Origin of the sequence: Streptomyces paromomycinus (assembly GCF_003865155.1) — a bacterium.
Classification (GTDB): Bacteria; Actinomycetota; Actinomycetes; order Streptomycetales; family Streptomycetaceae; genus Streptomyces; species Streptomyces chrestomyceticus.
In genome coordinates this window covers 8,677,489-8,792,831 of record NZ_BHZD01000001.1, presented here as the reverse complement: position 1 = coordinate 8,792,831, position 115,343 = coordinate 8,677,489, and the positions used below count along the sequence as shown (strand labels likewise).

Below are 115,343 nucleotides of genomic sequence, written 5' to 3'. Positions count from 1 at the left end.
ATTTCGAAGGCCGGCACAGATCCTCAGGAGTAGTCAAGAAATAAAGAGCGGCAGTAAAAATAGCACCGGGTTTCGCGAAGCCACCAATCCGAAACCAAACATAACGAACCGGAAACGATACGACCTTCCGATACAACCTGTGGGTCGGGTGGAATGTCGCAGACGAGTCTGTGGCGGCTCGAAAGCTCTTGGGGCAGAAGAAGTGTGCAATGGTCACTCGACGACCCGGTCCGTGGGCAATGGTGGCGGGAAAAGCAAGCAAGAAATGCCAAGGTTGCGCGAGAATTGGGGATGCGAAGCGTTCTTCGGAGGATGCTCCCGGCGGGATGTATTCCGGCGCAGCCGCCCCTTCCGTCCCGCCACCGTCCAGGCGCTCGCGCGGGCGCCGGCGGTAGGTCAGGGTGTGCCGTGCCCCTGGAGTGCCTTTGTGGTCAGGCCCAGGATGCGTCCACTCGTCGACACGACGATGTCGAGACGCATCGGTGTCATGACGCCGTGGTCGTAGTGGCGGTAGCTCAGCAGGCGAGTGTCCGGATCGTTCCTCGGGCGCTCGAACCTGGCGTCGGCGTCAGCCGTTTCCGTGGGGAACCAGGTGCGGGCGAATTGTTCCGCCGACTTCCGGAGTTCCGCGTCGGGGAGGGAGCGCGACGAGGAAGGGGCGCGACGGGAGGGGGCGCCTGCTTCGCGCTGGTGGCTCACTGTTCTGAGTTCCCTGAGCTTGCGGTCCGGCCAGGTGGCCACGACGGATCCGTGGTCGGTATCGGCGCGCAGGAGCCACTGTTGCCGGCTGTTCTCCGGTTTGTGGATCGCCGTGCTGCCGGCGGCTTGCGCTCCCAGCACTTCCGTCACGGTGCCGGCGAACCACTGCCGCATTTCGTCGGTGTTGCCGAACGCGGCTTTGGAACGGTGGGCCATCGCCTCGTAGCCGTCGATGGTGAGGGTGACGGGGAACGCCGTCGCGACGGCGCAGGCGCTTGCGACGACCGCGCCGAGGCCCCACAGCGTGTCCCGGCGGGTGAAGGGCGAACGGCGTCGGCCGTCCCGTGGGAAGAGGTAGCGGCAGAGGCACCCGAGGGAGAGGCCGATGACGCCGCCCAGGGCATTCGCCTTGACGTCGTCGTAGCTGCACGCGCGGCCCAGGGGCAGAAGTCCCTGGGCGAGTTCTATCCCGCCCGTCAACAGCACTGTCCCGGCGAGTACGAGTACCGGGCGCCGGAAGAGAAGTACCGCCAGAAAGCACAGCGGGACGAACAGCAGGACGTTCAACTGAGCTGATTCGGAGGCGAGAAACGCAGTGCCGGGCAGACCACGGTCGCATGTGCCGCGCACTTCGGCTCCGCGGTATCCCGGCATCAACGTCACAGTGAGAACGCCGGACAATGCCGTGGTGAACAGCACCGGCAGTACGGCGGAACGACCGCGTGACGCGGCAATGAGACCGACCGGAACGGCCAGTAAGAGGGTCGTGACGACGAATGCCGGAACGAGGCCGGGCACCGCACCGACCGATGCTTCAATCACCGATGACGTCTTTCGTCGAGACGGGGTGACGTGTCATCACCCCGTGAGCCTGCACCGAAATCGGTGGGGACGGACGCGGAGTGACGTTACCGGACGACGCATTCGGTGGTGCGGCGCGGGATCATCGAGCCAGAAGTTGGTACAAGGCCATGGGGGTCACGTAGCCGGACCAGCGGCCGTCGTCGAAGAGACGGACTCCGGCGTCCTGGTAGCTCTGGTCGACGAGTTGGGAGCAGATCATGTGGCCGGTGGCGGCGACGTAGCGCCGCAACCCCGGGAAGGGCAGGTGCAGTCGGTGCACGGCAATGGCGAGGAAGTCGAGGAAGCTGTACGGGACACCCTCATAGCCACGGCCCGCGGCACATATCGCCTCGCGCCGGGTGTCGGTGAGCCCTTCCGGGCACACGTACAGGACGTCCACACCGTCGTAGGCCGACAGGGAACGGATGGTCGCGCCGCCGGGTTCGGCTTCGATCAGCTTTTCGCCGGGCAGTACGAGGAAGGCGTGCTGGTAATCACCGAATCCGTTTCCGTTCAGCCATTGGCCGATACGGATCAAGCGGCCCACATCGCCGTTGATTCGGGTGAGACCTATGTCTCCGGGCATGGGCAGGGCATGCTGCATCCGCGGCTCCGAGGCACACAGTGGGTGGGTTTTCTGTGTGATACCCGTTCCGGAGCCGTTGAAAGGAGGCGGGGCGAGGGAATGCGTGAACTGGCGTCTGCGGAAGCAGGGCCGGAGTCGCGGCCGGAGCCGGAGCCGGTTCAGCGCAGTTCGTAGTGCCAGCTGCCGTCGGAGGGTTCGTAGCGCATGCGTACGCGGGCGACGGCGCGCAGGCGGTCGCGGTCCTGCCGGGTGACGGTCACCGCGCCGCCCGCCTTGTCGAGCACGTACTTCAGCGCGGATTCGAGCTCGTCCCGCCTGCGGGCGAGTTGCGCGAGCTCGGACTGCGCGTGCTGCAGCCGCGCTTGCAGCAGCACGATCCGCTGCTCGGGAGTTTCGTCGTCATTCGCCATGGCACCGGCGTCCTCGGGATCGGACGGGCACGGACGGGCAGGGAAGAGTACGGAAGAGCACGGAAGGGTGCGGGCGGGCACAGACGCGCGCGGCCGGACACGGATCGGCGGGCGAGGCGGGAGAGGCGCCTCGCCCGGACCTTTCGTGTGCCGGCAGGCACACCCGGTGGGATGCCGGATGTGCCCGCCATCAAGGCGCTGGGGCAATCAGTCCTGCGCCAGGTCCCCGAATCGGGCCGCCGAGTTCCAGTTGCCACTGCCCCAGTTGTGCGAGGCGTGGCTCGGCGCGTTGGTGTACTTGCTGATGTTGACGAGGTCGTCGTCGTGACCGTGGGCCTGGGCCGCAACGACGCCGGCGGCGGACAGGCCCACCACCGCGAGGCCGACGAAGAGCGGACGCATGACAGAACGCATACCAACATCCTCCTTTGAGGCGTGCTGAGAGTGACTGACGCTTCGATTCAACCCTCGGCGATCGGTCATATGAAAGGAGAAACGCGCCTTTTCTGACGATTTACCCGGTTGGCCTAAGGGAGGGGGGAAGGAGACGGAGGTAAGGGAGAGAGGGGGAAGTGTGCGGAGGGGTGGGGAGGGTGGGGTGGGCTGTTGCTGCGGAAAGAATGTCGGCGGCCGGCGGGACAGCAGGGGCCGACGGGGACTTCGGCGGGGACGGAAAGGGACGGGAGCGGGGGGCCGTTGGGGTCACCCGTTCGGCTCATGGGTGTGGCGGAACGTGGACGCAGCGTGAGCGGAGGGTGTGGGTCTGGACACATATGGAGAATCCCGTACGCCGGGCATGTAACGGTCATGGCAGGTCAGCCGCCTGCGAATGGTGCCCCCGCCGATGCCGACGCAGTGACGCGGCGGGCGGGGGGACTTCGGGGAGGGGACGTTGTCAGTGGCCGCCCCTAGCATGTACGGCATGTCCCCAACTCCTTCCCCCTGCACGGGCGCGCCCGTTGCTGCGGCCGACGCGAACGAAGCGATCCGGCGGTTCGTGCGTGCCCGCCGCGGCCGGTCGTGGACGGCTGAGGACCGTGCGGAGTACGCGCGACTGCTGGAGATATGGACGCTCGCGGCCCGCGGGGGTGTCGTCGAGGCTGCCGTCTGAGCCGACTGCAGGCCGCTGCCGCGAGGGTGCAGGCGGGGGCCGGGGACGGCGGAAGGGAAAGCCGCGACGGCGCGTGATCGGAAACCATTGGCGGTGCGGGGCGTACCGCTGCTTGGATGCGGGCGTGAACGCTGCCGAGATGGACGAGAACCGCCACGCCGACCTGCTGCTGGAGCAGTTGCTCGGCCGGATCGAGGAGTACTACGACGCCGTTCCGCGCACTGGTGCCCTCGCCGAGGACTTCGGGACGCTGACCCTCTTCGTACGCGACGGACGGGGCTGGCCGTACTACGCGCGGCCCGCTCTCGGACGGACGGGGGACGCGGTGACCACCGCCGAGGTGGAGCGGGTCCGCGGCCGGCAGCGGGAGCTGGGCGTGCCGGAGAACTTCGAGTGGGTGGCCGAGAACTCGCCGCACCTGCGCGCCGCGGTGGAGGAATCGGGGCTGGTGGTGCATGAGCACCCGCTGCTCGCCCTGGATCTGAGCAGGGGGCGGGCAGCGGAAGGCGCAGTGGCTGGTGGGACGGGTGGGGAGGAAACGGGGGCGGGGGCGGTACCGGGGGCTGCGGCCGGAGCGGGAGCTGCCGGTGGGGCCGGGGAGGCGGTGTGCGTCCGGGTGATCGAGGACGGTGACCCGGCGCTGCCGTACGCCGTCGCCGTACCGTATCTCGCCTTCGCGCAGCCCGACACCCAGGTGGGCGCGGCGGGCGCCCGCGAGCTGGCGGAGGCGGCCCGGCAGCTCGTCGGGGACGGGTCGGTGGACGTCGTGGCGGAGCGCATACGGGACGGGTACACCGCGGTGGCGGTGGCGGAGGAGGACGGCGTCGCCCTGAGTGCCGGCCAGCATCAGCCGGTCGGCGCGGTCAGCGAGGTCGTCGGCGTGGGGACACTTCCCAGCGCCCGCCGCCGCGGTCTGGGTCTCGCGGTGACCGCCGCGCTGGTGGCCGACGCCCGTGAGCGGGGCGTCCGTACGGTGTTCCTGTCGGCGAACAACGACGAGGTGGCACGGATCTACGAGCGGATCGGTTTCCGGCGGGTCGCCACCGCGCTGATCGCGGAGCCGGCGGAGACGGCGGGGGCCGAGGAGAGCGGAGAAGCTGTGGAAGCTGTGGAAGCTGTAGAGGCTGTAGAGGCTGTGGAGTAGCCGATAGTCCCGGTCGGTGAGGGAAAATGGGGCGGGAAAGGGTGGAGGGGCGCGTGCCCAGCCGCCCGCGCGCCTACCGGGAACGGAATCGGGGCCAGGATCAAGACGTCAAGGCGCCAAGGCACCAAGGCACCAAGGCCAGGTAGGGGTCTGGGTCAGGACTGAGACCAGGGCCGGGATCAGGGTCGGGGTCAGGGCCGCGCCGGACCGGGAGTGAGGTTGTTGTGGACATGCCCTTGCCCGGCTTCGGCGGCCCGGAGCCGGTACGCTCCCGGCCCGCGCCGGGTGCGGTGCACGTGCCGGGCTGGCTGTCCCTGGAGCGGCAGCGGAAGCTGGTCGCTGCCTGCCGCGACTGGGCGCGGGGGCCGGTTCCGCTCCGGCACACCCGGCTGCCGCGCGGCGGCGTGATGTCCGTACAGACGGTGTGCCTCGGCTGGCACTGGCAGCCGTACACGTACCGGCGCACCGCCGACGACGTCAACGGCGCTCGTGTCGCCGCGTTCCCGGACTGGCTGGTGGAGCTGGGGCAGGCGGCGCTGGCCGACGCGTACGAGGACACGGCCGCCGGGGTCGGCTACACGCCGGACACCGCTCTGATCAACTTCTACGACGGCCGGGCCACGATGGGGATGCACCAGGACAAGGACGAGCGGTCCGGCGACCCGGTCGTCTCGCTCAGCATCGGCGACACCTGCGTGTTCCGCTTCGGGAACACCGAGTCCCGCGGGCGTCCCTACACCGACGTCGAGCTGGCCTCCGGCGATCTGTTCGTGTTCGGCGGACCGTCGCGGTTCGCCTACCACGGGGTGACGAAGGTACGTCCGGGGACCGGCGACCCCGCGACGGGGCTGGCGAGCGGGCGCCTCAACATCACGCTCCGGGTCACCGGGCTGGAGTAGGAGGAGAGCCTCGTCCTCCGCCGGGTCCGCCGGCTGCTACTGGGCCGTGCCGGCCAGCAGCCAGCGGTCGACCGGCACCTCGAAGAGCACCCGGCCCGAGCGTCCCGAGGCCGACGGGGGCGTCGCGGTCACGTCCCAGTCGTACTTCGCGAGGAAGGCGGCGACGACGTCGGAGGGCACGGCGGGGTCGGACGGTACGGCTGCCGCGGCAGACGGTACGGCTGCGGCGGGCGGCACGGCTGCGGCGGACGGTACGGATGCGGCAGGCGGTACGGATGCGGCCCCGGGGGTCGGTTCGGCGTCCGGAGTGGCCGCGGCGCCTGGCGGCACGTGCCATGTCCGGGCGTGTCCCTCCGCCACGACCGGGGCCTCGCCGCCCTCCAGGGCCAGCGAGACCCGCGGGTCGTTCTCGATGTTGCGCAGCTTCACCGAGGCGCGGTCCGCGCCGATCCACCACGTGCCGCGTACGAAGACGAACCAGACGGGCGTGACGTGCGGCGAACCGTTCCGGCGCAGCGTGCACAGCCAGACGATCCGCTCGGTGGCCAGGCGGCCGCGGACGGCCGGGGCGAGGTTCGCTGGATCCGTGAGGTCCGGTGAGCGCTCGGCGCCGGAGGAAGGGGCGGAGGGCCGCGCGTGATCCTGATCGTTCATGTCGGCATTCCAGCAGAGAAGGGGAGGGAGGAGAACGGCGGGACACCATTTCGAGCACATGTTTGATTGAGTGGGGGAATCGCCTGCCGCGGCCGGGCCGGGGAGGCACACTGGAGACATGTGCCGCAGCATCAAGACGCTCAGGCCCCCAGCCACGCCCGACGTGACCGAGGACGACATACGGGCCGCGGCTCTCCAGTACATCCGCAAGGTCTCCGGATTCCGCGCGCCGGCCGAGCACAACCGGGAGGTGTTCGAGCAGGCCGTGGACGCGGTGACGGCCGCGACCCACGACCTGCTGGCCGGGCTTCACATACGGGGCCGCAGCGGCGGCCACGGCCATGGTGACGGCGGTGACGGGACCGTTCAGGCCTTGGGGGCCTTGGGGGCTTCGGGCAACTCCAGCAGCGCGCGCACCGGCAAGTGATCGCTGGGGAACTGACCGCCTTCGGAGAACGTGTCGATCACGGCGCGGTGGGTCCGGATCGACGGTGACGTGAGTATCCAGTCGATCCGCTCGCCGTCCCGTACCAGCGGCCGGTAGCCGTGGTAGGTGGCGTACAGGGTGCTGCGCGAATCGGCCGTGTCCCAGCTGTCCACGAGTGAGCCCCGGCCGAGCATCGTGTCGTACACCGGGTTGTTGTGGGCGGGGACGTTGAAGTCGCCGGTGACGATGCGCGGGATCGCCGGGTCCAGCGCGCGCAGCCGGTCGGTGATCAGGGTGGCGGAGCGCTCGCGCGAGTACTGGTTGAGGTGGTCGAGGTGGGTGTTGAGGGCGTAGAACTCACCGCCGGTACGCAGGTCCCGGAAGCGCACCCAAGTCGCCATCCGGATGACCGTGTTGCCCCACGTCGCCGAACCGATCAGGTACGGGGTGTCGGAGAGCCAGAAATGGTCGTACTCGACCGGGGTCAGCCGACGGATGTCGTAGAAGAGGGCGGCGAATTCGTCGCGGCTGCCGCCGGCCCGGCCCGTGCCCAGCCAGGCGTAGTCGTCGCCGAGGTCTTCCGCGATGTCCTGCAGCTGGTGGTAGAGACCCTCCTGCGTACCGATCAGGTGCGGCGCGGCCCGGTGCAGCAACTCCCGCATGACCGGGCGGCGTTCGGGCCAGGAGTTGGGCCGCTGGTCCGAGGCGTACCGGAGATTGAACGTCATGGCGCGCAGCCGCCGGTCGCCTCGGGCGGCGTGCGCGGCGCCCCCTCCGTAAGCGAGGGCCGGTGTACCGACCGCGGTCGCCGCGACGGCGCGCAGTGCCGTACGGCGGCTGAAGGGCCCCACGGAGGCGCGAGCGGCGCCCGCGGAGTCCGGTGCCGCGTCCGTCGGGAATTCCGGCACCGCGGCGGAACAGCCCGTCGATCTGGTCATCGCATCTCCAGTGGCCGGTGGCCCGCCACGTCTGCGGGCCGGGTCACTGAAGAGTCTCGGAGACCAGGGTGATGCGGAAGTGGACAGAAGGGGGAGGGGGTCGAAACGCGCTACTCGAAACGTGCCACTCCCCTGGCGTCTGCCGGTGTCCGCCGGGCGCGCGAAGCCGGGTGCCTGCACCTGCCGGATCCGGGCGCCGGGCGCCGGCCCCTCAGCGCCCGGTTCCGAACGCCCGCTCCCGAACGCGCCTCCGGCCGCCGGTCTCCGGCTGCCGGTCACCCAGCTCCGGCTCCGGCTCCGGCTCCGGCTCCGGTCAGGCTCCCGCCGCCGGGCCCTGCCAGTCGGCGTACCGGATACGGGAGATCTCCCGTACGTCGCCGGTCGTCCCCCACTCGTCCTTGCCGAGCCGGGACAGCGGCCGCATCTTCCGGATTTCCGGATGGCCGTCGGTCATGACCTCTTCCGCCACGGCGGCGTGCACCACCCGGCCGAAAACGACGGTCGAGTCACCGAACCGCAGGGTGCTGTGCAGTTCGCACTCGAAGGCCACCGGCGAGGCGGCGACCCGCGGTGCCTTGACCCGCAGACCCGGTTCGGAAGCCACCCCCACCGCGTCGAACTCGCTCACCCCGTGCGGAAAGTCGGTCGCCGTCTCATTGATCTGCCCGGCGAGTTCCTCCGGCGCGAAGTTCACCACGAACTGGCCGGTCTCCTCGATGTTGCGGAGGGTGTCCTTCCGCCCGACGGCCGAGAACTGCAGGACGGGCGGCGCTACGCAGGCGATGTTGAAGAAGGAGTGCGGGGCCAGATTGGCCACGCCCTCGCCGGAGATGGTGGATACCCAGGCGATGGGCCGCGGCACCACGGTCGCCGTGAGCAGTCGGTAGAAGCCTTGCCGGTCGAACTGTGCGGGGTCGAAGTCGATACGCATGAAGATCAGTATCCATCCCTGCCGATCTGTGGCCCAGCGCCGCCGTGCCACCGGCCGCCGCACCGCCGTACCGCCGTACCGCCGTACCGCCGTACCGCCGCACCGCCGCACCGCCGCACCGCCGCACCGCCATACCGCCGCGAGGCAGTTCGGGCACGGGTACGGGGGGATCACCACCGCGAGGCCGTTCCACGTCGGTGCATCAGCTGATCCCGCCGGCCGACAGCGTGGTCCACCGGAAGAAGCCCGTCGTACTCAGAGTGGGTGTGGTCGCGCCGAGTGCGACCGCCGTCGCGATACCCGGGCGGGCGAGCATACGGGAATGCACCGGCTCAACCCCACTGTCTCCATGGGAGACGCCAGCAAGCGCAAGCGTCGCACGCGTCCCGCAGACGCCCCAGCCCCACCCACACCGCTCCCCCAAGCGGCAACCTTTCCCTCCCCCGCGGCGACAAGGACATGTGCGGCCCGGGCACCGAGCCCGGCCGGCCGCCGCTTCCGTCCCCCACGAGAGGAACAACTGCCGTGCGCAGCAACACCGGTCGCCACCGCAGGACCCGCACCCTGACCGTCGTCACCGCCGTCGCGGCGACCGCCGGCGCGGGAGGTGCCTGGCTCGCGCTCGCCCCCGGTACGGCCGGGGCGGCCTCCCAGGCCGTCGTCGTCTCGACCACCGCGGCCCTCCAGGACGCCGTCGCGCATGCCGCGGCAGGCACCACCATCCAGGTGCGCGGCGGTACGTACTACCCGACGAGCAGCCTCAAGAGCTCCGCCGACGGCACGCCCACGGCCCGCGTCACTCTCGCCGCGTACGGCAGCGAGAAGGTGCGGATCGACGGTTCGAAGCTGCCCGCCGGATCCTGGCTGGCCGGGATATCCGGTGACTACTGGACCGTACGGAACCTCACCTTCCAGAAGTCGCCCGCGCACGGCTTCGTCGCCACGTCCTCCACCGGCGGCGTCTTCGAGAACCTGGTGACCGCCGACAACGGCAACTCGGGCTTCACCCTGCGCGGCGAAGGCACCAACGACAACCTCGTACGGAACCTGGACAGTCACGGCAACTACGACCGGGCCACGCACGGCCAGAACGCGGACGGCATCGCCGTGAAGTTCGGTTCGGGCCGCGGCAACCGGATCACGGGGGCGCGGCTGTCCGGCAACGCCGACGACGGGCTGGACCTCTGGAAGTTCGCCGGTCCGGTCACCATCGAACACACCTGGGCCTACGGCAACGGCAAGAACCGCTGGCACGACCCCGCCTTCGAGGGCAACGGCAACGGCTTCAAACTGGGCGGCGGCGGTACGGTCGCCCCGCACACAGTGATCAACAACGCGGCCTGGGACAACACGCTCCACGGCTTCACCGAGAACAGCAACCCCGGCGCGACCACCCTCCAGCGCAACACCGCGTACGCCAACCGGAAGGCGGGCTTCTACTTCGCCACGGGCACGGCACGGCTGGCCAAGAACCTGGCCGCCGCCAACGGTGACCGCCCCGCCAAGGTGGGCTCCGCCGCCGTGTCGGCCGGGAACAACTGGGACCGCGGCGTGGCGACGCCCGCGTTCCGGTCCACCGACGCCCGTACCGCGTACGGGCCCCGCCGGGCGGACGGCTCACTCCCGGCGACCAGCTTCCTGACCACCGGGAACGCTCCCATCGGGTCGACCATGAACTGACCGGTACGGCACCCGCCTCACCGTGCCCCATCCCTACCCGTCCCTCCCCGCCCCTCCCCGTCCCGCGACGTTAGCCGGGTGTTAGCCGTCCATCAGCGCCCGCCCGCAGGGTGGAGCGCACGGGGACAAGGAAGGCCGTACCAGCCCGCCACCGCACCGGGGCACGTGTCGAAGTGCGTGTAGGGGGCAGGCGGGTGGGTGCATCACGAGCGTTTTCCCCGGAATGCCGGGGAAGAGGGAGTTGATCAGACATGCGTGGTCTGCGTACGGCAGCCGCCGTTGCCGCTGCCGCCGCCCTGGCCGCCGGAGCGAGCGCGGGCGTCGCCTCCGCCGCCGGCCCGGAGGCGCCCCGCGCCGCAGCCTGCCAGCCGGGGACACTGAAGGTCACCACGACGGACGCGGGCGGGAGCCAGGCCGGAATGAACCACGCGGGCACGTACCTGCGGATGGAGAACGTCGGCAAGAGCACCTGCACGATTTCCGGCTACCCGGGGCTGGCGCTGGAGGGCGCCGGGCACACGGCGATCAAGACCACGGCGCGGCACGGTGACACGTACTTCGCCAAGGACCCGGGCGAGCACCCGGTCACGCTGAAGCCGGGCAAGAGCGCCTACGCCGACCTCGTGTGGACGCACACCGGCGCGAACACCGCGCACGCCAAGTACCTGCAGGTTTCGCCGCGGGGCGGAAACGGACACAGCGTGCTCCCGTTCGACCAGGAAGTGGACAACGGCACGCTGTCCGTGACCGCTTGGTCGGCGAAGCTGCCCACCCCCTGAGGCAGCGTTCCGTCGCGGTACGGAGGTCCGGCGTCCGATGGCGGCGCCGGGCCTCCGGCATGCGGTACGGCGATGGCGTACACCACGTCAGGCCGACCGGCCGCCCCGCGGACCCGCCGCCGAGCAGCCCTCGGCCTCCACCCCGCACGCCATCAGCCGTTCACAAAAAGGGTCTGCAACCGACCAGAAATCGGCGACAAACAACCGCATTTCGGCAAACCCCCTGTGAAATCCTTGTTGAAGACCTGACAAAGGCGGTCGGGTGATGGCACTCTCCTCTCGATTCACTCCTGCACCACCGGGCGGCCCGACAGGGCCCGCCCTCCCCCTCATTCGGGCCGCACCCATGCGGCTCGCGCTAGGAGACTGAGTTGAGACGCATGACCTCCACCCCCCGCAAGTACACCCTCCGTGCCGCCGCGCTGGTCGCCTCCGCCGCGATGGTCGCGGTCACCGTCCAGACCGGGTCGGCGACCGCGCAGCCCGACGCCGCGACCGGCGCGTCCGCCGTCGCGCTGTCCGCCCAGCAGCGCGTGACCGCGATCAAGAGCGCGCAGGCGGAAGCCGCCGGCACCGCGCAGAAGATCGGCCTCGGCGGTCAGGAGAAGCTCGTCGCCCGCGACGTCATCAAGGACGCGGACGGCACGGTGCACACGCGCTACGAGCGCACGTACGAGGGCCTGCCGGTCCTCGGCGGGGACCTGGTCGTCCACGAGAAGAAGAACGGCACCCGCACGGTCGACAAGGCGACGCAGGCCAAGATAGCCGTGTCCACCACGGACGCCGCCCAGCCCGCCGCCTCCGCCAAGAAGAGCGCGCTGTCCGCCTCCGCCGCCGAGAAGAACACCAAGGCCGAGGCCAAGGACGCGCCGCGCAAGGTGATCTGGGCCGCCTCCGGCAAGCCCGTCCTGGCGTACGAGACCGTGGTGACCGGCGTCCAGAAGGACGGCACGCCCAGCGAGCTGCACGTCATCACCGACGCGAAGACCGGGGCCAAGCTCTTCCAGGACGAGACGATCGAGACCGGTACGGGCACCAGCTCGTACAGCGGCACCGTCCCGCTCACCACCACCAAGAGCGGCAGCACCTACAACCTCACCGACGGCGCCCGCGGCGGCCACAAGACGTACGACCTGCGCCAGGGCACGTCCGGCACCGGCACGCTCTTCACCGACGCCGACGACAAGTGGGGCGGCGGCCGCCAGACCGCGGCCGTGGACGCGCACTACGGCGCGGCGGTCACCTGGGACTTCTACAAGAACGTCCTCGGCCGCAACGGTATCCGCAACGACGGCAAGGGCGCCTACTCCCGCGTCCACTACGGCAACAGCTACGTCAACGCCTTCTGGCAGGACTCCTGCTTCTGCATGACGTACGGCGACGGCCAGAACAACGCCAACCCGCTGACCGCGCTCGACGTGGCCGCGCACGAGATGAGCCACGGCGTCACCGCCGCCACCGCCCGGCTCAACTACAGCGGCGAGTCCGGCGGTCTGAACGAGGCCACGTCCGACATCTTCGGCACGGCGACCGAGTTCTACGCCAACAACGCGGCCGACAAGGGCGACTACCTCATCGGCGAGAAGATCAACATCAACGGTGACGGCACGCCGCTGCGCTACATGGACAAGCCCTCCAAGGACGGCGCGTCGAAGGACTACTGGTCCTCGTCGCTGGGCAACGTCGACGTGCACTACTCCTCGGGCCCGGCGAACCACTGGTTCTACCTGCTGTCCGAGGGCAGCGGCACCAAGACGATCAACGGCGTGACCTACAACAGCCCGACCTACGACAACTCGAAGGTCACCGGCATCGGCCGCGACAAGGCCGAGAAGATCTGGTACCGCGCGCTGACCACGTACTTCACCTCCACCACGAAGTACGCGGGCGCCCGCACCGGCACGCTGAAGGCCGCCGCCGACCTGTACGGCGCCTCCAGCACCGAGTACAAGACGGTCGCGGCCGCGTGGACCGCGATCAACGTGAAGTGAGCACGGTGAACATCGTGTGACGCCGGTCCCGGCGCGCCCGTCGTCGTCAACGGCGCGCCGGGACCGCCGCACGGCTCCGCCCCGCCGGGACCCCCGGCGGGGCGGAGCGCGTTGCGGTCACGGACACCGCGCGGGCTCAGGTCACCGGACCGGAATGAGGCTCCCGGCCTCCTCGGCCGGCCGCGGGCCGAAGATCCGCCGCTCCGCCTCGCTGATCCGTACGTCGTTGATGCTCGCCTCGCGGCGCCGCATCAGCCCCTCGCCGGTGAACTCCCACAGCTCGTTGCCGTAGCCGCGCCACCACTGGCCGGCGGCGTCGTGGAACTCGTACTGGAACCGCACCGCGATCCGGTCGTCCTGGAAGGACCACAGTTCCTTGCGCAGGGCGTAGTCCAGCTCCCGCGACCACTTCTCGCGGAGGAAGGCCGTGACCTCGGCGCGGCCGGTGAGGAACGTGTCCCGGTTCCGCCAGACCGTGTCCTCGGTGTAGGCGAGGGCCACGTGTTCGGGGTCGCGGGTGTTCCAGGCGTCCTCGGCGGCCTGGACCTTCTTGAGCGCGCTCTCCCGGTCGAACGGCGGGAGCGGGGGGCGTGACGTCATGACGGACTCCTTGCAGGAGGAACCACACGGAGAACGAGCGTTCTCCGCGTCGTCCGCTACTCTAGAGAACGATCGTTCTCGGCGACAACGGGAGGCCCTCGTGCACCAGGAAGAAGCCCGGGTACGGCTGCTCGACGCCGCCGAGGAACTGTTCTACGCCCGCGGCATCCAGGCCGTGGGCATGGACGAGATCCGTGCCGCGTCCGGAGTGTCCCTGAAGCGGCTGTACCAGTCCTTCCCTTCCAAGCACGAACTGGTGGAGTCCTACCTGCGGCACCGTGACGAGCGCTGGCGCGCGGCCCTGGCCGGCCATGTGCGGGAGCATGCCGCCACGCCCGAGGACGCGCCGGCGGCCGTCTTCGACTGGTTGCACACCTGGTTCACCACGCCGGGCTTCCGGGGGTGCGCCTTCCTCAACGCCTTCGGTGAACTGGGCGCCGTCTCCGAAGGTGTGGCCCGTGCCGCGCGCGAGCACAAGGACGCCGTGCACGCGTACGTGGCCGGCCTCGTACGGGAACTGCCGGCCGACGATCCGGCCGCCCTGGCCCAGCAGTTGGCGCTGCTGATCGACGGCGCCATCACGACGGCCACCATCAGCGGCGACGCGGACACGGCCCTGCGCGCCCGCGACGCCGCCGTGACGCTGGTGCGGGCGGCGGCGCCGGGCGGCACGGAGAACGCCTGACAGAACTCCCTCGGGGCGCGATTGCGGGAAAAGTTCAGCGCTCTACGACATGTATTGCGGCGGGCCGCGTACCCCCGAAAAGGGAACGGCCTCATCCCATACGCACATCCTCCGGAACTGCGTCACGGACGACAGCGGCGGATTCCTTCGTCGGGCGTAGCCGGGCGGGTCACCACATTCCCCGTGTCCACGCGGCTGCGCCATTTATCCGGCGAATTGCGCGATGAATTCCGCCTTCCTCTTGCCCGGCCGCCGTCCGAACCGTGACGCTTGCCGTTCTGCCCCTGCCTGCGGGCTCGTCCCGCGAGTACGGGCCAAGAAAAACCGAGCACGAGTTCTACGAGCGAGGAGAACGGCATGGCGTGGACCGCCGGAGGTGGCACCATCGCACCGGGCGTCACACAGGAATGGACCTTCAACTGGGGCGGCAACGGGGACGTCGGCCCGCAATTGATTCAGGCCCGCCCGCTCAACCCCAACGGGCTCTTGTACACCATAGAGATCGGTGAACTGCTGGAAGGCAACAACCACCTTTCCTACCGGGCACGGGTCCGCAATGCCGGGCCCCTGACCGTGACATTCCAATGGCGCGGGGGGAGCGTGTAGTCATGGCCACGATTCAGGTACTGCTCGACGAATCGGGTGCCGTCCTCGGCACCACCCAGGGCCCCGACACCGCATCCGGCGAATCCGCTCCGGAACAGGTGGGCCTCGTGGCCGGTCCCGGCCAGCAGCTGGTCGAGGTCGAGGTCGCCGACGAACTGCTGGCGGGCTCTCCGGCGGAGCTGCACAGCCACCTCAGGACGAACCTGCGCGGCTGACGCAGGGAAGACGGCGCGGCCCCGCTCCTGGGCTCACGGCCCGGGGCGGGGCCGTACTACGGGCAGTGACAGCACCGTTCCCCCGCTTATAGGCATTCGTTACGTAACCGCCGGATTGCCGCAATGGAAGGGAGCCAACATCATGTTCGGCGTAGGGTTTCCTTCCGCCCCACCGCCCCGTAACCACCGACTGGAAACACTGTGCACCTCCCCCGCTCACGGCCACTCCCCGGGCAGCACCGGTCCCGGCGGGCCGTACGGTGAGCGCCGGTACGGCGGGGGCGCGTAGGCACCGGTGGCGGCTGCCGTCCTGGACGGCGACGCTGCGGTGGAAGGCCGCGCTGTTCATCATGGTGATGTGCTGCTTCCTGGCCGCGGTCCTCGGCGTGCTGGTCCACGTCCTGGTCAGCCGGCAGAGCGAGGAGCAGGCCCGGAACGCTGCCCTGGACCGGCTGGACTCGGTGGTCGAGACATACGTCGCCGGAGAACCGCTCAGCCGTGACGCGGGCCTGGACCCGCCGGGCCTGCCGCCCGCGCTGCGCGACATGGCGCGGCGGGGTGAGCGCGGTACCCAGCTCGGCGAGCGCGACGGCCGCCCGACGATGTGGGCGGTGACCCCCGCCGACGGCCGGGTGCTGGCCGTCGGCCAGGACTACAGCCAGCGGGCGGTGGTCATCCGCGGGCTGGACCAGGCCATCATCGGGTCGTCGGCCGTCGCCATCACCTTGACGCTCATCGTCGGCATCTACGCCACCAGGAGCGTCACCCGGCGGCTGCACCGCACCGCGCAGGTGGCGCGCCGGATCAGCGACGGCGACCTCGACGCGCGGGTGGACGATCCCCGCGCACAGTGCCCGGGGTACGCGCGGGACGAGACCGCCGCCGTGGCCGCCGCGCTCGACGCGATGGCCGCGAGCCTGCAGAGCAAGCTGCACAGCGAACAGCGGTTCACCGCCGATGTCGCCCATGAGCTGCGCACCCCGCTCACCGGTCTGCACGCGGCCGCCGAGCTGCTGCCCGCCGGGCGGCCCACCGAGATGGTGCAGGAGCGCGTCCAGGCCATGCGGCGGCTGACCGAGGACCTGCTGGAGATCTCCCGGCTGGACGCGGAGGTGGAGCGCGCCGATCTCGACGTGCACCGGCTGGGGCCGCTGGCCGAGCGCGCGGTACGGGCCACCGGGCTCACGGCGGAGGTCCGGGTGGTACGCGACTGCCGGGTGGAGACCGACCAGCGGCGGCTGGAGCGCGTCCTGGGCAATCTCGTCGCCAACGCGCACAAGCACGGCCGTCCGCCGGTGGTCCTGACCGTCGACGGGCCGGTCGTCACGGTGCGCGACCACGGCGACGGTTACCCCGACGAGCTGCTCGCCGAGGGCCCGCAGCGCTTCCGTACCCGGCCCGGGAAGGGCCGCAAGGGCGGCGGGCACGGCCTCGGGCTGACGATCGCCGTCGGGCAGGCGCGTGTCCTCGGTACGACCCTGCGCTTCTCCAACGCTCCCGACGGCGGCGCCGTCGCCGAACTCACCGTCCGCCGGCCGGACACGGAACGGCGCCCTGCGGGCGACAGCACACCGCCCGGGGAGGACGGCCGCTCCGGCGCGTAGGACGCCTCCGTCCGCACTCCGCATTGTCCGGGAAACGGTGCCCGGCGCTCCGCCGAGCTGCCCGGTCAACTCCCGGACAATCCACGGTCAATAGCCTCTCGTCCGGCGCGCAACAGAGCATCACCATCGGCACGGAACACGCTCACCCGAACGGGAGGCGGGTGTCCCTCCACACCTGCCGCCCGCCCAGCTTGTCTCCGTCGTCCGCCGACTCCGCCTTGTCCGCGCCCGCGCCCAGAGAGCCTTCCTCCACCATGCCCGCGTTCCCGGCCTCCCCCTCCCCTTGCGAACCGTCCGCCACCACGACCGCACTTGCGTGTATCGCCTCGCCCCGACGGCCGCGTCGTCGCGTCGAGTTCTGGCGCTCCCCCGAAGGCCAGCCTCCCTGGGCGCGCCCCGTCCTGCTCGGCATCGCTGCCCTGGCCGGGCTGCTGTACGCCTGGAACATCACCAGTAGCGGTCTGGCCCCGTACTACTCGGTCGCCGCCCGCAGCATGACCGAGAGCTGGAAAGCCTTCCTGTTCACGGCCTACGACCCGGCCGCCACCCTCACCCTGGACAAGATCGGCGGTTTCCTGTGGCCGCAGGCCCTCTCCGCCCGCCTCTTCGGCTTCCACGACTGGGCCCTGACCCTGCCCCAGTGCCTCGAAGGCGTCATCAGCGCCCTGGTCCTCTTCCGCGTCGTACGCCGCTGGCAGGGCCCCGCGGCCGGCCTCCTGGCCGCCGCCCTGTTCACCCTCACCCCCGTCACCGCCTCCCTGTTCGGCCACGCCATCCCCGACGCGGCCCTGATCATGTGCCTGCTGCTGGCAGCCGACCAAGGCCACAAGGCCCTGTACACCGGCCGCCTGGGCCCGCTGCTGCTCGCCGCCGTCTGGGTGGGCCTGGCCTTCCAGGCCAAAATGCTCCAAGCCTGGCTCATCGCTCCCGCCCTCGCCCTCGCCTACCTCACCACCGCCCCCGTCACCCTGCGCAGGCGCCTGGCCCGCCTGCTCACCGCCACCACCGTCATGACCGCCGTCTCCCTGTCCTGGGCCCTGATGATGACCTTCACCCCGAAGGACACCCGCCCCTACGCCGACGGCACGACGAACAACAGCGCATCGTCGATGGTCTTCGAGTACAACGGCTTCGGCAGGCTCGGGAAGCCGGACGGCGCCGGGGCCCGGACAGGCGCAGCGATCAGCCAGGCCCGCGGCGCGAAGAGCGGCGGCACCGGCGGAACCAGCGGCACCGGCACCGCCGCGGCCAACGGCAACCCCCGGGCCGTCTCCGGCTCGGACGCGGGGAACTATGCCTGGCACAAGCTGCTCACCGTCCGTCTGGCGGCGCAGATCGGCTGGCTCTACCCGCTCGCACTCATCGGTCTCGCCTTCGGCCTCCTCCGCCGCGAACGGCCCCGTACGGTGCGTACGCGTGCCGGGTGGGTGTTGTGGGGCACGTGGCTGCTGACCACGGCGGCGGTGCTGAGCGTCACGCCCGTACCGCACACGGCCTATGCGGCGGCCCTCGCCCCCGCCCTCGCGGCCCTGTCCGCAGCCGGGATCGCGGTCTTGTGGCGTGCCCACCGGGCGGACGGCAGCACCCGTCTCCTCCGTACCGCGCTTCCCGCCACCATCGCCGTCCAAGCCGCCTGGGCCGTCGTTCTCGTCCTGCACCACCCCGGCTTCGCGCCGTGGCTCCCGCCCCTCATCGTGACGGCGGCACTCCTCGGCAGCACGGCACTCGTCCTCCGCGGAAAGGCGCGCCGCCACCGGCTCCCCGCCATCGGTCTCGCCGTCGGCTGCCTCGCCATGTTCGCCGCACCGGCCACCTGGTCGCTCTCCGTGCTGGACACGCGGTACGCGGGCTCGGCGTTCGACGCCCACGCGGGACCGGACGGCCCCGGTTCCCCGAGCCGGGTCTCTCCGTCCGACGGCCCTCCGCAGCCCTCCACCTCCAGCAGCCAACAGCGCCTCTCCCCGGCGCAGCGACGCCTCCTCGACTACGTACAGGAGCACAACGGCCCGGCGGCGTACACGCTCTCCTCGGGCCCGGGCTGGGCCCGGTCCCGGGGCATCCTCGCGACGGGCCTGCCCGTACTGCCCCTGGGCGGCGCCTCCGGTCAGGTCCCGTCCGTCACCCTCGGCGAGTACCGGCGGCTCGTCGCATCGGGCAAGCTGCGCTTCGCCCTGCTCTACCCTCAGGACCGGAGCAGCCAGGGTGTGGCGGACACCGGCGCTCCCGCCACCGAGAACGAGAAGATCGACGCCTGGGTACGCGCCCACTGCCGGAAGGTCGATCCGCGGGCGTACGGCGGCGAACCGGCTCCCGCCACCTCGTCCGGCGACCGCTCGGGCCCCCTGGGCTCCCTCTACGACTGCTCGACGGCGGCGAGTTGACGCGGCCGCGCCGCCGTCACCACCCGTCCCCGGCGCGTCCCCTTGTACGCTGGCCTCCTGTCCGGCGCCGGTACGGAGCCCCCCGCGAGGGGGCCACCCAGGGGGCGATGTGAAGCATCTCGGACCGATCACCGGACAGGAGCGGCTGCGCGACCGGGCCGCCCATGCTCTGCGTGCCGCGCTGATCGCCGGCGAACTGCGCCCCGGCACGGTGCACTCCGCCCCCGCGCTCGCCGCCGGGTTCGGCATTTCGGCGACTCCCGTGCGGGAGGCGATGCTCGACCTGACGCGCGAGGGGCTGGTCGAGCCGGTACGCAACAAGGGGTTCCGGGTCACCGAGGTGAGCGAGCGCGACCTCGACCAGTTCGCGGAGATCCGCGCGCTGATCGAGGTGCCGACCGTGGGGCGGGTGGTGCAGCAGGCCCCGCGCGACCAGCTGGCCGCGCTGCGTCCGCTCGCCGAGGAAATCGTCTCCGCCGCGCGTGACCACGACCTCATCGGCTACCTGGAGGCGGACCGCCGTTTCCACCTGGGGTTCCTGGCGCTCTCGGGCAATGCGAGGCTCGTGGAAACCGTGGGTGACCTGCGCAAACGATCCCGCCTGTACGGGCTGACCGGCCTCGACGAGCGCGGCGAGCTGCTGCCTTCGGCGCAGGAGCACCTGGAGCTGCTGGACCTCGCGCTGGCAGGTGACGCCGCGGGGGCGCAGGCGTGCATGGCACGGCATCTGGGGCACGTCAGGTCGTTGTGGGCGCGGTCGGCGCGGGTGTGCTGAGCAGCCGAGGGAGCGAAAGGCGTATCCGACGGGTTGTCAGTGCAATGTCACATTACTAGGTTACGGGGCGCGCCACGGCCTGACGTGACGTCAACTCGTATGTCCCGCAAGCAAGTTGACCGGCCGTGCGTGCACACTCGCCCTGTACGCCTCTACACAGGAGCAGCCGGTGTTTCCGTTACGCACTGTGCGCAAGGGCCTGCTCAGCGCCGTCCTGTCGGTGGGGATCGCCCTCCCCGCGGCCCAGGCCGCCCAAGGCGCGGCACCCGCCCGGCCGTCGGCTGCCACGGTGGCAGCCCCCTCCGCGGCGCCCTCCCCCACGGCAGCCTCCGCCCACGATGCGGACGGCAGCGACACCGACCGGGCCGACCGGTTCGCCGACGCCCCCGATCCGGCGGCGCGGGACCTGCCGCCCGGCAACGGCCGCGTTCCCCGGGGCCGCACCCCCGGCGACCTGGCGCGGTCCGCTTCCGCCGCGCCCCACCGTCCGGGCGCCACGGCCCCCTGCACTCTGGACGCGCTGGCCCGGCTCACCCCGGACGCCCTCACGGACTTCCTCACCGACCCGGCCGTCACCGCCGAGGGCTGTCTGCGCGGCCTGATCTGGACCTGGGACGCACGGCTCGCCCCCGTGATGTCGCGGGCGCACGTACAGGCCGTGTCCCGCCGGATCGGCGCGCTCGCGCCGGGGCACGACGCGACGGACGCCACCCACCTCTACGAGCTGTTCACCTACCTGCACGCCGTCGTCTACCACGACTTCTCGCGCGGCGAGATCGATGTGACGGACGCGCCCACGGTCGAGGCGATGCGGGCGGCCGTCGCCGCGTACGGGACCGCGGCCCGCACCTTCGAGCCCACCCGGCACAACGCCGAGACGCTGCGCGAAGCCCTCACCACGGCAAGCGCGCCAGGGCTGCGCCAGCACCAACTTCCCCTGGTAGTGCGGACGCTCGGCACCATGGGGCCCGGTAAGCCGACCGCCACGGACCCGACGTGGGGCGGTGCCGCGCTCGCCGCCCTCACCGTCAACTACCTCGGCGTGTACCCCGGAAACAACGACACCGCCTTCCGGGCGGCCGTCACCGCCGACGCCGCGTACCGCGCCGCCTTCCGCGCCTTCTCCGGGCACACCCACCTGAAGGGGACGGCGAACGCCTGGACGGTGCGCGACGCCCTGGGCGAGTACGGCCGCTTCGGGCAGATCGATGCCCTCAAGCCCGCCGTCGTCAGCGACCTCGGCGCACTGCTGACCGTCGCGGAGAGCAACTTCGGCCGGCGCAGCGCTCCGTGGGCCGGCGTGGCGGGCTGGCTGAACTACTACGGCGTCTGCGCGCGGTACGGCGTCTGCCTCCCGCAGATCGAGAACGAGATCTTCCCGCACACGTACACCTACGACCGGGGCGCCCTCGAAGTCCGTACGGCACTCGACCGGACCACCGTCGACCAGCTCTACTACGCGAGCAAGAAGGTCAGGGCCCAGTTCTTCCGGGTGCTCGGCGCGGACACGCCGCTGGCCGGTGACACCAACGCCACGCTGCACGTCCACCTGTACGCCTCCCGTGCCGAGTACGAGATCATGCACCCGCTGCTGACCGGCATGGGCACCGACAACGGCGGCGTCTACATCGAGAACGGGGCGACCTTCTACACGTACCAGCGGCGCGTGCCGCAGGACTCCACCCTCACCCTCGAAGAGCTGTTCCGGCACGAGTACACCCACTACCTCAACGGCCGCTGGGCCGTTCCCGGCAGCTTCGGTGACGCGCCCTGGTACACCGGCGACCTCACCACGGCCATGGACGAGGGCACCGCCGAGTTCTTCGCCGGGGGCACCCGCGACGACGGAATCCGGGTGCGCAAATCGCTGGTCGAGGGCGTCATCGCGGACACGGCGGGCGGCGGCCCCCGGATGAGCGTCGACCGGCTGCTGCACGCCACGTACACCGGCGACGGCTTCCGCTTCTACCACTACGCCGGCACCTTCTTCGAGTTCCTGTGGCAGCAGCGCCCGTCACTGATCCGCGAGATGTACGGCTATCAGCGCGCCGACGACCCGAAGGGGTTCGACGCCTGGCGGAGCAGGCTGGGCGCGGACGGCGCGCTCCAGCGGGCGTACGACGCGTTCCTCGACGCGCGGATCGCCGAGGTCGGCGACCTGTACGTGCCCCGCACCACCTTCCACCCGGTCGCCTCGCTGCGCTTCGCCGAGGCGTCCGAGGTCCGGGCCGCCTTCGCCGCCGCCACCTCCGTCACACCCGCCTGCACGGGCAGCGGCGAGACGGGCGGCCGGGCCCGCTTCACCTGCACCGGCCGCATCACCGCCAACCTCTCCGACGCCCGGAACCCCGACCGGGTCTTCGCCGACATGTCGGAGACCGTCGACTACTTCCTGCTGGAGCGGGCCGGTGCCGCGGCCGACAACCTCGCCGACATGGACTGCTTCTTCGGGGCCGTGGACGTCTGGTCCGACGGCCGGGCCGGGAGCGCGTCCTTCGTGTGCGAGGGCCCGCTGCGCAGCTGACCGCGGGCGGCGGGGCGCGGCGCAGTGGTCCGCGCCCCGTCCCGCGCCCCCCGATCAGGGGGTGTTTCGAACAACAGCACGTAGATTTCACACAGTCGTAATCTCCCTTCCTCCCGGCAGGCGTGCCACCGAGGTTGCCGCCGGAGCCCTCCCCGCCCGACCGGGCATTTCGGACACCCGAGGCCGCGTCGTGCGTGGTGACGTGCGTCCGCACCGCGCCGGAACGGCAGAATCCGCAGGGGCACGCATCCGCCGGCGCACACCGCGTCCGGGCCGCGCGCGCCGTCGGTAGGGACGTCAGGGAGGAAGTCCGGTGTCGGAACGTCAGGTGACGGGTGAGGTCGACGAGGCCGGTGCGCCCGTGGTGGCGCAGGAGCGCCGATTGCGCCGCGACCTGGGGTTCTGGGGGCTCACCGCGATCGGGTTCTCGAACATCGTGGGGTCCGGCTGGCTGTTCGCCGCCCTGTACGCGGCCCAGACGGCGGGCCCCGCGTCCCTGCTGTCCTGGATCGGCGCGGGCCTGCTGTGCGGCCTGGTCGCCCTGGTCATGATCGAACTGGGCGCGTCGCGGCCGGAGGGCGGCGGTACGGTCCGCTGGCCGCTGTTCGCCAGCGGCCGGCTGGTCGGCACCATGGTGGGCTGGTCGGTGCTGCTCTCGGTGGGCGGCACCGCGGCCGAGATCAGCGCGATCATGCAGTACGCCGCGCACTACGTGCCCGGTCTCTACAGCGGCCACACCCTGACCCTGACCGGGGTGGGCGTCGCCGCCGCGCTCAGCGTGGTCCTGACGGCGCTGAACTGGTACGCGGTACGGATGTTCGCGCGGCTGAACAACCTGGTCTCGGTGTTCAAGATCGCGGTGCCGGTGGTCACCGTGATCGCGCTCATCGCCTCCGGCTGGCACGACGGGCGCCTGACCGACCACGGCGGGTTCGCGCCGTACGGGTACGCGGCCTGCCTGACCGCGCTGGCCGGCGGCGGCATCGTCTACTCCGTCAACGGCTTCCAGGCGCCGCTGGACTTCTCCGGCGAGGCCCGCAACCCCCGCAAGACCATCCCCGCCGCCGTCCTCACCGGCATCGCCCTGGCCGTCGCCATGTATCTGGCACTCCAGGTGGCGTTCCTGTTCACGGTCCCCGAGAGTGTGCTCGGCGGCGGCTGGAAGGGGGTCTCCTTCGAGTCCCCGTTCGGGCAGTTGGCGCTGATCCTCAACCTGCACTGGCTGTCCAGCCTGCTGTACGCGGACGCGGTGATCTCCCCCGGCGGCTCGGCGTACGTGGGCGTGGCCATCAACGCCCGGCACACCTACGCGCTCGCCAAGAACCGCACGATCCCGCGGTTCTTCATGAAGGTCGACGAGCGGTTCGGGGTGCCGCGCCGGGCGCTGGCGATCAACCTCGCGGTGATCGTGATCTTTCTGCTGCCGTTCGGCGGCTGGCAGGACATCGTGAGCGTGATGGGCAACATGTACCTGCTGATCTACGGCGCCTCGGCGGTCGCCGCCGCCGTGTTCCTCGCCGACCCGGGGAGCAGCACCACCGGCTGGGTGCCGGGCCTGCGCTGGATCGCGCCCGTCAGCTTCGTGGTGGCCAGCGAGTTCGTGTACTGGTCGGGGTGGCACACCCTGCGCCTGGCGCTGCCGCTGGTCCTCGCCGGACTGCTGATCTTCCTGGCCATGCGGCGCTCCGGGAACGGCGCGGCGGACGCCGTCGGCGACCGGGACGGTGCCGGGCGGCGCCTGCCGCTGCTCGCCGAACTGCGGACCGGTGCCTGGCTGGTGACGTACCTGGCGGTGCTGACCGTGCTGTCGTGGCTGGGCAGCTTCGGGGGCTCCACGCGGCTTCCGGCCCCCTACGACTCGCTGGTCGTGGCGGCCTTCGCGGTCGCGGTCTTCTTCTGGGCCGTACGGTCCGGCGTCCGGCATCTGACGGTGTCGCGTACCGCCACCGGGTGACCGGCGGCGGACCGGTCGGCGGGCGGAGCGGCGGTCAGGCGGCGGGCCGGCGGCAGAGAGATGCCGGTGAGGTGGCGGGGAGACCGCAGGGAGGCGGCGCCCGCGCCCGGTCCGCCCCGGCCGGTTCCGCGGATGAGGTGGCCTGGGGTCCGTACCGGGGGAAGTATTGCGTATGGACGTTCCCTTGTACCTCGAACCGCGGTTGGAGTCCCGGCTGGCGTCCCTGCTGCGCGCAAGGACGTTTCTCCATACGCTCGCGGGCGGGCTCGGGTCGCCGCTGAACGTGGTGCTGCCGGACCGCATAGCCGAGAACCTGGCCGCCTTCCGGGCCGTCTACCGTCGGCACCACCTCAGCGGCGGCATCTTCTTCGCGCACAAGGCGAACCGTTCCAGCGCTCTGGTACGGCGGCTCGCCGCCACGGAAGCCGCCGTGGACGTCGCCTCCCTCGGCGAACTCCAGCACGCCCTGGGCTCCGGGTTCGTACCGGACCGCATCATGGCGACCGGCCCGAAGAACCCGGAGTTCCTGTGGCTGGCGGCCCGCTCCGGCACCACCGTGAACATCGACAGCCCGGCGGAACTGGACGAACTCGCCGCCCTGGTACGGGATTACGGTCTCCCCCGCCTCCGCATCCTGCTGCGGCTCTCCGGCTTCTGCACCCCCGGTGTCCGGCTGCTGACCCGGCAGAGCCGTTTCGGCACGGCGGAGGCGGAGCTGGACGGCCTGCTGAAGTCGGTGGAACGGCACCGCGACGCGGTGGAGCTGACCGGTGTGGGCTACCACCTCGACACGACCAGCCCGGCCGAGAAGGCGGTGGCGCTCGAAGGGTGCGTCAAGGCCCTGGACACGTGCCGGGCCCGGGGCTTCACCCCGCGCGCCGTCGACATCGGCGGCGGCTTCGGCACCGACTACCTCGCCGACGGCGCCCAGTGGCAGCGGTACACCACGGAGCTGACCAACGCCGCGCTGGGCACCCGCCCGCCCATGACCTGGCGCCGTCACACCTACGGGCTGCGCAACGAGAACGGCACACTGCGCGGCGCCCTCGCGCTGTACCCGGCCCACCGGCCGACCGCCGGTGCCCAGTACCTGGACGCGCTCCTCTCGCTCCCCGCCCCTTCCCTGGGCCGTCCGCTGGCCACCCTGCTGCTGGAAAACCTGTACGAGCTGCACACGGAGCCCGGGCGCGCGCTGGTGGACCAGTGCGGGGTCACTCTGGCGCGGGTGCTGGAGGTGCGCCGTACGGAAGCCACGGACCGTACGGGGCTCTCGGACCGCAGGGAAGCCACGGACCGCAGGGAAACCGCGGACGACCGTACGGACCCCTCAGACCGCAGGGAAGCCACGGACGACCGTACGGACCTCTCGGACCGTACGGACCCCTCGGACCGTACGGACGACGCCGACCGGGCAGCGGCCGCCGGCCGAACGGGCCCCGGCCCCCTCCTGGTGCGTCTGGACGCCAACGCCGACGACATCGGCCTGGAGGAGCACGGCGTCCTCGTCGACCCGGTCCTCGTCCCGCGTGCCGCGCCGGGCGGCGCCCCGGACGCCGGGCCGGTGACCTGCTACCTCGCGGGCAACCTCTGCCTGGAGGCGGACATGATCACGCGGCGCGCGGTCCACCTACCGAGCGCGCCGCGCCCCGGGGACCTGCTGGCTTTCGCGAACACCGCCGGGTACTGCATGGACTTCAGTGCCGACGAGGCCCAGCAGCACCCCGTCGCCCGCAAGGTCGCCGTATGGCAGGACGGGCCGGCCGACGGCACCGGCCGGGAGGACGCCTCCTGGCACTGGTGCCTGGACGAACAGTACTGGCCGCACGTGAACCGCCGGACGAAAGGGCCTGCATGAGGTTCGAGCGCATCACCGACGCCATCGGAAACACCCCGCTCGTACGCATCGATCCGTCCGTGCACGGCCTGCGCACCATCGATCTGTACGCGAAGCTGGAGATGCTCAACCCGTTCGGTTCGGTCAAGGACCGGGCGGCCTGGAACATGGTGCGCCCGGGGCTGTCCGCCGCCGCTGACGAGGACCGCACCGTCATCGAACTGTCCAGCGGCAACACGGCCAAGGCGCTGGCCGTGCTCGCCGGGATGCACGGGGTGCCGTTCAAGACCGTCACGAACCGGATGCGCATACCGGAGATCAAGGATCTGCTCCTGCTGCTGGGCGCGGAGGTCGAGGAGCTCCCGGGGCAGACCGAGTGCCTCGACCCGACCAATACCGACGACCCGCTGACGGCCTTCCACCAGACCCTCACCGAGCCGGGCAGCGCGTACCTCTACACGGACCAGTACTACAACGACCGCAACACCCAGGCCCATGTGGAGGGCACCGGCCCGGAGATCCTCAAGGACCTGGACGGCCGGGCACCGGACTGGTTCATCGCCTGTGTGGGCACGGCCGGTTCGTCCACCGGGGTGGCCCGGGTGCTGCGGGAGCACGACCCCCGGGTGGAGGTGGTCGGGCTGGTCTCGCACAAGGCGGACTTCGTGCCGGGCATCCGTACCATCGACGAGGTGCAGGAGGTCGGCCTGTTCGACCCCGGTACGTACGGCACGATCGCCTCCGTCACCGCCGACGAGGCGATCGACGGGATGCTGACGCTGGCCCGGCGGTGCGGCATCCTGGCCGGGCCGACCAGCGGGGCCGCGTACTTCGGTGCCGTGCGGCACCTGCGGGAGCTGGACAGCCGCCCGGCGCCGGGCCCCGACTCCGGTCCGGACCGTCCGGACGGGCGCCGGACCGCCGTGTTCATCGTGTGCGACCGCATCGAGAGCTATCTCGGGTACGTACGGCAGCGGCGGCCCGAGCTGCTGGGCCGGCCGCCGCAGCCGAACTCCGTCGCCGCCCTCTCCGACGCCGAGGTGCGCGGGGCACCGGACATCGGCGTCGAGGACGCCCGCCGGTGGATCGAGCAGGACCAGCCGCTCGTCGTGGACCTGCGCAGCCCGTTCGCCTACACCGCGCTGCACATCGCCGGGTCGGTCAACATCGTCGACGAGCTCTTCGGTGAACTGGTGCGCGGCGGGATGCCGTTCAGCAAGAGCCGGCCCGTGCTGCTGGCCTGCCCGGTCGGCGAGCAGTCCGCCAAGTACGCCGCTCTGCTGGCCCGCATGGGCCACCCCGATGTCCGCAGTCTGCGCGGCGGGATCATCGCCTGGCGCGACGCGGACGCCCCGCTGGTACGGGAGTGACGGCCGATGACCACGACGAACGTGCCCGCCACCGCGGCACTGGACGAACTGCACACCTGGCACACCGGCGTACGCGCCCAGTTCCCCATCATCACGGGCGCCCCGCAACTCGCCTACCTGGACAACGCCGCCACGACGCAGAAGCCGCAGGCCGTGCTGGACGCCGTGCAGCACTACCTCACCACCGGCAACGCCAACGCCGGGCGGGGCACCTACACCTGGGCCAACCGGACCACGGCACTGGTCGAGGAGACCCGGCAGCGGATCAAGGAATTCCTCGGCGATCCGGACCCGGAGCGGTCCGGGGTGCACTTCGTCAGCGGGGCGACGGCGGGGCTGCGCGCCGTCGCACACGACTGGCTGGCCGGCCACCTGTCCGACGGCGACGAGATCGTGGTCCCGCTCGCCGACCATCAGGCGAACATCGTCCCGTGGCTGGAGGTGCGGGACCTGCTGGCCCGGCAGGGTCTGCGGATACGGGTCCGCCCGATGCCGTACCAGGCGGGTTCCGGCGACTACGACCCGGCGGCGCTGGCCTCGCTGGCCGGGCCGCGGACCCGCTTCGTGGCGGTCACCCACGTCCATCATGTCTACGGCGGTGACATGAACGTGCACCGCATCCGGCAGGCGGTGGGCCCGGACGTGCCGATCTGCCTGGACGCGGCGCAGAGCGTGGGCCACATCCCGGTGTCGCTGGCGGACCTGGACGTGGACTTCGCCGTCTTCTCCGGGCACAAGGCCCTGGCGCTGCCCGGTTCCGGTGCCGTGTGGGCCCGTAACGCGCGGGGCCCGGCCTTCGTGCCCGGCGGGTGGGACGGCAGCCCCAACACCACCGGCATCCGGAGCCTGCTGGCCGCGTTCGACTGGCTGGACACGGTGGGCACCGGCCGCGTCGAGCGGTGGGCGGCCGCGCTGGCCGCCCGCCTGACCGAGGGGCTGCGTCACCTGCCCGCGTACGAGGTCGTGGGCTGCCGGCGCAGTCTGGCGGCCGACGCGGACATCCAGCGGCGGCAGGGGATCGTGACCTTCCGGCACCGTGGCATCGACTCGGGCGATCTCGGCTTCGCCCTGTTCGACCACGGCTTCATGGTCCGTTCCGACAGTCTCTGCCAGGGCAGCGGGGGCGAGCGGCAGCACTCGGTCCGGGTGAGCCTGCACGCGTACAACTCCCCGGCGGAGATCGACCGGCTGCTGGACGTGCTGGGGGCGTGCGCCTGACCTGGGAGGTGACCCCTTTGGAGTGACAGCACGCCATTGGAAACCGTTTTCACCTGTAGGTTGAGGGCCACCGGCGGACAGGTGCGAGACGGCTGAGGTGGCGCGACCGGATGGGACTGAGCACGGCTACGGCCGCCCTGTGGGTGCGGCGGTGGGAACGACAGCAGCAGCGGTACGCGATCGACCGTGAGGAGCGCTTCACGGTCGTCGCCGACGCCGTCGAGAAGGTCACCGCGCAGCAGGAGCGGTCCCTGGTCCTGGACCTGGGGTGCGGGCCCGGGTCGCTGGCCGCGCGGCTGGCCCGGCGGCTGCCCGGCGCCGATGTCGTGGCGGTGGACAAGGACCCCGTCCTGCTGGCGCTGGGCCGGGCCCACCACGGCGGCGCGGTGCGGTTCGTCGAGGCGCCGGTCGGCGCGGTCGGCTGGACCGGTGCCCTGGGCCTGGACCGCCCGCTGGACGCGGCGGTCTCGTCGACGGCGCTGCACTGCCTGGCGCCGGACGCGCTGCGCCGGGCGTACGAGGATCTCGCCGGCCTCGTCCGGCCCGGCGGTGTGCTCGTCAACAGCGACCGGTTCCGCAGCCCGCGCGGGGACCGGGCAGCGGAGGTGGCGGCACAGGTGGGGCTGCGGCGGGCCGAACGGCAGCGGCCGCCCGGCCGCGAGGACTGGGCGGCCTGGTGGGCCGCTGCCGCCGCCGACCCGGAGCTGGCCGGCCCGTTCACCGCCCGCCGCGCCCGGCACACGGCGCACAGCGTGCACAACGGGCTACCGCTGTCCCACCACGTACGGCTGCTGCGCCGGGCCGGGTTCCGGCACGCCGCGCCGGTCTGGCAGTTCGGCGAGGACGCGGTGCTGGTGGCGGTGCGGTAGGTCCGGCGGATTCGGGGGCCGGGTGGTCGTCCGGCGGGCTCGGGGCCGACGGTGCCGAGGTCCCGGCGGGCCGGTTCAGGTGACCGCGCCGATGATGTGGAAGAGGGTGCCCTCCGGGTCGCGCAGTTCGGCGACGGGGCCGTGCGCGGTGCGTTCGGCCTGGGACTCCACCCGGCCGCCCAGCTTCTTCGCGGTCTCCACGGCCTCCTCGACGCTCGGCACCTGGAAGTGGACGTTCCAGCGCGGCCGCACCTGCGGGTCGGCCGCCGCCTCGATCGCGCCGCCGTAGAGGCCCACCGCGTCCCGGTCCTCGACGCTGAGCACCACCCGCTCGTCCTCCCAGCGCACGTCGAAGGGGCTGCCCTCCGCCTCGCTGTACCAGCCGAAGAGGTCACCGTAGAACCGCGCGGCGTCGAACGCGTCCCGGGTGCGCAGCTCCACCCAGACCGGCGCGCCGGTGCCGACCGGCTGCCGGTTCGCCCCGGCGGAGCTCTCGCGGCACTCCCACAGGCCGAAGTTGGCCCCGGCCGGGTCGGCGGCCAGCGCCAGCCGTCCCGCGTCGAAGTCCAGCGGGCCGATGGCGACCGTGCCGCCGCGCTCCCGGACCCCGTTCGCCGCGTCGTCCGCGTTGCGCGTACCGAAGTACGTGGTCCACGCGTTGGGCAGTTCGGTGTGGCGGGCGGCCGCGCTCAGCCCCGCCACCGCCGTGTCCCCGGCCATCGCCCGTACGTACGGTCCCCACCGGTCCGGTCCGGCCTCGAACCGCCAGCCGAGCAGCGGTCCGTAGAAACGCGTCGCGACGTCGAGGTCCCCCGTCAGGAGGGTGGCCCACGACGGCACCCCGGGAACGAACGTCATCTGGCACTCGCCCATGTAAAGCCGGCCCTTCTCCACCATTGTGTCCAGCACTGCTACTGCGGTCCTACCAGGAAAGGCGGGACCGCATGTCATTTCACCGGGTCATGCCGCAACCGAACTGGCGGGCGCCTCGGGGCCGGCCCCGTCGGCCTGCTCGCGAATGCGGGCGCAGGTCCGCTTGATGAGACGGCACACATGCATCTGGGACAGCCCCAGTTCCTCGCCGATACGGCTCTGTGTCATATCGCAGAAGAACCGCATGTACAGGATGCGGCGCTCGCGTTCCGGAAGGCCGCGCAGGCCGTCGCGCACCGTTTCCCGGGCGAGCACCAGCTCGTACTGCGACTCGGTGAAACCGATACTGTCACGGAGGGCGAAATCGTCGTCGGCGCCCGGCCGCTCGGCGTCCAGCGAAAGGGTTTTGTAGCTTTCGATGGCTTCCAGGCCGAGGATGACGTCGTCGGCGGAGAGCCGGGTGCGTTCGGCGATCTCCGAGACGGTCGGGAAACGGCTGTCGGAGGCCGCGGCCAGTTCGCGTACGGCGAGCCGTACGGCGTTGCGGAGTTCCTGGACGCGACGCGGTACGTGCACGCCCCAGGTGCAGTCCCGGAAATGCCGCTTGACCTCACCGACGATGGTGGGGATCGCGTAACTCTCGAATGCGCTGCCACGCTCCGGCCGGTACCCGCCGATGGCCTTCACCAAGCCCAGAGCGGCCACCTGTTTCAGATCGTCCATGCTTTCGCCACGGTCCCGGAAACGCAGCGCGAGGCGTACGGCCATGGGCAGCCAGGCGCGAGTCAGTTCATCGCGCAACCGCCTCTTCTCCGGGCCTTCGGGCAGTTCTGCCAGGCGTGTAAAAACGGCGTTCGTCTCGGCCGCGTCCGGGGTGTCCGGAAAAGCTCGTCGGCGGCGTGACGCAGCCGTGGCAGCTGTGCTCACGGGACCACTCTCCCAACGGACGCGGGGTCTGGGCGTCGTCTCCGAGACGGCGGAGGCACACCTCTCGGACAGCCTCCGGCTGCCCGCACACCGGGTCCGACCAGGTACGCGGTATACGCCCAACGTCTGCACCCCCGAGCATAGGACGATCAGCGGCGGCTCGCCTGCGGAGCGCTCACGCGCAGCTGCACCCCGTCATCCGGCCGGCCCGGAATGCAGGTTTGTTTCCCGTTCCACCGGATACCCAGTCCGGCGGAGCGCCGTCGCGACGGACCGCCGGACGTGGCGCGCATTCGTCGTGCGGACGCCCGCACACGTGTGGACTGGGCAGACAAGGAGCGAGAATCCGATGGCCGACCCGAAGCAAGAACAGCGTGACCGCTTCCGCGCCGAAGACCCGGCCTCCGGGCCCATGACAACCGACCAGGGCGTGCCGGTCGACCACACCGATGATTCCCTTCAGGCCGGCGAGCGCGGGCCTACCCTGATGGAGGACTTCCACTTCCGGGAGAAAATCACCCGCTTCGACCACGAGCGGATCCCGGAGCGGGTGGTGCACGCACGCGGAGCGGGTGCGTACGGCTATTTCCAGCCGTACCGGTCGTGTGCTGAATTCACCCGGGCCGCCTTCCTCCAGGACCCGTCCGTGAAGACCCCGGTATTCGTACGGTTCTCCACCGTGCAGGGCCCGCGCGGGTCCGCCGACACCGTGCGTGACGTCCGGGGATTCGCGACGAAGTTCTACACTTCGGAGGGCAATTACGACCTGGTGGGCAACAACTTCCCGGTCTTCTTCATCCAGGACGGCATCAAGTTCCCGGACTTCGTGCACGCGGTGAAACCGGAACCGCACAACGACATCCCGACGGGCGCCTCCGCGCACGACACCCTGTGGGACTTCGTCTCGCTGCAGCCCGAGACGCTGCACACGATCATGTGGCTGATGTCCGACCGGGCCATCCCGCGCAGCTACCGGATGATGCAGGGCTTCGGCGTGCACACCTTCCGGTTCGTCAACGCGCAGGGTCAAGGCACCTTCGTGAAATTCCACTGGAAGCCGAAGCTGGGCGTGCACTCCCTGGTGTGGGACGAGGCCCAGGAGGCCCAGGGCCGGGACCCCGACTTCAACCGCCGGGACCTGTGGGACACCATCGAGGCCGGCGCCTACCCCGAGTGGGAGCTGGGCGTACAGCTGGTGCCGGAGTCGGACGAGCACGAGTTCGACTTCGACCTGCTGGACGCCACCAAGATCATCCCGGAGGAGCAGGTCCCGGTGGAGCCCATCGGGCGGATGGTGCTCGACCGCAACCCCGACAACTTCTTCGCCGAGACCGAGCAGGTCGCGTTCCACACGGCGAACGTCGTGCCGGGCATCGACTTCACCAACGACCCGCTGCTCCAGGCCCGTAACTTCTCCTACCTGGACACCCAGCTGATCCGGCTCGGCGGGCCGAACTTCGCGCAGATCCCGGTGAACCGGCCGGTCGCCCCGGTCCGCAACCACCAGCGCGACGGTTACCACCAGGGCGAGATCCACCGGGGCGCCAACTACCACCCGAACTCGCTCGGCGGCGGCTGCCCCGCGCTGGCCGACCCGGACGACCCGGCCTTCCGGCACTACACCGAGCGCGTGGACGGCCGGAAGATCCGGCGCCGCAGCCCCAGCTTCGAGGACCACTACACACAGGCGGCCATGTTCTGGCACAGCATGGCCGACTGGGAGCAGAAGCACATCGTCGAGGCGTTCCGCTTCGAGCTGGGCAAGGTGGGCGCCAAGGAGGTCCGCGCCCGTACGGTCGAGCAGCTCTCGTACGTGGACCACGCGCTGGCCGTCGCGGTCGCCGAAGGCGTCGGCGTCCCGGCGCCGCAGGAGCGCCCGAACACGCCGCAGCCGGCCCCCTCCCCCGCGCTGAGCTTCGAGAACAACCGCGGGGACGGCTCGATCAGCACCCGGCAGATCGCCGTGCTGGTCTCCGACGGCGTGGACGCGGCGCAGACCATCGCCGTCCGCGACGCGCTGACCGAACAGGGCGCGATCGTGGAGCTGCTCGCCCCGCAGGACGGCACCGTGCAGGACAAGGACGGCAGCACCCTCGCCGTGGACCGGGCGCTGCCCACCGTGGCCTCGGTGCTCTACGACGCGGTGCTGCTGCCTCCGGGCGGCCTGGACTCCGGCAACGCGGCCGCCGACGACGCGGCCCTGCGGTTCGTCCGCAGCGCCTACCGCCACGGCAAGCCGATCGGTGCCCTGGGGGCGAGCGTGGACAAGCTGGCGGACCAGCTGCCGGGCGAGCTGCGTACGGCGGCCGACGGTGACGCGACCGTCTCCGAGGCGGGCATCGTCACCGACCGGCTCTCGGCCGGGACGACGGCCCAGGACTTCACGGGCGCGTTCGCCGAGGCGGTCGCGGCACACCGGCACTGGAACCGTCCGGCGCTGCCCGGCTGACCCCGGACCGCGGACACGGCAGTACGGAGGCGGGCGGCCGCGAAACGGCCGCCCGCCTTCGTACTGCCTGCCTTCGTATGCCGCCTCCGTACCGCCCGGTGCCCGCCGCCGGTCCGGCTCCCGCGCCGGTCGGCGGGGTCAGCGGGCCGAGCGTGAGGCGCCGCCGAAAAGCCGGGCCAGCGCCCGGAACGGCAGGGTGACGACTGCCGCGAGGGTGCTGCCCACGGCCCTCAGCACGTCCGCGATCGCTCGGAACATCCCACGTACCTCCTGGTCTCGGTGGTCGCGGCGGAACCGGGACCGGCCGGACGCCCGTCCCCGGTCCGCCGCGAGCGGCCGCCGCACCGGGTAGCCCCCGTACGGCGCGGGAAACCCGTACCGGCGAACGCGCCGCCCGCCCCCGACGCATGATCACCGCACGGCAGGGAACCCGCTGGTGCGTGGGGTGCCCGGTACGTACCGGGTGCCCCGCGACCGCACCGCACCGCGAGGCCCGGGCCGCGGCGCGGGCCGGACGACCGGCCCGCCGGGCCGCACGGCCGACGGGCCCACAGGAAGGACCGTTCCATGGGATCCACGGGAAACGACCGCCGGCACACCGACTCCGCCGCCGACGAGGTGATCAAGGAGTTCGAGGACGCGGAGCTGGACATCACGGACGACGAGGACGAGGACGAGCGGGTCGGCAAGGAGGGGGACACCTTCTCCACCAACCTGGCGGAGCAGCAGAACGCGGCGGGTCACCCGAGAGGCGAACCGGCCGACGAGCGCCGCTGACCCGCGTCGGCGCGCCGGGCCCGGGCACGGTGCGCCGCCGTGACCCGGGCCCGCTGCTCGGGGTCGGCGGCCAGGTCAGCGGCTGTCAGGGCCATGGCCAGGGCGCCGTCCAGCACCGCACGGTCGGCGGGCTCGCCGATGGTCGCCTCGGCGAACTCGGCCGTGTGCGGCCGGGCGTGGCAGGACAGGCCGATGGTGGGGTGGACGGCGGGCAGGGCCCGGCTGATGTTGCCCATGTCGGTCGAGGCCCCGATGAAGACCGCGGGCTCGGGGTCGCGGCCGAGGGCCCGCACGTGCCGTGCGTAGGCGTCGCCGAGCCATGCGTCCTGGCGCAGGTCGGCGTAGGCGGGAGACGGTTCGGTCAGTGTCAGCTCGCAGCCGGTGGCCACCGCGCCCGCCTCGAAGCAGGCCCGTATACGGGGCCACAGCGTCTCCAGTTCGTCCAGGGTGTCGGCGCGCAGCTGCCACTTCATCCGGGCCCGCGCCGGGATGATGTTGGTACGGTCGCCGCCGTGCGTGACGATGCCGTGCATCCGTACGCCGTCGGGCAGTTGCTGGCGCAGCAGGGCCAGCGCGGTCTGCGCGACCACGCACGCGTCGGCGGCGTTCAGGCCGTCGTGCGGGGCGACGGCCGCGTGCGCGGCGCGGCCCTCGTATTCCGCCACCACGCCACGTGAGGCCCGGGACGAGCCGCCGAAGTCGTCCGCCGGCCCCGGATGGACCATCAGCGCGCACGACACGTCGTCGAAGGCCCCCGCGTCCAGCATGAGGATCTTGCCGCCGCCGCCCTCCTCCGCGGGCGTACCCAGCGCCTTGACCCGCAGCCCGAGGTCACCGGCGGCCGCCGCGAGCGCGATGGCGGCGCCCGCTCCGGCGGCGGCGATCAGGTTGTGCCCGCAGGCGTGGCCGAGATCCGGCAGCGCGTCGTACTCCAGGCACAGCCCCACGGTCAGGTCGGCGTCGGCCGGCCCCGCGGTGGCGGTGAAGGCGGTCGGCAGCCCCGCCGTACCGCGTTCGACGGCGAAGCCCGCGTCCGCCAGCAGACGGGTGAGGGCGTCGGCCGCGTGGTGTTCGGCGAACGCCGTCTCGGGGTGCGCGTGGAGGTCGCGGGCGAGCGACAGCAGCGGGTCGCGCACGGTGTCGAGCCGGGCGCGGATCGCGGCATCGGGGGCGGGGGCGGTACGGGCCAAGGTCGGCCTCCTCGTCGGTGCGCGTCCCCCGGCGGCCGGTGCGGCCGGAACGCGCCTGGTGATGGATGTGCGGTTGCGGCGGTCCGTGGTCATGGACCGTAACCCGGTGGCCTCCGCCAGGCCCAGAGCGCGGTGCGGCACGCGCGCCTCGTGGGACGGACGCGCCGTTCGACCGGGTGTGCGCCCGAGTTCCGCGACCGGGCGCGGAACGTGCGCCCTGTCCGGCCGGTGCGCCCGCTCCTAGCCTGCGAGCGTGGGCCACAGGAGGACGAGCGAAAGGAAGGTCGAGTTGACGGTGACGGTCTTCACCAAGGCCGGAAGCAAGCAGGTCACGGCGCCTTCAGCCGGTTCCTACGGCTCCGCCTGACCAGCTCGGCCCTGTCTGCCGGGGCGGCCCTGGACCCGATGGCCGGCCCCGGCGGAAGGAGCCCCCGCGTCAGCCCGGCCGGAGTCATGGCACTGGCGCTCAGCTCCTGCGGCGGCGCAGCCACCAGGCGCAGAACCCGCCCGTCAGCCCGGCGAGGGCGAGGCAGATCGCGGTCTCGGACCACTGGAAGGCCCAGTAGCGGTCGGCGGGCTGGTAGGCGATCCGGGTGTGCAGGTCCGTCGGGACGGTGCAGCCGGCGGCTCCCTCGCAGGCCAGGCTGCGGCCCGTGTCCCGCCCCGACCGGTCGAGGACCGGGCTCGCCCCGGAGACCACCCAGTCACCTGGCCTGGACACCTCCACGTCCACGCGGGCTTCGGCGCCGGAGCCCGACCTGAGGAGCGTGTAGCGGCCCGATGTGCTCTGCGAGAGGTCCAGCGCCACGTCGGTGTGTACCGGTTCCTGGAGGTACGGGCGGACCGCGACCGGCAGCAGGATCTGGACGGCGGCGAAGACCGCGAGGGTGACGGCCATGGCGGGCACGGTCCGGCGGATCAGCAGCCCGGCGCAGGCGCCGGTGGTGAAGGCGAACGCCGCGTAGCCGAGGGGTGCGACGCCGCGGGCGCTGAACAGCAGGGGCGAGAACCGGTCCATGGCGACCTGGTCGAGCGGGCCCGCCCACCACGTCACCAGGAGGCTGAGCAGGCCGGTGACGGCGACGGCGGCCAGGCCGACGGTGGCGAGCTTGACCGCGAGCCAGCGGGTGCGGGTCACACTCTGGTTCCAGACCAGCCGGTGGGTGCCCGCCTCCACTTCACGGGCGATGAGCGGCGCGCCCCAGAAGACGCCGAGGAGGCCGGGTACGGCGATCACCAGGCCCGTGGCGAGGTGGGACAGGCCGGTGTACCGGGAGAGGAAGGCCGCCTCGGCCGCTTCGCAGCCGCTCGCGCAGCCGGCGACGGCGGTGTCGTAGGAGTGCCGCAATTGCAGGCCGGTGACCAGGAGGAGGAGGGCGATCGCGGCCAGGGCTCCGAGGGCCACGAGGACATGGACGCGTAACTGGCGCCAGGTCAGCCAGATCATCTCAGCGGCTCCGCCACGGGTCGGGCGCCGGGGGCGGCTCCGGCCGGGTCCAGGTAGGTGAGCACGAGATCCTCCAGGTCGAGCGGTTCCATGACCCAGGCCGGGTCGTGGACGGCGGACTCGGCACGGACGACGAAGGTGCTCTGCCGGCCGGTGTGGACGGCCCGCACGACCTCCAGGCCGTCCGGCAGGCTGTCGCCGTCGCGGCGTGCCGTGGTGAGGCGGAAGTGGGTGGCGAGCAGCTCCTCGACATCGCCCGCGAGGCGGACGCGGGAGGCGACGAGGGCGATCAGGTGATCGCAGACCCGTTCCAGGTCGGACACGAGGTGCGAGGAGAGGACGACGGTGGCTTCGTACTCCGCGACGAACTCCATGAGGCCGCGCAGGAATTCGCGTCGCGCCAGCGGGTCGAGTGCGGCCACCGGCTCGTCCAGGAGGAGCAGTCCGGGCCGCTTGGCGACCGCGAGGGTCAGGGCGAGCTGGGCGCGCTGCCCGCCGGAGAGCGCACCGGCGCGCTGGGCGGGGTCGATGCCGAGCCGGCGGATCCGGTCGTCCGCGAGCCGGGCGTCCCAGCCCGGATTGAGGCGGGCGCCCAGACGCAGGTGGTCGGCGACGGACAGGGCGGCGTAGGTGGGTGCGTCCTGGGCGACGAAACCGATCTTCGCCAGCTGTTCCGGTCCGGACGCGGGCGGCTCGCCGAGGACCGTGACGGTGCCGGAGGTCGGGGAAAGCAGCCCGCAGGCCAGTTGTAACAAGGTCGATTTTCCGGCGCCGTTGGGCCCGACCAGCCCGACCACCCGCCCGCCCGGCACGCTCAGGGTGCAGTCGGACAGCGCTTGGCGGCGTCCGTACCGCTCTCGTCCAGCCCGCGCCCTGCCGAGCGAGTACCGCAACGCCCGTTACACCGGCTCGTGTTCGGCGGGGGTGGTGTCGCCGAGGGTGCCGGTCACGAAGGTGCCAACGCCCGGCTTGGGCGCGGCGAGGCCCCGGTGTACAAGCTCCCGGTACGCCTTGAGGACGATGTTGGGGTTGAGTTGACCGTCACCCGGGCCGCGATGTCCTTGGCGTTGGGCAGGCAGCCCCCTCGGAAAGCAGGGTCTGGCGTACCTAGTGCTGTGACCGGGAAGGTTTGCCGGGTTGTCGGTTGTGCTAGTCGGGTGTGAGGACGCCGACTGGCATGGGAGGCGGGTATGGCTTTACCGGTCAAGGTCCGCAGGCTGACTGAGCAGGAAGGACAGAAGCTCCAGCACGTCGTTCGGCGGGGCAGCACGAACTCTGTGCGATTTCGGCGGGCGATGATGCTCCTGGCCTCGGCCGGCGGCAGCACGGTCCCAGTGATCGCGCACCTGGTCCAGGCGGACGAGGACACCGTCCGTGACGTGATCCACCGCTTCAACGAGATCGGGCTCGCATGCCTGGACCCTCAGTGGACGGGAGGCCGTCCCCGCCTGCTGAGCGGTGACGACGAGGACTTCGTCGTCCGGACGGCCGCCACCCGCCCCACTGTGCTGGGCAAGCCCTTCACCCGCTGGTCGATCCGCAAACTCGCCGATCACCTGCGCCGCGACGCCGCCAGGCCCGTCCGGATCGGCCGGGAGACACTGCGCTGCCTGCTGGCCCGCCGGGGGATCTCCTTCCAGCGCACCAAGACCTGGAAGGAGTCCCCGGACCCGACATTCGACGCCAAGCTGGAACACATCGAGTACGCGCTCAATGAGCGCGCGGACCGCACGTTCGCGTTCGACGAGTTCGGGCCGCTGGGCATCCGCCCCACTGCCGGCTCCTGCTGGGCCGGACGCGGCAGGCCCGAGCGGCTGCCGGCCACGTTCCGCCGCACCCACGGCATCACCTACTTCCACGGCTGCTACTCGGTCGGCGACGACAAACTGTGGGGCGTCAACCGCAAGCGCAAAGGCATCGACCACACCTGGGCCGCCCTGCGGTCGATCCGCGCGGCCCGCCCCGACGGCGCCCCGGTCTACGTGATCCTCGACAACCTCTCCGCCCACCTGAACTGGCGCATCCGCAGGTGGGCAGCCCGCAAGAACGTCGAGCTGTGCTTCACCCCGACCTATGCGTCGTGGGCCAACCCCATCGAGGCCCACTTCGGGCCCCTGCGGCAGTTCACCCTCGCCAACTCCGACCATCCAAACCACACCGTCCAGACCAGAGCCCTGCACGCCTACCTGCGCTGGCGCAACCAGCACACCCGTCACCCCGACATCCTCGCCGCCCAACGACGCGAACGCGCCCGCATCCGCAGCGAAAAAGGCGTCCGCTGGGGCGGCAGACCATCGCCTGCCGCGACCTGACCACCAACCCGGCAAACCTTCCCGGTCACAGCACTAGCTACCAAACACCGGCTACCAGGTAGCAGCTACCAGCCCATGCGTACCGCTCCCGAGCCGAACTTGCGGTACCCCCTGCCTCCTTCCGCGCCGAACGGTTCCGTACCGCTTCCACCCACGGAAAAGACCGGCACCCGGGCAGCGCGAAGGCTGCCCGGGCACCGGTCCGGTGCTGCCGTGGACCTACTCGTGCTGGGTCGGTGTGCTCCAGCGGAGGACGGCGCCGAGGCCACCGGTCGGGGCTTCGGCCGGGTCGCGGACGACCACGGCTTCGGCGCCGTTCGCGGCGGCCGAGCGGAGCAGGGCGTCGTCCGCGCGGGCCGCGGACGGGTTGGTCTCGCCCAAGTACTGCAGTTCGGAGTTGCGGACCGCCAGCTGGTCGGCGCCGGGGCCCACCCAGACCTCACGGCCGGCGTCGGCGCCGCCGGGGCTGATGATCAGGGTGTCGATGCGGTGTTCGCGTGCCGCCTCGACGAGGGCCGGTACGCCGGTCGCGGCGTACGCGGGGTCCGTGCCGCCCACTCCGGCGCCCGCCCGGAAGCGGTCGAGGACGTCGGCCACGTGGTCGCGCTCGTGGACGGCCCGTACGTGGGCGATGTCGCGTGCCAGCGCGGTGCTGTCGGAGCCCGCGGCCCGGCCGCCGTGGTCGCTCTCGTAGGTCACCGCGCGCAGCTGCTCGGGGAGCTTGTCGTGGACCGAGCGGCGTTCGCGGGGGTCGCCCGCCAGCAGCATGACCTTGGCGCCGCAGCTGTCGAAGACGCGCTGCGCGGCCTCGGCGATCTCACCGGCGTTCTGTTCCCAGGTGTTCTCCACCGCGGTCTGGAAATGCCGTTCGGACCAGTCCGCCGTAGCGGTGCGGTGGATCGGCCAGTCCACGCCGTCGACCTTGCCGGCTTCCGCGCCGCCGCGGTCGTCGTGCAGCTCGAAGTTGGCGCCCATGCGGTCCACGTACACGACGAGGCACCCGGCGTTGTCCGCCGCGGCCTCGGCCCACGGGGTGATCCTGGGCAGCGGCGACCAGGCCGCGAACGGCTGGGCGGGGCGCCCGGCGAGCGGCGTGTCCAGGACGACCTCGCCGTCCGTGGCGAAGACGGCCCGCCCGGCGAGGGCCGCGCTGTCGCCGTCGGCGCGGAATCCGGCCAGGGCCTCGCGCACGGCGTCGCACGTGGCCCGGTCCGCCCCTTGCTCCGCGAGCTGCCGGGCCGCCGCGTCCGCCGACAGCTCGCGCTGCTTGGCCGCGTCCTCGGTACTGTGCGGCACCTCGGCGTACACGGAGGCCCAGGGGCCCGGCCGGTCGATGATCGGTTGAAGGAGCGAGAGGTGCATGGCGCTTCCTCCTCAGGGTGCGCGGGTCACCGACTGACAGGCGTGACAGCCTTGACGGTGATGTCTTGACGGTGTTCCGGGTGCCCGGATTTCGACGGTTACAACGTGTGCGGACGGTTTCTGTGTGGCGTGTGCGGACGGTGGGTCTCGTGCGCCGCACACGTTCCTGTGTGCCGCTCACGTTCCCGCGTGCCGGGCATCGTCCCCTCGGCCGTACGCCGCCGTCCGGCGTGTCCGCACGCGTGCCCGTTCACCGCGCCGCCATGCCTCTCCGCCACCGGACCGGTTCTCGCTCCACCCTTTCTTCACGGGCTCCTCGCGGGCTTCTCCTCCACTCTCGGCCCTCGGCACGGCGGGCGCACCCGGAGCGCGCCCGCCGCCCGTCCGCTCAGCGGCTCCCCGCGAGACACTCCCGCTCCCGCACCGCCCGGCCGCCGTCGAGCTCCAGCTCACGCCCGCGGAACCCGCTGCGGAAGCGCCGGTCGTGGGAGACCACGACCACCGCGCCGCGGTAGGCGGACAGCGCCTCCTCCAGCTCCTCGACGAGGGCGAGGGAGACATGGTTGGTCGGCTCGTCCAGGACGAGCAGGTCGGCGGGGCGCGTCACCAGGCGCGCCAGCTCCAGCCGACGCCGCTGGCCGACGGACAGGGCCGCCACCGGGACCGTCAGGTCCTCCTCCCGGAAGAGACCGAGGGCCAGCAGTCCGGACGCGTGCTCCTCGGGCGGGCCGGGGAGACCGGCTGCGAAGGCAGCCAGCAGGGACTGCCTGGGCGGTGCGGCGGACGGCGCGGTGGACAGTTCCTGCGCCAGGTATCCGGTACGGGCCGGCCGGCGCACGGTGCCCGTATCGGGACGCAGGTCACCGGCCAGAACGCGCAGCAGCGTCGTCTTGCCCGCGCCGTTGGGGCCGGTCACGAGCAGGCGGTCGCCCGGCTGCACGGTCAGCTCGGCGATGCGCAGCCGGTCGCCGACGGTGATGTCGGCCAGTTGAGCGAGCGGGCCGCGCACGGTGGCTTCCGTACCGACGGCTGTACCGGGCCCGTCCACCGCCTCGCCCGCCGACCGTGCCGCCGGGGCGGCCGTGGCCAGTTCGGCCGTGAACCGCAGCGGTACGGGAGGCTCCGGCACCGGGTGGCGCCGGAGCCGGTCCAGCCGCTGCCGGGCCGCCCTGACCTGGCCGGACAGTTTCGCCTCGTGCGAGCGGCGGTGCTTGCCGAAGCCCTGGTGCGGGTCCTTGCCGGTCCCGGCCAGCCGCCGGCCGGCCGACTCCGCCAGGTCGGCGGTCCGGGCGACCTCCGCCAGCCACTCCTCGCGGTCCTGCGCCCAGCGGCGGCGGGCCGCGGCCTTCGCCGTCCGGTAGCCCTGCCAGCCGTCGCCGTACCGCGTGACGGTCCGCAGGTCGCGGTCGACCTCAAGGATGGCCGAGGTGACCGCTTCGAGCAGGTCACGGTCGTGGGTGACGACGACCAGCGTGCCGCGGTGCGCCGCGAGGTGTGCCTCCAGCCAGGCGGTGGCCTGCCGGTCGAGGTGGTTGGTGGGCTCGTCGAGCAGGAGGAGTTCGGGCGCGGCGGCCAGGACGCAGGCGAGCGACAGGCGCGACCGCTCACCGCCGGAGAGCGAGCCCAGCACCCGGTCGCGGGTGAGGTGGCCCAGGCCGAGGCCGTGCAGGGCGGCGTCCACGCGGGCGTCCGCCTGGTAGCCGCCGCGTTCCTCGTACGTGGTCAACAGCTCGCCGTAGGCGTCGAGTTCGTCCGGTGTCGCGGTGGCCAGCGCGGCTTCCGCGGCGCGCATCCGGGCTTCCAGGTCACGCAGTTCGGCGAGGGCCGCGTCGACGGCGTCCTGGACGGTGCCGCGCGGGTCGAGTGCGGACGTCTGGCCGAGGTGGCCGGTGCCGCCGGGGAAGGACACGGTGATCTCGCCCGTGTCCGGTGCCTCGGCCCCGGCCAGCAGCCGGAGCAGCGTGGACTTGCCGGAGCCGTTCTCTCCGATGACGCCGGCCTTCTCGCCGGGGCGCACGGTCAGCGACACCTGCTCCAGCACGGTGCGGTCGCCGTAGCTGCGGGAGACGTCTTTCATGGTCAATTGGGCGCGATGGCGCACGGGAATTCCCTGGGTACGTCGTGGCCGCGCCGTGCGCCTTGCGCACGGGGGCCGGATTCCGTTGGAGGCCGGGAGGGCAGCGCGCAGCGGAATGCGGAATACGGCTGGCTGCGGCTGCGGAAAGAGGTGACCGCGGAATCGGCGCGGCGGTCCGTGGACAGGTGCTTCTGTGCTCCTGCGCGGACGGCGGCGCTGCCGGTCGTACGGCGAGGCGGCGAAGAGTCAGCCGCCCGCGGTCACGCCCGGTCTCAGATGTAGTAGTACCAGGAAGCCATGTTCTCCACTGTAACCGACGGGCGCGGCGGACGAACGGTAATTCCGGCGCGGCGACACGCCCGCACCGGTTCGCGCGGGTCCGGCTCTTTCGCGCGGGCGGTCCGCCACGTCCCGGCGCCGGTCCCAGTATTTGAGATGCCGGAGCGTTACGTTGCGAGGACGCGGACGCCTGACGGAGACTCCGAACGGGAACGCGTCCGTCCGTTTCCCGTGCCCCTGAGAGAGTTCGGAACACCCACCGTGAGTCTGCTGCGCAAAAAGCCTTTGGAACGAGCCGTCAAGGAGGCTCGTGGAGAGGGCGAACAACAACTTCGCCGGGATCTTTCCGCGCTCGATCTGACCATCCTCGGGGTCGGTGTCATTCTCGGCACCGGAATCTTCGTGCTGACCGGTACGGTGGCCCGGAACATGGCCGGTCCGGCCGTGGCGCTCTCCTTCGTCGTCGCCGCCGCGGTCTGCGCCTGCGCCGCGCTGTGCTACGCCGAATTCGCGTCCTCGGTCCCGGTGGCGGGCTCCGCGTACTCGTATTCGTACACCTCGCTCGGCGAACTGCCCGCCTGGATCATCGGCTGGGCACTGAGCCTCGAACTGACCCTGGCCACCGCGGTGGTGGCGGTCGGCTGGTCCGGTTATCTGCAATCGATGCTGAACAGCCTCGGGCTGCATCTTCCCGCCGCGCTGAGCGGGGGCGACGACGCCGTGGTGAATCTCCCCGCGGCGCTGCTCGTGCTCGTGCTGGGCGTGGTGCTCGTCGTCGGCGGAAAACTGTCCAAGGGTGTCACCAATGTGCTGGTCGGCATCAAGCTGGCGATTGTGCTGCTGGTCATCGTCGCCGGGCTGTTCTTCATCGACACCGCGAATTACAGCCCCTTCGTGCCCGAGGCGCAGCACACCGCCAAGGTGTCCGGACTGCAGGCGCCGCTGTTGCAGCTGCTGACGGGCATCACCCCGACGGCATTCGGTGTCGCGGGAATTCTCAGCGCCGCCGCCATGGTCTTCTTCGCCTACATCGGTTTCGACATGGTGGCGACCTCCGCCGAGGAGACCCGCCGGCCGCAGCGCGATCTGCCCATCGGCATCATCGCCTCGCTGGTCGTCGTCACCGTGCTGTACGTGGCGGTGTGCCTGGTGGTCACCGGAATGCAGCACTATTCGCAGTTGTCGGTCAAGGCTCCGCTGGCCGACGCCTTCACCGCGAAGGGCCATCCCTTCTTCGCCACGGTCATCAGCCTCGGCGCGGTGGTCGGCCTCGCGGCGGTGAGCCTGATCTGCTTCCGGTCGCAGAGCCGCGTCATCTTCGCGATGGCCCGGGACGGGCTGCTGCCGAAGGCACTGTGCAAGGTCGACCCGCGGCACGGCACCCCGAAGGCCAACCTGGTCGTGCTCGCCGTGATCATGGCCGCGCTGGCGGCGTTCCTGAAGTTCGACCTGCTCGCCGAAATGGTCAACATCGGCACGCTGTTCGCCTTCGCGGCAGTGTCCGCCAGTGTGCTGATCATGCGGCGCACAGCCCCCGACCTGCCCCGCGCCTTCCGTACGCCGTGGGTGCCGTTCATCCCGCTGGTCTCGCTGCTGTGCTGCCTGTACCTGATGCTCAACCTCCAGCTGATCACCTGGGTCGGCTTCCTGGTCTGGCTCGCGGTCGGCCTCGCGCTGTACTTCGGCTACGGCCGGCGGCACAGCAAGCTCAACGAGCACGCGCGGGCCACGGCGGAGGAGGCCGACGCCACGGTGTAGCGGTGCGGCAGGCTCGCCCGCCGCACCCGTATGTCCGTACAAACGGGCCGGCGCACCCGGGAAGAAGGTGCGCCGGCCCGCTCCGTCCTCACTTCGCCGCGGGCAGCTCCGCCAGGAACTCCAGCAGCGCGGCGGTGACCTCGTCCGGCCGCTCCTGCTGCGTCCAGTGGCCGCAGCCGGTCAGGGCCGGAGCCTGCCGCAGGTTCGGCATCGCCCGTTCCAGGGCGGGCAGCAGCTGATCGACGCCCGGGAAGGCCCGGACCAGGTCGCGGTCGCCCGCCATGTAGAGCGCCGGTACGTCGATGCCGCGGCCCTGGAACGGCGCGAGCAGTTCCCAGCTGCGGTCGATGTTGCGGTACCAGTTCAGACCGCCGGTGAAGGCGCGGTCGCCGTGCCGGGCGAACTCGCCGACGAAGGTCTCGATGTCCTTCTCGGTCAGCCAGCCGGGCAGCTCCGCCGGCTCCTCCATCGTGTCCAGCAGCTTGGCGCCCTCCGGGACGACCCACGGGCGCGGCGGGTCGGTGAACGGGCTGTCGCCGGAGCCGTTGGACAGGATGGCGCGGAAGGTGGCGGTGGGGTTCTGGGCCAGTTCGGCGTCGGCGACGCCCGGTTCCTGGAAGTAGACCTGGTAGAAGCCGTCCCCGAGCAGCTCCCGCAGACGGACCAGTGGCGCTTCGGGAGAACGCGGCGCGGGCGGCACGCTCAGCCCGACGACCCCGCGCACCACGTCCGGGCGCAGCTGCGCCGTCGTCCAGGCCACCGGGGCGCCCCAGTCGTGCCCGACGACGACCGCCTGCTCCTCCCCCAGCGCATGGATCAGGCCGATCACGTCACCGGTCAGGTGCAGCATGGTGTACGAGGCGATGTCGGCCGGCTGGTCGCTGCGCGCGTAACCGCGCTGGTCCGGCGCCACGACCCGGTACCCGGCCGCCGCCAGTGGCGCGAACTGGTGGCGCCAGGAGTACCAGCACTCCGGGAAGCCGTGCAGGAGCAGGACCAGAGGCCCCGCTCCCTGTTCGGCGATGTGCAGCCGGACGCCGTTCACCTCGACGGAGCTGTGCTCGACTGCGCTGGTCACATGTCCTCCTGCGGTCGTCTGCCGGACGCACCGTCCGGTGCGGCTCACGTAACGCACCGAACGCTACGGGCAACGGCCGCGCCGCGGAACGCCGCCGGCCGGGCTTCACTCCCGCTCGTCCGGCGGCGTCCCGGGGGCGCCGACGACCACCTGGGTGGTGTGGCGGACGGTGGGCGCGTCGGCACTGGTCACGGTGGTCGTCAAGACCCCAGCCGGTCCCGGGGCGGCCCCCTGCCGCGGGGTGAGGGTGAACGGGGTGAAGGCCACCGCCCGCTCGACGTCCCCCAGCACACAGGTCAGAACCTGGCCCGCCAGAGCACACCGGTACTCCTTGTTCACCCAGGTCACGTCCGCCCGGCCCGCGAGGACGGACAGGTCGATCCGTACGGTGACGTCCTTGACGACGTGCGGCTCCGTGGCCCGCAAGGTGATCCGGTACTCCGCCGGGGCGTCGTCCCGGCGGACGGAGTACGTGTCCGTCATGCCGGTGAGCCTCAGCTCCGGCCCCTCGGCGGCCGCTCCGGCGACGGCGGCCACCGGCGCGTTGCCGCCGTCCCTCACCGTCACGGCCAGCGTCACCAGCACCGCGGCCGCGGCGGCCCCCGCCACGCGCTGCGACCGTGTCCCCGTCATCGATCCGTTCATACGAGGCCAGACCGGCACGGATGCGAGATGGTTGCACGCTGGACCAAAATCCGGTGGCTCGGCGGGGCGCCTGCCCGTCACCGTATGTCCGTCCCGTCCTGGGGCCGGGTGCCCGGCATGAGCTGGACCAGGATCGTGTCGTCGTCCTCGATGACGAAGGCGGGGTCGGTACGGGCGCGCCAGCCGACGGGAAGGACGTAGTAGCGGCGGTCGCGTTCGAGGATCAGGCGCAGCCCGGTGTAGCGGTAGCGGTAGTGCATGCCCGGGAGGGTCTCGGTCGCCAGGCCGGGGCCGGTCAGGCTGAGGCGTTCGACGCTCAGCACGACGACGGCGGGGCGGCGCACGAGGTGGGCGGCGGTCGAGCGGGCGTCCTGCGTACCGAGGCTGCCCGCGACCAGGGCGATCATCCATACGAGGAACAAGGCCGCCGCCGCGATGGGGAAGCCTCTGCGCCACAGGCCACGCGGCGGGCGTACCGGGTTCGCCGCGTCACTCTGGCCCAGCACGAGGCCGGCGGCCACCAGCAGCGGCGCCGCCCATCCGTACGGCTGGATGTGCTGCCACAGCAGCATCAGCACGACACCGGCGGCCACGAACAGTACGTACTGGCGGGCGACGGCCCGGACCGCGCGGCGCACCCCGAGGGTGACGCGGTGCGGGACCCGGAGCGAGACGAGCAGTTCCGGCAGGCGCGGCGTCACGGCCAGGAGGGCGAGGCCGATGAGGACGGGCAGGGTCACCAGGCGCAGACTCCAGATGATCATCTGGGGGAAGCCGAAGCCGAGGATCGACGCGCGGACGTGGAAGTAGGCGAAGTAGGCGCTGCTGTGCATGACGCCCGCGTAGAACATCAGGCCGCCGACGAGCGATCCGGCGCCCAGGACGGTGTTGGCCCACTCGAACCGCTGACCGGCCTGCGGCGGCGTGCCGGTGCCGGAGACGGGCGGCGGCGGGGCGGCACGGCGGAGCTGTCTGCGACGCCGGGCACGAGCGCGGGCACGGGCACGGGCCGCGACGACGGCCGGATCGTCCGGTACCGCAGGTGGGGCGCCCATCGCCGGTCAGGGCACGTCGCCGGCGGCCGGGCTGGGGCCGGGTCGGGTGTCCCCGGTGTCCGACCGCGAGGGCTGCCGGCCCTGCTCGGTCGGGCCGCCTCCCCCGTTCCGCTCGGAGTGCCCGGTGTCCGTCCGCGAAGGGCCGGGGGAAACCTCGTCCGTCGGCGGGGAGGAGTCGTCCACGCGGCACGAGACCTGCTGCCCCGCGGTGTCGGTGCACGAGGGCACGGGCGACTCGTGGCCCTGGCTGGGCGTGTCGCCGACGCCGATCGTCTCCGGGTAGCCGGTGTCCTCCGGCGGCTGCGACACCGGTGAGATCGGGTCGCCGCCCTGACTGTACGCGGCCGAACCGCCGCCGGCGCCGGGCGAGCCGTCACCGGCGCCACCCGAGCCGTCTCCGGCCCCGGACCCGCCCGCGCCCGGCCCGTGCGCGCCCGGCCCGCTGCCCTCGGCACCGCCTCCGGACACCGTCGACGCTGCGCCGCTGGTCCCCGCGCCGGGCGGGGCGCCGCCTGGGCCGGGCCCACCGGACCGGCCACACGCTGTGGTGGTGGCGAGAAGCACCAGCACCACCGTTGCGGTGGCACGACCGGCTTTCGCTGCTGCGGACCTCATCCCGGACCCCCGTCCCCCGCGAGCCGCTGCTGCGAGGCTAGCAGCGGCCCGGCGGCGGGTCACCGGGCTGCGGAGGGCGCATCACGCGGGGCGCGCGCCCCCGGCGCCGCTCCCCCGCGAGCCCTCCGGCTCCCGGGCTCCCGCCCCTAGTCCAGGTAGTCGCGCAGCAACTGGGACCGCGACGGGTGGCGGAGCTTCGACATGGTCTTGTTCTCGATCTGGCGGATCCGCTCGCGCGTCACGCCGTAGACCTTGCCGATCTCGTCGAGCGTCTTGGGCTGCCCGTCCTTGAGGCCGTAGCGCATGGAGACGACGCCGGCCTCCCGGTCGGCCAGGGTCTCCAGGATGGAGCGCAGCTGCTGCTGGAGGAAGGAGAAGCCGACGGCCTCCGCCGGGACGACGGCTTCGGTGTCCTCGATCAGGTCGCCGAACTCACTGTCGCCCTCCTCGCCCAGCGGGGTGTGCAGGGATATCGGTTCACGGCCGTATTTCTGTACTTCGATGACCTTTTCCGGGGCCATGTCGAGTTCCTTGGCCAGTTCTTCCGGAGTGGGTTCGCGGCCGGTGTCCTGGAGCAGCTGGCGCTGAATCCGCGCCACCTTGTTGATGATCTCCACCATGTGGACGGGAATACGGATCGTCCGGGCCTGGTCGGCCATCGCCCGGGTGATGGCCTGGCGAATCCACCACGTCGCGTAGGTCGAGAATTTGAAGCCCTTGACGTAGTCGAACTTCTCGACCGCGCGGATCAGTCCGAGGTTGCCCTCCTGGATCAGGTCCAGGAAGAGCATGCCGCGGCCGGTGTAGCGCTTGGCGAGCGAGACGACGAGCCGGAGGTTGGCCTCGACCAGGTGCTCCTTGGCGCGGGCGCCGTCCGCGACCAGGATCTCCAGCTCGCGCCGGAGCTTCCCGGCGGGCTCGCCGGTGTCCAGCTTCTCCTGGGCGAACAGCCCGGCCTCGACGCGCTTGGCCAGCTCCACCTCCTGCTCGGCGTTGAGCAGCGGCACCTTGCCGATCAGCTTCAGGTAGTCCTTGACCGGGTCGGCGGAGGCTCCGGCGCCGGCGACCTGCTGCGCCGGCGCGTCCCCCTCGTCACCGTGGGACAGGGTGAATCCGCCGGCCGCCTCGACGGCCGTACCGTCGGACGGTACAGCTTCCGGGGCCGGGGATTCGGTTGTCTCCTGCGGTCGCATGACGGGCGAGGTGAGTGACACGAGGAACCTCTCGATACACATAGGCACGGTGCACGGCGAGCACCTCTTTATTCATCGCGCACTTACCGGTGGTTTGTTACACCACCTTTCCCGTGATCTGAATCACGGTGGTCCGGCGGGGTGCCCGAGCCCGGCCCGCCCGGTGGCCTCAGCATGATCACTCGGGTGGTGTTCCGTTCGACCGCGGCACGGCCGTACAGGAGCGGAAAGGCGCCGTCCGCCGCCCAGTCCGCGAACAGGTCACGGTAGTGCGGACTGCGCGGGTCGCCGGACTGGCCGGGCGCGTTCATGGCCACCGAGGCGTCCCAGTCGCCGACGTCGATCACCAGCCGGAAGGTCGCTCCGGCGGTCTGCCGGAAGTCCGGGCCGTACGCGGTGGCATCGACCGTGTCGCCGCTGCCGCCGCGCGGCGCGGGCCCGGCCCGGGTCCAGTCCGGCGCCTGTCCGCCCAGCCACGCGGTGAGCGGATGCCGCGGTTCCGCCTGGTGCAGCGCTCCCCAGGTCCAGCGGGCGCGGTCGGGTCCGAGCAGCCGCCCGAGGTCGGCGAGCGCGGCGGGAAGGGTTTCGAGGACGGCCGTACGCAGGGTTCCGTCCGGGTCGGGTCCCAGCCGCTCGCCCGGTGTGAGCAGCAGGTCCAGGTCCACCCGGGGGTCGGTGGTGGCGGCGTCGCCGACGGGCAGGACGCGGGCCAGCGCGGCGGCCAGCCGGTCCGGGGGCACCAGGCGGGCCAGCGCCCGTTCCCGTACGGCCGGACGCAGGTGCCGCCGGAACCAGACCTCGAAGAGCGCCGCGGGGAGGGAGCCGGGCACCAGCTCGCCGTCCCAGGCGCGGAGCTGCTCCAGCGCCCATGCCACGGCCGGGTCGTCACTGCTGAGGCCGGCCAGCAGCGGCTGGACGCGGCGTGCGGTCAGGCTGGTGTGGTCGGTCTGCAGACGCACGCAGTCCGCGACGGTCCAGCCGGTGCGCGCGGCCAGTTCCGCGGCGATCCGGTCGTGGCGGACGGGTGCGTGCCAGTCGTAGGTGACGGTCCGGTCGGCGTTCGGGTAGCCGGGCGGGAGGTTCATCTGGTTGGCCGTGGCGAACCAGCCCTGCGCGGGGTCGCGTACGGACGGCAGCGAACGCACGGGGTGGAAGCCCGCCCACTCGTAACGGCCGTCGCCGGGCACCGGCAGCGTGCCGTCCCAGTTCGGGCGATCGGGGACCCGGCCGCCCGGCTGCCAGCCGATGGTCCCGTCAGGGGAGGCGTACACCTGGTTCTCGCCGGGGGCGCCCCACCGGTCCATCGCGGCGACGAAGGCGTCCGGGCCGTCCGCCGTCAGGTATCCGGTGCTGCCCAGGTACGGGGCCATGCCGGGGCCGAGCCAGGCGGCCCGTACCGCGAACGCGGTGCCGCGCTCCGGGTCGTCGTAGATCACCGGCCCGTGCCGGGTGAACCACAGGTCCACGGTGGCCGGCTGCCCGGCATCGCGCAGCGGGACCGTCTCGGTGACGCGGCGCATCGGCTCCCAGTGGCCGTCGTACCAGTACTCCCGCGGGTCGGCGGGGTTGGTGCGGTAGACGTACAGGTCTTCCTGGTCGATCGGGAAGATCGTCAGCCCGAAGGCGATCCGGCCGTTGTGGCCGATGGAGATGCCGGGCAGCGCGGGCTCCCCCGCGCCGACCGCGTCGATGCCGGGGGCCGACAGGTGCGCGAGACAGCGCAGCGCGGGCAGGGTGACGGCGCGGTGCGGGTCGTTGGCGAGCAGCGGGCGGCCGGTGGCGGTACGGGCCGGGGCGATCACCCAGTTGTTGCTGCCGTCCGGCCCCTGGGCCGGCCCGCCGTTCTCCCATGGCGGTGTGGTGGCCAGCCGGTAGACGCGGAGCACGTCGTCCGGGATGACGGACAGGTCCAGGCCCTCCGGTACGCGGAGGTCGTGCGCCGGCTCCCGTACCCGGCGCAGCTCCTCGACTTCGGGGCCGTGGTCGCGCAGGGTCAGCGCGCGGGCGACCTCCTGCTCCAGGTTGTAGAAGAGGCCGTGGCTGCGGATACGGGCGACGTCGGCGGACTCCCAGTAGGCGGGCTGGTGCCCGAGCAGCGCGAACTCGGGCGGCAGGAGCGCGGGATCGGCCCGGCAGAGCGCGACGTACGCGTTGACACCGCGCACGAAGGCGTTGACGACGCGCTCCGTACCGGGCCCGTAGGCGGACCATTCGGCGGCCATGTCGCCGCGGTACAGGAAGAGCCGGGCCGCCCGGTCGTGTTCGAGGCAGCTCTCCCCGAACACCTCGGAGAGCAGTCCGAGCCCCCGGCGCCGCCACAGGTCGATCTGGAAGAGCCGGTCCCGGGCAGCGTTGAAGCCCTGGGCGAGGAAGAGGTCGTCCCGGGAGGCGGCGTAGAGGTGGGGCACGCCCCAGCGGTCGATGCGGATCTCGACGGGGGCGGTGAGGCCGGGAAGGTGGAAGGTGGTGGTGGGCGGGGGCATGTGTCTCCGTGGTGGTTCCGGGTTCCGTACGTCGGTATGCCGGTGCGGGGGGGGGCGGGCGGGCGAGCAGGCAGGCGGCCGGGCGGGCAGGCGGCCGGGCGGGCAGGCGGCCGGGCGGGCTCAGAGCTTCGGCTCGTACCGGCCGTCGACCGCCGTCCACCCGCCGTCGACCGCCAGGACGCTGCCGGTGACGAACGTGGACGCGTCCGAGACGAGGTAGGCGACGGCGCCCGCGATCTCGTCGGCGCGGGCCCAGCGCCGCAGCGCGGACGCCTGCGCGTAGGCGTCGTACCACTGCGGGTCGGCGGCGATCTGGTCGGTGAGCGGCGTACGGACCACTCCGGGCGCCACCGCGTTGAACCGGACGCCGCGCGGCCCCCACTCCGCCGCGGCCGTCCGCAGGAACTGCACCAGCCCGGCCTTGGACGCCGCGTACACGCTCTGCCCCGGCTCTACCTGGAAGGCCCGCATCGAGGCCAGGCCGACCACGCTGCCCCGGCCGCGTTCCGCCATACCGGGCGCCACGGCCCGGACCAGGCTGAAGACCGCCCGCAGGTTGAGGGCGACGACCCGGTCGAACTCGGCGGCGGTGTAGTCGGTGATCCGCTTGCGTACGTTGACGCCGACGGTGACGACCAGCCCGTCCAGTGCGCCCCACCGCGCGGCCGCGTCCCGTACCGCGTCGTCGTCCAGCACGTCGAGGGGGAACGCGGTCGCCGTACCGGTCCGGCTGCCGGGGGCCGCGGTCTCGGCGGCGGCTGCCTCCGCCGCCGAGGCAGCCCCGGCCGCGTCCACATCGGCGACGATCACCTCGGCGCCGTGGGCGGCCAGGGCGCGTACCGCCTCCCGCCCGATCCCGCCGGCCCCGCCGACGACCGCGACCCGCCGCCCGTCCAGGCGGAACAGCTTCGCGTACTCGATCACCTGGTCCATGGGGTGCTCCGGGGTCGTGGGGTACGGGGGTGGGCTCCGGGGGCCTAGGGGGTACGGGGGCGGGCCCCAGGGGCGCAGGGCGTACGGGGACGGACTCCAAGGGCACAGGGCGTACGGGGACGGGCTCCAAGGGCACAGGGCGTACAGGGACGGGCTCCAGGGACACAGGGCGTACGCAGACGGGCCCCAAGGGCACAGGGCGTACAGGGACGGGCTCCAAGGGCACAGGGCGTACGCAGACGGGCTCCTGAGCCGTGGGGAGTGCGGCCCGTAGCGTCGCCGTCCGCGGTACTCACGGGCGGATCACCGCCATCCGCGTCACCGTCAGCTCCTCGATCGCGAACCGCGGGCCCTCGCGGCCCAGCCCCGAGTCCTTGACGCCGCCGTACGGAGCCACGTCGCTGCGGTAGCCCGGCATTTCGTTGATCACCACGCCGCCGACGTCGAGCACGTCCAGCGCCCGGAAGGCGGCGTCCAGGCCGCGGGTGAAGACCGCCGCGTGCAGCCCGTACCGCCCGGCGTTCACCAGGTCGTACGCCGCTTCCAGGTCCGGAACCGTACGCAGTGCGACGACCGGCCCGAAGATCTCCTCGTCCCAGGCGGGCTGGCCGTCCGGCACCTCCGCCAACAGGGTCGGTGCCACGCACCGGCCGACGCGGGTGCCGCCGGCCACCAGCCGCGCCCCGGCGGCGCGGGCCCGGTCGATCCAGGTCAGCACGCGTTCGGTGGCGGCCTCGTCGATGAGGGCGGCGACCCGGGTGCGCTCCTCGCGCGGGTCGCCGACGACGACGCCGGGCAGCCGTTCGGCGATCCGCCGCTCCAGCTCGCCGGCGATCTCCGCCACGGCGATCACGCGTTGCACCGCGATGCACGCCTGGCCGGAGGCGTAGTAGCCGCCGCGGGCCACCGCGTCCGCGGCGGCGTCCAGGTCGGCGTCGGCGGCGACCACGAGCGCCGCGTTGGAGCCGAGTTCGAGCACCACCTTGCGGGGCGCGGCGTCCCGGGCGATGCGGTGGCCGACGGCGGCGGAGCCGGTGAAGGAGACCGCGGCGACCTCCGGGTGCGTGGTCAGGGCGCGGCCGACCTCGGAGTCGCCGGTGACCAGTTGGACGGCGCCGGCGGGCGCGCCGGCCGCGGTGAGGCGTTCCCGTACGAGGTGGACCAGCCACAGGGTGGCGAGCGGGGTGGCCGGGGCCGGTTTGACGATCACCGGGCAGCCGGCCGCGAGCGCCGGGGCGATCTTGTGGGAGGCCAGCATCATCGGGTAGTTGAAGCCCGCGATGCCGACCACGACACCGACCGGGCGCCGGGTCCAGAACCCGAACATGCCGTCCCCCGAGGGGAGCAGGTCCAGGGGCACCGTCTCCCCGTGGATGTGCACCACCTCGTCGGCCGCGGCCTGCCAGGTGGCCACGGCCCGCCGGACTTCGGTACGGCAGTCGATGCGCGGCTTGCCGGTCTCCCGGACGAGCAGCTCCTCCATCGGACCGGCGACGTCCACCAGGTCCGCTGCCACCCCGCCCAGCACCTGACGCCGTACGCGTGAGGCCAGCTTCGCGACCCGGGGGCGGACGGCCGCGGCGTGTTCGACGGCGCGGCGGGCGAGGTCAGGGTCCCCCACCGGCGCCCTGGCGAACTCCTCGCCGTCGTACGGGAAGGTCACCGGGCCGGTACGCGGGGCGGGCACCCAGCCGTCGCCTACGGGGAGGCGGTCAGGGGGTACGGGCGGGGTGGGAGGGTCGTCCTCGGGCGGGGTGGGAGGCACGCCTCCGGACGGGGCGGGAGGCACGCCTACGGACGAGGCGGGAGGTACGCCTCCGGGTGGGGCGGGAGGTACGCCTACGGATGGGGCGTCGTCGCGGCCGCCGGGCGGGACGTCGTCACGGCCGCCGGGCGGGACGTCGTCACGGCCGCCGGGCGGGCTGACCGGAGGCGTCATGCCGCGTCGCCGCCTTCCGGGCGGAGAGCCGCGGAATCGGGCGGCCCGGGGCGGGTCTCGTGCCCGTCGAGAAAGTGCCGGGCCGCGACCGCGTACACCCGCGCGTACTCGGCGATCTCCCGCACCTCCACGTACTCGTCCTTCTGGTGGGCGATCCACTTGCCGCCCGGCCCGTAGACGACGGTCGGCAGGCCCGCGTCGCGGGTGAGGATCGTCCCGTCGGTCGTGCCGGGGACCGCGCCGAACGACGGCTCGACGCCGTGCACCTGCCGGTGGCCGGCCACCAAGGCCCGGACGAGCGGGTGGCCGGCGGCGATCTCCACGGCCGGGCGGTCGTCGACGACGGTCAGCTCGACCGTGACCCCCACGTCGGCCGCGGCGGCCACGGCGGTCTGCCGCAGCCGCTCGACGACCTCGGCGTGGTCGGTGCCGGGAACCGTCCGTACGTCGATGCCGAGCACGCCGTGGCCGGGGATGACATTGAGCTGGTCGGGATCGCCGGCGCACAGCACTGTCGGGGTGACGGTCACCGTCCCGGCGTGCGGGTGGGTCCCGTACCGTCCGACCGCCCATTTCACGGCCTCCGCGAGCGCGGCGACGATGCGCGCGCCCGCGACGAGGGGATTACGGCCCTCCTGCGGCATCGCGCCGTGCGCCATCACCCCGCGCAGGCCCAGCCGGAGGCGGATGCCGCCGCGGGCCGAGGTGCACACCTCGTACCCCTCCGGCTCGCAGACGACGACACCGTCCACCTCGGCGGCCGGCGGCGAGGCGGCGAACGCCTTGGCGCCGAGCATCAGCCCCTCCTCGTCGCACAGCACACCGACGACGATCCGGCCGGGGAACGGCCCGGCCTGCTGGAGCGCCCGCACGCCGTAGATCATGGCCGCCACCCCGGACTTCATGTCCGCGGCGCCGCGCCCCCACAACCGTCCGTCGCGGATCTCCGCGCCGTAGGGGTCGACGCTCCACGCGGCGGCGTCGCCCTCCGTCACGACGTCCGTGTGCCCCTCGAACATCAGCGTGCGGCCCGGGCCGCCGCCGCCCTCGACGACCGCGACGACGTTGGGCCGCCCGGGGGCGACCTCGACGACGTCGTACGGCCAGCCGAACTCGGTGAAGAGCCGGCGGACGAGGTCGGCGGCAGGCTCCTCGACGGCGGTGGCGCCCGCGGCGTTGACGGTCCGCAGCCGGACCAGATCCTGCGTGAGGGCCACGGCGGCCGCTTCGTCGATCGGCGGCACCGCGTACGGCGGCGCGGCATACGACGGCGCGGCGTCCGGCGAGGGGGTGTCCGACGGGGCGGCGTCCGACGACAGGGCGTTTGACGGCTCGCCCGCCGCCGGTACGCCGGTGCCCGAGCCGGGCGGCACGACACTCGGGCTGCTGTGCACGGCACCCTCCAACTCCCCTGACGTAAAGTCAGGAGACCGGTCGGACTGCGGACCAGACGATTCCCCGTACTGTGCTGGCCCGCTCGCTCACGGGTCAAGAGGGGCACGACGGGCCAAGAGGGTCATAGCCGGCGAGGGGCGGAAGAGGGGCCGTGGCGGGGCTCCGCCGCTCCCTCGCCGGGAGCCGTGACGGGCACGGGCGTCGTCAGGCGGGTACGGCGTCAGACGCGTACAACCTCAGACGCGTACGGCCTCAGACGTCCGTGCTCGCGGCGGAACAGCGGTAGAGGCTCTGGCTGGCACCGGCACCGGCACCGGCGCCCGCTCCAGCTTGGGCCCCGGATCCGGCTTTGCCCCCGGCCCCGGCTTGCTGCCCGCCCCCACTCCCACTCCCACTCCCGCTTCCGCTTCCGCTTCCGCTTCCGGCGCGCGACTCGCCGCCGTACGCCGACGGGTCGACCTTCTCGCATGCCGACCGCACCCAACGGCTGATCCGCGCCGTCTCCGAATTCCCCACGCCGTCCCCCGCGCCGACGAGCGCGAAGCGCAGTTTCCCGGCCGCCACCAGGCGCTGGTACTCGCTGAGGGTGACCGGTTCGGTCCCCGCCGCGAAGCCGCCGAGCGGCAGGACCACGGAGCCGCCGAGGCGGATGTACGGCTCCGCGGTGAACAGCCCGGCGGAGAAGGCGTAGTCGGCGGAGCCACGGCGGCGCTCGACGTAATCGAGGATCTTGCGCTGGGTGTCCGTCAGCCGGGTGGGCGTGCCGAGCGTGGAGTCCTGCGGGCCCGCGGACGCCGAGTGCGCGGAACCGGTGTAGCGCGGGTCCAGCACGGACAGCGACCAGGTGGCGGGCGCCGCCGTCATCGTGACGCAGCCGGCGATCAGTCCTGCGATGGCGATGCGCCGCGCGCGGGCGCGCTGGCGGGCGCGGGCGTACTGCTGCGCGCGGGCATGCGCCGGAGCGCGGGACGCGTCCGATCCGCTCCGAGCGCCCAACCCACTCCGAACGTCCGGACCACTCCGAACGTCCGGACCACTCCGAGGATCCGATTCACTCCGGGCGTCCGGTCCGTCGTCGGCGCGCCGGGCGCGGAGGGCGCCGTGGGCGAGCAGGCCGAGGGCGGCGAGCGCCGTCACGATGATGACGGGGATCAGCCACGGCACCCAGCCGGAGTGGCCGGAGACGAGGTACACCGCCCAGGCCGCCTGCGCCGCGATGACGGCCGGAAGCAGCCACGTACGCAAGACCGCCCAGGCACCGCTTCCGGCACGGCGCCCCTTAACCTGAAGCTCAGCCGCCTCCCGCCCCTCAACCTGACCGGGCGCCCATTGCACACCCTCGGCCCTCCGGTGAACGCGCCAGAGCGTGACAACCCCAGCGGCGGACAGCGCGGCGAGGCCGGGAGCGAGGGCGGCCATGTACGTGGCGTGCGGGACGTTGATGGCGCTCATGACCGCCACCGCTGTCAGCAGCCATCCGCCCCACAGCAGGTAGCCGCCGCGCACCGGATCCGTACGGGGCTGTTTGCGGCGGGTGACGAAGCCGAGGACGAGGGCGGACAGCGCCAGCGGGAACAGCCAGCCGATCTGCTGCGCCAGGGGTGCGCGGAAGAGCTTGAGCCAGCCGCTGACAGGGGCGCCCACCGCCACGTGCGATCCACCGCCTTGGGCCTGTTGCCCTCCCTTCGCCAGGCCGGTGCCGGGCGCGGCTTTCGCGCCCGAACCGGCCTGCCCGGGAACATGCCGCCCGGAACCGGTCTTGGCGGAGGTCCCAGCAGAAGCCCCGGCCCCACCGCTGACCCCGGCCCCACTGCCCGCTCCGGCCCCACTGCCCGCTCCGGCCCCACTGCCCGCTCCGGCCCCACTGCCCGCTCCGGACGTGCCCTTGGCCGTCCCCGGAGTGGTGCTGTTGGCGGCATCGATGTTCCAGCCGGACTTCAGCCGGTCGAAGCCGTTGTAGCCGAACACCATCGACAGGGCGCTGTTGTCGCGCGACCCGTCCACGTACGGCCGTGCGTCCTTCGGTACGACGGTCATCAGCAGGACCCAGGAGAACGAGACGGCGAACAGCACCGCGCCCGCGGTCAGCAGATGGCCGAGCCGTTTGCGCAGTGCGGCCGGTGACACGACGAAGTACGCGACGGCGAGCGCCGGCACGATGATCCACGCCTGCATCATCGCCGCCTGGAAGGCCACTCCCACCCAGACGGCCGCCAGCAGCAGGGGGCGCAGCCGCCCGGTGCCCATCGCCTTCGCGCACTGGTCGGCGGCGAGCACCAGGCACATGGTCAGCGGCGCCTCCAGCAGCGCGTGCCCGAACATCGACGCCGCCACCGGCGTGAGGGTCAGCACTCCGGCGGCGAGCAGGCCGGCCGCCGGGCCGCGCCAGCGCCGTACCGTGCGGTGGATCACCAGGACGCAGACGACGCCCTCGACGCACTGCGGAAGCGTCAGGGCCCAGTTGCTGAACCCGAAGATCCGCGCGGACAGCGCCTGCGGCCACAGGAAGCCGCCGATCTTGTCCAGGGTGACGGTGGACGCCGGGTCGAAGGCCGTGAAGAGGAACGCCTTCCAGCTCTCCGACATGCTGCGGACGGCGGCGGCGTAATACCCCGCGTAGTCGCTGCTGGTGATGTTCCAGGCGTACAGCACCGCGGCGAGCGCGGCGATGCCCAAGAGGGCGGGCCGGTCCCAGCGCGGCCGGCCCACCGGGGTGTGCCAGAACTGCCAGCGGCCGTGCGGTCGTTCGGTGAGTACGGGCCGGTCCACGAAGGTGGTGGCGGACATGGTGGTCTCTCCCGGAAGCGGAGGGGGTCGGGGCACCGCAGGGCGACGGTGGTGTCTCCGGCGCGAGCACGACCGTGCGGGGCGCCGCCGCGGACGGCGCCTGCGGAGGTCGGCGGCCTCGCGCCGAGGCCGGTTTTCGGGGGAAGTGCATTACCGGCGGCGACGGCACCGGAAAAGCGGGATGCCCCGCCACAGGAAAAGGGCACGGCCGTACGGGGGTTCCGATGCCGCCTCGAACACGCCATCTCACCGTGCCACGTGAACATGAGAGAAACATGAGCCACGGAAGCGGAATGCCGAATCCTGCTGCGTCCAGCACCTTTCCGGTCAATCCCCCGGAGCGGATCCTCCGGTTGCCACCTCCCGTAATTCCGACCCCGCAGGAACGCTTCCCCTGGCCTCCCAGGCCCCCGACACCACCCACCCGACCAGCACTTCCGCACCCCCCTCCGCCCCCTACCCGCCGCCACACCCCCACTCGATCAACCCTCAGCCAGCCACTTTCCGCCCACCTCCCCGCACCCCCCTCCATAAACGACGGCACAAAGCATGGCCGATACCATCCCCTCACAGAAAGGGGATAGTCCGCACACAGCAATTACACAGCCGAGTTATTACCGACAACCCGACACTCCGTCAGGACCACCCACCGCGAAGCCCACAGCCCGCTCCCCGACTTGCCCGAGACGCGCCCGGAGCCCGCGGGAACGTATCTTCTGCCCATCACCGACGCGAGGGCTTCTCGGCCCGCCCCCGTGGCGAACCACAACCCAGGCCACCACCTCCCTGTTGACTCTGCACATGAACGGCACACAGAGCCCTCCACACCCGCACCCACAACCACACCACCTCCACCAACCAACCAACCTCCTCCAGACAACCCACCACTCAGACCAGCCGCACCACCCACACCAGCCGTTCCAACCCCACCACCCCCCGGACGGCAACACCCCGATCTTCGACCAGCTCCTGAGGGAATGGCACACCGGCGCGCTCCGACCGCGACCGTCCTGGTCGCTGGATAGCAAGCAGAGGTGAACAGCAGTGCGCTTGCGAATGCGGCACTGTCAGTGGCTCGCGATAGGCTGTAGGGACACCTGAAAGCACAGTTCCGAGGGCGCAAGAGGCCCAGAATGCGTTCATGGCCGAGCATGGCCACGACCCCGTTCCGGAAGTGGCCTGAGTCGAGGGCTCGGCCGGTCGTCGCGCACCCTTCAGCCGGCCGGTGGGGAAGAACGCGCGGGCGGGCGATGTTGTCCCCGAGGAAGTCCGTCCGCAACAGCGGTCTCGTAGCGAGGAGCCTGAACGTGAGCCTGTACGACATCCCCCTGCGCACCCTGAACGGTGCGCCCGCCTCGCTGGCCGACTACCGGGGCCGCGCCCTGCTGGTGGTCAACGTGGCGTCCAAGTGCGGTCTGACGCCGCAGTACTCGGGGCTGGAGCGGCTCCAGCAGCAGTACGGCGACCGTGGCTTCAGCGTCCTCGGCTTCCCCAGCAACCAGTTCGCGGGCCAGGAGCCGGGCAGCGCCGAGGAGATCGCCACGTTCTGCTCGACCACCTACGGGGTCAGCTTCCCGCTGTTCGAGAAGACGGACGTCAACGGTCCGGACCGGCACCCGCTGTACGCGGAACTCACCCGCACCGAGGACGGCGCGGGCGAGGCCGGTGACGTGCAGTGGAACTTCGAGAAGTTCCTCATCGACACGGAAGGGGCGGTCGTGGGGCGGTTCCGGCCCCGGACCGAGCCCGAGGCGGCGGAGTTGACAGCGGCCATCGAGGCACAGCTGCCGGCCTGACGTCCGATCAGGCGACGGCGGTGTCCGAGGGGGCGTCCGGGGCGGCCGGGCGTCCTCCGCTCTCGGTGGGTGTGCAGGAGCAGCCGTCGTCCGGCCGGGGCTCGCCTGTGAGTCCGGGTATGGCGTCGGGGTCCGGGTCGAGGCAGAGGTCGAAGGCGGGCAGCAGGCCGGTCAGACGCAGCAGCCGCAGCACGCTCGGACTGTCGGCCACTCCGGCCAGGCGCAGGCGGCCCGCCTTGGCCTCGACCCGGCGCCGGGTGCGGCACAGCATGGACATGCCGCAGCAGTCGATGAAGGTCACCTCCCGCACGTCCAGGACGAGATCGGGGTGGCGCACTCCGGTGATCTCGTCGAGACGCGCGGTCAACGCGGTCGCCGCCAGGATGTCCACTTCTCCACTCAGAACCACCACCGTGGTCGCGCCCGCCACGTGTTCCCTGCTCGCGTAGCTCCGCCCCTGCTCCACCATTTCTGTCCCCACCTCCGTGCCTGTGCGTGTGATGCCGCCGCACGCTGGCGGTGGGGACGTACGGAAGTTTGGGGACTCGCCCGTTGCGGCCCGGGCGGAGATGACCACCGTCGGCGTTCGGCATCCGCGCGGTGCCAGCCTCCGGCGGGGTCCGGGTCGTCGGCTGCGCCCTACGTGTCTACGGCTTACCCGCTGGCCCCACCGTCAGTCCGGACGGCACATACGTAATGAAGTTGTCTCAAACTCATGCCATGGGCCTGGTCGGTGGACGTTCGCCCGCCGGAGGGCGCGAGTGTGACGGCCGTCACGGTGGGCGGTGTCGGTCCGATGGGGCGGTTGCCGGGCGGGGTGAGGCGGGGAGGAGCGGCGGCTGGGGCAGGGAAGGTGCGATATGCCCGTCTCCCGGTGCCGTGCTTCGGCTGAAGGACCGAGCTGTTTCCGGTCAGCGCTTATCCCTTGCCCACACTTGCCTTACGTGGCGTCTGCGCGCCCTTCTCGCCAATCGGTCACAAGTTCACTCAGTTCACTCACTCGGGCGAAGGGTATGCATTTTTGTCGTCCATGAGTCCTCGGGGGTGGCGGCCCGTCAGGTACCGATGAGCTGCAAGGCTCCCCACAGGGCCAGTGTCGACAGGACCAGGCCCCCGGGGACGGTCAGCAGCCCGAGCCGGGTGAAGGTGCCCAGGTCCGGTGCGTCGCCCCGGTCCTGGAGGATGCGCCGCCACAGGAGCGTGGCCAGCGAGCCCACGTACGTCAGGTTCGGGCCGAGGTTCACGCCGATCAGCACCGCGAGGACGGGGCCGGCGCCGCCGTGTGCCGCGACCGGCAGCAGCGTCAGCACGGCCGGCAGGTTGTTGATGACGTTGGCGAGGAGAGCGGCGAACACGGCCACACCGAGGAGTGCGGGCAGCGAAGCGCCCTCGGGCAGCAGCCGGTCGACGGCGCCGCCGAGACCGTTGGCGACGACCGCCTCCACCACGACGCCCAAGGCCAGCACGAAGAGGCAGAAGAAGGGGTTGGCCGCCTTCACGATGCCGGCTGCGGTGCCGGTCAGGGAGCCGGTCGCGGCGCCGGCCGCAGTGCCGGTGGTGGCGTCAGCCGCAGTGCCGGTGCCGGTGTCGGTCGCAGTGCCGGCTGCGGTGCCGGTCACAGCCGCATCCCGGCGTGCCATCGCGCGTATCCCGAGGACGAGCACACCGCCCAGTGCCGCCCAGACGGGGGCGACCCCGGCGAAGGAGGTCACGACGAACCCGGCGAGCGTCAGCGAGAGGACCACGATCGCGAAGACCGGGAGCGGCGGCGGAGCGTCCCGCCGCTCGCGCTCCTCCCCAGCACGCCCCGCACGGGACTCCTCCGCACGGACCTCCCCGGCGTCCGCGCGCCGTTCGTCTTCCGCCAGTTCCCGGCCGAAGAACCGCCGGAACACCACGTACTCGAAGGCCACCGCGACGACCCACGGAAGCGCCATCAAGGCGGCGAACCGCGTGAAGGACAGCCCGGCCGCGCCGAGGGCCAGCAGGTTGGTGAGGTTGGAGACGGGCAGCAGCAGCGAGGCGGAGTTCGAGAGGTGGGCGCAGGCGTAGAGGTGCGGCCGGGCGCGTGCGCCGGCGTGCGCGGCGGTGGCCACGATCACCGGCGTCAGCAGTACCACCGTCGCGTCCAGGCTGAGCACCGCCGTGACCGCGGCGGCCAGCACGAAGACTCCGGCCAGCAGGAGCCGTGGCCGTCCCGCGCAGCGCCGCGCCAGCGCCGCGCCCGCCGCCTCGAACAGCCCTTCCTGGGCGCACAAATACGCCAGGACCAGCACGGCGGCCAGAAAGCCGACGACCGGCAGCAGCTTGTGCACCTGCTCCCACGCGGCGTCCGGCGACACCGCGCCGACCAGTACGAGCAGGCCCGCCGCCGGTACGGCCGCCACCGCCTCGGGGGCGCCGCCCGGCCTCCGTACGGCGAAGACCAGGACGCAGACCAGCAGCAGAAGGGAGAGGATCTCGGCGACGGTGGTGCTCACCCCCGCAAACTACAGGGGCGGATCCGCGGAGAGATATTGCGCCGATTAGGGTTGATTTGCGGCCGCGCTCTGTCTCAGCCGTTCGCCGCCGTTCCGCCGCTCCATCGTTTCTCCGCCCCACCGTCCCGCCGTCCCGCCGTCCAACCGCTCCACCGAAAGGAGCGCCGGTCATGCCGACACCTGACGCGCACGACTCCGAGATCACCCTGCACCCGCTGCGGCCCGAGCACCTTCCCGCCGTCCTGGAGCTGGGCGAACGGGTCTACGACACCGACGCCATGCCGTACACCGGATGGTCGCTGACCGCCGTCGCCACGCACCTCGACGCCTCCGTGCCCGCCTGCCGGGTCGCCATGGCCGGGGACCGGCTCGCCGGGTTCGTGCTCGGCTCGATGACCTTCGAGCAGCGGGAGGACTGGGGCTATCTGGAGTGGATCGCGGTGGACCCGGACTTCCAGGGGCGCGGTGTGGCCGGGCGGCTGGTGCAGGACTGCTGCGCCGCGCTGACGGAGGCCGGCGCCTCGTCCGTGGTGACCGACGTCGAGGTGAACAACACGGCGTCGGCGACGCTGATGCGCCGCAACGGCTTCACCGAAGGCGTCACCGTCACCCTCTTCGTCCGGCCCGGCAGCGGCGAGGCGGCGCACCGCGGCGGCATCTCGCTGCCGCACTTCGCCCGCACCGGGCGCCCCCGGCCCACCCATCGCGACGGCCGCTGAGCCCGCGGAACCGGACCGTGACGCATACGGCGCCGACCCGTGACGCACGTGGCAGCCGGGACGCCTGTTTCTCACCCGGTCGCAGGAGGTACCCGGTGGGCGCGGTGGCGAGGGCCGCCGCCCCGTGCCAGCGTGGCCGGGAGCCGACACAGCTGCCGAACAGAGGCGAGGACGCGTCATGGAACGACCCAGAGTCCTGATCGTGGGCGGCGGCTTCGCCGGGGTGGAGTGTGCCCGGGGCCTGGAGCACGGGCTGTCCGCCGAGACGGCCGAGATCGTCCTGGTCACGCCCAACAACTACGAGCTGTACCTGCCGCTGCTGCCGCACGTCGCCGCCGGAGTGGTCACCCCGCAGTCGATCGCGCCCTCCTTGCGGCGGATCCTGCGCCGGACGCGCCTGGTGCCCGGCGGGGTGATCGGCATCGACACCGCGGCGAAGGTCTGCGTCGTACGGCTGATCACGGGTGAGACGACCGACATCCGGTACGACCGGCTGGTGCTGACGCCCGGCAGCATCACCCGTACGTTCGACATCCCTGGCCTGACGACGTACGCGCGGGGCATGAAGACGCTGGCCGAAGCGGCGTACATCCGGGATCACGTGATCGCGCAGCTCGACATCGCCGCGGCCTCGACCGATCCGGAAGAGCGCGCGGCGCGGCTCCAGTTCGTCGTCGTCGGCGGCGGCTACGCGGGGACGGAGACGGTCGCCTACCTCCAGCGGCTCACCAACGCGGCCGCCCGGCGCTACCCGCGGCTGGATCCGACCCAGATCAAGTGGCACCTCATCGACATCGCGCCGAAGCTGATGCCCGAGCTGGGCGACCGGCTGGGCCGGAAGGCGCTGGAGCTGATGCGGCAGCGCGGTACGGAAGTGTCGCTCGGCGTCTCGGTCGCCGAAGTGACCGAGGACTGCGTGCAGTTCACGGACGGGCGGGTACTGCCGTGCCGGACGCTGATCTGGACGGCGGGCGTGGCGGCCAGCCCGCTCATCGGCACTCTCGGGGCGGAGACCGTACGGGGCCGGCTCGTCGTCGACGCCGATCTGACCGTGCCGGGCACGCCGGACGTCCTGGCCTGCGGTGACGCCGCGGCCGTACCGGACCTGACGAAGGGCGCCGGCGCGGTCTGCCCGCCCACCGCGCAGCACGCCCAGCGGCAGGGCAAGCACGCCGCGCGCAACATCATCGCCGGGCTGCGCGGGGCGCCGCGGACGCCGTACCGGCACAAGGACCTCGGGCTGGTCGTGGACCTCGGCGGCATCGACGCGGTGTCCAAACCGCTGGGGTACGAGCTGACGGGGCTGCCCGCCCAGGTGGCGGCGCGCGGCTACCACCTGCTGGCGCTGCGCACCGGTGTCGCCAGGTTCCGTACCGTGGCGAACTGGCTGATCAACGCCACCGCCGGGGACGATTTCGTCCGTACCGGCTTCCAGGCCGAGAAGCCCGCGACGCTGCGCGACTTCGAACGGACCGATGTCTACCTCTCGGCGGAGGACGTACGGGAGCGGCTGGCGGCGCACAGGGCCGGGTGAGCGCGGGAGCGCGCGGGAGGGAGTGCGCGGGAGGGAGTGCGCGCCGGGATGCACTCGGGCGCGCACGCCGGGCCGCGGACGGAGTCGGCGGCTCAGGCAGCGGCCGAGTCAGCGGCTGACGCGCTTCCTCGCGGCTCCGGTTCTGGCCTCGGCCTCAGCTTCGGCTTCGGTCTCAACCTCGGCCTCGGAGCTGTCGGTGTCCTCGGCTGCTGCCGTGTCGGGCAGGTCCCGCGCGCCGAGCCGCAGGTGCTCGATGTGGTACACGGCCTCGTCGAGGAGCTGGGCGACGTGTGTGTCGTACAGGCTGTAGACGATCCGGCGGCCCTGCCGCGACCCGGTGACCAGGCCGAGCGCCCGGAGCAGCCGTAGCTGGTGGGAGACCGCCGACTGCTCCATGCCGACCGCCTCGGCCAGCTCGCCCACCGGGCAGGGGCCCTGGCGGAGGCGGGTGAGGATCATCAGCCGCGAGGGGGTGGCCAGCGCCTGGAGCGTGGCGGCGATGGTCGCGGCCGCATCAGCGTCCAGGTGTGCTGCCGGTGTGGTCCTGCCGTCGACTCCGTGTCCCATATGCCTCATCGTATATTCGGTAATACTTGAAGACGTCTTCATGTGTTCGGCTATGGTGTCCGGGTTCCGTCCCCGCGCCCCCTCCCGCACCGAGGTATCGATGACGTCCACGTCCCGTCACGGCCGTACGCAGCAGCCACCGGCCACCACCGCGCCGTCGACCGGCCGGCCGGCTCCCGCCACTCCCCCGGCCGCACCACCTGCCGCACCACCTGCCGCGCCCCTGACCGTGGCCCCGACGGCCCCTGCTCCCCCGCCCCGCCCCCGCCGCACCCGCCTCTCCGCTCTCCCGGAGGTGCGCTGGGCGGCCCTCGCCGCCCTCGCGTTCCTGCTCGCCTTCCCCCTCGACCTGGCGGGCGCTCCGGCGTGGGCGTGGGGGCCGCTCTACGCGGTGTGTTACGCGGCCGGCGGCTGGGAACCTGGCCTCGCGGGCCTCCAGGCGCTGCGCGAACACACCCTCGACGTCGATCTGCTGATGGTCGTCGCGGCGGTCGGCGCGGCGGGGATCGGGCAGTTCCTCGACGGCGGCCTGCTGATCGTGATCTTCGCGGCCTCCGGTGCCCTGGAGGCCCTGGCCACCCGGCGCACCGAGGATTCCGTGCGCGGCCTGCTCGACCTCGCACCCTCCACCGCCGTACGGCTGACGACCGACGGCCGGGAGGAGACCGTCGAGGCGGCCGCACTGCGGGTGGGCGACACGGTGCTCGTACGCCCCGGAGAGCGGCTGCCCGCCGACGGCACGGTGCTGGCCGGCGCGAGCGAGGTGGACCAGGCCACCATCACCGGCGAGCCGCTGCCGGTGGACAAGGCCCCGGACGACGAGGTGTTCGCGGGGACGCTGAACGGCACCGGCGCGCTGCGGGTACGGGTCGGCAAGGACGCCACCGAGTGGGCGATCGCCCGCATCGTGGCCATGGTCGAGGAAGCCGGCCGGACGAAGGCGCCCACCCAGGTGTTCGTCGAGAAGGTGGAACAGCGGTACTCCGCCGCGGTGGTGGCCGTGACCCTCACCCTGTTCGCGGTGCCCCTGTTCTTCGGCGCGGACTTCACCACCACCCTGCTGCGGGCCATGACCTTCATGATCGTGGCGTCGCCGTGCGCGGTCGTGCTGGCCACCATGCCCCCGCTGCTGTCCGCGATCGCCACCGCGAGGCGGCACGGCGTCCTGGTCAAGTCGGCTGCGGCGATGGAGCGTCTGGGGGCGGTGACGCGGGTCGCGTTGGACAAGACCGGCACGCTCACCGAGGGCGCGCCGCGTGTCGCCGGGGTGCGTCCGCTGGGCAGCGGCGGTACGGACGAGGCGCGTGCCCTCGCGCTCGCCGCCGCGGCGGAGCAGCCCAGCGAACACCCGATCGCCCGGGCGGTGGTCGCGGCCGCGCGGGTGCGGGGGCTGCGGGTGCCCGGCGCGTGCGCGTTCTCGTCCACGCCGGGGCAGGGCGTCCGCGCCGTCGTCGAGGGGCGCACCGTACGGGTCGGCAGCCCGGCCGGGCTTCTGAGCGCGGGGGTGTCGGGGAGCGGGGAAGGGCTCGCGGAGGAACAGTTGCGCGGGGCGCGCGCCGTCGCGTCGGAGATCGAGGCTGCCGGACAGACAGCGGTGGCTGTTCTCGTGGACGGCCTGCCCGTAGCCGTACTGGCCCTCACCGACCGGCTCCGCCCCGGCGCCCCCGATGCCGTGGCCCGGCTCCACCGCCTGACGGGAGCTGAAGCTCCCCCTGGACCTGGAACCGGAGCCGAACCTGGACCTGGAACCGGAGCCGAACCTGGACCTGGAACCGGAGCCGAACCTGGACCTGGAACCGGAGCCGGACCTGGAACCGGAGCCGGACCTGGAACCGGACCTGGACCTGCAGCCGGAGCCGGCCCTGAAGCCGGAGCCCGCACCGGCGCTGAAGCTGAGCCGACATCCGAAGCCGGCGTAACCCTGCTCACCGGCGACAACGCCCGCGCCGCCCGCCGTACCGCCGAGGAGTGCGGCATCACGGACGTACGGGCCGGACTGCTGCCGCAGGACAAGGCAGCCGCGGTCCGTGCCTGGCAGGACGCCGGGGCGAAGGTGCTCATGGTCGGCGACGGGGTGAACGACGCGCCCGCGCTGGCCGCCGCGCACAGCGGCGTCGCCATGGGCCGGGTGGGTTCCGACCTGGCGCTGGAGACGGCCGACGCGGTGGTGGTGCGCGACGAGACCGGGGCGGTGCCGACGGTCGTCGCCCTCTCCCGCCGGGCGCGCCGGCTGGTGGTGCAGAACCTCGTCATCGCGTCCGTGTGCATCGGCGCGCTGGTCACCTGGGACCTGGCCGGGCACCTGCCGCTGCCGCTGGGTGTGCTCGGGCACGAGGGGTCGACCGTCCTGGTCGGCCTCAACGGGCTACGGCTGCTGCGCGCCGCAGCGTGGCGGCGCGCGGCGGACGCCTGAGGCGGGCGGCGATCGTCGGGGACTCAAGTCGGACGGCAGGCACCTGAGGCGGGCCGCAGGCATGGTGGTGGGCGGCAGGCGGCGGGCGCCCGAAGCGGGCGGCAGGCGCTGAAGCCCGCCACCCGCGGCCCCGCACGCCCAGCCCCCCGCCGGCGCGCACCCGGCGCGCACCCCCTCCCGTACGCCGCCCTGCACCCCACCTCCTCCGGCTCGCGGCGCGCCGACAAGGGAATCCCTTGACCTCAACATTGGTTGAGGTCTTAGCTTCGGGCATGTCGCCGGTCACCACGGCCCGCGATCGACCACGTGCCGACCACGCCGCCCCGGAGGACCGCGATGGACATGGAAGTCACCGCCTGGCACTCACTGCACAGTGCCTCGTACGCGCAGCAGGGCAAGCGGACCTTCTCCCGCTCCACCCTGCGGCGCATCGTCGCCTTCGCCCGGCCGCACCGGCGCCCGCTGACCTGGTTCCTGCTGCTGAGCACGGTGACCGCCGTACTGGCGGTGGCCACCCCGCTGCTCGCCGGCCGGGTGGTCGACGCCATCGTCGGCGGCGAGGCGGCCGCCACGGTGCTCGGCCTCTCCGGGCTGATCGCCGCCATCGCACTGGCGGAGGCGGGGCTCGGCCTGCTGACCCGCTGGCTGTCGGCGAGCCTGGGCGAGGGGCTGATCCTGGATCTGCGGACCACCGTCTACGACCACGTGCAGCGGATGCCGGTCGCCTTCTTCACCCGTACGCGGACGGGTGCCCTGGTCAGCCGCCTGAACAACGATGTGATCGGCGCACAGCGGGCGTTCAGCGACACGCTGTCCAGTGTGGTCGGCAACGTCGTGACGCTGCTGCTGACGCTCGCGGTGATGCTGAGCCTGTCGTGGCAGATCACGCTGATCGCGCTGGTGCTGCTGCCGGTGTTCGTGCTGCCCGCGCGCCGTGTCGGCCGCCGGCTGGCCGGGCTGCGCCGGGAGGCGTCCGATCACAACGCCGCGATGGGTACGCAGATGACCGAGCGGTTCTCCGCGCCGGGCGCCACCCTCGTCAAGCTGTTCGGCCGCCCGGCCCGGGAGTCCGCCGAATTCGCCGCGCGGGCCCGGCGGGTGCGGGACATCGGGGTCCGTACCGCGATGGTCCAGACGTACTTCGTCACCGCGCTCACCCTGGTCTCCGCCCTCGCCCTGGCCGTCGTCTACGGCCTCGGCGGCTTCCTGGCGCTGCGCGGCCACCTCGAAACCGGCGCGATCGTCTCGCTGGCCCTGCTGCTGACCCGCCTGTACGCGCCGCTGACGGCCCTTTCCGGCGCGCACACCGAGGTGATGAGCGCGCTGGTCAGCTTCGAGCGGGTCTTCGAGGTGCTCGACCTGAAGCCGCTGATCGAGCAGAAGCCGGACGCCCGTGCGGTGCCGGACGGGCCGGTCTCGGTGGAGTTCGACTCCGTACGCTTCGGCTACCCGGCCGCCGACAAGGTCTCCCTCGCCTCCCTCGAAGAGGTGGCGACCCTCGACACGCGGGGCGGCGCCGAGGTGCTGCACGACGTCTCCTTCCGCGCGGAACCGGGCCAGATGGTCGCCCTGGTCGGCTCATCGGGCGCGGGCAAGTCGACGATCGCGCAGCTGCTGCCGCGGCTGTACGACGCGGACACCGGCGCGGTACGGCTCGCCGGCGTGGACGTACGCGACCTGACGGCCGACTCGATCCGCGACACCCTCGGCATGGTGACCCAGGACGGGCACCTCTTCCACGACACGATCCGCGAGAACCTGCTGCTGGCCAGGCCCTCGGCAGGCGAGGAGGAGCTGTGGGACGCGCTGCGCCGGGCCCGCCTGGACGGTCTGATCGCCTCGCTGCCCGACGGTCTGGACACGGTGGTCGGCGAGCGCGGCTACCGGCTCTCCGGCGGTGAACGGCAGCGCCTGACCATCGCCCGTCTGCTGCTGGCCCGGCCGCGCGTGGTGATCCTGGACGAGGCCACCGCGCATCTGGACAACACCTCCGAGGCAGCGGTGCAGGAGGCCCTGGCCGAGGCGCTGGAAGGCCGTACGTCCGTGGTCATCGCGCACCGCCTGTCGACCGTACGGGCCGCCGACCTGATCCTGGTGGTCGAGGACGGCCGGATCGTGCAGCGCGGCACCCACGACGCGCTGCTCGCGGCGGGCGGGCGCTACGAAGAGCTGTACCGCACCCAGTTCGAGCAGGCGCGGACCTCGGCCGAACGGGCGGCACGCGAAGCGGCGGCACCGGCCTCGGCCCACTGACCGGCCGGCCACCCGCCCGCGTGGGCCCCGCCTCCGGGCGGGGCCCGTGGCCGTACCGCCCCCGGCCCTTGGCGGACACGCACGCATGCCGAACACTGAGGCGATGACCCAGCGTGCGGAACACACCACTGTCATGGACCGCCTCGCCATCGACGACCTGGTCACCGGCTACGCGATCGCCGTGGACGACGGCGACTGGACCGCCTACCGGGCCCTGTTCGTCCCCGAGGGGCGGGTCGACTACCGCTCGGCGGGCGGCATCGCGGGCAGCGTCACCGTCGTCGCGGACTGGCTGGCCGAGATGATGCGGCGCTTCCCGGTACGCCAGCACCTGATCGTCAACCGGCGGATCGGCATCGAGCTGCGTGACGGCGGCGCGCCCGGCGACACGGCCACCGTGCAGGCGGACTACCTCAACCCGATGCACCTCGCGGGCCCGCACGACGCGCCGACCGGCACGGCCGCCGACCTGCACGGCACGCGCGCCGGCGCGAACACCGGCGCGGCGGCCGCCCCGAACTACACCTGCGCGGGTCGCTACGCCTTCGCCGCCCGCCGTGCCCCCGAGGGCTGGCGGCTGAGCGAGGTCGTCGTCCACGAGAAGTGGCGGCAGTTGGTCCCGGCGCGGAGCTGACGGACCGCGCCCGCCTGCTGTCCATGATCGGCCGACGCGCGCACACTGGGTGCTGCGGTCCGACGTCCGACGGAGGGAGCGGTATGCGGGAGGCGGCCGGCTGGTGGGAGAAGGCGCTCGCGTCGCCTTGGGGGCGCGGTGCCGCCGCGGTCGTGGCCGGGGCGCTGCCCGCGCTGGCGTTTCCGGCGCCCGCCCTGTGGTGGCTGGCGTACGTCGCCCTCGTCCCGTGGCTGCTGCTGGTGCGCTCGGCCCGTACGAACCGGCGGGCGGCGCTGGACGGCTGGCTCGGCGGCGCCGGATTCATGCTGGCGGTGCACCACTGGCTGTTGCCGAGCCTGCACGTCTTCATCCTCGTCCTGGCGGCGCTGCTCGGGCTGTTGTGGGCGCCCTGGGGCGTACTCGTACGGCACCTGCTGCACGGCGCGCCGGGCGTGCGCCGGTGTGCGGCGGCCCTCGTCCTCGTACCGTCCGGCTGGCTGATGGTGGAACTGGTCAGGTCCTGGGAGTACTTGGGCGGCCCGTGGGGGCTGCTGGGAGCCAGCCAGTGGCAGGTGCCGCCTGCCCTGCGCCTCGCGTCCATCGGCGGGGTGTGGCTGCTGAGTCTGGTCATCGTGTCGGTCAACACCGCGCTCGCCGTACCCGTCGCCCTGCCGCGCGCCCGCGTCCCTGCCGTGGCGGGCCTCCTCGTCTGCGCGGTCGGCGGCGGCGCGGCATGGCTGTGGGCGCCGGTACCTCGGGCGGCGGGCAGCGTCCGTATCGGCGTCGTCCAGCCTGGCGAAGTCGCGGGCGCCGAAGCACGGATAGCGCGCGGCGAGGCGCTGACCCGCTCGCTCGCGGGACGCGGCGTCCAGCTGGTGGTCTGGGGAGAGAGCAGCGTCAACCGCGACCTGACCCGCAGCCCGGCCATGGCGGCCCGGCTCGGCGCGCTCTCCAAGGACGTGGGCGCCGACCTCCTGGTGAACGTCGACGGGCGGCATGCCGGCCAACCCGGCATCTACAAGAGTTCCGTCCTGGTCGGCCCGCACGGTGCGACCGGCCACCGCTACGACAAGATGCGGCTGGTCCCCTTCGGCGAGTACATCCCGCTCCGCTCCGTACTGGGCTGGGCGACGCACGTCGGCAAGGCCGCCGACCAGAACCGCATGCGCGGCACCCGGCAGGTACTGATGCCCGTCGGCTCGGCGGGCGGACTGCGCGTCGGACCGCTGGTGTGCTTCGAGTCGGCGTTCCCGGACATGAGCCGCCAACTGGTGCACGACGGCGCTCAACTGCTGGTCGCACAGTCCTCCACGTCGACCTTCCAGGACAGCTGGGCGCCCGCGCAGCACGCCTCACTGGCCGCGCTGCGCGCCGCCGAGACCTGGCGACCGATGGCGCACGCCACCTTGACCGGGGTCAGCGCGGTGTACGGGCCGCGGGGGGAACCGGTGGGCGACCGGCTCGGCACCGAGCGCGGCGCGGCAGCCGTGTACGACGTGCCACTGGCCGAGGGCACCAGCCCGTACGTGCGTCTCGGTGACTGGGCGTTGTACGGAGCGATGGTGGCGCTCGGCGTGTACGCGGTGGTGAAGGGGGCACGTGCGCTCTCTTCACCCCGGGGCGCGCGCGAGGGTGGGACAGCTGACAGCTGACAGCTGCCGCCGGGAAAGGAAGCGTCAGATCTGATTCTCCCCACCGTCGACATACAGGTTGGCACCGAGGACGTAGCTGCTCTGCCCGGAAGCGAGGAAGGCGACCGCCGCGGCGACCTCCTCCGGGCGCCCCATCCGGCCCATCGCCACACCAGCGGCGAGGTTCGCCCGGACGCCGGGCGCGTGCTGCTCGCCGAACAGGTCCGTGATGCCGGTGGTGTCGATCGGGCCCGGCGAGACGGCGTTGACCCGGATGCCGCGGCCCTTCAGTTCGTTGGCCCAGGTGCGGGCGAAGGACCGGACGGCGGCCTTTGAGGCCGCGAACACGCCGAACGCCTCCGTGCCGTTGCCGGCCGCGGTGGAGGCGTTCAGGATCACCGAGGCGCCGTCGTTGAGCAGCGGCAGCGCCTTCTGCACGGTGAACAGCGTGCCCCGCACGTTGACCGCGAAGGTCCGCTCGATCTGCTCCTCGGTGACCTGCTCCAGAGTCGCGAGCGAGGCGGTCGCCGCGTTCGCGAAGACCACGTCCAGACCCCGACCCCGGGCGCGGACCGCATCGTACAGGCGATCCAGGTCGGCCAGGTTCGTGATGTCACCCGCCACGGCGGTGACCCGTGCCGCGCCGATGGTTTCCACCGCCGCGTCCAGCTCGGCCCTGCGCCGTCCGATGACAAAGACGTGCGCGCCCTCGTCCGCCAGCCGTACGGCGCTGGCCAGGCCGATCCCGGTGTGCCCGCCGGTGATCACCGCGGTCCTGCCTTCGAGCTGTCCCATGGGGATGACCTCCACAGAGTTCCGTACCGATCGATACGGAACGGGAACGTAGCACATCTGCACCGCCCGGTACGGAAGAGGTAGGGTGGTCTGTATGGAGACGCGACAGAAAGGGCCGATCGGCCGGCCGAGGGGCTTCGACGCGGACGCGGCCCTCGAACAGGCCATGCGGGTCTTCTGGGAACAGGGCTACGAGGGCGCCAGCCTCACCGACCTGACCAACGCCATGGGCATCACCCGCACCAGCATGTACGCGGCCTTCGGCAACAAGGAGGACCTGTTCCACAAGGCCCTGGAGCGCTACTCCGAAGGCCCCGCCTCGTACGGGGCCCGGGCCCTGCAGGAGCCGACCGCCCGGCAGGTGGCCACCGCGTTCCTCAACGGCTCCGTCCGGACCACGACCCAGCCCGACTGCCCCTCCGGATGCCTGGGCGTGCAAGCCTCCCTCGCCGCCGGCGCCCCGGGGCGCAACGCCCGCGACGCCCTCGTCGCCTGGCGCGAAGAGGGGATTTCCCAGCTCCGCGACCGGTTCCGGCTGGCCGTCGCCGAAGGCGACCTGCCGCCCGGCACCGATCCCGGACTGCTCGCCCGCTACATCATGACCGTCGCCAACGGCATCGCCGTCCAGGCCGCCGGCGGCGCCACCCGCGACGATCTCCAGCAGGTGGCCGACATGGCGCTGCGCGCCTGGCCGCCCGCCTGACGGCGCGGCCGGCCCGGACGGCCGACGGCCCGGCCAGTGCGTGACGCAAGCGCCACAAACGCTACGGAAGCGCTGGTCACAGCCTCCAAGGGCGCTGCCTCACGCCCCCTGCGCCAGCGCCTCACGGATCACCCGCTCGCACAGCTCATGCGTACGCAGCGCGTCCTCGGCCGAGACGAACCGGCCCGCTCGCACGTCGTCCAGGAACGCGAGCACGATCTGCTCGATGCCGCGCTGCCGGGCCACCGGCACCCAGTCGCCGCGCCGCCGGACGCTCGGCTGCCCCTTGTGGTCGATGATTTCGGCGAGGTTGACGACCTGGCGCTTGGTGTCCTGGCCGGACACGTCCAGGATCTCCTCGGCGGAACCGCTGAGACGGTTCATGCTGCCGATGGCGCTGAAGCCGTCGCCGGAGAGGTGCAGCACCACGTGGTGCATCAGACCGTCCTGGATCTTCGCCCGCACGTCGACGTGGTCGACGGTGCCGGGCGCCAGGAACCGCAGCGTGTCGACCACATGGATGAAGTCGTCCAGCACCAGCGAACGCGGGTCCTCCGGCAGGCCGACCCGGTTCTTCTGCATCAGGATCAGGTCGCGGGGGTGCTCCAGGCACTGCGCGTAGCCCGGCGCGAAGCGGCGGTTGAAGCCCACCGCCAGGCTGACGCCGCGCCCCTCGGCGAGCCGCACGATGCGCTCGGTCTCGGCCAGCTCGTAGGCGACCGGCTTGTCGACATAGGTCGGCACCCCGGCCTCGACCAGACGGCCGACGATCTCCGGGTGCGCGGCGGTGGGCGCGTGCACGAACGCCGCGTCCAGGCCGGCGGCGAGCAGCCCGTCCAGGTCGGTGTGACACTGGCCGGCCGGCAGGCGATACGTTCCGGCGACCCGTTCCAGGGTGGCCGGGGTACGGGTCTGGAGGTGCAGCTCGACACCGGGCTGCGCGCCGAGCACCGGCAGATACGCCTTCTGTGCGATGTCGCCGAGTCCGATGCAGCCGACCTTCACGCGTACTCCCTGGGTTGCGCCGCCGCGGGCCGCCTGCGCGGGCCGGCGCGCCGGACGTGCCGATGATGCCGCCCCGCCCCGATGCCGTACGGCCATCGCGCCGGGCACGCCGGTGGTGTGCCCGGCGCCCCGGAAGCATACGTGCCGCCCGGCGCACGGCGACCTCCCGGTCCGCGGCGGCCGGCCGGCGGACAGCGGGCGCCCGGCCCGGTCCGCACGCTTGCCCGGCCGGCCGGCTCGCCCGGCCGCTCGCCCACAGGCGGCGTCAGGTCAACACCGTCCGTCACGTTCACCCCTGCGGGGCCTTCCCAACGGAGGCCGGAATCGGCAGAGTTGGCCGGTGTTCCGTATTCCCGCAGCGACGCTCCTCATGCTGACGACGGCGGCGACGGCAGCCGTCACCACCGGCTGTGTCACCGTCGCCCACCGGCCGGCCCCCGAGAGTCTCCTGCCGCGCCCCGTGCTGCCCGCCCCTTCCGTCGAGCCCAACGGGCCGGAGGTCAGTCGGCCCCCGGCGCGCGAGCGGCCGGCGACACCGCCCGGATCCGCCGCACAGCGGCCGGCCCCCGCCCTGCCTTCTGCGCCAGGAGCCCAGCGGCCGCAGCGGCCGGAATCCGCGGCAGCGGACAAGAAGAAGGGAAAGGGCGTCGGCCGGAGTGCCCGGGGCAAGCCCGAGGCTCCCCGTTCCCGCCGCTACGGTCCGCCGTGGCCGCGCGCCGAGCACCGCCGCCCGGCCGCCCCGGCCCCCGGCCTGTGCAAGCTGGCGCGCGAATACGGACGCTGGCAGGACGACGACCGGGCCGACACCCTCTGCCGCGACGTCTACGGCGACTGACCTCCCCCACCGCCCGCATCATCCGTCCCCCCTGCGCCTCGTGGTCCCCCTGTATCTCCCGTATCGCCCGCGCCCGCACCGCCCCGCCCGTCGGCCTCCCCTCCCCCGCCGTCTTCGCCCGAACCGGCGATCCGAGCCCCCAGCCGTTCGATCGCCTGTCGCACGCCGCGGCCGTACTCGTCGTCGGCCAGTGGAGCCGCCGTTCGCCGGGCCCGGTCGAGTTCGGCGCGGGCCTCGCCGGGGCGGTCCATGGCGGCGTAGTCGGCGGCGAGGCTCAGATGGAGGGAGGGCAGCAGCGCCGCCACCGCCGGAACGGACCGGCCCGACGGCGCCTGCCGCTCCCCGTCCCGGCCCGCCGCCCGCGCGGCCTTCGCCTGCCGCGCCGTTTCGAGCGCGGTGAGGTCCCAGTCCAGCTCGTCGGCCGGGTCGTCCTGCGTGTCGGCGAGGTAGTGGGCGAGCGTGCAGCGGTGGAACGGGTCGCCGTCCGGACCGATCTCGGCCCAGAGCCGCGCCAGGCGGTTGCGGGCCTCCTCCCGGTCGCCGCCCCGGTGCAGCATGACCGCCTGCCCGATGCGGGTCAGGACGACATCGCCGCCGGCCCTCGCACGCTGATCGTCCACCGCCGCACTCTCCCGCCCTCGTCCGCGCCACGTCCGGCCTGCCTTTCCCGACGCTAACCGGCGCCCGGCGGTACCGCGCGGTGTGCGCGGCACGCCGCGGCCGCCCGGCTCAGCCCAGGTCGGGGATCCGCCAGTCGATCGGGGTGTGGCCCTGCGCGGCGACGGCCTCGTTTATCCGGGTGAAGGGCTGGGAGCCGAAGAACTTCTTCGCGGACAGCGGAGAGGGATGCGCGCCCTCCACCACCGCGTGCCGCGCCGTGTCGATCAGCGGCAGCTTCTTCTTGGCGTAGTTGCCCCAGAGCACGAACACCACCGGGTCGGGACGGGAGACGACCGCCTTGATCACCGCGTCGGTGAACTTCTCCCAGCCCTTGCCCTTGTGCGAGTTGGCCTCGCCCGCCCGGACCGTCAGCACCGCGTTCAGCAGGAGCACGCCCTGGCGGGCCCAGGGCATCAAGTACCCGTTGTCCGGGACCGGGTGGCCCAGCTCCTCCTTCATCTCCTTGTAGATGTTGCGCAGCGACGGCGGCGTCTTGACGCCGGGCCGCACGGAGAAGCACAGCCCGTGCCCCTGGCCTTCGCCGTGATACGGGTCCTGTCCCAGGACCATCACCTTGACCTGGTCGTACGGGGTGGCGTCGAGGGCCGCGAAGACCTCCTCGCGGGGCGGGTAGACCGGCCCCTTCGCCCGCTCCTGCTCAACGAACTCGGTGAGCTCCTTGAAGTAGGGCTTCTCCAACTCCTCGCCGAGGACGCCGCGCCAGGACTCGGGCAGCATGTCGGTCATCACTGAGCAACCTCCGGTGTGCGATCCGTTCTCGGCAATGAACTTACCGGCGACCACTGACAACGCCCGCACGCCCGCCCTCCGCCCGCCGCGCGCCCGCCTCCGGCCCGGCCCCCGTCCGGCTCCTGCCCGCCCCGCGCCCGCTCACGCCGTATCGAGCCGTGCCCGCTGCGCCGCGTCCAGTCGCAGATCCAGCGCCGCCAGGCACTCGTCCAGCTGTGTCACCGAACTCACACCGAGGACCGGTACGACCGGCACCCGGCCGCCCGTCAGCCAGGCCAGCACCACCTGGTTCACGGTGGCCCCGGCCTCCGCCGCGACCTCCTGGGCGACCCGCAGCCGCGCCACCGACCCGGGGTGGTCGTACCGTTCGGGCAGCGGCTGCTCCGGCCGCGCGTACCCGCCGTGCATCAGCGTCGAGTAGCCGAGCAGCGTCAGGTCGTCGTGCGCGGCGGCGTAGTCGAGCAGTTCCTCGTCGGTCTCCCGCTGGAGGCCGGACTCCGCGTCGTACCGGGGCCGCAGATAGGTGTGCCGCTGCTGTACGGCGCGGAAGCCGGGCAGGTTCCGCGCACCGGCGATGTGGCGGGCCTCGGCGAGCCGCCACGTGGCGTGGTTGCTGGCCCCGAGGACGCCCACGATGCCGTCCCGCACCAGGCCGGCGAGCGCCCCGACGGTCTCCTCCAGCGGTACGGTCCGGTCCTCGACGTGGGCGTAGTACAGGTCCACCCGGTCGGTGCCGAGCCGCCGCAGACTGCCGTCGACGGCTTTCCGTACGGCCTTCTCGCCCAGCCCTTCCAGGTTGGCGGGCCACTCGGGACCGCGGGACGGGTCGGGGCGCGCACCGGCCTTGGTGGCCAGCACCGTACGGTCCCTGGCGCCCCGGCTGCGCAGCCAGCGTCCGAGCAGCAGCTCGCTCTCGTCGCCGGTCGCGCCCGGCACCCAGCAGGCGTAGTTGTCGGCGGTGTCCAGGAAGGTGCCGCCCGCCTCGGCGAAGCGGTCGAGGACGGCGAACGCGGTCGGTTCGTCGACAGTGGTGCCGAACGGCAGGGTGCCCAGGCACAGGGTGCTGATCGTGGGCCCGGTACCGCCGCCGAGGGTGCGGTAGCGCATGGTGGGTCTCCTTCGTGAGGCGCGCCGTGAGCCCGTACGCGTACGCACGGCCCGGAACGGCTGCGGTGCCGGTCCGCAACCGGACCGGCACCGCAGACCCTGCCTCTTGGAGTGCACATCAACGCAAGCGCCCCTGGAGCTTCCGCGCACAGGCGCGCACCCCCGCACGCGCTTGCTGACCGCGCGCCTCCGCCTACCCTTGCGCCGCCCTCACACGCCCGCGTTGAGGAACAGCCCGCCGTCGACCTGGAGCGTCTGCCCCGTGACCCAGCCGGCGGCGTCGGACAGCAGGAACGCCGCCGCGCCCCCGATGTCCTCCGGGACGCCGAGGCGCCCCATCGGGTAGCCCGCCGCCGCCTCCTCCTCGCGGTTCTCGTACAGCGCGGCCGCGAACTTGGTCTTGACCACCGCGGGGGCGATGGAGTTGACCCGTACCGCCGGCGCGAACTCGTGCGCCAGCTGGAACGTCAGGTTGATCATGGCGGCCTTGCTCATGCCGTACGCGCCGATGAAGGGCGAGGCGGAGACGCCGGCGATGGAGGCGATGTTGACGATCGCGCCGCCGTTGTCCTTCTGCCACGCGTGCCAGGTGCGCTGCGCGAAGCCCAGCGCGGAGACGACGTTGGTCTCGAACACCTTGCGGGCGACGTTCAGGTCGAGGTCCGCGATCGGGCCGAAGACCGGATTCGTACCGGCGTTGTTGACGAGGTGGTCGACGCGGCCGAACGCCTCCATGGCGCGCTCGACGGCGACGCCCTGGTGGGCCTCGTCGTGCGCCTTGCCCGCGACACCGATGACGCGGTCGGCGCCCAGCGACTCGACGGCCTCCTTGAGGGCGTCCTCGTTGCGGCCGGTGATGCAGACCTTGTCGCCGCGCGCCACGAGCGCCCGCGCGATGCCGTACCCGATGCCCCGGCTGGCGCCGGTGACCAGCGCCGCCTTGCCGGAGAGCGGGGGCAGCGGGTTGTCCTGTGCGGTCATCTTCGTCGCCTCCGGCGTCAGTTGAGCGGTCCGCCGGCGACGTACAGGACCTGGCCGGAAACAAAACCGGCCGCCTCGCCCGTGAAGAAGGCGATGGCGTTGGCGATGTCCTCGGGCCGGCCGACGCGCTGGACCGGGATCTGGGTGGCGGCCGCGGCCTGGAAGTCCTCGAAGCCCATGCCGACGCGCTCCGCGGTGGCGGCGGTCATGTCGGTGACGATGAAGCCGGGGGCGACGGCGTTGGCGGTGACGCCGAACTTGCCCAGTTCGAAGGCGAGGGTCTTGGTGAAGCCCTGCAGACCGGCCTTGGCGGCCGAGTAGTTGACCTGGCCGCGGTTGCCGAGCGCCGAGCTGGAGGAGAGGTTGACGATCCGGCCGAACTTGGCGTCGACCATGTACTTCTGGCAGGCGCGCGACATCAGGAACGCGCCCCGCAGATGCACGTTCATGACGGTGTCCCAGTCGCTGTCGCTCATCTTGAACAGCAGGTTGTCACGGAGTACGCCCGCGTTGTTGACCAGCACGGTCGGCGCGCCCAGCTCCGCCGCGACCCGCGCGACCGCCGCCTCCACCTGCTCCGCGTCCGAGACGTCGCAGCCCACGGCGAGCGCCCTGCCGCCGGCCGCGGTGACCTTCTCGACGGTGTCCTTGCAGGCCGCCTCGTCCAGGTCGAGGACGGCGACGGCGCGGCCCTCGGCAGCCAGGCGTACGGCGGTGGCCGCGCCGATGCCGCGGGCCGCGCCCGTCACGACGGCTACGCGCTGCTCGGTGGTGGACATGCGGGGTTCTCCTCACCCTCGAAACCTCGACGAGCGGTCCGCCGCACCGCAACCACAGGTGAGCAACCGCTTAGTAGCTTCAGCAGGGGTGACGCTAGAAGCCCGGCCACCCCCTGTCAACGCCTCCCCGGTGCACTCGCGCACTTCAGGGCGGCCACCGGGCCCCGTACGGGCCGACGGCCGGCCCGCTCACCTCACCAGCAGGTCGAGCAGCCGCTCCGCCTCCCCGGACGGGTCCACGGTCAACCCGGTGTGCACCGGTCCGGGCTGGACGACGGTGCTGCGCGGTGCGATCAGCCACCGGAAGCGCCGCCCCGCGTCGTCACCCGCAGCCTGCCCGGCCCGCTCGCCGCCCAAGCAGATCCCCTCGACGGCACGCAGCGCCGCCTTGACGCCTTCGATGTCGGCCGTCGCGTCGAGCGCCCGCAGCCGCCCCTCGTCCAGATGCGTACGCGCCTCGACGAAGCGCCGGGCGCGGCAGTACACGACCACCCCCGCGTTGATCATTTCGCCGCGTTCGACCCTCGGTACGACCTTGAGCAGGGCGTACTCGAACACGTCGCGTCCGTTGTGCAGGCCGCTCACTTCACTGCCCTCCGCGGCAACTCGGTCGCCAGCCAGCCCGGCACCCTGGAGGGCCCGTCCTTCGTGGGTTCCCCGACACTGATCCGCTCACCGATCACCGGGGCACGGCCCAGCAGGGCCCGTACGTACGCGGCACGCAGCTCGTCGGGCGAGTCGAAGCCCGGCTCGTCCGCCAGCCACTCGTCCGGCACCGCGGCCGTGACCTCGGTCAGCAGCTCCTCGGTGACCAGCGGCGCGAACTCGGCCGCCGCGGCCTCGATGTCCGGTCCGAAGCTCGCCAGCACGTGGTCGGAGGCGTCGTACGGCTTGGCCGCCGACTTCTCGGCGGTGGGCCAGTTGTGCTGCCAGATCATCGTGGCGCCGTGGTCGATGAGCCACAGCTCACCGTGCCAGACCAGCAGATTCGGGTTGCGCCACGACCGGTCCACGTTGTTGATCAGCGCGTCGAACCACACCACCCGGCCCGCCTCACGCGCGGACACCTCGAAGGCCAGCGGATCGAACCCGAGCGATCCCGGCAGGTAGTCCATCCCCAGGTTCAGCCCGCCACTGGCCTTCAGCAGCTCCTGCACCTCCTGGTCGGGCTCGCCCATCCCGATCACCGGATCCAGCTGCATCCGTACCAGCTCCGGCACCCGCAGCCCGAGCCGGCGCCCCAGCTCCCCGCAGACGACCTCGGCGACCAGGGTCTTGCGCCCCTGCCCCGCCCCGGTGAACTTCATGACGTAGGTACCGAGATCGTCGGCCTCGACGATCCCCGGAAGCGACCCGCCCTCACGCAAGGGCGTGACATAGCGGGTCGCGATGACTTCGGACAACATGCGGATCAGGCTACTTCCTGGGCTTCGTCGCAGGTCAGCGGCGTACGGGTGAGACAGTACGCCGGTTTCGATGCAATCATATCGGTTCAGCCGCATCGAATCCGTTCCGGTCGCCACCTTCGACCGGGAGGGTCCCGAAGAGACTGGGGGGAATTCGGGGAGATTCACTCTTCAATCAAAACCTCCGTACGGCGGTGGTAACCGGGCCGGCCCACGCCCCGGCCCGCTGGCTTCCGCGGGAAAGCGCCGGAGCCGGGGCCGCCCGCGAAGTGCAGAACTCCGCGCGCTTTTGGGCATTTCCGGGGTGGCGAGCGGGGGCGCAGGACTGCCGGCAGGCCACTCGGCGGACCGGCGGACCGGACAAGCCTTTGCGCCCGGGAGTTGCGCGGCAGGCCCCCCGTATCAGGTCCGCACCGAGAGCGCCGCTTCCCCACCGGGCAGGGTTCCGGTCCCGGCGGGCAGCGCGAAGGAACAAGTCGTGTGCTTCCGGTGCGGGATCCACGCGGTCCGTACAAGACGGTCGGCGGCGCACTTCGGACGCGGACGCACACTCGCCGCGGAAGACTCCATTCATCCCACGGCACCGTATTCGGGATCCCTGCCCGCCCGGCGCCGGAAGTACTCACCGGCTCGCGTAGGATATGAATCCTTTGGCGCGATTCTTTCGGTGCGTGAATATCTGGCCCATGGGACCGGCAATTGAGTGTGGCTGGCCCCACCGGGTACGGGGCATAGTGGGATAGCAGACGCGAGCAGCCGCACCGTACGTTTCCCGTGCCCGGCCGACACCGCCCCACCGCAGGCCGGCGATTGAACGAGCCGCACGAGCCATGCGACATTCCATGAGGGCCGCGAAGGGATACGTCATGTCCGCAGTCATTGAGGTGCAGCATCTCCGCAAGTCCTACGGTGACCTCGTAGCCGTCGACGACGTGTCGTTCAGCGTCGAGGAAGGTGAGGTCTTCGGCATTCTCGGCCCGAGCGGCTCGGGGAAGAGCACGATCGTGGAATGCGTCAAGGGGCTGCGGAGCCGGGACGGCGGCGACATCAACGTGCTCGGCCTCGACCCCCACCAGGACCGGGCCGAGGTGACCCGGAAGCTGGACGCCCAGCTGCGGGCCGGGTGTTCGCCGGAGCGGATGCGTCTCGCCGAGGCGCTGTCGCTCTACAGTTCCTTCTACCGCGATCCGGCGGACTGGGGGCGCCTGCTGGCCACGCTGGGCCTGGCCCCGGAGGACGGGCCTGACGAAGGGGCCGACGGGGCGGCGGACCTCTCCACCGTGCTGCCCCTGATCGGCAACCCGCAGGTGGCCGTCTTCGACGAGCTGACCACCGAACTGGACCCGCGGTCCCGGCAGGACACCTGGGAGCTGATCGAGAGCGTGCGGGCCAGCGGGCTCACCATCCTGATGGTCACCCGGTTCCTGGAGGAGGCCGTGCGGCTGTGCGACCGGGTCGCGCTGATCGACCAGGGTCGCATCAAGGCCTCCGGCACCCCGGCCGGGCTGGCCGACCACCTCAGGGCCGAGCGTTCGGCCGGACCGGACCTGCGCCTTTCGCCGCGCTGAGCCGGCTGAGCCGGGTGCCGCGCGAAGGCGAGCCGATCGTGGTCATCCGCGCCGGCGAGGCGCCCGGCCGGAGCCCGCGTGTCCGCTGCGCCGCGCCGGTGCCGGAAACGCCGGAGGGCGGGGCCGGCCGCACGATGACGGTGCGGCCGGCCCCGCCCTCCGGCCGGGCATGCCGGGCCCCCGGGGAGAGGGCCCGGACCGTCCCGACCTGTCGGGTCCGGTCAGTCCGGGTTCACGATCCGGGCACGTCTGTTCAGTTCCTGCGCGAACCCGTCCCAGATCTGCGAGTTGCGCCGGGACAGCTCCACGATCAGCTCGATGCAGTGCGAAGGCACCGAGGCACAGATGTCGTTCATCTCGCTGGCCCCCAGCACGTTCTCCCGGAACATCCGCAACAGCCGTCGGCCCAGCTCGCTCTGACGCAGCGACGGGTCGCGCATGAGCTTGTCGAGCGTGGCGGCGGTCGGCGGGGCGGCGACCGGTACGGGGGGCGGGTCCACCGGCTCGGGCTTGGCGGGTCCCGCCTCGCCCCTGCTGCGGCTCCGCTGGCTGGGGACGGGCTGGTCACCGCGTTCCAGCCGACGGCGCACGTCCAGCGCGGTGGCCGGCGACACCCCTGCCGACCGGGCCACTTGGCGCAGCGAGGCGTCGGGGTTGTCCCGCATCAGCTCCGCCACCCGCAACCGGCCCTGCGCCCCGTCCAGCGGGCGGACCTTGCCGTCCCGTCCGACGCGGAAGTCCGACTGCGGTACGGAGTCGGACGAGCGCCGCAGCTGCGCGACCGTCCGGGCGCCCAGCCCGGTGGACTTGGCGATGGCCCGGTCGGCCATGGTGGGGTGCGACTTGAGTATGCGCAGCGCTGCCGCCGTGCGGTCGGCCTGTGACAGCGGGAGGCCGTGTTCGACGTTTGCCTCGACGCTTTTGAGGAAAGCCTCTTCGCGGCTTCCGTCGAAGAATCTGACATCGATGTCTTTCTGGCCCTTGAGGGAGGCGGCCATCAAGCGGTGCAAACCGTCGATGACGCACATGGTGCGCCGGTCGACCAATATGGGGGGCAGCGTGCCCTCTATCGCGGCCAGCCGCAGCACATGTCCTTTGTCCTCACCTGTCAGGCGGGGTGAGTCTCCGGGGAGGACCTGGATGATCGGGACCGAGACAATCTCCGGCTCGCCGCCTCTCCGGCCGGCGACTCCGGCCGCTGTTCCGACTGTCTGTGCGAGACTCACCACTGCTCCCCTGACAACTACGTAACATCATCATGTGCAGCCAAACGCCAACAGTGGTCGTGTGTACGGGACTTGAGGCGTACCAAGGTCAGTTGCGGTATGCCCCGAGAGCCGTCCGGACCTCCCCCGAGTTCACGGTTGCTCACGCTGCTTATTCAGGTCACCTGACGCGGGGCCGAACGTTTCGCATGCCATCGAGGAAGCAGAACCGTCATCAACTCGACAACCCTTTCGCCGATTACCACCAGGTACTTGACGACAATGCGCGGTACGCGCGGGCAACGCCGTCGAAATGGCTCGTGACTCCACGATGAACACCGCACGACAGTCATCGCCGCCGTGCGGCGATAACGCCTGCACGTCCAACCGGATGCCGCGATCCTATCCCCTTCCTCCCGCTTGGTGGAGGTCCGGGACAAGCGCGCAGAGTCGGGCGCGACGCGAAGCGCCCTGCCGTCCGGCCTGTTCCGACCCCGAAGACGGTACCGGCCGCCACCTGGTTCCATGTACGGGGAATCCATCGCGTCACCGCACCACCGGCCCGGCGGACGGACTTTGCCCCCGCGGCCGACGCCGGGGCCACTGCCCCACGGGGTCGAATGCGAATGACCGTACCCGGTGTTCAACTGATCCCACCGTTCAACCGGGGCTTCGCGAAACGGACTGCGCACGAAGGACGCTCAACCGTGCGGCGGGCATCGGTTGAACAGTCGGCCGAGGAGCGGCGGTCGTCGATTCGCGCCGGGGGCGGCTCCGGCGGGCACGCGAAAACGCAGCGAGGCCGGGGCCAGGGCGACTCAAGAACTTCGGCCTGGATTCCAGCGCTTCGCTGCGTTCGGGGCAGCCGCCTCGGCGGCTACGGGCATCCGGGGGCGGGGCGGCGGCCCGTGGGTCGTGCCCGCCCTCATGGACGCCCTTGTCTCGTGCTGAGCCTTCTACTTGCCGGCGGGCTCCTTGACCACCTCGCCGACCAGCACGTCCCCGTCCGCTGCGGCGGGGGGCTGCGGAACGGCCGGCACGGTGAGGCCGGGCACGGTGAGGTCAGGGACCTTCTTCACCGTCTCCAGGGCCGTTTCGATCGCCTCGGCCAGCGAGGGCGCGGCCGTGTCGTCGAAGTCGACCTTCGTCACGGTGACATCGGCGTCGGTGGGAAGCGTGTCGGTCGCGAAAGTCGCACCGGAGAAACCCGCTTCCTTCAGAAGTTCCCCCTCCTCGTCCGTGATCTCGCGACTCAGGACCAGGGTGAATTTGTGCCCCATGTACGTCACCTCTCAATGTCGCCACATAATGCGGAACAGTAACCGGGGTCATCGGGACGACACAACAGGCGGCCACGTTCCCTCCTTTATACAAATACCACCGCGGTGCGGGCGCCTTCGCCGTTCAACCGTGCTTTTCCCACAGTTGACCGGGTACCTTCGGGGCCGGGTGCGTGACCGTGATCGGATGCCTTGCAGGTGTTCCGGCAAGTGGTTACGTTTTTCTCCCACTTGACGATTCGACATGACTACCTTCAGGAGCGGCATGACCCAGCCTTCGCCCGGAGACGAAGTGTGGTGCAGGCGTTTTCACCCTGCCGACAAGCCGACCGCCCGGCTGGTGTGCCTTCCGCACGCGGGCGGGTCCGCGCCCTTCTTCCTGCCGGTGGCGGCGGCGCTGAGCCCGGACGTCGACGTCGTCGCGATCCAGTACCCCGGCCGGCAGGACCGCCGCGCGGAGGCGCCCGTCGACGACCTGTCGGTGCTCACCGACCGTATCCACCAGGTACTCCGGCGCCAGCCCGACCTCCCGCTCACCCTCTTCGGCCACAGCATGGGCGCCGTCATCGGCTTCGAACTGGCCCGCCGTCTGGAGGCCGACGGCCGGCCTCCGGTGCGGCTGCTCGCCTCCGGGCGGCGCGCGCCCGGCACGTACCGGGACGAGACCACCTTCACCAGCGATGCGGCGATCATGGCGGAGGTGCGCCGGCTCAGCGGCACCGCGGCCGCCCTGCTGGACGACGAGGAGATGATGCGGGCCGCGCTGCCCGCGCTGCGCGCCGACTACCGGGCCATCGAGGCGTACCGGTGCGGGCCGGACGCCGTCGTGGACACTCCGATCACCGTACTGACCGGGGACAACGACCCCAAGACCACGCTGGACGAGGCGAAGGCGTGGGACCGGCACACCCGGGGCGGCTGCGATCTGCGGGTGTTCGCCGGCGGGCACTTCTTCATCAGCGAGCGCGCTGCGGAGGTCATGCAGGTCCTGAAGGAGCACTTCCGAAAGTAAGGCGTACGCCGCGTCGGCCGACCCGGTGCCGCAGCATGAAGGCCCCGTGCCTCCGAAGCGGGTGGTTGCGGGGCCTTCGTGCTGCGGCGGTCCGCCGCCGCGGGGAAGGGGCAGGGCCGGATGCACGGGGGACGCATCCGGCCCTGCCTGGTGTGCGGACGTGGTGCCGTCCGCGTGCCCGTCCGCTCCTGGTCCCGGCCGGGCCGGGTCCGTCGCGGAGGGCCGGTCGTCAGGCCTTCTTCTTCTTGGCCAGCTTGGGGAAGACGTTGCGCACCGCGGCCCCGCGGGTGAGGACCGCGGCACCGACCAGGGCCAGGGCGGAGACGCCCTGCATCGCGGCGTACCAGGGCGGGCAGAGCCCGGGGATCAGGTCGACGACGATGATCGCGATCGGCAGGATCACGGTCACCGTGCCCAGCCGGTCGTACTGGCGCGCGTCCCCCTGTGCCGAGCGGGTGGCCATCCGGTGGAAGAGCGGCCAGACGAGCAGCAGGATGGACCCCCGGATCCACATGAAGGGGCTGGCCTCGTTCCCGGTGATGGCCATGGCGGCCACCGTGCCGAGCACGATGACGCTGATCACGCCGTACAGCCCGATGAACTTGTGCACCTTCTTGAAGGTGTCCTGGACGCGGGGGTCCTCGTAGGTCTCCGGGGCCGTCGTGGTCGCGGTGGTGTCCGCCATGTCGTTCTCCTCCGTCTCAAGGTGTTCCCCACGCTAGGGAGTTGCCGGAAGAGGCGGTATGGGCCTGAGCGTACGGCTGGGTGGGGCCAGACCCACCGTCGGAGGGGCCCAGCCGTACGGCACGTCGGGACGGGAAGAACGGCGGCGGTGCGGGGTGCTCGTGACACGGCCGCCGGGCGCGGTGGGGCTAGGCCCACCGGTGGCGGGGCGTAGCGGGATTCCGGCTCCGGCGCCCGCTGCGTACCGTCGGCGGTATCGGTCAGGGGTCCGCTCCCGGCTGAGATTATGATCGCCGTGGTGAAGGGAACGAGACGATGAGGATACCTCCGCGAGGCGGCCCGCTGCGCTGGTGTGCCGAGGCCGGCCTCGGGCTGTACCGGTCCGTGGTGCTGGTCGGGCTCACCTGCGTGGTGCCGCTCGTCGCGGTGCCCGTCGGGGTCGGCGGTGCCCGGCTGGCCGGCTCCTGGACCGCCGGTCTGGACGCGCCGCTCGCCGTGCGGGTGCTGGCCACCCTCGGGGAGGGGCTGGCGGTGGCCTTCTGGATCGCCGCGGCCCTGTTCATCGTCTACCCGCTGACCAGCCGTGGCCTGGCCAGGGCCGCCCGCCGGTGTGCCGCGGACTGGCTGGAGGTACGGCACGAGGTGCGCTACCGCTCGGTGCCGCCGGTGACGCGTATGGCCACCGGGTCCTGGTGGGACGGGGAGGAGTACCACAAGACCGAGCGGGAGGCCCGCCGGCGGGCCGCGGTGCACGCCCGCTTCCACGATCCGCAGCTGCACTGGGACGGGCTGTGGGCGGTGGTCGCCTCGGTGACCGTACTGCCGCTCTCCGCCCTGCCGCTGCTCGCCCTCGGCCTCGGCATCTACCTGGCGGTGACGCCGGCCCTCCTCGGTTACGGCGCCGGCCTGATCGTGGCGGGCCTGGTCGCCGCCCCCTTCGCCTGGCGGATCCTGCGGCCGGTGGGGTCCCGGCTGCTGGGGCCGGTCCCCCGCACCCGGCTGAGCCGGCGGGTGGAGGAACTGGAGGCCATCCGGGCCGACCTGACGCAGGCCCAGGCCGCGGAGCTGGAGCGGATCGAGCGCGGCCTGCACGACGGGGCCCAGGCCCGGATGGTCGCGATGGGCATGTCGATGGGCGCCGCCGAGCAGCTGGTGGACTCCAACCCGGATGCCGCCAAGGCGGTGCTGGCCGAGGCCCGGGCCACCTCCGCCACCGCCCTGGCCGAACTGCGCACCCTGGTCCGCGGGATCAACCCCCCGGTGCTCGCCGAACGCGGTCTGGTGGACGCCGTCCAGGCGCTCGCGCTGGACGCCGCCGTCGTCGTGGACGTGCTCACCCGGGTGCCGTCCCGGCCGGAGCGCCCGGTGGAGTCGGCGGTCTACTTCGCCGTCGCGGAACTGCTGGCGAACGTGGCCAAGCACGCCGAGGCGGAGCGCGTCACGGTGGAACTCAGTTACGCCACGCGGACGCTGACCGCGACCGTGCAGGACGACGGGGTCGGCGGGGCCGATCCCGCCGCCGGCTCCGGGCTGAGCGGCATCGAACGCCGTGTGCACGCGTTCGGCGGCCGTCTGGAGATCGACAGTCCGGCCGGCGGGCCGACCCGTATCACTGTGGCGGTGCCGTGCGAATTGTCGTAGCCGAGGATCTCTTCCTGCTCAGGAACGGGATGGTGCAGCTCGTCGAGGCGTTCGGGCACACCGTGGTCGCCGCCGTCGAGTCCGGGCCCGCCACCTTGGAGGCGCTGCTCGAACACCGGCCGGACGTCGCGATCGTGGACGTCCGGCTGCCGCCGACCTTCTCCGACGAGGGGCTGCAGGCCGCCCTCGCCGCGCGCCGCGCCGTTCCCGGGCTGCCGGTGCTGATCCTCTCCCAGCACGTCGAGCAGCTGTACGCGCGGGAGTTGCTGGCCGACGGGCACGGCGGCATCGGCTACCAGCTCAAGGACCGGGTGCTGGACGCGGAGCAGTTCCTGGACGCGCTGACGCGGGTGGCGGGCGGCGGCACCGCGCTGGACCCCACGGTCGTCTCCAAACTGCTGGCCCGGCCCACCCGGGCCGATCCGCTCGCCGCCCTCACCGAGCGCGAGCGCTCGGTGCTGGAGCTGATGGCCGAGGGGCTGTCCAACGCGGCCATCGCCGGGCGGCTGTTCTTGAGCGAGGGCGCCATCAGCAAGTACACCACCACGATCTTCGCCAAGCTGGGTGTGGTCACCGACGACGACACCAACCGCAGGGTCCGCGCCGTCCTGGCCTACCTGGAGGCGACCGGCCGCAGCGAGCAGTGACCTCGGTGGTGGGCCCGGGTGGGCGGTGCGGCGCCGGCCGCACCGCCCACCCGGGCTCTGTCATGGCTGCGGCGCCCCCTCGGCTGCCGTGTCCGTCGCGCGGATGCGGGCGGCCAGCTGCCGTGGGGTGGACTGTTCGAAGATCTCGGAGAGGCCCAGCGAGCGGCCGCTGAGGTTCTGGAACTCCTGCATCGCCACGGCGGCCAGCATGGAGTGACCGCCGGCGGCGAAGAAGTCGGTGTCCGCGTCGGCGTCCGCGCGCCGCAGGACGGTGCGCCACACCTGCACCAGCTGGTCCGTGAGAACGTCCGCTCCGGCCGCCGTTCCCGGCCGGCCGGCGGCGTCCGGAGCGTCGGCGCCGGTGGGGCCCGGTGCCGTGCGGTGGGTGCGGCGGGCGGTGACGATCCGCTCCAGCTCCCGAAGGTCCACCTTGCCGTTGCCGTTGACCGGCAGCGCATCGACGGTGACGAGGTCGCCGGGGAGCATCGAGCGGGACAGCCGGGTGCGGGCGTGCTCGTGGACGTCGGCGGTGTCCAGTACGTCACCGGACGGCTCCAGGCAGCCGATGAGCACACCGTCGCCGCTCGGGTCGCCCACCATGATCACTGCGGCGGCGGCGACCTGGGGGTGGGCCGTCAGCGTCGCCTCGATCTCACCCAACTCGATGCGGTTGCCGCGGAGTTTGACCTGCCGGTCGATCCGTCCGAACAGGTCGAGCAGGCCGTCCGCCCGCCAGCAGGCCACGTCGCCGGTGCGGTAGAAACGGCCGTGCTCGGGGTGGACGCCGAAGCGCTCCGCGTCCAGCTCCGGCCGGCCGTGGTAGCCCAGCGCGACGCCGGTCCCGGAGATGCACAGCTCCCCCCGGACGCCCACCGGCAGGTCGCGGCCATGGGCGTCGCTCACATGGACCCGGGTGTTGCGGATCGGGCGGCCCACGTCCAGCCGGGCGCCGGGGTCCTGTGCGATCACGCGGGAGGTGGACCAGATGGTCGTCTCGGTGGGGCCGTAGGCGTGGTGCAGTTCGCACCCGGCCGCCAGCAGCCGCCGGGCCAGCGGGAGCGGCACCGGCTCCCCGCCGATCAGGACGCTGCGGCCGCGCAGGCAGTCCGCCGCCCGGTCGGCGACCAGCCGCCAGGTCGTCGGGGTCGCCTGGACGAAGCGTACGTCGTGCCGCTCCAGCAGTTCGCGCAGCACCCGGCCGTCGCTCCTGGCCCGGTCCGGGGCGGCCACCAGCCGGCCGCCGGAGACCAGCGGCACGAACAGTTCCACCCCGGACATGTCGAAGGCGAAGGTCGTCGTCCACAGCATGGTGTCGCCGGGCTCCGCGGCCAGCTGAGCGGTGAAGTGCGCGGCCAGGTTGGCCAGGGCGGCGTGGCCGATCAGTGTCCCCTTCGGGCGCCCGGTGGATCCGGAGGTGTACATCAGGTAGGCGCAGGCGGCGGGGTCCCCCACCGGGCCGTCCGGGGCCGGCAGCTGCGGGGCGTGGTCCGCCGGCGGCGCGTGCAGCACCGCCGGGCCGTCGGGGCCGGCCAGGACGGCGGTGTGCTCGTCGGCCACCAGCACCGTGGCGGCGGAGTCGGAGAGCTGGTGGCGGATCCGCTCGCGCGGGTGGGCCGCGTCCACCGGCACGTACGCCGCGCCCGCCAGCCAGGTGCCCAGGACTGCCGCGACCAGTTCGGCGCCGCGGGGCAGGGCGATCGCCACCACGTCCCCCGGCCGTACCCCGGTGTCCTTCAGGCGGGTGGCCATGGCATGTGCGGCGTTCCACAACTGCCCGTAGTCGACGGTGCGTTCACCCTCCACCACGGCCACCGCGGCGGGCGCGCGCCGGACTTGCAGGCGTACGGCGTCCAGGACGGTGGCCGGCTCGACGGGGCTCGCGGTGTCGTTGGCCGCGCCGATGATCTCGTGGTCCCGTCCGCTCCACCAGGAAACGTCGCCGACGGCGCGGTCCGGGTCGGCGGTGAACGCGCGCAGCACCGTCTCGTAACGGGCCAGCAGGAGTTCGGCCAGCGCGGGGTCGAACAGCTCGGTGCGGTAGCGCAGGCGCAGCGCGGTGGCGCCGTGCGGGTCTTGCGGGGCCGTTGCCGTCAGGTGCAGGTCGAAGTGGGCGGTGCCGCTGGTGACGGGGAAAGGCCGGGCGGCCAGGCCGCCGAAGGTGAAGGCAGCCGGGCAGGTGACCGTGTCCGTACGGTATTCGAAGGTGTGCCGGAAGGGCAGCGGGGGGCGGCCGGGGGTGGCCGGGGGCAGCAGGCCGGGCTGTGCCGCCTCGGCCGCCGCTGCGTGGACGGTGGCGGCGGCCAGCCGCTCGGCGCTGCGCAGCACCAGGTCGCGGACGCTCTCCTTGTGCTCGGTCCGCAGCCGCAGCGGCACCTGGCCGGTGTGCCGGCCGAGCGCGCGGGCGGCGGGTACGGGGCGGAGGTCGACGGGGAGGCCGACCAGCAGGTCGGGGCCGGCGCCGTGAGTCTCCAGCAGCACGTAGTAGGCGGCCAGCAGGATCGCGGGCTGCGGGACGCCGAGATCGTCGGCGAGCCGGCGGAGGCCGGCCTCGACGGGCGCGGGCAGGGTGCGGTCGAGCTGTGCGGCGGCCAGGGCCGGCCGGTCCGGGTCAGGGGCGGTGCAGGACAGCTCCTGGGTGCCGGTGTCCGCGCCGGCCAGCTCCGCCTGCCAGAAGGCCAGGCTTCGCGGGCTCGGCGCCGCGGCTTCCGGGCCGGAGGGCGGGAGGGACGGCGGGACGGAGGTCGGGCCGGACGGCGGGACGGACGACAGGCCGGAGGCCGGGCCGGACGGCGGGACGGAGGCCGGGCCGGACGGCGGGACGGAGGCCGGGCCGGGCGCCGCGGTTCCTGCCGTTCCGGTGGCCTCTCCTGCCGTTCCGGTGGCCTCTCCCGCCGTTCCGGTGGCCTCGTCGGCGTGCTGCTCGTAGGCGGCGATCAGGTGCTCGCGCAGCAGCGGGCCGGAGATCTCGTCCAGGACGAGCCGGTGCGCGGTGACGCAGACGACGTCGGTGTCCGGGGAGCGGAACAGTGCCGCCCGTACGGGCGGGGTGCCGTCCAGCGGGAAGGGGACGGCGGTCACCGGTGCCAGGTCGGCGGAGGTGGGTTCGCCGGGCAGCTCCGTCTCCCCCACCGGCAGCGGGCACTCGCCCGCCGCCAGCACCCGTTTGACCAGCCGGGAGCCCGCGTCGCGGTAGCCGGTGCGCAGCGCCTGGTGACGTCCCGCCACGGCGGCCAGCGCCGCGCGGAGCCGTTCGGCGTCGACGCGCCCGGCGACGGCGAAGGCCACCGGGACGTTGTTGACCGGGGTGTCCGGCGCCAGTGACTCCAGCCGCCACAGCGCTTCCTCGGCCGGGGAGACGGCGGCCTCCGCCGTGCCGGGGGCGGGTACTCCGCCGTCCGCCGCCCCGGGCGTGTGGTCCTGTGCACGATTGTTCACGCCGCTCCTCCGTCGGTGCCCGGCACGATCCCCAGCTCCTTGTCGATGAGGTCGAACATCTCGTCGTCCGTCGCCTCGGTGATGTCCGTGTCGGAGGAGCCGTGGTCCGCCTCGGCGCCGCGGAACTCCTCCATGATGGTCTCGAAACGGCTCATGATCTCCGCCTTGCGGCCGCCCCGCCGGACGATCCCGGTGAGCAGCGACCTGAGCCGGTCCAGCTCGCCGAGCACCGGCCCGTAGTCGATCTCCTGCTCGGCGATCCGCTCCTGGAGGTACTCCGCCAGCTCCCGCGGCGTCGGGTAGTCGAAGACGACCGCGGCCGGCAGCCGCAGGCCGAGCGCGCCGCTGACGCGGTTGCGGAATTCGACCGCGGTCAGCGAGTCGAAGCCGAGCTGACGGAAGTACCGGGCCGGCTCGACGGACTGCGGCCCCGGCCGTCCGAGCACCAGCGCCGCCTGGGTACGCACCAGGTTCATGACGGCGTGGTGGAACTGCTCGGGAGGCAGCGCCGCCAGTTCGGCGGCCAGCTTCCGGCCGGCGTCCGGCCCCGGTCCTCCCGCGGTGCGCCGGCCGGGCCGGACCAGGCCGGTCACCAGGGCCGGTACGGCGCTCCCGGTACGGCGCAGCGCGGGCAGGTCCAGCCGGGTCGTGACCAGCAGCGCGTCCGGCCTGCCGAGGGCGGCGTCGAACAGCGCGAGACCGTCGGCCGCGGACAGCGGCCGCAGTCCCTGGCGGGACATCCGCTGCCGTCCGGCGTCGGTGAGCTGTCCGGCCATGCCGTCCTTCCACGGTCCCCACGCCAGCGACACGGCGGGCAGACCGTGGTGGCGCCGGTGGGCGGCCAGCGCGTCCAGGAAGGCGTTGCCGGCCGCGTAGTTGGCCTGGCCCGGGGTGCCCAGCACACCGGCCACTGAGGAGAACAGGACGAAGGTGTCCAGGTCGAGACGGCGGGTCAGGTCGTGCAGGTGCCAGGCGGCGTCCACCTTGGGCCGCATCACCTGCTCGACACGCTCCGGGGTCAGCGAGGCGAGCACGCCGTCGTCCAGTACGCCCGCGGTGTGCACCACCCCGGTCAGCGGCGCCGCCTCAGGCACCCCGGCCAGCACGTGGGCGAGCTGTCGGCGGTCCGCGACGTCGCAGGCCAGGACCTGGACCGGGCGGCCGGAGGCGGCCAGTTCGGCGGCCAGGCGAGGCATTCCGGGGGCGCCCGCGCCCCGCCGTGAGGTCAGCAGCAGCCGCTCGGCCCGACCGGTACGGGCCAGATGCCGTGCCGTCAGGCCGCCGAGCGCCCCAGAGGCGCCGGTCACCAGCACCGTGCCGGGCCGGCCGGCCGGGGCGGACGGCAGCGTCAGCACCGTCTTGGCCATCGTGGACGCTTCCCGGACGGGTGTCCGGAAGACCTGCGCGGCCTGCCGTACGTCGCGGCAGACGACCGGCAAGGGCCGCAGCGCCCCCTTCTCGAACAGCGCGGCCAACTCCGTCAGGTGGGCTTCGAGCTCCTCGGGACGCTGGTCGTCCGTCTCGGCGCCGGCTGCCGACAGCGACCGGCCGCCGGGGCGCAGCAGGCGCAGCGCCGCGTCCGCCGTGGCTGTGTCCGTGGCTGTGTCCGTGGCTGTCTCCTGTCCCGTCGCGGCTGCGTCCTGTCCCGTCGCGGCTGCGTCCGGGGCTGTTGCGGCTGCGTCCCGGGCCGTCGTCGCTGTGTCCGGGTCCGTGGAGGGCGGGAGGAAGGTGAGCACGACGTCCATGCCGTGTCCGCCGGTCGCGGTGCGGAACGTCTCCTCGAAGTGTGCCGTCGCGGACGACGCCAGGTGGTGTCCGTCCAGGCCGAGCCGGTGCAGCTCCGACGAGGCGGACGGCGGCGCCGTGGCGAACACCTCGGCGCCCAGGTGGCGTGCCAGTTGGACGGCGGCCAGGCCCTCGGGGCCGGCGGCGGGGTGGATCAGCACCCGCTCCCCTGGGCGCGGTGCCGCCTGCGCCAGCAGCCGGTACGCGGCCAGGAACGCCACCGGCGCAGTGGCGGCCTGCGCGGCCGACCAGCCTTCCGGAACCGGCACCAGCAGCCGTGCGTCGGCGATCGCGGTGGCCGCGAAGGCGCCCGGGAACAGGCCCGTCACCCGTTCCCCGACGGCCGGCCGGGCAACCCCGGGCCCGGTCTCCAGCACCACCCCGGCGCCCTCCTGTCCGAGCGGTCGCGGCCGCTCGGGGGACGCCTCCAGCACGTCCCGTACGTCCTGCCGGTTCACCGCGGCCGCATGCACCGCCAACCGCACCTCGCCGGCGGCCAGGGGCCGCTGCCCCACCTCGCCGTCCACCGGCCGTACCGGGTCGGCGGCGTCGGGACCGCAGGCCGCCAGGCGCCAGTCCCGGCCGTCCGGCACCGGCAGTTCCTCCCCGGCCGCCCGGGCCAGGCGCGGCACCAGCAGCCGGCCGTCGCGCACCGCGAACTGTGGTTCGCCGAGGGCCGCTCCGGCCATCACCAGGGGGCCGGAGCCGGCCGGCCGCGCCACGTCCGCCAGCACGATCCGCTCCGGATGCTCGGCAGCCGCCGTCCGCACCAGTCCGGCGACGCCGGCGCCCGCCAGCCGCAGGTCCGTGCCGGTGTCCGCGTCCAGTCCGCGCTCGACGACCACCACGAGCTGTGATCCGTCCAGCGCAGGTGCCGCCAGCAACGCGCGGAGGGTCTCCAGCACGCGGACGGTGGCGGCGCGGGCGGCTGCGGGGAGTGTTGTGGGGGCCGTGGCGAGGTTCGGGTCCGTGGCGAGGTTCGGGCCCGTGGCGGGGTTCGGGCCCGTGGCGGGGTTCGGGCCCGTGGCGGGGTTGCTGTCGGACACGCAGCACAGCACGACCGTGTCCGGCACCGGGGCTCCGTCCCGCACCGCTGCGACCAACTCGAGGGCGTCCGGGTACGCCGCAGCACCGGGTACCTCCAGTCCGCCGTCGTCGCCGAGGACCACCCAGCGGCGCCCCGGCTCCCCTGTCTCCGGTACCTCGTCCACCGGGGACCACCGCACCCGGAAGAGCCCGTCCCGGCCCGCCCCGGCGGCCTGCTCCAGCGCACCGGGAGCCAGTGGCGCCGGTACCACCGCGTCCGCCGAGGCGATCGGCCGGCCGACCGGGTCGGCCAACGTCACCGCGACGCCCTCGCCGGCCGGGGACGGCACCACTCGTACCCGCGCCGCCGTGGCGCCGGACGCGTACAGCCGTACTCCGCTCCAGGCGAAGGGCAGCAACGGCCCCTCGGTTTCCGTCCGGTGCTGCTCCGCCTGTTCCAGACAGGTCAGGTGAAGGGCGGCGTCGAGCAGGGCCGGGTGCACGCCGAACCCGTCCACCGCCACGTCCTGCGGCAGGGCGATCTCGGCGAACAGTTCCTCGCCCCGGCGCCAGGCCGCCCGCACACCCTGGAAGGCCGGCCCGTGGCCGAGGCCGGTGGTCGCCGGCCCCTCGTAGAGCCCGAGCACGTCGGCCGGTACGGCGCCGGGCGGCGGCCAGTGCACGCTCCACGCCGCGTCCGCGGCGGCCTCGTCGTCCGCTGCGGCCGGGGCCAACGTGCCGCTGGCGTGCCGCACCCACTCCCCCTCCGGCCGCCGCGCGAAGACGGCGACCTCCCGGCGCCCTTCGGCGTCGGCCGTGCCGACGGTCACCTGTACCCGGACGCCGCCGCGCTGTGGGAGCACCAGCGGGGCCTCGACGAGCAGCTCTTCGATGCGGCCGCTGCCGGCCTCGTCGGCCGCGCGCACCGCCATGTCCACCAGCGCCGAGGCGGCGACGACCGGATGCCCGGCCACCAGCAACTGGCCCAGCCAGGGCTGCGCGGACCGGGTCAGCTGCCCGGTCAGCACCACCTCACCGGAGGCCGGCAGTTCGACGGTCGCCCCCAGCAGGGGGTGCCCCGGCCGTTCCAGGCCGAGGTCCTCGGCGCGGCTCGCGGAGGCCGCGCTCAGCCAGTACCGCTGCCGCTGGAAGGCGTACGTGGGCAGGTCCACCCGCTGGGCGCCGGTACCGGCGTACAGCGCGTCCCAGGCAACCGGGACCCCACGAACGAACACCTTCGCCAGCGCGGTCAGCACAGCCCGCGGCTCGTCACGGCCACGGCGCAGCACCGGCAGCCATGCCTCGGAGCCGGCCGCGTTCTGGCCCTCGCTGTCGGTGCGGGTCTGCGGGCCCATGCCGGACAAGACGCCGTCCGGGCCGAGCTCGATGAAGGTACGGACGCCGAGCCCGCGCATCGCCTCCGCCGCGTCCGCAAAACGGACCGCCTCGCGGACGTGCCGGACCCAGTAGGAGGGGTCGGTGACCTCCTCCGAGATGGGGCCGCCGGTCAGCGCGGAGACCATCGTCACCTGCGGCTTCCGGTACGTGACGTTGGCAATCGCCTCGGCGAACCGGTCCAGCATCGGCTCCATGAGCGGCGAATGGAACGCATGCGAAACCTGCAAACGCCGCGTGCGTGCTCCTGCCTGTGCCAGCTCCTCCGCTGCTGCGAGCACGTCGGCCTCGGTGCCGGACAGCACCACCGCGCGCGGCCCGTTCACCGCAGCGATCCCCACCCCGGGGCGATCGGCCAGGGCCTTACGGACCTGTTCCTCGGCGGCTTCCACCGCCACCATCGCCCCACCACGCGGCAGCTCCTGCATCAGACGACCACGAGCCGCCACCACCGCACAGGCATCCTCCAGCGACCACACCCCCGCCACATGCGCCGCAGCCAGTTCGCCGATCGAATGACCCGCCACCACCTGCGGCACCACACCCCACGACGCCAGCAGACGGAACAGCGCCACCTCCACCGCGAACAACGCAGGCTGCGCCCACACCGTCTCATCAACACGGCCCCCACCCGGCCACGACGGGTCACCCACACCCCACACCACCGCGCCCAGCGAACCCCCAAGATGGACGTCCAATGCTGCGCACACCTCATCGAACGCCGCAGCAAACACCGGGAACGCCTCATAGAGCTGACGCCCCATCCCGACCCGCTGCGCACCCTGCCCGGTGAAGACGAAACCGACCCGGCCCGCAGCACCTGCAACACCACTCACCACACCCGGCAGATCACGCCCCTCCGCAAGGGCGCCCAAAGCGGTAACCAGCTCCTCCCGATCCGAGCCCAGCACCACCGCCCGATGCTCCAACACCGCACGCGACGACACCAACGACCAACCCACATCCACCGGCCCCACACCCGCATCCCGCCCGACGAACGCGGCCAGCCGCCCAGCCTGACCCGCAAGCCCCGCCTCCGAACGACCGGAAACCACCCACGGCAACACAGGCAACTCCGTACCGGCATCACCGTCCGCGGCCTCGGGCGCCGCCCCCGGAACCGGGGACTGCTCACCAGCGGCCGGGGCCTGCTCAATGATCACGTGAGCATTGGTCCCGGAAAACCCGAACGAAGACACCCCGGCGCGGCGCGGGCGCTCACCCGTCTCCGGCCACGGCACCGCCTCAGTGACCAGCCGCACCGCCCCCGCATCCCAGTCCACCTGCGAAGACGGCCGCTCCGCGTGCAGAGTTCCGGGGATCTGGCCGTGCTCCAGCGCCAGCACCATCTTGATGATTCCGGCGACACCGGCGGCGGCCTGGGCATGCCCGATGTTGGACTTCACCGAGCCCAGCCACAACGGCCGGTCCGCCGGGCGGTTCCGGCCGTAGGTGGCCAGCAGGGCCTGTGCCTCGATCGGGTCGCCCAGCCGCGTCCCGGTGCCGTGGCCTTCGACCACGTCGACCCCGTCGGTCCCGATGCCCGCGTTGGCCAACGCCGCCCGGATGACTCGCTGTTGGGACGGGCCGTTCGGTGCGGTCAGACCGTTGGAAGCACCGTCCTGGTTGACCGCACTGCCCCGCACCACCGCCAGCACCTTGTGGCCGTTGCGCCGGGCGTCGGAGAGGCGTTCCACGACCAGCACACCGACGCCCTCGCTCCAGGCGGTGCCGTCCGCGTCCTCCGCGTAGGCCTTGCAGCGGCCGTCCGCCGCCAGCCCGCGCTGTCGGGAGAAGTCGATGAAGGTGACCGGGGTGGCCATCACGTTGACGCCACTGACCAGGGCGAGTGTGCTCTCCCCGGACCGCAGGGACTGGGCGGCCAGGTGGAGCGCCACCAGCGAGGAGGAGCAGGCCGTGTCCACGGTCACCGCCGGACCCTCCAGGCCCAGGGCGTAGGCCACCCGGCCGGAGGCCACCGACCCGGTGGCGCCGAGGCCGACGTATCCCTCGGCCTCTTCCGGCAGCGCGGTGGCCGAGAGGTAGTCGTGGTGGAACATGCCGGTGAACACGCCGGACGCGCTGGTCCGCAGCTCGGTCGGGTCGATGCCGGCGTTCTCCAGCGCCTCCCAGGAGGTCTCCAGCAACAGCCGCTGCTGCGGATCCATCGCCAGTGCCTCACGCGGGCTGGTGCCGAAGAACTCCGCGTCGAACTCGGCGGCGTCGTAGAGGAAGCCGCCCTCGCCGACCAGGCTCTTGCCCACCGCGTCCGGGTCGGAGTCCACCACGTCGGCGGGCCAGCCACGGTTGTCCGGGAAGGGGCCGATCCCGTCTCCGCCCGAGGCCAGCATTTCCCAGAACTCGGCGGGGTTCGTGGCCCCACCGGGGAAGCGGCACGCCATTCCGACGATCGCCACGGGGTCGCCGTCCGGGTGGCCGTCATTGTCCGCGTGACCGGCAGCGGCCGCTGCCGCAGGTGCCGCGTCCGCCGCTACCGCGCCGGAGTCGATCAGCTCGGCCAGGGCGAATCCGGCCAGGGCGGCGGGGGTCGGGTAGTCGAAGACCGCCGTGGCCGGCAGCCGCAGGCCGGTCGCCGTGCTGAGCCGGTTGCGCAGTTCGACGGCGGTCAGCGAGTCGAAGCCGACGTCACGGAACGGACGGTTCCCATCGAGGGCGCCGGGCCCGGCCATGCCCAGCACCAGGGCAGCCTGGCTGACGACGAGGTCCAGCAGCACCTCCTGGCTCTCCGCGGGGCTCAGCCCGGCCAGGCGGGCTGCCAGTGCGTTCCGGTCCTCGGCGGCCGGCTGTCCGGCCGTCCGCCGAGCGGGCTGCGCGTTGCCGCGGGCCGCCGGGACGAGCGCGGACAGCAACGGCGGCACCTCTGAGGAGCGGCGCAGCGCACCGAGGTGCAGCTCTGCTGCCACCAGCAGCGGTCGGGCGCGGTCCGCGGCGGCGTCGAGCGCGGCGAGGCCGCGTGCGTCGGAGAGCGGGCGCATTCCCTGGCGGGCCATTCGCAGCAGGTCGGCCTCGGCCAGCTCGCCGGCCATGCCGTTCTCCCAGGGCCCCCAGGCCAGCGATACGGCGGGCAGGCCGAGGTGACGCCGGTGAGCGGCCAGCGCGTCCAGGAACGTGTTGCCCGCCGCATAGTTGGCCTGACCGGCATTACCGATCACCCCCGCGATGGACGAGAACAGCACGAACGTGTCCAGCTCCAGACCCAGGTCACGGGTCAGCTCGTGCAGGTTCCAGGCCGCATCCACCTTCGGCCGCAACACCGACTCCACCCGCTCCGGCGTCAGCGAACCGACCACCCCGTCATCCAACACACCCGCCGCATGCACCACACCCGACAACGCCACACCCTCAAGCACACCGGCAAGCTGACCCCGGTCAGCCGCATCACAGGCAGCCACCGTGACCCGGACACCTGACGTGTCGAGGTCGGCGAGGAGTTCCGGCATTCCCGGGGCGTCGCCGCCGCGACGGGAGAGCAGCACCAGATGCTCGACCCGGCCCGACCTCGCCAGATGCCGGGCCACCAACCCACCCAGAACCCCCGAAGCACCCGTCACCAACACCGTGCCCGGGCGGACGCCAACGTGGGCTGCGGGCTCGGTCTCGTTCTCGGGCCCGGCGGACGGTACCGCCTGGGCCTCAGGTGCCGTGTCCCCGTTGCATGCCGACGGGTCCGCGGGAGTGGCTCGGGTCAGCCTGGGCACCCGGATCTGTCCGGCCCGGACCGCCCACTGCGGCTCATCCAGCTCCACCCCGGCCCGCAGCCAACCGACCAGCTCCACACCGGGTACGGACATGCTGTCCACGTCCGCCAGCAGCACCCGCCCGGGATTCTCCGTCTGCGCCACCCGCACCAGACCCCACACCGAAGCCGCCGCAACCTCCACCGGCACCCCCGCACCCGCATCGACCGCACACTCGGTCAACACCAACAACCGCGCACCGGACAACACATCAGCAGCCAGCCAACGCTGCACCAACCCCAAAACATCCACCGCGGTACGACGAGCCGCATCCGCAACACCACCGGAACCGACTGCCGGCAGCACCGGCGCCACCACCGTCTGCGGAACCTCAGCCCCCGCCTCCACCGCCGCCACCAACCCCGCAACATCCGGGAAAACCACAGCACCCGGCAGACCCGGCACAACCGCCGCAGCCCCGAGCACAACCCACCGACCCAACGACTCCGAGCCCGAGGCCACGTCGGATGTGGCGACCGGTGTGACCGTAGTGGCCGTGGCAGGCACCCACTCCACCGCGAACAGGGTGTCGTCCGCCGCCTGCCCGCCCGCTGCGAGGTCCTGCGGCGACAGGGTACGCAGGTCCAACCTGTCGACGGAGGCGATCAGTTGGCCGGTCGCGTCGGCCAGCATGACTGTCAGCCCCTCACCCGAGGCGGCAGGGGTCACCCGGACCCGTGCCGCCACGGCGTCGGAGGCGTGCACCATGACGTTGTTCCAGGCGAACGGCAACGCCAAGCCGTCGCCTTGGGTGTTCGCGGCCGCCACGTGCAGTGCCGCGTCCAGCAGGGCGGGGTGCAGCCCGAACCCGTTGGGCGTCACGTCCTGCGGCAGGGCGATCTCGGCGAACAGTTCCTCGCCCCGGCGCCAGGCCGCCCGCACACCCTGGAAGGCCGGCCCGTAGCTCAGCCCACGAGCCGCCAGCTCCGGGTAGAACAGCTCCGGGTCGAGGGTTTGCGCACCGGACGGCGGCCACTGCCGGAAACCGTCGGCACTCCCCTCGGCCACCGCCTCGGCCGGGGAGAGCCCACCGGTTGCGTGCCGGGTCCACTCCCCCTCCGGCGGGACGTCCTCGTCCTGCGCATAGACACTGACCACGCGGCGCCCGGACGCATCCGGCTCCTCCACCATGACCTGCACCCGCACACCGCCCCGCGCAGGCAGGACCAACGGAGCCTCAATCAACAATTCCTCGACCCGCGAACACCCCACCTCATCACCCGCACGAACCACCATCTCCACCAACGCCGCGCCGGGCACCACCACCTGGCCCGCCACCACATGATCCGCAAGCCAGGGCTGCCCCGAAAGCGAAAGCCGCCCCGTCAACACCACACCACCACTGGCCGGCAACCCCACTGCCGCACCCAACAACGGATGACCCGACGGCGCCAGCCCCAGGCCCTCGGCCCGACTGTCAACGGCCACCTTCAACCAGTAGCGGTGACGCTGGAAGGCGTACGTGGGCAGGTCCACGCGCTGGGCGCCGGTACCGGCATACAGCGCGTCCCAGGCAACCGGGACCCCACGAACGAACACCTTCGCCAGCGCGGTCAGCACGGCGCGCGGTTCGTCACGGCCACGGCGCAGCACCGGCAGCCATGCCTCGGAACCCGACTCGCCCTCGTTGTCACTGTCGGTGCGGGTCTGCGGGCCCATGCCGGACAAGATGCCGTCCGGGCCGAGCTCGATGAAGGTACGGACGCCGAGCCCGCGCATCGCCTCCGCCGCGTCCGCAAAACGGACCGCCTCGCGGACGTGCCGGACCCAGTAGGAGGGGTCGGTGACCTCCTCCGAGACGGGGCCGCCGGTCAGCGCGGAGACCATCGTCACCTGCGGCTTCCGGTACGTGACCTGGGCGATCACCTCCGCGAACCGGTCCAGCATCGGCTCCATGAGCGGCGAATGGAAGGCATGCGAAACCTGCAAACGCCGCGTGCGCGCCCCGGCCTGTGCCAGCTCCTCCGCCATCGCCAGCACGTCGGTCTCGGTGCCGGACACCACGATCGCGCGCGGCCCGTTCACCGCGGCGACCCCCACCCCCGGACGGTCGGCCAGGGCCTCGCGGACCTGTTCCTCGGCGGCTTCCACCGCCACCATCGCCCCACCACGCGGCAGCTCCTGCATCAGGCGACCACGAGCCGCGACCACGGCGCAGGCGTCCTCCAGCGACCACACCCCCGCCACATGCGCCGCAGCCAGTTCGCCGATCGAATGACCCGCCACCACCTGCGGCACCACACCCCACGACGCCAGCAGACGGAACAGCGCCACCTCCACCGCGAACAACGCAGGCTGCGCCCACACCGTCTCATCAACACGGCCCCCACCCGGCCAGGACGGGTCACCCTCACCCCGCACCACCGCAGCCAGCGAACCCCCAAGGTGGACGTCCAATGCTGCGCACACCTCATCGAACGCCGCCCCGAAGACGGGGAACGCCTCGTAGAGCTGGCGGCCCATCCCGACCCGCTGCGCACCCTGCCCGGTGAAAACCAAACCCACCTTGCCCACGCCGCCCGCAGCACCACTCACCACACCCGGCAGATCACGCCCCTCCGCAAGGGCCCCCAGCCCAGCAACCAACTCCTCCCGGCCCGAGCCCAGCACCACCGCCCGATGCTCCAACACCGCACGTGACGACACCAACGACCAACCCACATCAACCGGCCGCACACCAGGCCCCGACACCTCCACAAACTCCGCCAGCCGCCCAGCCTGACCCGCAAGCCCGGCCTCCGAGCGGCCAGAGACCACCCACGGCAACAGAGGCAACTCCGTGCTGCCGTCACCGTCCGCGGCCTCGGGCGCCGCCCCCGGGACCGGGGACTGCTCATCAGCGGCCGGGGCCTGCTCGATGATCACGTGAGCATTGGTCCCGGAGAACCCGAACGAGGACACCCCGGCGCGGCGCGGGCGCTCGCCCGTCTCCGGCCACGGCACCGTCTCGGTGGCCAGCCGCACCGCCCCCGCAGCCCAGTCCACCTGCGAAGACGGCCGCTCCGCATACAACGTCGCCGGCACTACCCCCCGCTCCATGGCGGCCACCATCTTCACGATGCTCGCCACGCCCGCAGCCGCCTGCGCGTGCCCGATGTTGGACTTCACCGACCCCAGCCACAACGGCCGGTCCACCGGACGGTCCTGCCCGTAAGTGGCCAGCAGCGCCTGCGCCTCGATCGGGTCACCCAACCGCGTCCCCGTCCCGTGCCCCTCCACCACATCCACATCGGCCGGCTTCAGCCCCGCATCGGCCAACGCCGCCCGGATCACCCGCTGCTGTGCCGGACCACTCGGCGCCGTCAGACCGTTGGAAGCACCGTCCTGGTTGACCGCACTGCCCCGCACCACCGCCAGCACCTTGTGACCATTGCGCCGCGCGTCGGACAGGCGTTCCACGACCAGCACACCGACGCCCTCGCCCCAGGCAGTACCGTCCGCACCCTCCGCGTACGACTTGCAGCGGCCGTCCAGGGCCACGGCCCGCTGACGGGAGAAGTCGACGAACGTGTTAGGGGTGGCCATCACCTTCACCCCGCCTGCCAGGGCCAGGGTGCTTTCGCCGGACCGCAGCGACTGGGCAGCCAGGTGCAGCGCCACCAGCGAGGACGAGCAGGCCGTATCCACCGTCACCGCCGGGCCCTCCAGGCCCAGCACGTACGCCACCCGCCCGGAAGCGACCGACGCCGTGGCCCCGACCCCCACGTACCCTTCGATCTCTTCCGGCATCGGGTGGGTCGGCAGATAGTCGTGGTAGAAGAGCCCGGTGAACACGCCGGTCGGGCTGCCGCGCAGTGCCGTGGCGTCGATGCCGGCGTTCTCCAACGCCTCCCACGAAGTCTCCAGCAACAGCCGCTGCTGCGGATCCATCGCCAACGCCTCACGCGGGTTGATCCCGAAGAACTCCGCATCGAACTCAGCCGCGTCGTAAAGGAATCCGCCCTCACCGGAGACGCTCTTGCCCACCGCGTCCGGGTCAGGGTCCACCACATCCTCCGGCCAGCCACGGTCCGACGGGAAAGGACCGATCCCGTCACCCCGCGACTCCACCAGCTCCCACAGCCCCTCCGCCGAGGACACCCCACCAGGGAACCGGCAGGCCATGCCGACGATGGCGATCGGCTCCGGCCGACGGTCCTCGATCTCCCGCAGACGCTCCCGGGTCTGAGCGAGGTCGGTGGTGACCCGCTTGAGATAGTCGCGAAGCTTCTCTTCGTTCGCCATCCGATTGACGCCTTCCTCAATACGCACGGTGGTACGGCGACGTACTCAGAGCCCGAGCTGGTTGTCGATAAAGTCGAACATGTCGTCGTCGCTGGCCGACTGGATCCGGTCGGCGACCGAGGCGCCGTCGTCGTCACCGTCGTCGGTTCCGGCGGTCGCGTTCAGCACGCCGAGAATGTGCTTGAGCCGTTCCGTGACCTGCATCCGCACGGACCCGTCGGCCATCATCCCGGCGAGCGAGGCTTCGACCCGGTCAAGTCCCGAGTGGGCCGCGAGCACGTCCGGTGCCTCGGGGGCCGAGCCGAGCAGTTCCTCCGCGAGGAAGCCGCTCAGCGCCGCCGGGCTCGGATGGTCGAAGACCACTGTGGGCGGCAGCCGCAGCCCGGTGGCATTGTTCAGCCGGTTACGCAGTTTGACGGCGGTGAGCGAGTCGAAGCCGACGTCGCGGAAGGAGCGGTTGGCGTCCAGCCTGCCGGGGCCGGACATACCCAGTACCAGGGCGGACTGCGCCAGGACGAGTTCCCGCAGGCTGTCCAGGGCCTCGCCCCGGTCCAGACGGCCCAGCCGCTCGGCGAGCGTCTGCTGTTCCTCGGTACGGTCCAGGACGCTGCGCCGGCCACCTGCTGTCGGACGGGCGGGCTTACCGGCGCGCGGGCCGGGCACCAGCCCGGAGAGCAGCGACGGGGCTTCCCCGGTACGGTGCAGCGCGGCCAGGTCCAGCTCGGCGGCCACCAGAAGTGGTTCGGGCCGGCCCACGGCGGCGTCCAGTACCGCGAGGCCGCGCGCATCGGTGAGTGGCAACAGTCCTTGCTGGGTCAGTCTCTGACGTTCGGCGACGGCCAGCCGGCTGGCCATGCCGTTCTCCCAGGGCCCCCAGGCCAGCGATACGGCAGGCAGGCCGAGGTGGCGCCGGTGAGCGGCCAGCGCGTCCAGGAACGTGTTGCCCGCCGCATAGTTGGCCTGACCGGCATTACCGATCACCCCCGCGATGGACGAGAACAGCACAAACGTGTCCAGCTCCAGACCCAGGTCACGGGTCAGCTCATGCAGATTCCAGGCCGCATCCACCTTCGGCCGCAACACCGACTCCAGCCGCTCCGGCGTCAGCGAACCGACCACCCCGTCATCCAACACCCCCGCCGCATGCACCACACCCGTCAACGCCACACCCTCAAGCACACCGGCAAGCTGACCCCGGTCAGCCGCATCACAGGCAGCCACCGTGACCTTGACACCCAACTCCTGAAGATCAGCCACGAGCCCAGGCATTCCAGGAGCCTCGCCGCCGCGACGCGAGAGCAGCACCAGATGCTCCGCCCGACCCGACCTCGCCAGATGCCGGGCCACCAACCCACCCAGCACCCCCGAAGCACCCGTCACCAACACCGTGCCCGGACGAAGCCCGGCACCGGTCTCCGTTGTGGCACGGGACAGCCTGGGCACCCGGATCTGCCCGCCCCGGACCGCCCACTGGGGCTCACCCAGTTCTATCCCGTCTCGCAGCCAGCCGGCCAGTTCGGCACCGGGTACGGATACCTCGTCCACGTCCGCCAGGAGCAGCCGCCCGGGATTCTCCGTCTGCGCCACCCGGACCAGGCCCCACACCGAAGCCGCCGCAACCTCCACCGGCACCTCCGGCCCCGCATCGACCGCGCACTCGGTCAACACCAACAACCGCGCATCAGACAGCACGTCAGCAGCCAGCCACCGCTGCACCAACTTCAAGATGTCCACCGCGGTACGACGGGCCGTAGCTGCGACATCCGGCGTGGGCCGCTCAGGCGTAACCCGCACCACAACGGTCCGCGGGACCTCGGCACCGGTCTCGATCGCGGCCACCAGCGCCGCCAGGTCCGGGTAGCTCGCGGCGCCCGGGACGTCCTCGCCGAGCACGGCCCACGGGCCTTCCGCCGCGCCGGAGCCGTCCGCCGTCAGCGCGGCGGGCACCCATTCCACGGTGAACAGGCCCTCGGTGGATTGGGCGGCGGCAGCGTCGAACGGCCGCAGGGTCAGGGACCCGACGGAGGCGATCAGCGCACCGTCGGCATCCGCCAAGCTGAGCGAGACCCCTTCCCCATCAGCTGCCGGCATCACCCGGACACGGGCCACCTGAGCACCGGTGGCATACAACTCCACATCCCGCCAGGCAAACGGCACCTCCAACCCACCCGCACGCTCCCCCACACCCACAATGACGTGCAACGCCGCATCCAACAACGCAGGATGCAACCCAAACCCGTCCACCGCCACATCCTGCGGCAGAGCAACCTCGGCAAACAGCTCCTCACCCAGACGCCAGGCCGCCCGCACACCCTGGAAGACCGGACCGTAGCTCAGTCCGTGCTGTGCCAACCCGGAGTAGAAGTCATCCAGTGCGACAGACACCGCATCGGTCGGCGGCCACTGCGTCGTCCTGTCGGCGGTAGCGGCTGCCGCTTCGGCCGGGGCAAGAACACCGGTGGCGTGCCGGGTCCACGCCGCCTCCGGGGGGCTCCCCTCGCTCTGGGCGTGAATGCTGACTGCGCGGTGTCCGGACGCATCCGGCTCCTCCACCGTGACCTGCACCCGCACGCCGCCGTGCGCAGGCAGCACCAGCGGAGCCTCACTCAACAGCTCCTCGACCCGCGAGCACCCCGCCTCATCACCCGCACGGACCGCCATCTCCACCAGCACCGCGCCGGGCACCACCGCCTGGCCCACCACCACGTGATCCGCAAGCCAGGGCTGCCCCGAAAGGGAAAGCCGCCCCGTCAACGCCACACCACCACTGGCTGGCAACGCCACCGTCGCACCCAACAACGGGTGCAGAGTGGAGGATTGGCCCAGACCCACCGCGTCCAGATGGGCGGGCGCGGTCGGCAGCCAGTAGCGGTGACGCTGGAAGGCGTACGTGGGCAGATCCACCCGCTGGGCGCCGCTGCCCGCATAGACTTCTTCCCAGCTCATCGGGGCCCCACGGACGAACGCCTTCGCCAGCGCGGTCAGCAGCGCGCGCGGTTCGTCGCGGCCGCGGCGCAGCACCGGCAGCCATGCCTCGGAACCCGACTCGCCCTCGTTGTCACTGTCGGTGCGGGTCTGCGGGCCCATGCCGGACAAGATGCCGTCCGGACCGAGCTCGATGAAGGTACGGACGCCGAGCCCGCGCATCGCCTCCGCCGCGTCCGCGAAACGCACCGCCTCGCGAACGTGCCGGACCCAGTAGGAGGGGTCGGTGACCTCCTCCGAGACGGGGCCGCCGGTCAGCGCGGAGACCATCGTCACCTGCGGCTTCCGGTACGTGACCTGGGCGATCACCTCGGCAAACCGCTCCAGCATCGGCTCCATCAACGGCGAATGGAACGCATGCGAAACCTGCAAACGCCGCGTGCGCGCCCCCGCCTGCGCCAACTCCTCCGCCACCGCCAGCACGTCGGCCTCGGTGCCGGACACCACCACCGCGCGCGGCCCGTTCACCGCAGCGACCCCCACCCCCGGACGGTCGGCCAAGGCCTTACGGACCTCTTCCTCGGTAGCCTCCACCGCCACCATCGCTCCGCCGCTCGGCAGCTCCTGCATCAGACGACCCCGGGCCGCCACCACCGCACAGGCATCCTCCAGCGACCACACCCCCGCCACATGCGCCGCAGCCAGCTCACCGATCGAATGACCCGCCACCACCTGCGGCACCACACCCCACGACGCCAGCAGACGAAACAGCGCCACCTCCACCGCGAACAACGCAGGCTGCGCCCACACCGTCTCATCAACACGCCCGCCACCCGGCCAGGACGGGTCACCCTCACCCCACACCACCGCAGCCAGCGAACCCCCAAGATGGACGTCCAATGCTGCGCACACCTCGTCGAACGCCGCTCCGAAGACGGGGAACGTCTCGTAGAGCTGACGCCCCATCCCGACCCGCTGCGCCCCCTGCCCGGTGAAAACAAAACCCACCTTGCCCACGCCGCCCGCAGCACCACTCACCACACCCGGCAGATCACGCCCCTCCGCAAGCGCCCCCAGCCCAGCAACCAACTCCTCCCGGCCCGAGCCCAGCACCACCGCCCGATGCTCCAACACCGCACGCGACGACACCAACGACCAACCCACATCCACCGGCCCCACACCCGCATCCCGCTCAACGAATGCAGCCAGCCGCCCAGCCTGCCCGGCCAGGCCCGCCTCCGAACGACCGGAAACCACCCACGGCAGCACAGGCAAATCCGTACTGGAAACACCGTCCGCAGTGTCCGGAGCCGCCCCCGGAAGAGACGCACCCTCGTCATTCGGGGCCTGTTCAATGATCACGTGAGCATTGGTCCCGGAAAACCCGAACGAAGACACCCCGGCCCGACGCGGGCGCTCGCCCGTCTCCGGCCACGGCACCGCCTCAGTGACCAGCCGCACCGCCCCCGCAGCCCAGTCCACCTGCGAAGACGGCCGCTCCGCATACAACGTCGCCGGCACTACCCCCCGCTCCATGGCGGCCACCATCTTCACAATGCCCGCCACACCCGCAGCCGCCTGCGCGTGCCCGATGTTGGACTTCACCGACCCCAGCCACAACGGCCGGTCCGCCGGACGGTCCTGCCCGTAAGTGGCCAGCAGCGCCTGCGCCTCGATCGGATCACCCAACCGCGTCCCCGTACCGTGCCCCTCCACCACATCCACATCAACCGGCTTCAGCCCCGCATCAGCCAACGCCGCCCGGATCACCCGACGCTGGGACAGACCATTCGGCGCCGTCAGACCGTTGGAAGCACCGTCCTGGTTGACCGCACTGCCCCGCACCACCGCCAGCACCCGATGCCCATTGCGCCGCGCATCGGAGAGCCGTTCCACGACCAGCACGCCAACGCCCTCGCCCCAGGCAGTACCGTCCGCACCCTCCGCGTACGACTTGCAGCGGCCGTCCGCCGCCAGCCCACGCTGCCGGGAGAAGTCGATAAAGGTGCCGGGGGTGCCCATCACCGTGACTCCACCCGCCAGGGCCAGGTTGCTTTCGCCGGACCGCAGCGACTGGGCGGCCAGGTGCAGCGCCACCAGGGAGGACGAGCAGGCCGTATCCACCGTCACCGCCGGGCCCTCCAAGCCCAGCGTGTAGGCCACCCGGCCGGAGGCCACCGAGCCCGTGCTACCGGTGCCGAGGTATCCCTCGGCCTCTTCCGGGACCGCATGCCAGGGCAGGTAATCGTGGTAGAAGAGCCCGGCGAATACGCCGGTCGGGCTGCCGCGCAGTGCCGTGGCGTCGATGCCGGCGTTCTCCAACGCCTCCCAGGAGGTCTCCAGCAACAGCCGCTGCTGCGGATCCATCGCGACCGCCTCGCGCGGGCTGATTCCGAAGAACTCCGCATCGAACTCGGCGGCATCGTAAAGGAATCCGCCCTCACCGGAGACGCTCTTGCCCACCGCGTCCGGGTCAGGATCCACCACATCCTCCGGCCAGCCACGGTCCGACGGGAAGGCACCGATCCCGTCACCCCGCGACTCCACCAGCTCCCACAGCCCCTCCGCCGAGGACACCCCACCAGGGAACCGGCAGGCCATACCGACGATGACGATCGGGTCGTCGCCCGCACGCGGGACATCGGCCGCCGGGGCGGTAGCACCCGTCTGGCCGCCTTCGTCCTCACCGAGCAGTTCGGCCAGCACATGCGCCGCCAACGCGGCCGGAGTCGGGTGGTCGAAGACGGTCGTGGCGGACAACCGCAGGCCCGTCGCCCTGTTCAGTCGGTTGCGCAGTTCGACGGCGGTCAGCGAATCGAAGCCGGCGTCCCGGAACGAGCGGGCGGATTCGACGGCCTCCGGCCCGGTCATCCCCAGCACCAACGCGGCCTCCGTCGCGACCAGCTGGAGAGCACTCTCGGTCCGCTCGCCCGGTGCGAGCCCGACGAGCCGTGCAGCCAGCGGGCTCCGGTTGTCTGTGGCCGGTTCGGCGACGGTGCGGCGGGTGGGCTGCGAGTGGCCGCCGCCGCGCGTGTCCGGCAGGAGGCCGGAGAGCAGTAGCGGGGCTTCCCCGGTACGGCGCAGTGCGGCCAGGTCCAGTCCGGTGGTGACCAGCAGGGGCCGGTCGGTGTGGACGGCGGTGTCCAGCAGGGCCAGTCCGTCCGGTACGGACAGCGGGCGCAGTCCCTGTCGGGACATTCGGCGCTGGTCCACCTCGTTCAGGGCACCGGCCATGCCGTTCTCCCACGGCCCCCAGGCCAGCGACACGGCAGGCAGGCCGAGGTGACGCCGGTGAGCGGCCAGCGCGTCCAGGAACGTGTTGCCCGCCGCATAGTTGGCCTGACCGGCATTACCGATCACCCCCGCGATGGACGAGAACAGCACAAACGTGTCCAGCTCCAGACCCAGGTCACGGGTCAGCTCATGCAGATTCCAGGCCGCATCCACCTTCGGCCGCAACACCGACTCCAGCCGCTGCGGCGTCAGCGAACCGACCACCCCGTCATCCAACACCCCCGCCGCATGCACCACACCCGTCAACGCCACACCCTCAAGCACACCGGCAAGCTGACCCCGGTCAGCCGCATCACAGGCAGCCACCGTGACCTTGACACCCAACTCCTGAAGATCAGCCACGAGCCCAGGCATTCCAGGAGCCTCGCCGCCGCGACGCGAGAGCAGCACCAGATGCTCCGCCCGACCCGACCTCGCCAGATGCCGAGCCACCAACCCACCCAGAACCCCCGAAGCACCCGTCACCAACACCGTGCCCGGACGGGTCTCCTCCGTGAGGGGCCGGGACGGCAGGCGCACCAGGCGCGGCACCCGGATCTGCCCGCCCCGCACCGCCCACTGCGGCTCGCCCAGCTCCACCCCGGCCCGCAGCCAACCGGCCAGCTCCACACCGGGTACGGACATGCTGTCCACGTCCGCCAGCAGCACCCGCCCGGGATTCTCCGCCTGCGCCACCCGCACCAGACCCCACACCGAAGCAGCCGCAACCTCCACCGGCACCCCCGCACCCGCATCGACCGCACACTCGGTCAACACCAACAACCGCGCACCGGACAACACATCAGCAGCCAGCCAACGCTGCACCAACCCCAAAACATCCACCGCGGTACGACGAGCCGCATCCGCAACACCACCGGAACCGACTGCCGGCAGCACCGGCACCACCACCGTCTGCGGAACCTCAGCCCCCGCCTCCACCGCCGCCACCAACCCCGCAACATCCGGGAAAACCACAGCACCCGGCAGACCCGGCACAACCGCCGCAGCCCCGAGCACAACCCACCGACCCAACGACTCCGGGCCCGAGGCCACATCGGATGTGGCGACCGGGGTGACCGTAGTGGCCGTGGCAGGCACCCAGTCGATCCCGCACAGGCCGTCTCCTGCACCGGCACCGGGAGCTGTGAACGGCCGCAGGGTCAGAGAGCCGACGGAGGCGATCAGCGCACCGTCGGCATCCGCCAAGCTGAGCGAGACCCCTTCCCCATCAGCTGCCGGCATCACCCGGACACGGGCCACCTGAGCACCAGTGGCATACAACTCCACATCCCGCCAGGCAAACGGCACCTCCAACCCACCCACACGCTCCCCCACACCCACAATGACGTGCAACGCCGCATCCAACAACGCAGGATGCAACCCAAACCCGTCCACCGCCACATCCTGCGGCAAAGCAACCTCGGCAAACAGCTCCTCACCCAGACGCCAGGCCGCCCGCACACCCTGGAAGACCGGACCGTAGGAGAGGCCGCGATTCGACAATACGGAGTAGAAAGCAGCCAGTTCGACGGGGGAAGCTCCGGGAGAGGGCCACTGCTGGAAACGAGTGTGCGCATGTCCGTCACCAGCTTCCCGTGTGGTGGAGAGCGTGCCGGTTGCGTGCCGGGTCCACTCTCCTTCCGGCGGGATGTCCTCGTCCTGGGCATAGACGCTGACTGCACGGCGCCCGGACGCGTCCGGCTCCTCCATCGTGACCTGCACCCGCACACCGCCCTGCGCTGGCAGCACCAGCGGAGCCTGGCTCAGCAATTCCTCGACCCGCGAGCATCCCACCTCATCACCCGCACGGACCGCCATCTCCACCAACGCCGCGCCCGGCACCACCACCTGGCCCGCCACCACATGATCCGCAAGCCAAGGCTGCCCCGCAAGCGAAAGCCGCCCCGTCAACACCACACCCCCACTGGCCGGCGACTTCACAGCCGCGCCCAACAACGGATGACGGGTCGTGTACTGGCCCAGGCCCGCCGCGTCCAGATGGGCGGGCGCGGTCGGCAGCCAGTAGCGGTGACGCTGGAAGGCGTAGGTGGGCAGGTCCACCCGCTGAGCGCCGGTACCTGCATACAGCGCGTCCCAGGCAACCGGGACCCCACGAACGAACACCTTCGCCAGCGCAGTCAGCACAGCCCGCGGCTCGTCACGGCCACGGCGCAGCACCGGCAGCCATGCCTCGGAACCCGACTCGCCCGTACCCTGGCCCTCGCTGTCGGTGCGGGTCTGCGGACCCATGCCGGACAAGACACCGTCCGGACCGAGCTCGATGAAGGTGCGGACGCCGAGCCCGCGCATCGCCTCCGCCGCGTCCGCGAAACGCACCGCCTCACGCACATGCCGCACCCAGTACGAGGGGTCGGTGACCTCCTCCGAAACAGGACCACCGGTCAGCGCGGAGACCATCGTCACCTGCGGCTTCCGGTACGTGACCTGGGCGATCACCTCCGCGAACCGCTCCAGCATCGGCTCCATCAACGGCGAATGGAACGCATGCGAAACCTGCAGACGACGCGTGCGCGCCCCCGCCTGCGCCAGCTCCTCCGCCACCGCCAGCACGTCGGCCTCGGTGCCGGACACCACGATCGCGCGCGGTCCGTTCACCGCGGCGATCCCCACCCCCGGACGGTCGGCCAAGGCCTTACGGACCTCTTCCTCGGTAGCCTCCACCGCCACCATCGCTCCGCCGTGCGGCAGCTCCTGCATCAGACGACCACGAGCCGCGACCACCGCGCAGGCATCCTCCAGCGACCACACCCCCGCCACATGCGCCGCAGCCAGCTCACCGATCGAATGACCCGCCACCACCTGCGGCACCACACCCCACGACGCCAACAGACGAAACAGCGCCACCTCCACCGCGAACAACGCCGGCTGCGCCCACACCGTCTCATCAACACGCCCGCCACCCGGCCACGACGAGTCACCCACACCCCACACCACCGCAGCCAGCGAACCCCCAAGATGGACGTCCAATGCTGCGCACACCTCGTCGAACGCCGCCCCGAAGACGGGGAACGTCTCGTAGAGCTGACGCCCCATCCCGACCCGCTGCGCCCCCTGCCCGGTGAAAACAAAACCCACCTTGCCCACGCCGCCCGCAGCACCACTCACCACACCCGGCAGATCACGCCCCTCCGCAAGC

79 protein-coding genes and 1 pseudogene (1 of these 80 running past the window's edge) are annotated in these 115,343 nt (G+C 72.2%); 36 read left to right on the top strand and 44 right to left on the bottom strand.

Annotation, left to right across the window (positions count from 1 at the left end; genetic code table 11):
• Positions 1 to 396 precede the first annotated feature (396 nt).
• The 4 genes from OEIGOIKO_RS37310 to OEIGOIKO_RS37295 form a co-directional block, all read right to left on the bottom strand.
• Entirely contained in the window at positions 397 to 1,521 is a 1,125-nt protein-coding gene (locus OEIGOIKO_RS37310) for a VanZ family protein (RefSeq protein ID WP_125057739.1), read from the bottom strand.
• A 121-nt stretch (positions 1,522 to 1,642) separates the two neighbouring features.
• Complete coding sequence (locus OEIGOIKO_RS37305; RefSeq protein WP_125057738.1) at positions 1,643 to 2,146, bottom strand: hypothetical protein; 504 nt, start codon at positions 2,144 to 2,146, stop codon at positions 1,643 to 1,645.
• A gap of 140 nt (positions 2,147 to 2,286) precedes the next feature.
• Positions 2,287 to 2,538: a hypothetical protein gene (locus OEIGOIKO_RS37300; RefSeq protein ID WP_125057737.1), complete on the bottom strand. Its 252-nt coding sequence runs from the start codon at positions 2,536 to 2,538 to the stop codon at positions 2,287 to 2,289.
• 207 nt (positions 2,539 to 2,745) lie between these two features.
• Positions 2,746 to 2,952, bottom strand: a complete 207-nt coding sequence (locus OEIGOIKO_RS37295; protein WP_125057736.1) for a hypothetical protein — start codon at positions 2,950 to 2,952, stop codon at positions 2,746 to 2,748.
• Positions 2,953 to 3,460: 508 nt separating this feature from the next.
• Here OEIGOIKO_RS37295 and OEIGOIKO_RS37290 point away from each other — a divergent pair.
• From OEIGOIKO_RS37290 to OEIGOIKO_RS37280, 3 genes are all read left to right on the top strand, one after another.
• Complete coding sequence (locus OEIGOIKO_RS37290; protein WP_125057735.1) at positions 3,461 to 3,649, top strand: hypothetical protein; 189 nt, start codon at positions 3,461 to 3,463, stop codon at positions 3,647 to 3,649.
• A gap of 124 nt (positions 3,650 to 3,773) precedes the next feature.
• The gene (locus tag OEIGOIKO_RS37285; protein ID WP_246177803.1) at positions 3,774 to 4,793 is read left to right on the top strand and encodes a GNAT family N-acetyltransferase; all 1,020 of its coding nucleotides are present in this window, start codon (positions 3,774 to 3,776) and stop codon (positions 4,791 to 4,793) included.
• A gap of 230 nt (positions 4,794 to 5,023) precedes the next feature.
• Positions 5,024 to 5,692 (top strand): alpha-ketoglutarate-dependent dioxygenase AlkB family protein, encoded by a 669-nt coding sequence (locus OEIGOIKO_RS37280; RefSeq protein WP_125057734.1) that lies wholly within the window; start codon positions 5,024 to 5,026, stop codon positions 5,690 to 5,692.
• Positions 5,693 to 5,728: 36 nt separating this feature from the next.
• Here OEIGOIKO_RS37280 and OEIGOIKO_RS43315 read toward each other — a convergent pair whose 3' ends face one another.
• Complete coding sequence (locus OEIGOIKO_RS43315; protein ID WP_246177802.1) at positions 5,729 to 6,346, bottom strand: pyridoxamine 5'-phosphate oxidase family protein; 618 nt, start codon at positions 6,344 to 6,346, stop codon at positions 5,729 to 5,731.
• Between the two features lie 118 nt (positions 6,347 to 6,464).
• On the opposite strand from OEIGOIKO_RS43315, the gene OEIGOIKO_RS37265 reads away from it, so the two are divergent.
• Entirely contained in the window at positions 6,465 to 6,773 is a 309-nt protein-coding gene (locus OEIGOIKO_RS37265) for a DUF2277 domain-containing protein (protein ID WP_246177801.1), read from the top strand.
• Here OEIGOIKO_RS37265 and OEIGOIKO_RS37260 read toward each other — a convergent pair.
• Both OEIGOIKO_RS37260 and OEIGOIKO_RS37255 read right to left on the bottom strand, forming a co-directional pair.
• Positions 6,713 to 7,711 carry an endonuclease/exonuclease/phosphatase family protein gene (locus OEIGOIKO_RS37260; protein ID WP_125057733.1) on the bottom strand — a complete coding sequence of 333 codons (999 nt, stop codon included), beginning with the start codon at positions 7,709 to 7,711 and terminating at the stop codon, positions 6,713 to 6,715. The two genes, OEIGOIKO_RS37265 and OEIGOIKO_RS37260, sit on opposite strands and share 61 nt — an antisense overlap.
• Positions 7,712 to 8,024: 313 nt before the next feature.
• The gene (locus tag OEIGOIKO_RS37255) at positions 8,025 to 8,642 is read right to left on the bottom strand and encodes a flavin reductase family protein (RefSeq protein ID WP_125057732.1); all 618 of its coding nucleotides are present in this window, start codon (positions 8,640 to 8,642) and stop codon (positions 8,025 to 8,027) included.
• 525 nt (positions 8,643 to 9,167) lie between these two features.
• On the opposite strand from OEIGOIKO_RS37255, the gene OEIGOIKO_RS37245 reads away from it, so the two are divergent.
• The 3 genes from OEIGOIKO_RS37245 (at position 9,168) to OEIGOIKO_RS37235 (ending at position 13,092) form a co-directional block, all read left to right on the top strand.
• Positions 9,168 to 10,322, top strand: coding sequence for a right-handed parallel beta-helix repeat-containing protein (locus tag OEIGOIKO_RS37245; RefSeq protein WP_125057730.1), 1,155 nt, complete (start codon positions 9,168 to 9,170; stop codon positions 10,320 to 10,322).
• 251 nt (positions 10,323 to 10,573) lie between these two features.
• Positions 10,574 to 11,101 (top strand): DUF4232 domain-containing protein, encoded by a 528-nt coding sequence (locus tag OEIGOIKO_RS37240; protein WP_125057729.1) that lies wholly within the window; start codon positions 10,574 to 10,576, stop codon positions 11,099 to 11,101.
• 380 nt (positions 11,102 to 11,481) lie between these two features.
• Positions 11,482 to 13,092 (top strand): M4 family metallopeptidase, encoded by a 1,611-nt coding sequence (locus OEIGOIKO_RS37235; protein ID WP_174857270.1) that lies wholly within the window; start codon positions 11,482 to 11,484, stop codon positions 13,090 to 13,092.
• 141 nt (positions 13,093 to 13,233) lie between these two features.
• On the opposite strand, the gene OEIGOIKO_RS37230 is transcribed toward OEIGOIKO_RS37235, so the two are convergent.
• A complete protein-coding gene (locus OEIGOIKO_RS37230) occupies positions 13,234 to 13,692 on the bottom strand; it encodes a nuclear transport factor 2 family protein (RefSeq protein ID WP_125057727.1) in 459 nt (152 codons plus the stop codon).
• A gap of 100 nt (positions 13,693 to 13,792) precedes the next feature.
• Between OEIGOIKO_RS37230 and OEIGOIKO_RS37225 the strand changes: the two genes are divergently transcribed.
• The 12 genes from OEIGOIKO_RS37225 (at position 13,793) to OEIGOIKO_RS37165 (ending at position 29,727) form a co-directional block, all read left to right on the top strand.
• Positions 13,793 to 14,377 carry a TetR/AcrR family transcriptional regulator gene (locus tag OEIGOIKO_RS37225; RefSeq protein WP_125057726.1) on the top strand — a complete coding sequence of 195 codons (585 nt, stop codon included), beginning with the start codon at positions 13,793 to 13,795 and terminating at the stop codon, positions 14,375 to 14,377.
• Between the two features lie 357 nt (positions 14,378 to 14,734).
• A complete protein-coding gene (locus OEIGOIKO_RS37220; RefSeq protein WP_125057725.1) occupies positions 14,735 to 14,983 on the top strand; it encodes a hypothetical protein in 249 nt (82 codons plus the stop codon).
• A 2-nt stretch (positions 14,984 to 14,985) separates the two neighbouring features.
• Positions 14,986 to 15,198 (top strand): hypothetical protein, encoded by a 213-nt coding sequence (locus OEIGOIKO_RS37215; RefSeq protein ID WP_125057724.1) that lies wholly within the window; start codon positions 14,986 to 14,988, stop codon positions 15,196 to 15,198.
• Positions 15,199 to 15,458: 260 nt separating this feature from the next.
• The gene (locus OEIGOIKO_RS37210; protein WP_125057723.1) at positions 15,459 to 16,802 is read left to right on the top strand and encodes a sensor histidine kinase; all 1,344 of its coding nucleotides are present in this window, start codon (positions 15,459 to 15,461) and stop codon (positions 16,800 to 16,802) included.
• A 254-nt stretch (positions 16,803 to 17,056) separates the two neighbouring features.
• The gene (locus tag OEIGOIKO_RS37205) at positions 17,057 to 19,183 is read left to right on the top strand and encodes an ArnT family glycosyltransferase (protein ID WP_125057722.1); all 2,127 of its coding nucleotides are present in this window, start codon (positions 17,057 to 17,059) and stop codon (positions 19,181 to 19,183) included.
• 109 nt (positions 19,184 to 19,292) lie between these two features.
• Positions 19,293 to 19,958: a GntR family transcriptional regulator gene (locus OEIGOIKO_RS37200; protein ID WP_125057721.1), complete on the top strand. Its 666-nt coding sequence runs from the start codon at positions 19,293 to 19,295 to the stop codon at positions 19,956 to 19,958.
• Between the two features lie 169 nt (positions 19,959 to 20,127).
• Entirely contained in the window at positions 20,128 to 22,482 is a 2,355-nt protein-coding gene (locus tag OEIGOIKO_RS37195) for a collagenase (RefSeq protein ID WP_125057720.1), read from the top strand.
• 313 nt (positions 22,483 to 22,795) lie between these two features.
• Positions 22,796 to 24,436, top strand: a complete 1,641-nt coding sequence (locus OEIGOIKO_RS37190; RefSeq protein WP_371859002.1) for an APC family permease — start codon at positions 22,796 to 22,798, stop codon at positions 24,434 to 24,436.
• A 172-nt stretch (positions 24,437 to 24,608) separates the two neighbouring features.
• Positions 24,609 to 26,291, top strand: a complete 1,683-nt coding sequence (locus OEIGOIKO_RS43310; RefSeq protein WP_246177800.1) for a type III PLP-dependent enzyme domain-containing protein — start codon at positions 24,609 to 24,611, stop codon at positions 26,289 to 26,291.
• Positions 26,288 to 27,640: a pyridoxal-phosphate dependent enzyme gene (locus OEIGOIKO_RS37175; RefSeq protein WP_125057719.1), complete on the top strand. Its 1,353-nt coding sequence runs from the start codon at positions 26,288 to 26,290 to the stop codon at positions 27,638 to 27,640. Before OEIGOIKO_RS43310 ends, OEIGOIKO_RS37175 begins: the two co-directional genes overlap by 4 nt.
• 6 nt (positions 27,641 to 27,646) lie before the next feature.
• Positions 27,647 to 28,858, top strand: a complete 1,212-nt coding sequence (locus tag OEIGOIKO_RS37170) for an aminotransferase class V-fold PLP-dependent enzyme (protein ID WP_125057718.1) — start codon at positions 27,647 to 27,649, stop codon at positions 28,856 to 28,858.
• A gap of 110 nt (positions 28,859 to 28,968) precedes the next feature.
• The gene (locus tag OEIGOIKO_RS37165; protein ID WP_125057717.1) at positions 28,969 to 29,727 is read left to right on the top strand and encodes a class I SAM-dependent methyltransferase; all 759 of its coding nucleotides are present in this window, start codon (positions 28,969 to 28,971) and stop codon (positions 29,725 to 29,727) included.
• 75 nt (positions 29,728 to 29,802) lie between these two features.
• Here OEIGOIKO_RS37165 and OEIGOIKO_RS37160 read toward each other — a convergent pair whose 3' ends face one another.
• Together OEIGOIKO_RS37160 and OEIGOIKO_RS37155 are read right to left on the bottom strand one after the other, a co-directional pair.
• A complete protein-coding gene (locus tag OEIGOIKO_RS37160; protein ID WP_307721255.1) occupies positions 29,803 to 30,636 on the bottom strand; it encodes a VOC family protein in 834 nt (277 codons plus the stop codon).
• 51 nt (positions 30,637 to 30,687) lie between these two features.
• Positions 30,688 to 31,527 (bottom strand): SigB/SigF/SigG family RNA polymerase sigma factor, encoded by an 840-nt coding sequence (locus tag OEIGOIKO_RS37155; protein ID WP_246177799.1) that lies wholly within the window; start codon positions 31,525 to 31,527, stop codon positions 30,688 to 30,690.
• A gap of 349 nt (positions 31,528 to 31,876) precedes the next feature.
• On the opposite strand from OEIGOIKO_RS37155, the gene OEIGOIKO_RS37150 reads away from it, so the two are divergent.
• Positions 31,877 to 33,976: a catalase gene (locus OEIGOIKO_RS37150; protein WP_125057716.1), complete on the top strand. Its 2,100-nt coding sequence runs from the start codon at positions 31,877 to 31,879 to the stop codon at positions 33,974 to 33,976.
• Between the two features lie 138 nt (positions 33,977 to 34,114).
• Here OEIGOIKO_RS37150 and OEIGOIKO_RS43655 read toward each other — a convergent pair whose 3' ends face one another.
• Positions 34,115 to 34,234 (bottom strand): LPFR motif small protein, encoded by a 120-nt coding sequence (locus OEIGOIKO_RS43655; protein WP_280526800.1) that lies wholly within the window; start codon positions 34,232 to 34,234, stop codon positions 34,115 to 34,117.
• Between the two features lie 309 nt (positions 34,235 to 34,543).
• Between OEIGOIKO_RS43655 and OEIGOIKO_RS37145 the strand changes: the two genes are divergently transcribed.
• Positions 34,544 to 34,753 carry a hypothetical protein gene (locus OEIGOIKO_RS37145; protein ID WP_125057715.1) on the top strand — a complete coding sequence of 70 codons (210 nt, stop codon included), beginning with the start codon at positions 34,544 to 34,546 and terminating at the stop codon, positions 34,751 to 34,753.
• Here OEIGOIKO_RS37145 and OEIGOIKO_RS37140 read toward each other — a convergent pair.
• From OEIGOIKO_RS37140 to OEIGOIKO_RS37130, 3 genes are all read right to left on the bottom strand, one after another.
• Positions 34,717 to 35,943, bottom strand: coding sequence for an amidohydrolase (locus tag OEIGOIKO_RS37140; RefSeq protein WP_246177798.1), 1,227 nt, complete (start codon positions 35,941 to 35,943; stop codon positions 34,717 to 34,719). The two genes, OEIGOIKO_RS37145 and OEIGOIKO_RS37140, sit on opposite strands and share 37 nt — an antisense overlap.
• A gap of 466 nt (positions 35,944 to 36,409) precedes the next feature.
• Entirely contained in the window at positions 36,410 to 37,390 is a 981-nt protein-coding gene (locus OEIGOIKO_RS37135; RefSeq protein WP_125057713.1) for an ABC transporter permease, read from the bottom strand.
• On the bottom strand, positions 37,387 to 38,283 hold the full coding sequence (locus tag OEIGOIKO_RS37130) for an ABC transporter ATP-binding protein (protein ID WP_125057712.1): 897 nt from the start codon (positions 38,281 to 38,283) through the stop codon (positions 37,387 to 37,389). Before OEIGOIKO_RS37130 ends, OEIGOIKO_RS37135 begins: the two co-directional genes overlap by 4 nt.
• Before the next feature lie 297 nt (positions 38,284 to 38,580).
• On the opposite strand from OEIGOIKO_RS37130, the gene OEIGOIKO_RS37125 reads away from it, so the two are divergent.
• Entirely contained in the window at positions 38,581 to 39,702 is a 1,122-nt protein-coding gene (locus tag OEIGOIKO_RS37125; RefSeq protein ID WP_125051381.1) for an IS630 family transposase, read from the top strand.
• Between the two features lie 219 nt (positions 39,703 to 39,921).
• Here the strand turns inward: OEIGOIKO_RS37125 and OEIGOIKO_RS37120 are convergent, their stop codons facing one another.
• Both OEIGOIKO_RS37120 and OEIGOIKO_RS37115 read right to left on the bottom strand, forming a co-directional pair.
• Complete coding sequence (locus OEIGOIKO_RS37120; RefSeq protein ID WP_125057711.1) at positions 39,922 to 41,064, bottom strand: baeRF2 domain-containing protein; 1,143 nt, start codon at positions 41,062 to 41,064, stop codon at positions 39,922 to 39,924.
• A 388-nt stretch (positions 41,065 to 41,452) separates the two neighbouring features.
• On the bottom strand, positions 41,453 to 43,141 hold the full coding sequence (locus OEIGOIKO_RS37115; RefSeq protein WP_125059463.1) for an ABC-F family ATP-binding cassette domain-containing protein: 1,689 nt from the start codon (positions 43,139 to 43,141) through the stop codon (positions 41,453 to 41,455).
• A 564-nt stretch (positions 43,142 to 43,705) separates the two neighbouring features.
• Here OEIGOIKO_RS37115 and OEIGOIKO_RS37110 point away from each other — a divergent pair.
• A complete protein-coding gene (locus OEIGOIKO_RS37110; RefSeq protein ID WP_125059461.1) occupies positions 43,706 to 45,178 on the top strand; it encodes an amino acid permease in 1,473 nt (490 codons plus the stop codon).
• An 88-nt stretch (positions 45,179 to 45,266) separates the two neighbouring features.
• Here OEIGOIKO_RS37110 and OEIGOIKO_RS37105 read toward each other — a convergent pair whose 3' ends face one another.
• The 10 genes and pseudogenes from OEIGOIKO_RS37105 to OEIGOIKO_RS37060 form a co-directional block, all read right to left on the bottom strand.
• On the bottom strand, positions 45,267 to 46,256 hold the full coding sequence (locus tag OEIGOIKO_RS37105) for an alpha/beta fold hydrolase (protein ID WP_125057710.1): 990 nt from the start codon (positions 46,254 to 46,256) through the stop codon (positions 45,267 to 45,269).
• Between the two features lie 105 nt (positions 46,257 to 46,361).
• Positions 46,362 to 46,889 carry a hypothetical protein gene (locus tag OEIGOIKO_RS37100; RefSeq protein WP_125057709.1) on the bottom strand — a complete coding sequence of 176 codons (528 nt, stop codon included), beginning with the start codon at positions 46,887 to 46,889 and terminating at the stop codon, positions 46,362 to 46,364.
• A gap of 89 nt (positions 46,890 to 46,978) precedes the next feature.
• Entirely contained in the window at positions 46,979 to 47,956 is a 978-nt protein-coding gene (locus OEIGOIKO_RS37095; RefSeq protein ID WP_125057708.1) for a hypothetical protein, read from the bottom strand.
• A 6-nt stretch (positions 47,957 to 47,962) separates the two neighbouring features.
• Entirely contained in the window at positions 47,963 to 48,424 is a 462-nt protein-coding gene (locus OEIGOIKO_RS37090) for a hypothetical protein (protein ID WP_125057707.1), read from the bottom strand.
• Positions 48,425 to 48,717: 293 nt separating this feature from the next.
• Positions 48,718 to 49,707: pseudogene (locus tag OEIGOIKO_RS37085) on the bottom strand (RNA polymerase sigma factor); the annotation flags it as partial.
• 140 nt (positions 49,708 to 49,847) lie between these two features.
• Entirely contained in the window at positions 49,848 to 52,247 is a 2,400-nt protein-coding gene (locus OEIGOIKO_RS37080; RefSeq protein WP_125057705.1) for a penicillin acylase family protein, read from the bottom strand.
• 120 nt (positions 52,248 to 52,367) lie between these two features.
• Positions 52,368 to 53,180 (bottom strand): SDR family NAD(P)-dependent oxidoreductase, encoded by an 813-nt coding sequence (locus tag OEIGOIKO_RS37075; RefSeq protein ID WP_218040030.1) that lies wholly within the window; start codon positions 53,178 to 53,180, stop codon positions 52,368 to 52,370.
• Between the two features lie 292 nt (positions 53,181 to 53,472).
• Complete coding sequence (locus tag OEIGOIKO_RS37070; RefSeq protein ID WP_125057704.1) at positions 53,473 to 54,945, bottom strand: aldehyde dehydrogenase family protein; 1,473 nt, start codon at positions 54,943 to 54,945, stop codon at positions 53,473 to 53,475.
• Positions 54,946 to 55,115: 170 nt separating this feature from the next.
• A complete protein-coding gene (locus OEIGOIKO_RS37065) occupies positions 55,116 to 56,513 on the bottom strand; it encodes an ArgE/DapE family deacylase (protein WP_246177797.1) in 1,398 nt (465 codons plus the stop codon).
• A 253-nt stretch (positions 56,514 to 56,766) separates the two neighbouring features.
• Positions 56,767 to 59,301: an ArnT family glycosyltransferase gene (locus OEIGOIKO_RS37060; RefSeq protein ID WP_125057703.1), complete on the bottom strand. Its 2,535-nt coding sequence runs from the start codon at positions 59,299 to 59,301 to the stop codon at positions 56,767 to 56,769.
• Between the two features lie 1,307 nt (positions 59,302 to 60,608).
• Between OEIGOIKO_RS37060 and OEIGOIKO_RS37055 the strand changes: the two genes are divergently transcribed.
• Positions 60,609 to 61,097: a glutathione peroxidase gene (locus OEIGOIKO_RS37055; RefSeq protein WP_125057702.1), complete on the top strand. Its 489-nt coding sequence runs from the start codon at positions 60,609 to 60,611 to the stop codon at positions 61,095 to 61,097.
• Between the two features lie 7 nt (positions 61,098 to 61,104).
• On the opposite strand, the gene OEIGOIKO_RS37050 is transcribed toward OEIGOIKO_RS37055, so the two are convergent.
• Together OEIGOIKO_RS37050 and OEIGOIKO_RS37045 are read right to left on the bottom strand one after the other, a co-directional pair.
• On the bottom strand, positions 61,105 to 61,566 hold the full coding sequence (locus OEIGOIKO_RS37050) for an STAS domain-containing protein (protein WP_125057701.1): 462 nt from the start codon (positions 61,564 to 61,566) through the stop codon (positions 61,105 to 61,107).
• Between the two features lie 586 nt (positions 61,567 to 62,152).
• Complete coding sequence (locus OEIGOIKO_RS37045) at positions 62,153 to 63,577, bottom strand: SLC13 family permease (RefSeq protein WP_125057700.1); 1,425 nt, start codon at positions 63,575 to 63,577, stop codon at positions 62,153 to 62,155.
• Positions 63,578 to 63,747: 170 nt separating this feature from the next.
• Between OEIGOIKO_RS37045 and OEIGOIKO_RS37040 the strand changes: the two genes are divergently transcribed.
• Positions 63,748 to 64,296 carry a GNAT family N-acetyltransferase gene (locus tag OEIGOIKO_RS37040; RefSeq protein WP_125057699.1) on the top strand — a complete coding sequence of 183 codons (549 nt, stop codon included), beginning with the start codon at positions 63,748 to 63,750 and terminating at the stop codon, positions 64,294 to 64,296.
• 178 nt (positions 64,297 to 64,474) lie between these two features.
• The gene (locus tag OEIGOIKO_RS37035; RefSeq protein WP_125057698.1) at positions 64,475 to 65,830 is read left to right on the top strand and encodes an NAD(P)/FAD-dependent oxidoreductase; all 1,356 of its coding nucleotides are present in this window, start codon (positions 64,475 to 64,477) and stop codon (positions 65,828 to 65,830) included.
• Positions 65,831 to 65,938: 108 nt separating this feature from the next.
• Here OEIGOIKO_RS37035 and OEIGOIKO_RS37030 read toward each other — a convergent pair whose 3' ends face one another.
• The gene (locus OEIGOIKO_RS37030) at positions 65,939 to 66,397 is read right to left on the bottom strand and encodes an ArsR/SmtB family transcription factor (protein WP_246177795.1); all 459 of its coding nucleotides are present in this window, start codon (positions 66,395 to 66,397) and stop codon (positions 65,939 to 65,941) included.
• Between the two features lie 100 nt (positions 66,398 to 66,497).
• Here OEIGOIKO_RS37030 and OEIGOIKO_RS37025 point away from each other — a divergent pair, with 100 nt between their 5' ends.
• The 4 genes from OEIGOIKO_RS37025 (at position 66,498) to lnt (ending at position 73,328) form a co-directional block, all read left to right on the top strand.
• Positions 66,498 to 68,810: a heavy metal translocating P-type ATPase gene (locus OEIGOIKO_RS37025; protein WP_125057697.1), complete on the top strand. Its 2,313-nt coding sequence runs from the start codon at positions 66,498 to 66,500 to the stop codon at positions 68,808 to 68,810.
• Between the two features lie 336 nt (positions 68,811 to 69,146).
• Positions 69,147 to 71,063: an ABC transporter ATP-binding protein gene (locus OEIGOIKO_RS37020; RefSeq protein WP_125057696.1), complete on the top strand. Its 1,917-nt coding sequence runs from the start codon at positions 69,147 to 69,149 to the stop codon at positions 71,061 to 71,063.
• 103 nt (positions 71,064 to 71,166) lie between these two features.
• Positions 71,167 to 71,697 carry a nuclear transport factor 2 family protein gene (locus tag OEIGOIKO_RS37015; RefSeq protein WP_125057695.1) on the top strand — a complete coding sequence of 177 codons (531 nt, stop codon included), beginning with the start codon at positions 71,167 to 71,169 and terminating at the stop codon, positions 71,695 to 71,697.
• 83 nt (positions 71,698 to 71,780) lie between these two features.
• Complete coding sequence (gene lnt / locus OEIGOIKO_RS37010) at positions 71,781 to 73,328, top strand: apolipoprotein N-acyltransferase (protein ID WP_246177793.1); 1,548 nt, start codon at positions 71,781 to 71,783, stop codon at positions 73,326 to 73,328.
• 24 nt (positions 73,329 to 73,352) lie between these two features.
• On the opposite strand, the gene OEIGOIKO_RS37005 is transcribed toward lnt, so the two are convergent.
• Positions 73,353 to 74,102: an SDR family NAD(P)-dependent oxidoreductase gene (locus tag OEIGOIKO_RS37005; RefSeq protein ID WP_125057694.1), complete on the bottom strand. Its 750-nt coding sequence runs from the start codon at positions 74,100 to 74,102 to the stop codon at positions 73,353 to 73,355.
• 94 nt (positions 74,103 to 74,196) lie between these two features.
• Here OEIGOIKO_RS37005 and OEIGOIKO_RS37000 point away from each other — a divergent pair, with 94 nt between their 5' ends.
• On the top strand, positions 74,197 to 74,805 hold the full coding sequence (locus OEIGOIKO_RS37000) for a TetR/AcrR family transcriptional regulator (RefSeq protein ID WP_125057693.1): 609 nt from the start codon (positions 74,197 to 74,199) through the stop codon (positions 74,803 to 74,805).
• Positions 74,806 to 74,904: 99 nt separating this feature from the next.
• Here OEIGOIKO_RS37000 and OEIGOIKO_RS36995 read toward each other — a convergent pair whose 3' ends face one another.
• Positions 74,905 to 75,810 (bottom strand): Gfo/Idh/MocA family protein, encoded by a 906-nt coding sequence (locus OEIGOIKO_RS36995; RefSeq protein WP_125057692.1) that lies wholly within the window; start codon positions 75,808 to 75,810, stop codon positions 74,905 to 74,907.
• A gap of 340 nt (positions 75,811 to 76,150) precedes the next feature.
• Between OEIGOIKO_RS36995 and OEIGOIKO_RS36990 the strand changes: the two genes are divergently transcribed.
• On the top strand, positions 76,151 to 76,645 hold the full coding sequence (locus tag OEIGOIKO_RS36990; protein ID WP_246177790.1) for a hypothetical protein: 495 nt from the start codon (positions 76,151 to 76,153) through the stop codon (positions 76,643 to 76,645).
• Here OEIGOIKO_RS36990 and OEIGOIKO_RS36985 read toward each other — a convergent pair.
• The 7 genes from OEIGOIKO_RS36985 to OEIGOIKO_RS36955 all read right to left on the bottom strand — a co-directional run bounded on the left by OEIGOIKO_RS36985 (position 76,633) and on the right by OEIGOIKO_RS36955 (position 82,328).
• Positions 76,633 to 77,265 carry a hypothetical protein gene (locus OEIGOIKO_RS36985; RefSeq protein WP_125057691.1) on the bottom strand — a complete coding sequence of 211 codons (633 nt, stop codon included), beginning with the start codon at positions 77,263 to 77,265 and terminating at the stop codon, positions 76,633 to 76,635. The genes OEIGOIKO_RS36990 and OEIGOIKO_RS36985 overlap by 13 nt on opposite strands.
• A 109-nt stretch (positions 77,266 to 77,374) precedes the next feature.
• The gene (locus tag OEIGOIKO_RS36980; RefSeq protein WP_125057690.1) at positions 77,375 to 78,052 is read right to left on the bottom strand and encodes a uracil-DNA glycosylase; all 678 of its coding nucleotides are present in this window, start codon (positions 78,050 to 78,052) and stop codon (positions 77,375 to 77,377) included.
• 144 nt (positions 78,053 to 78,196) lie between these two features.
• Positions 78,197 to 79,162 (bottom strand): aldo/keto reductase, encoded by a 966-nt coding sequence (locus tag OEIGOIKO_RS36975; RefSeq protein ID WP_125057689.1) that lies wholly within the window; start codon positions 79,160 to 79,162, stop codon positions 78,197 to 78,199.
• Positions 79,163 to 79,372: 210 nt separating this feature from the next.
• On the bottom strand, positions 79,373 to 80,143 hold the full coding sequence (locus OEIGOIKO_RS36970; protein ID WP_125057688.1) for an SDR family oxidoreductase: 771 nt from the start codon (positions 80,141 to 80,143) through the stop codon (positions 79,373 to 79,375).
• 17 nt (positions 80,144 to 80,160) lie between these two features.
• Entirely contained in the window at positions 80,161 to 80,922 is a 762-nt protein-coding gene (fabG, locus tag OEIGOIKO_RS36965; RefSeq protein ID WP_125057687.1) for a 3-oxoacyl-ACP reductase FabG, read from the bottom strand.
• A gap of 189 nt (positions 80,923 to 81,111) precedes the next feature.
• Positions 81,112 to 81,507 (bottom strand): DUF3037 domain-containing protein, encoded by a 396-nt coding sequence (locus tag OEIGOIKO_RS36960; RefSeq protein ID WP_125057686.1) that lies wholly within the window; start codon positions 81,505 to 81,507, stop codon positions 81,112 to 81,114.
• The gene (locus tag OEIGOIKO_RS36955; RefSeq protein WP_125057685.1) at positions 81,504 to 82,328 is read right to left on the bottom strand and encodes a HipA family kinase; all 825 of its coding nucleotides are present in this window, start codon (positions 82,326 to 82,328) and stop codon (positions 81,504 to 81,506) included. Before OEIGOIKO_RS36955 ends, OEIGOIKO_RS36960 begins: the two co-directional genes overlap by 4 nt.
• Before the next feature lie 866 nt (positions 82,329 to 83,194).
• On the opposite strand from OEIGOIKO_RS36955, the gene OEIGOIKO_RS36950 reads away from it, so the two are divergent.
• Positions 83,195 to 83,896 (top strand): ABC transporter ATP-binding protein, encoded by a 702-nt coding sequence (locus tag OEIGOIKO_RS36950; RefSeq protein WP_125057684.1) that lies wholly within the window; start codon positions 83,195 to 83,197, stop codon positions 83,894 to 83,896.
• Between the two features lie 221 nt (positions 83,897 to 84,117).
• On the opposite strand, the gene OEIGOIKO_RS36945 is transcribed toward OEIGOIKO_RS36950, so the two are convergent.
• The gene (locus OEIGOIKO_RS36945; protein ID WP_246177788.1) at positions 84,118 to 85,122 is read right to left on the bottom strand and encodes a ParB/RepB/Spo0J family partition protein; all 1,005 of its coding nucleotides are present in this window, start codon (positions 85,120 to 85,122) and stop codon (positions 84,118 to 84,120) included.
• A 935-nt stretch (positions 85,123 to 86,057) separates the two neighbouring features.
• Positions 86,058 to 86,381, bottom strand: coding sequence for a hypothetical protein (locus OEIGOIKO_RS36940; RefSeq protein ID WP_125057683.1), 324 nt, complete (start codon positions 86,379 to 86,381; stop codon positions 86,058 to 86,060).
• Between the two features lie 265 nt (positions 86,382 to 86,646).
• Between OEIGOIKO_RS36940 and OEIGOIKO_RS36935 the strand changes: the two genes are divergently transcribed.
• The gene (locus OEIGOIKO_RS36935; protein WP_125057682.1) at positions 86,647 to 87,393 is read left to right on the top strand and encodes a thioesterase II family protein; all 747 of its coding nucleotides are present in this window, start codon (positions 86,647 to 86,649) and stop codon (positions 87,391 to 87,393) included.
• A gap of 229 nt (positions 87,394 to 87,622) precedes the next feature.
• Here OEIGOIKO_RS36935 and OEIGOIKO_RS36930 read toward each other — a convergent pair whose 3' ends face one another.
• A complete protein-coding gene (locus OEIGOIKO_RS36930; RefSeq protein WP_125057681.1) occupies positions 87,623 to 88,078 on the bottom strand; it encodes a hypothetical protein in 456 nt (151 codons plus the stop codon).
• A 314-nt stretch (positions 88,079 to 88,392) separates the two neighbouring features.
• On the opposite strand from OEIGOIKO_RS36930, the gene OEIGOIKO_RS36925 reads away from it, so the two are divergent.
• On the top strand, positions 88,393 to 89,718 hold the full coding sequence (locus OEIGOIKO_RS36925; protein WP_125057680.1) for a sensor histidine kinase: 1,326 nt from the start codon (positions 88,393 to 88,395) through the stop codon (positions 89,716 to 89,718).
• Positions 89,703 to 90,365 (top strand): response regulator transcription factor, encoded by a 663-nt coding sequence (locus tag OEIGOIKO_RS36920; RefSeq protein WP_031011168.1) that lies wholly within the window; start codon positions 89,703 to 89,705, stop codon positions 90,363 to 90,365. Before OEIGOIKO_RS36925 ends, OEIGOIKO_RS36920 begins: the two co-directional genes overlap by 16 nt.
• A gap of 60 nt (positions 90,366 to 90,425) precedes the next feature.
• Here the strand turns inward: OEIGOIKO_RS36920 and OEIGOIKO_RS36915 are convergent, their stop codons facing one another.
• The 3 genes in view from OEIGOIKO_RS36915 to OEIGOIKO_RS36905 are tightly spaced (at most 45 nt apart) and all read right to left on the bottom strand, a layout consistent with a single transcriptional unit that may run on beyond the window.
• A complete protein-coding gene (locus OEIGOIKO_RS36915) occupies positions 90,426 to 93,800 on the bottom strand; it encodes a non-ribosomal peptide synthetase (RefSeq protein ID WP_125057679.1) in 3,375 nt (1,124 codons plus the stop codon).
• Positions 93,797 to 105,988 carry a type I polyketide synthase gene (locus tag OEIGOIKO_RS36910; protein ID WP_125057678.1) on the bottom strand — a complete coding sequence of 4,064 codons (12,192 nt, stop codon included), beginning with the start codon at positions 105,986 to 105,988 and terminating at the stop codon, positions 93,797 to 93,799. The genes OEIGOIKO_RS36915 and OEIGOIKO_RS36910 overlap by 4 nt, the downstream gene beginning before the upstream one ends.
• Positions 105,989 to 106,033: 45 nt before the next feature.
• Positions 106,034 to 115,343, bottom strand: the 3' portion of a protein-coding gene (locus tag OEIGOIKO_RS36905; protein ID WP_246177787.1) for a type I polyketide synthase. Its footprint extends 4,787 nt past the window's final position; only the last 9,310 of its 14,097 coding nucleotides appear in the window; its start codon lies off the right edge, out of view; its stop codon occupies positions 106,034 to 106,036.

Coding starts and splice junctions, on each gene's coding strand:
- OEIGOIKO_RS36940 (WP_125057683.1), bottom strand. CDS start 86,381: ATGGGGCACAAATTCACCCTGGTCCTGAGTCGCGAGATCACGGACGAG.
- OEIGOIKO_RS37150 (WP_125057716.1), top strand. CDS start 31,877: ATGGCCGACCCGAAGCAAGAACAGCGTGACCGCTTCCGCGCCGAAGAC.
- OEIGOIKO_RS37040 (WP_125057699.1), top strand. CDS start 63,748: ATGCCGACACCTGACGCGCACGACTCCGAGATCACCCTGCACCCGCTG.
- OEIGOIKO_RS37265 (WP_246177801.1), top strand. CDS start 6,465: ATGTGCCGCAGCATCAAGACGCTCAGGCCCCCAGCCACGCCCGACGTG.
- OEIGOIKO_RS36975 (WP_125057689.1), bottom strand. CDS start 79,162: ATGCGCTACCGCACCCTCGGCGGCGGTACCGGGCCCACGATCAGCACC.
- OEIGOIKO_RS37170 (WP_125057718.1), top strand. CDS start 27,647: ATGACCACGACGAACGTGCCCGCCACCGCGGCACTGGACGAACTGCAC.
- OEIGOIKO_RS36925 (WP_125057680.1), top strand. CDS start 88,393: ATGAGGATACCTCCGCGAGGCGGCCCGCTGCGCTGGTGTGCCGAGGCC.
- OEIGOIKO_RS37035 (WP_125057698.1), top strand. CDS start 64,475: ATGGAACGACCCAGAGTCCTGATCGTGGGCGGCGGCTTCGCCGGGGTG.
- OEIGOIKO_RS37205 (WP_125057722.1), top strand. CDS start 17,057: ATGCCCGCGTTCCCGGCCTCCCCCTCCCCTTGCGAACCGTCCGCCACC.
- fabG (WP_125057687.1), bottom strand. CDS start 80,922: ATGTCCACCACCGAGCAGCGCGTAGCCGTCGTGACGGGCGCGGCCCGC.
- OEIGOIKO_RS36980 (WP_125057690.1), bottom strand. CDS start 78,052: ATGACCGACATGCTGCCCGAGTCCTGGCGCGGCGTCCTCGGCGAGGAG.
- OEIGOIKO_RS36970 (WP_125057688.1), bottom strand. CDS start 80,143: ATGACCGCACAGGACAACCCGCTGCCCCCGCTCTCCGGCAAGGCGGCG.
- OEIGOIKO_RS37215 (WP_125057724.1), top strand. CDS start 14,986: ATGGCCACGATTCAGGTACTGCTCGACGAATCGGGTGCCGTCCTCGGC.
- OEIGOIKO_RS36930 (WP_125057681.1), bottom strand. CDS start 88,078: ATGGCGGACACCACCGCGACCACGACGGCCCCGGAGACCTACGAGGAC.
- OEIGOIKO_RS37290 (WP_125057735.1), top strand. CDS start 3,461: ATGTCCCCAACTCCTTCCCCCTGCACGGGCGCGCCCGTTGCTGCGGCC.
- OEIGOIKO_RS36950 (WP_125057684.1), top strand. CDS start 83,195: ATGTCCGCAGTCATTGAGGTGCAGCATCTCCGCAAGTCCTACGGTGAC.
- OEIGOIKO_RS43655 (WP_280526800.1), bottom strand. CDS start 34,234: ATGTTCCGAGCGATCGCGGACGTGCTGAGGGCCGTGGGCAGCACCCTC.
- OEIGOIKO_RS37175 (WP_125057719.1), top strand. CDS start 26,288: ATGAGGTTCGAGCGCATCACCGACGCCATCGGAAACACCCCGCTCGTA.
- OEIGOIKO_RS37115 (WP_125059463.1), bottom strand. CDS start 43,141: ATGAAAGACGTCTCCCGCAGCTACGGCGACCGCACCGTGCTGGAGCAG.
- OEIGOIKO_RS37165 (WP_125057717.1), top strand. CDS start 28,969: ATGGGACTGAGCACGGCTACGGCCGCCCTGTGGGTGCGGCGGTGGGAA.
- OEIGOIKO_RS37145 (WP_125057715.1), top strand. CDS start 34,544: ATGGGATCCACGGGAAACGACCGCCGGCACACCGACTCCGCCGCCGAC.
- lnt (WP_246177793.1), top strand. CDS start 71,781: ATGCGGGAGGCGGCCGGCTGGTGGGAGAAGGCGCTCGCGTCGCCTTGG.
- OEIGOIKO_RS37240 (WP_125057729.1), top strand. CDS start 10,574: ATGCGTGGTCTGCGTACGGCAGCCGCCGTTGCCGCTGCCGCCGCCCTG.
- OEIGOIKO_RS37295 (WP_125057736.1), bottom strand. CDS start 2,952: ATGCGTTCTGTCATGCGTCCGCTCTTCGTCGGCCTCGCGGTGGTGGGC.
- OEIGOIKO_RS37230 (WP_125057727.1), bottom strand. CDS start 13,692: ATGACGTCACGCCCCCCGCTCCCGCCGTTCGACCGGGAGAGCGCGCTC.
- OEIGOIKO_RS37075 (WP_218040030.1), bottom strand. CDS start 53,180: ATGGACCAGGTGATCGAGTACGCGAAGCTGTTCCGCCTGGACGGGCGG.
- OEIGOIKO_RS37025 (WP_125057697.1), top strand. CDS start 66,498: ATGACGTCCACGTCCCGTCACGGCCGTACGCAGCAGCCACCGGCCACC.
- OEIGOIKO_RS37305 (WP_125057738.1), bottom strand. CDS start 2,146: ATGCAGCATGCCCTGCCCATGCCCGGAGACATAGGTCTCACCCGAATC.
- OEIGOIKO_RS37135 (WP_125057713.1), bottom strand. CDS start 37,390: ATGATCTGGCTGACCTGGCGCCAGTTACGCGTCCATGTCCTCGTGGCC.
- OEIGOIKO_RS37300 (WP_125057737.1), bottom strand. CDS start 2,538: ATGGCGAATGACGACGAAACTCCCGAGCAGCGGATCGTGCTGCTGCAA.
- OEIGOIKO_RS37095 (WP_125057708.1), bottom strand. CDS start 47,956: ATGGGCGCCCCACCTGCGGTACCGGACGATCCGGCCGTCGTCGCGGCC.
- OEIGOIKO_RS43310 (WP_246177800.1), top strand. CDS start 24,609: ATGGACGTTCCCTTGTACCTCGAACCGCGGTTGGAGTCCCGGCTGGCG.
- OEIGOIKO_RS36910 (WP_125057678.1), bottom strand. CDS start 105,988: ATGGCGAACGAAGAGAAGCTTCGCGACTATCTCAAGCGGGTCACCACC.
- OEIGOIKO_RS37080 (WP_125057705.1), bottom strand. CDS start 52,247: ATGCCCCCGCCCACCACCACCTTCCACCTTCCCGGCCTCACCGCCCCC.
- OEIGOIKO_RS37020 (WP_125057696.1), top strand. CDS start 69,147: ATGGACATGGAAGTCACCGCCTGGCACTCACTGCACAGTGCCTCGTAC.
- OEIGOIKO_RS37235 (WP_174857270.1), top strand. CDS start 11,482: ATGACCTCCACCCCCCGCAAGTACACCCTCCGTGCCGCCGCGCTGGTC.
- OEIGOIKO_RS37060 (WP_125057703.1), bottom strand. CDS start 59,301: ATGTCCGCCACCACCTTCGTGGACCGGCCCGTACTCACCGAACGACCG.
- OEIGOIKO_RS37050 (WP_125057701.1), bottom strand. CDS start 61,566: ATGGTGGAGCAGGGGCGGAGCTACGCGAGCAGGGAACACGTGGCGGGC.
- OEIGOIKO_RS37260 (WP_125057733.1), bottom strand. CDS start 7,711: ATGACCAGATCGACGGGCTGTTCCGCCGCGGTGCCGGAATTCCCGACG.
- OEIGOIKO_RS37005 (WP_125057694.1), bottom strand. CDS start 74,102: ATGGGACAGCTCGAAGGCAGGACCGCGGTGATCACCGGCGGGCACACC.
- OEIGOIKO_RS36955 (WP_125057685.1), bottom strand. CDS start 82,328: ATGTTGTCCGAAGTCATCGCGACCCGCTATGTCACGCCCTTGCGTGAG.
- OEIGOIKO_RS37280 (WP_125057734.1), top strand. CDS start 5,024: ATGCCCTTGCCCGGCTTCGGCGGCCCGGAGCCGGTACGCTCCCGGCCC.
- OEIGOIKO_RS37255 (WP_125057732.1), bottom strand. CDS start 8,642: ATGCGTATCGACTTCGACCCCGCACAGTTCGACCGGCAAGGCTTCTAC.
- OEIGOIKO_RS37125 (WP_125051381.1), top strand. CDS start 38,581: ATGGCTTTACCGGTCAAGGTCCGCAGGCTGACTGAGCAGGAAGGACAG.
- OEIGOIKO_RS36935 (WP_125057682.1), top strand. CDS start 86,647: ATGACCCAGCCTTCGCCCGGAGACGAAGTGTGGTGCAGGCGTTTTCAC.
- OEIGOIKO_RS37030 (WP_246177795.1), bottom strand. CDS start 66,397: ATGGGACACGGAGTCGACGGCAGGACCACACCGGCAGCACACCTGGAC.
- OEIGOIKO_RS37100 (WP_125057709.1), bottom strand. CDS start 46,889: ATGACGGGGACACGGTCGCAGCGCGTGGCGGGGGCCGCCGCGGCCGCG.
- OEIGOIKO_RS37220 (WP_125057725.1), top strand. CDS start 14,735: ATGGCGTGGACCGCCGGAGGTGGCACCATCGCACCGGGCGTCACACAG.
- OEIGOIKO_RS37000 (WP_125057693.1), top strand. CDS start 74,197: ATGGAGACGCGACAGAAAGGGCCGATCGGCCGGCCGAGGGGCTTCGAC.
- OEIGOIKO_RS43315 (WP_246177802.1), bottom strand. CDS start 6,346: ATGAACGATCAGGATCACGCGCGGCCCTCCGCCCCTTCCTCCGGCGCC.
- OEIGOIKO_RS37120 (WP_125057711.1), bottom strand. CDS start 41,064: ATGCACCTCTCGCTCCTTCAACCGATCATCGACCGGCCGGGCCCCTGG.
- OEIGOIKO_RS37015 (WP_125057695.1), top strand. CDS start 71,167: ATGACCCAGCGTGCGGAACACACCACTGTCATGGACCGCCTCGCCATC.